The organism is Bradyrhizobium sp. U87765 SZCCT0048, assembly GCF_018131225.1.
Lineage (GTDB): Bacteria > Pseudomonadota > Alphaproteobacteria > Rhizobiales > Xanthobacteraceae > Bradyrhizobium_A.
This window is the reverse complement of the sequence record NZ_JAFCMM010000003.1, coordinates 260,001-372,138: the sequence shown is the minus strand read 5'-3', so window position 1 is coordinate 372,138 and position 112,138 is coordinate 260,001. Positions and strand designations below refer to the sequence as shown.

Genomic DNA, 112,138 nt, shown 5'->3' with positions numbered 1-112,138 from the left:
TGCGGAATATGCCGTGGTCCGTGACAGGATCTTCGAGCGCTATCCCTACTTCCGCTCGACTTTCTTCGAGCGGCGCATGCTGTTCGAACGCAGGCTCGCGCCATCCTCGGATACGATCGTCAGCCTTCCCGAGCAGGCCATGAACGTGGCCTCGATCGTACCCCGCAGCTGAGACCGGCCCGGTCGGCGCTTCTGCAGGGGATGGCATAGGGCTTGCTTCGAGCGGTTCATCCATCGAACCGAAGGGCGCCCATCATGACCGCTGCCGCCGACGTCGTTGCTCCGCCGCTGCCGGCCAAGCCGGTCCCCCTGTACAAGTCGCTGTTCGCCCAGGTGCTGGTCGCGCTCGTCGCGGGCATCGTCATCGGCATGGCATGGCCAGATCTCGCGATCGGGCTGAAAGTGTTCAGCGACGGCTTCCTCAAGCTGATCTCGATGATCGTGGCGCCGATCGTGTTCTGCGTCGTGGTGCACGGCATCGCTGGCGCGGGGGACTTGCGCAAGGTCGGCCGGGTCGGCGTCAAGGCACTGGTCTATTTCGAGGTGATGACGACGCTCGCGCTCGCGCTCGGCATCGTGCTGGCCTATGCGTTCGGGCCCGGCCACGGCATGAATATCGACACCGCCACGCTCGACGCTAGGGCGCTGTCGAGCTATGCCGATAACGCCCACAAGCTGCAGGGCGGCGGGATCGGCGCCTTCATTCTCAATATCATTCCCACCACGTCGTTCGATGCGCTGGCGCGCAACGACGTGCTGCAGGTGCTGTTCTTCGCCGTGCTATTCGGCGTCAGCCTGTCGCTGGTCGGCGACAAGGGCGCGCCGATCAGCAGAGTGATCGAGGCTGCGGCCACGGTGCTGTTCAAGGCGATGAGCCTGATCGTGCGCCTCGCGCCCCTCGGCGTTCTCGGTGCGGTCGCCTACACGGTCGGGCGCTACGGCGTCGGTTCGCTCAAGCAACTGGTATCGCTGGTGGTGCTGTTCTACGCCGCGGTTGCAGTATTCGTGCTCGTCGTGCTGGGCGGCGTGATGCGGCTCGCAGGGCTCAACATCTTCAGGTTCCTGGCCTACTTGCGCGAGGAACTCACCATCGTGCTGGCGACGGCGTCGTCCGACGCAGTGCTGCCCCAGGTGATGCGCAAGCTCGAGCGCATGGGCGTGAAGGATTCGGTGGTCGGCCTCGTGGTGCCGACCGGCTATTCGTTCAACCTCGACGCCTTCTCGATCTATCTGACGCTCGCGGTGGTGTTCATCGCCCAGGCCACCAACACGCCGCTGTCGTTCGGCGATCTGCTGCTGGTGCTGGCGATCTCGCTGGTCACCTCGAAGGGTGCGCATGGCGTGCCGGGATCGGCGATCGTCATCCTCGCGGCGACGCTGAATGCGGTTCCCTCGATACCCGCGATCGGCCTTGTTCTCGTGCTGTCGGTCGACTGGTTCATCGGCATGGCCCGCGCCGTCGGCAACCTCATCGGCAACTGCGTCGCCACCGTGGTGATCGCGGCCTGGGAAAACGATCTCGACCGCGATCGGGCGGTCCAGGTGCTCAGCGGCGGAGTGGCGGCGTCCGAACCTTGACGCCAGCGCGTCGCGTTTCGAATCTCCTGTGAAACAAGTGGTTCCCGCAACCGCTGCGGTCGAGTGCGTCACCAAGGTCACAGTGCCGCACGATATCTCGGTCCGGCACGATGCTTTCACCGTCGCGCCACATTTACGGCCCATTAACCATCGCAATTGCTTTACGCCGATGCGGGGCTTTTGAGCGGGTGTAGCAAGGTCTCATCAAGGTTGACGGAACGTTCGTTTAACCATCGCCCTGTAGACCGGGTCGTGGATCGGACAATCGTGAGCGTGGAGGCTCCGGAATGATGAATCAGAAGCGTTTCCTCCAGGGGCTGAAGCTGGCTGCTGTGCTGGTCGTCGCACTGTCGATGGGCGCCTGCGCCAACAAGAACGGCCTCGACGGCGCCAACGGCGGCCTCGCGAACGCCGCGACCCCGGGAAGCCAGCAGGACTTCGTCGTCAATGTCGGCGACCGTGTGTTCTTCGAGAGCGACCAGACGGATCTGTCGCCGCAGGCGACCGCGACGCTCGACAAGCAGGTGCAGTGGCTGCAGACCTACAACCGCTACACCTTCACCATCGAAGGCCATGCCGACGAGCGTGGCACGCGCGAGTACAACATCGCTCTTGGCGCCCGCCGTGCCCAGTCCGTGCGGTCGTACCTCGCCTCGCGCGGCATCGACCCGAGCCGCATGCGCACGATTTCCTACGGCAAGGAGCGTCCCGTCGCGGTCTGTAACGACATCTCCTGCTGGTCGCAGAACCGCCGCGCCGTCACCGTGCTGAACGCCAGCTCCTGACGGCGTCCGGGACCGGTCGGGCTTTTCGATCGAGACACGTCATCGTGACCGGCGCCGCAGGGCGCCGGTTTTTCTTTGGTTCGTCGCAGGTGCCAATGTGGCTTTTGCAAAGCCACATTTTCGGCATACTGCATGCCTCAATAAGGCGGCGGCGACTGAAACCTCCATTTCATCAGGCATCCATGTCATCCAGATTTCATAAGTCGGCCTGCGCGGCGATTGCCCTCGCAGCGGTCGTTGTGCTGCCCGTGCGCGCGATGGCGCAGATGGACGACGACAACGATCCGCAGCGTGTGGAGCGGCTCGAGAACCAGGTCCGCCAGCTGACCGGTCAGAACGAGGAATTGCAGCACCGCAATCGGTTGCTGGAGGAGCAGCTGCGCCAGCTGCAGGGCGGCCAGGGCGCACCGCAGGCGGGACGGCCGGGCGCCGGCAACCCGTCCTATCCGCCGCAGCAGCAGACATATCAGGACCAGCCGCCGCAGCAAGGCTACCCCCAGCAGGGGTATCCGCAGCAGCAGCCTTACCCGCAGCAGCAACAGCCCTATCCGCAGCAGCAGACCTATCAGCAGTCGGCGCCGATCCAGCAGCCGCCCCAGACCCGGCAGCCCGGCCGGCGCAACGATGCGTTCGACCCCAACCAGAACCCGAGCGCGCCGGGCGCGCCGCGGGCCCTCGGCGGCGGCCAGATGACGATCGATCCCAATGCCCAGGTCGCAGCGCCACCCGTCGGTGCGCCGGGTGGGCGCGGTCCGGGCGAGCCGCTCGATCTCGCCAACACCGGGCCCGGTGGTGCTCAGCCGCCAGCGGCGCCTGGCGGCCTGACCACGCTGCCGCCGGGCGCGACGCCGAAGGACGAGTACGACCTCGGCATCGGCTATATCCAGCGCAAGGACTATGCGCTGGCCGAGGAGACGATGCGCAACTTCGTGCAGAAGTATCCCAATGACCGGCTGGTCGGCGACGCCCAGTACTGGCTCGGCGAAAGCATGTTCCAGCGCCAACGTTATCGTGATGCGGCGGAGACGTTCCTCAACGTCACCTCCAAGTACGATACTTCGGGCAAGGCGCCCGAGGCGCTGCTGCGGCTGGGTCAGTCGCTCGCCGCGCTGAAGGAGAAGGAGGCGGCCTGCGCCGCGCTTGGCGAGGTCGCGCGCAAGTATCCGAAGGCGTCTGCCAGCGTGAAGCAGGGCGTCGAGCGCGAGCAGAAGCGCACCAAGTGCTGACATGCGGATCGGCCCTTCGCCGCGGCGTCGGCGAGGGCCCTGACCGCGATCCTGGAAAGCGAATGCCGGAACAGGGGCACTAGCTGATGGCGACGGCACGGGCACGGCAGAACGGAGCAGGCGCGACGCCGCGCGATCCGGACGCCGCCCCGGTTTCCGCAGCTGAAGCGCGCCTTCTGTTCGCAGGCCTCAAGGACGTGCCGGCGCTGGTGCTGGCGGTATCGGGCGGCCCCGATTCCGTCGCGCTGCTGGTGCTGATGGCGCGCTGGCGCCGGGCGCTGCGCCGCGGGCCGCGGCTTATTGCCGTCACCGTCGACCACGGGTTGCGCCGCGAGGCCGCCGCCGAGGCGCGCGCTGTCAAGGCGCTCGCCGGCTCGCTCGGTATCGAGCATCACACGCTGCGCTGGCATGGGCCCAAGCCGGCGTCCGGTCTGCCGGCGGCGGCGCGCCGGGCACGCTATCGGCTGCTCGCGGATCTCGCGCGGGCCCACGGTTCCGTTCATCTCGTCACCGCGCACACCCGCGACGACCAGGCCGAGACCGTGCTGATGCGGCTGTCGCGTGGCAGCGGCCTTGCCGGCCTCGCGGCCATGGCACCGCAATCCGAGCGCGACGGCTTCGTGCTGTTGCGGCCGCTGCTCGACGTGCCCAAGGCCCGCCTGGTCGCCACTCTCGCAAAGGGCCGTATCCCCTTCGCAACCGATCCGAGCAATCGCGATGTGCGTTTCACCCGGCCGCGGCTGCGGGCGCTGATGCCGGCGCTCGCGCAGGAGGGATGCGATGCACGCAATCTGGCGCGACTGGCGGCGCGGCTCGCCCGGGCCAATGCCGCGATCGAGGCGGTGGCTGATACCGCTGAGCGTGCCCTGATCGCCATCGACAGCGCGACCCGGAGTTCCGTCGTTGATGCCGTTGGCTTTTTCGCGGCTCCGGAGGAGATCCGGCTTCGTCTGCTGGCTCGTGCGGTCGATCGCGCGGGGCACGAGGGGCCGGCGGAACTCGCCAAGACGGAGGCCCTGCTGCAGGCGCTCGAGGGCGCCTGGGGCGGGCGTCGCCGGTTCAAGCAGACGCTCGCCGGGGCTGTGGTCGAGGTTGGCCGGAACCTGACGATCGCTCCCGCGCCGCCACGCCGTGCGCGGACTTCGCGGCTGCCGCCGGACAAACTTTAACCACGGCGGGGGACAGCGCGAAACTTGCCCTGATTTCACCTGGAATAGCGGTAAAATGCGCTAAATAGTCCCAACAGGTTCCCTTGGCAGTAGCCGGGGGCGATCCTAGATTGTATCCCTGAGGCGGGCCCCGAATCCGGGGGACTTCCAAACCATCGCGCGAGGCGGGAAACTGACAAGTCGACGGACGTCCTGGCTTTCAGAGCGTGATCTGAGCCCTGGATCTGAGCCCTGGCCTCCGTGTCGACGCCCCGAGCTTTTTAAAGGACGCACGGCTGCGGTCCGCGCAGTCACGAAGGAATCCGAATGAACGCCAATCTGCGCAACTTCGCCCTCTGGGTCATCATCGTCTTGCTGCTGTTGGCGCTGTTCACGCTGTTCCAGAATCCGGGTCAGCGCGCCTCGTCGCAGGACATCTCGTTCTCGCAGCTGCTCTCCGAGGTCGATCAGAACCACGTCCGTGACGTCGTGATCCAGGGGCAGGAAATTCACGGCACCTTCACCAATGGCGGCAGCTTCCAGACCTACGCGCCCCAGGACCCGAGCCTGGTGAAGCGGCTGTACGACGCCAAGGTCTCGATCACCGCGCGTCCGCCCGGCGACAATGTGCCGTGGTTCGTGTCGCTGCTGGTGTCGTGGCTGCCGTTCATCGCCCTGATCGGCGTGTGGATCTTCCTCAGCCGCCAGATGCAGGGCGGCGCCGGCAAGGCGATGGGCTTCGGGAAGTCGCGCGCCAAGATGCTGACGGAGGCCCATGGCCGCGTCACTTTCGAGGACGTCGCCGGTGTCGACGAGGCCAAGCAGGACCTGCAGGAAATCGTCGAGTTCCTGCGTGATCCCGGCAAGTTCCAGCGCCTCGGCGGCCGCATTCCGCGCGGCCTGCTGCTGGTCGGCCCTCCGGGCACCGGCAAGACGCTGATCGCGCGCGCGGTCGCCGGCGAAGCCAACGTGCCGTTCTTCACCATCTCCGGTTCGGACTTCGTGGAAATGTTCGTCGGCGTCGGCGCCTCGCGCGTCCGCGACATGTTCGAGCAGGCCAAGAAGAACGCGCCGTGCATCATCTTCATCGACGAAATCGACGCGGTTGGCCGTCATCGTGGCGCCGGCCTCGGCGGCGGTAACGACGAGCGCGAGCAGACGCTGAACCAGCTGCTGGTCGAGATGGATGGCTTCGAGGCGAACGAGGGCGTGATCCTCATCGCCGCGACCAACCGTCCCGACGTGCTCGATCCGGCGCTGCTGCGTCCCGGCCGTTTCGACCGCCAGGTCATTGTGCCGAACCCGGACGTCGTCGGCCGCGAGCAGATCCTCAAGGTGCATGTCCGCAAGGTGCCGCTGGCGCCGGATATCAACCTCAAGACCATCGCGCGCGGCACCCCGGGCTTTTCGGGCGCCGACCTGATGAACCTCGTCAACGAGGCGGCGCTGATGGCGGCCCGGCGCAACAAGCGCATGGTCACCCAGAGCGAGTTCGAGGACGCCAAGGACAAGGTGATGATGGGCGCCGAGCGCAAGTCGCTCGTCATGACCGAGGAAGAGAAGATGCTGACCGCCTATCACGAAGGCGGCCATGCCATCGTCGCACTCAACGTCAAGGCGACCGATCCGGTGCACAAGGCGACCATCATTCCGCGCGGCCGTGCGCTCGGCATGGTGATGCAGCTGCCCGAGCGCGACAAGCTGTCGATGTCGCTGGAGCAGATGACCTCGCGTCTCGCCATCATGATGGGTGGCCGCGTCGCCGAAGAGCTGATCTTCGGCAGGGAGAAGGTCACCTCGGGCGCCGCGTCCGACATCGAGCAGGCGACTCGTCTCGCTCGCATGATGGTCACGCGCTGGGGCCTGTCCAACGAACTCGGCACCGTGTCCTATGGTGAGAACCAGGACGAGGTGTTCCTCGGCATGTCGGTGTCGCGCACCCAGAACGTCTCGGAAGCCACCGCCCAGAAGATCGACGTCGAGATCCGCCGTCTGGTCGAGGAAGGCTACAAGGAGGCGACCCACATCCTCACGACCAAGCGTGACGACCTCGAGGCGCTCGCCAAGGGCCTGCTCGAGTTCGAGACGCTGACCGGCGACGAGATTGTCGACCTGCTCGACGGCAAGAAGCCGAACCGCGAATCGGTGCTGGAGCCGACCGGCCCGCGCACCTCCGCCGTGCCGCCCGCCGGCAAGCCGCGGCCGCGTCCGGAGCCGGATATCGGCACCGAGCCGGCGCCGCAGGCCTGATCCGCTCGCCCGCATCCAACAAAAAACGCCGCGGAAACGCGGCGTTTTCTTTTTGCGGCTGGCTCGAGCCTCTCAGAGACTGATCGGAAATGCCGCGTGTTACATCAGGCCATCGTGAACAGAGCGCGCGCTGTCCGTTTTCTCTGTCGTGGCCGGGCAGCGCGATCCATCTTTAACGGATCGCTGGGACTAAGGTCTCCCGGCCACCCCGATCAGGGACGCAGTGCCCTCCTTATCGGGGGCGCCGGGACAAGCCGGCGACGACAAATATGAAGGTCGATGGTTGCTGTTTCAGTCGGACTCTCAGGCGTAGCCGGGAGGCGCGGTAAAGCCGCCGAACGCGGTTTCCGCGAGCTCGGCAAAGTGCAGCGGCGTGCGGTCCTCGAGGTAAGGGCCGACGACCTGCATCCCGACCGGCAGGCCATTCGGGGCAAGGCCCATCGGGATCGCGGTGGCCGGCAGCCCGGTCAGCGTCGCGATGCCTGGCCACACCAGTTGGTCCTGGTAGGGCATGCTCTTGCCGTCGACGTCCAGCAGTCGCGCGCGCTGGTCGGGCGTGTGGTCGTGCGGGAAGGCCGGTGTCGGCGTCACCGGGCACAGCACCACGTCGACGGTCCGGAACAGTTCACTCCAGCGCGCGGCGAGCGAGCTGCGGACCCGGTCCGCCTTGATCCAGTCGCGATGCGACAGGACCAGTCCGCGCCCGCGCATCACGTCGAGCGTGTCGACCGATGGCGGAACATCGGCAAGTGCGGTCCGAGTGGCCTGGTAGACGTCCTCGGGGATGTCCGCGCCGAACACCGATGTCAGCAGCGTCATGTAGGTTTTCGCCATGAGCACGAGATCGGGCAGCGCGTCGCTGCGCCGGACCACCTTGGCGCCTTCCTTTTCCAGTCCCTGCGCGATCCGGTCGAGCCCGGCGCGGACCGCGTCCGAGGTCGGCGCCAGCGGATGGCTGTCGAGCACCAGCACGCGAAAATCCCTGAGCGTCTCGGCGCGTGGCGGCGGCAGCGTAAGCTTGTAGGCGACGGCCTCGGCCTCGTCGGGGCCGGCGAGCAGGGCGGTGGCGAGCGACAGGTCGGCGGCGTTGCGCGTCATCGGGCCGACCACCGCAAGATCGATGAAGGACGACAGCGGCGGCACGCCCGGCGGGGTGTGGCCGCGCCTCGGCAGCAGTGTGGAGCTCGGCTTGTGGGCGAACACGCCGCAGAAATGCGCGGGGATACGCAGTGAGCCGCCGATGTCCGAGCCGAGCGCCAGCGAGACGTAGCCGGCGGCGAGGGCCGCGGACGATCCGCCCGAGGAGCCGCCGGGCGAGCGGCTGGTGTCCCATGGGTTGTTGGTGGTGCCGTAGATGTCGTTGTAGGATTGCCAGTCGGCGAGGCTGATCGGCACGTTGGTCTTGCCGATCACCACGGCGCCTGCGGCCTTCAGCCGCGCCACCAGCACGGCGTCCTCGCTGGCGATCCAGCCCTTGGCCGCGGGGAAGCCCCATGTGGTGGGCAGTCCGGCGACATTGAACGATTCCTTGATCGCCACCGGTACGCCGAGCAGGGCACCGGTCTCGCCGCGCGCCAGCGCCGCATCGGCGTCGCGAGCGGCGATGCGGGCGCGATCGAAATCGCGGACCACCACGGCATTGATCTGACCGTCGAAGCGCTCGATGCGGGCGATGCTCTGATCGAGCAGCTCCGTTGCCGACACCTTCTTGGCGCGCAGCGCTGACACCTGGTCGCGCAGCGTCGCGTATTGCAGTCCGCTCATCGGTTTCCTCGCATATGGGGTGGTTTGTTGGGGCGCCGGAGCTGGCTGTCCCGCGGCTGCTCCAGCTAGTCCTGTGATAGCCGCGCCGGCGGCCGCGATGACATGCCGTCGGTTGGGGGTGATCGGCACACGGTCCTCCCGGGATGTGCCTGCCACACGGGTAGTGGAGGCTGCGGCAGTCACCTTAGCACCGCTTGCCGCACGCAGCTTGACCGTCGTTGCGCTGACCATGCCCTGCGGCACGCGCAACGGTTCGCATCAATGCGAAAATGCAGGGCGGCCGGTCGCGTGGGCCCGGTTGACGGATCGACAGGCGCACTTCATGCACGGCGATAACGGCTTTCTTTGACCATGTCGCATTCGCCCCACCTGCAACCTCATCATGCCGCGCGTGCCTACTGGTCGCGCGAGGCCATCATTCCCGGCATCTACGCCATTGCGCCGATGCTGCCGGGCACGCTTGCCTTCGGCCTCGCGTTCGGTGCGCAATGCGCCCAGAAGAAGTTCTCGCTCGCCGAGGTCGAGGTGATGATGGCCATCGTCTATGGTGGGCTGTCGCAGTTCGTTGCGGTGCAGTCGTGGCCTGACGTCCTGACCGCCTCGACGATCGCGACGCTGGCGCTGGTCACCACCACGGTGAACATCCGCTTCGCGCTGATGAGCGCCAGCCTGCAGCCGTGGTTCGGCACGCTGCCGCCCTGGCAGGCCTATCCGTCGATGCTGCTGGTCACCGACGGCGGCTGGCTCGCCGCGATGCGCTACCGTGAGCATGGCGGCGGCAACGCCTGGTTTTTCGTCGGCGGCGGCATCGTGCTGTATTTCGCCTGGCTGCTGTCGTCGATCCCCGGCTACCTGCTTGCCGAGCAGCTGACAGATCCGAAGAAGTATGGCGTCGACCTGGTCATGCCGGCGTTCTATGCCGCCATGCTGGTGCCGGCCTGGAAAGGCGCCCGCCGCGCCATTCCATGGGCAATTGCGGGCATCGTCGCGCTGATCGTGCACTGGCTCGTGCCGGGCTACTGGTTCATCATTTCCGGTGCCATCGCCGGCAGCGTCAGCGCGGGAGTGATGAGCGATGACTGAGCTGCGCGGCGATGTGATGATCGCGTTCGCGGTGATGATGGTGGTCACCGTGCTGTCGCGTGTCGGCGGCTACTGGCTGATGAGCTACGTCACCATCACGCCGCGGGTTCGCCGCATGCTCGAGGCGCTACCGGGATCGATCATCGTTGCCGCGTCGCTGCCGGTTGCGGTCAATGGCGGCCCGGTGGTGATGTTCGCGATCGTCGCCGCGATGATCGTGACCGTCATCCGCCGCAACGATTTCCTGGCCGTCTTCACCGGCATGGCGGTAGCCGCGCTCGCCCGCGCCATCGGCTTCCACGGCTAGAATGCGCAAGCCGCTTCCGGGGCTGTCGCCAGCCTGAACAGGCAGTCGTCGTCGTCGACCTCCGCCTTCAGCATCGCAGCTTCTCGCAAAGCACTGCGCGCCGTCCGCCGCGCGTCGCAAGCGGATCGGCTGACGAGGCCGGCGAATTCCGGTCGCCATGCATCGCGGATCGCGGTGCAGGCTGCGAGCGATTGTAGGCTCAGCCGACAGGCCTTGTCGTCGATCTGCCGCCGTCGCGATCGATGGCGCAGAACATGTCGCTGCCGTCGCCGCGGCTGGACGAGAACATGTTGGCGTAGACGCTCTTGCGCTCGCGCAGCCGCACATGGCCACGAAGGTGAACGCTTTCATGGCGGACATTTCTGCCTCACGCGTCCGGGCGCGGAGGTGGTCGCCTGCAGCGGCTGTCGGCCGAATCACTCCGGCGGTTCAGATCTCGCACCATGTTGCAGTGCGAACCGACCATCTTGTCACCCGTCCTGAATTGTTGTTCAGTTTTAGAAGGGACAAGACACTCAATGGTTTATCGCCGCACTCATCAGGTCGTGCGCCGCCTCGCGGCGCGTCGGCACGCGATCCTCAACGCCGCTCGCGAGGCGGCCTCCGAGGGCGGCATGGCCGCCGTCCAGATTGCCCCGGTGGCGACTCGCGCCAATGTCGCGGCCGGCACGGTCTATCGCTATTTCCCTTCCAAGGCGGACCTGATCTCCGAGCTGATCGCGGACGTCTCCCATGACGAGCTGACGGCCATCCGCCGCGCGGCCGATGCTGCGCCTGGCCCGTCCTCGGCGCTTGCGGCGGCGGTGACGACCATTGCCGTCCATGTCGTCTCGCATCGCAGGCTTGCCTGGGGCATCCTCGCCGAGCCGGTGGACGTCGACGTCACCGAATCACGTCTCGCCAGCCGTCGCGCCATCGCCGCTGAGATCAGGCTGCGCATCGATGCCGCGGTGCGCGCCGGCCACCTGCCGGCGCAGGACACCGAACTGGCTGCCACGGCGCTGCTCGGTGCGCTGCACGAGGCGCTGATCGGTCCGCTGGCGCCGACCGATCTGGACGACCCCATCCGCCTGCGCGACGTGGTGCAGACCGTGACACTGCTGGCGTTGCGTGCGGTCGGGGTGATGGATGCCCGGGCGCGCGGCCTCGTCGTGCAGGCCGCGCTGCCCGTCCAGACGCCGGCGCCGGCCAAGAGCACGGTGCTCGCCGGCTGAGCCGGCGTCATCGGTCCCGCGGCGGTGCCCCGACAGGGAGGTGTGCCCGTGACCGTTGCGAGCGACGGAGCCGAGCCGACGGCCCCACAGCCTGAACGAGCTGCGCGCAAGCGCAAGAAGCCCGGTGGTGTGCAGCGTGGCCGCGACGTGGAGCTCGTCCATCGGGCGGCGCATTCCGTGGGCGACAAGGGGACCGCCGATGTCCTCGATCCCTCGCTTCTGGACCTGCTGGAATGGATTGCGCGCGAGCCGCGCACCTATGCCGATCTGATGGCGGTGTGGCGGACGGCATGTCCGCGTCTCACGGTGTGGGAGGACGCGATCGATCGCGGCCTCGTCACGCGCCGCCTGACCCGCGGGGAGGGCGCCGGGATCGAGCTGACGCCGCTCGGGCGGGTCGCGCTCGCTCGTTCCGGTCGCTGACCGGGACGTTACGGCCGGGCCGGCCGCGAGGCGGCCCGGGCCGTCGCGGTTACTTCTTCTTGCCGTCCGCGGCGAACTGGGCGAGGTAGGCCCACAGGTCGTTCACTTCCTTCTCGTTCTTGATGCCGGCGAACGCCATTTTCGTGCCGGGGACCTTGGCGCGCGGATCCTTGATGTAGTCCTTGAAGGTCGCTTCGCCCCAGGTGATGCCCGAGTTCTTGTTGGCCTCCGAATACGAATAGCCCTCCGCGGAGCCCGACTTGCGGCCGTCGAGGCCGTTGAGCTCCGGTCCAACCTTATTCTTGGCGCCTTCGCCGACAGAGTGGCAGGGTGAGCACTTGCGGAACGAGGCCTCGCCGGCGGCCACATCCTGGGCCCTCGCGCCTGAGGCGGCCACGACCGCCGCAAGCAGCGACGCCGACAGAACCAGTGCTTTCATCATTGTGTCTCCCGAAAATCCTGACGAGAATCTTTTGAATGGCGCACGAAGTGTGCCATCCCGGTCCCGCCCGGCACAAGCGCGCCGGCGTGGTGGGGCGTTGAACCATCGCAACGTTGCGCCTGCGATGCGGACATGCTTGATTCCGCCGGATTCAGATGGCGACAAGTGGCGCATTTCGAGCGCCCGTGCGGGGAGATGCGATGTCGATCATGATGCCCGAGCCGGATCAGGCGGTGCTGGCGCGGCGGGCGAGCATCGTTGCCGACCTGCGCCGGATCGTGCCCGGAGAAGGCGTCATCGACAGCGCCGCCGAGATGCGGCCCTACGAGTCCGATGGCGTCACCGCCTATCGCCAGCCGCCCATGGTGGTCGTGCTGCCCGACACCACGGAGCAGGTGTCGCAGGTGCTCCGCTATTGTCATGACAACGGCATCAAGGTGGTGCCGCGCGGGTCCGGAACCTCGCTGTCGGGCGGCGCGCTGCCGCTCGCCGATGGCGTGCTGCTTGGTCTTGGCAAGTTCAAGCGTATCCGCGAGATCGATTTCGACAATCGTGCGGTGGTCACCGAGCCGGGCGTCACCAATCTCGCCATTAGCCAGGCGGTCGCGCATGCCGGGTTTTACTATGCGCCCGACCCGTCGTCACAGATCGCCTGCAGCATCGGCGGCAATGTCGCGGAGAATTCCGGCGGCGTGCACTGCCTGAAATATGGGATGACCACAAATAACATCCTCGGCTGCGAGATCGTGCTGATGAACGGCGAGGTCCTGCGCATCGGCGGCAAGGCCGCGGAGACCTCGGGCTACGACCTGATGGGGGTGATCACCGGGTCGGAAGGCCTGCTCGGCGTCATCACCGAGATCACGGTGCGCATCCTGCAGAAGCCGGAGACGGCGCGGGCGCTGATGGTCGGCTTCCACAGCGTTGAGGCGGCGGGCGAATGCGTCGCGCGGATCATCGGGGCGGGCATCATTCCCGGCGGCATGGAGATGATGGACAAGCCCGCGATCCATGCGGCGGAGGCCTTCGTCCATGCCGGCTATCCGCTCGACGTCGAGGCGCTGCTGATCATCGAGCTCGACGGACCGAGCGTCGAGGTCGACGAACTGATCCTGCGGGTCGAGGCGATCGCCAAGGGGTGCGGCCAGGCGACCTGCCAGATCTCCACCTCCGAGCAGGAGCGGCTGCTGTTCTGGGCCGGCCGCAAGGCCGCGTTCCCGGCGGTGGGCCGCATCTCGCCAGACTATCTGTGCATGGACGGCACCATCCCGCGCGGCAAGCTGCCGGAGGTGCTGACGCGCATCCGCCAGCTCTCGGAGAAATACGGTCTCGGCGTCGCCAATGTGTTTCATGCCGGTGATGGCAACCTGCATCCGCTGATCCTGTACGACGCCAACAAGCCCGGCGAGATGGACAAGGCCGAGGCTTTCGGCGCCGATATCCTGCGCTGCTGCGTCGAGCTCGGCGGCGTGCTGACCGGCGAGCATGGCGTCGGTGTCGAGAAGCGCGACCTGATGCCGGACATGTTCAGCGAGGTCGACCTCGCCCAGCAGCAACGGCTGAAGTGCGCATTTGACCCCCAGGGCCTGCTCAACCCTGGCAAGGTGTTTCCGACCCTGCATCGCTGCGCCGAGCTGGGCCGGGTCCATGTGCATGGCGGCAAGCTCGCATTTCCCGACATCCCCCGTTTCTGAGTGCTGACCGTGGATACGTTGAAAGTCCGGGACGCCAACGACGTCCTGCAGGCTGTACAGGCGGCGCTCGCCGCCGAGCAGCCGCTCGAAATCATCGGGCATGGCACCAAGCGGGGCATTGGCCAGCCGATGGCGACCAATGCCGTGCTCGACCTGTCGGCGCTTAGCGCCGTGGTCGACTACGAGCCAAGCGAGCTTATTCTGACCGTCGAGGCCGGGGCGCCGCTCGCCGACGTACAGTCGCTGATCGATGCCAGGGGGCAGGAGTTCGCGTTCGAGCCGATGGACACCGCGGTGCTGCTGGGCACAGCCCCCGGCACCGGGACGGTCGGCGGCATGGTCGGCGCCGGGCTGGCCGGGCCGCGGCGCATCAGGGCCGGCGGCGCGCGCGACCACCTGCTCGGCGCCGCCGCCGTCTCCGGCTTCGGCGAGGCGTTCAAGGCCGGCGGCAAGGTCGTGAAGAACGTGACCGGCTATGACCTCTGCAAGCTGATCGCCGGCTCGTTCGGCACCCTGGCGGTCGTGACCGAACTGACCTTCAAGGTGATGCCCAAGGCCGAGAGCGAGACCACCCTGGTGTTGCGGGGGCTGGACGATACGGCGGCGAACCGCGCCATGACGGCAGCGTTGGGATCGCCGTTCGATGTCTCCGGTGCCGCACATCTGCCATCGGCGGCATTGCAGAGTGCTGGCGCCGTGCTCGGCGGACTCGCGGCCAATGGACAGGGAGTGACGCTGCTGCGCCTGGAGGGCATCGCCGCTTCCGTGGCCCATCGTGTTGGTTCCCTCTCGAAGCTGGTGGCCGCGTTCGGGGCGGTCGAGACCGTGATGGAAGCGGCATCACGGGCACTGTGGGCTGCGGTCCGCGATGTCACGCCGTTCGCGGCGGTGGGGGCGCACGACAGCCGGCCGGTGTGGCGCATCGTGTGCCCGCCGGCGTCCGGTGGCGCGCTCGGCCAGGCACTGGCGGCGCAGACAGGCGGCAAGGCCTTTTATGACTGGGGCGGCGGGCTGATCTGGCTCGCGACACCGCCATCGGCCGACGCCCACGCAGGCGTCGTGCGCGCGCAGACGGAAGCTGCGGGCGGCCACGCCACGCTGCTGCGCGCCGACGAGGCGGTGCGTCGCGCGGTGGCCGTGTTCCACCCGCAGGCCGCCGGAGTTGCAGCGCTCAGCCGCCGTGTCAGGCAAAGCTTCGACCCGAAGCTCATTTTCAATCGCAATCGGATGGCTGAGGACGCCGGCTGATGAGAACTGAATTTTCGCTGGCCCAGCTTGCCGATCCCGATATCGCCGAAGCGGACAAGATCCTGCGGGCCTGTGTGCACTGCGGCTTCTGCACTGCGACCTGCCCGACCTACGTGCTGCTGGGGGATGAACTCGACAGCCCGCGTGGCCGCATCTACCTGATCAAGGAGATGCTCGAACAGGACAAGGCGCCAACGCAGGAGGTCGCCAAGCACATCGACCGCTGCCTGTCGTGCCTTGCCTGCATGACCACCTGTCCGTCCGGCGTCCACTACATGCACCTCGTCGATCAGGCGCGGGTGCGTGTCGAGGAGCAGTATGCGCGGCCGTGGAGCGAGCGGCTGCTGCGCGACGTGCTCGCCTACGTGCTGCCGCGGCCCGCGCTGTTTCGTCTCAGCATGAGGCTGGCACGGCTCGGCCGTCCGTTCGCCGCGCTCCTCGGCACCGCGCAAGCGGATCCGGCGAACCCGACTTTCCTGAGCCGGATCAAGGCGATGCTCTCGCTGGCCCCGGCCGCCCTGCCACCGCGCGGCGCTGCCCCCGGCACCGTGTTTCCGGCGCAGGGGACAAGGCGCGGGCGGGTCGCGCTGCTGCAGGGCTGCGCCCAGCAGGTGCTGTCGCCGGGCATCAATGCGGCGGCAATCCGCATGCTCACACGCCAGGGAATCGAGGTCGTGCTGGTCGCCGACGAGCAATGCTGCGGCTCGCTGACGCATCACATGGGGCGGGATCACGACGCGTTGGCGCGCGCACGGCACAACGTCGATGTGTGGGATGCGGAGCGCGCGCGGTCGGGGCTGGACGCCATTCTTGTTACGACCTCGGGCTGTGGCACGACGATCAAGGACTACGGGTACATGCTGCGGGAGGACAAAACCTACGCCGCCAAGGCTGCGCGTGTCGCCGCGCTCGCTGTGGATGTCACCGAATACATCGCTGGCATCGACGTGGCGTGGCCACGCGAGCGGAGTGATCTTGTCGTCGCCTATCACTCCGCGTGTTCGCTCCAGCACGGACAGAAAATCACGCAGCTTCCAAAAGAATTGCTTTCCAAGAGCGGATTCGTGGTGAAAGATATCGCAGAGAGTCATCTGTGTTGCGGTTCGGCGGGGACGTACAACATCCTTCAACCCGGCATTGCGAACAGACTGCGTGACCGCAAGGTCGCCAACATCGCAGCCGTGAAGCCTGATGTGATCGCCGCCGGCAATATCGGATGCATGGTGCAGATCGCCGGGGGGACATCTGTTCCGGTCGTCCACACCATCGAGTTGCTTGACTGGGCGACGGGTGGTCCCCGTCCCCGGTTGAACTGAGGGACATGAGCCGAGGCTACGCGTAGCGCGGCCTCGGGTGAGCTGGCGAGAGACCTGCAGCGGATGACGGCAGGCAGAGAGCAGATCGGTCGGCTGCAGCCGATGGGAAACCGGCCTCGGGGCGGCCGGCAAGATGCGGCGCCGCAGGGGCGGACCGCGCCGGAGCACGGACCGGCAGATTTCACCACACGCGATCTCCGGCATTTCGGTATCCGGCTTCTCGAATTCAAACGTCCCGAAATCTGACTTCGATCGCGGCAACAGGAGGACCATGATGGCGAAGGCGAAGAAGAAAAAGGCGAAGGCGAAAAAGGCGAAGAAACTCGTGAAGAAGGCTGCCAAGAAGGCAGCGAAGAAGTCCGCCAAGAAGGCGGCGAAGAAGGCCAAGAAGGCCCCGGCAAAAAAGGCCGCCAAGAAGAGCGCCAAGAAAGCTGCCAAGAAGGCCGCGAAGAAAACAGCCAAGACGGCCCCGAAAGCAGCCGCCAAAAAGGCCGCGCCGAAGAAGGCCGCCAGGAAAGCGCCCGCCAGACGCAAGGCCGCTGCTCCTCCCGTCGAAGCCGAGCCGGCTGTCCATGCCGAGCCCGATGCAGCCCTGACGCCGGTTCAGTCCGGTGGCTGGGGAGCTCCGCCGGCCGAGCACTCCGAAGGCGAGCACAACTAGCTTTCCCGCGACATGGCCGCCGGTCCTCGACCGGTGGCGGTTTCGCCGCATCGCATCCATCGATCCCGAAGGCCGTGGCGGTCCCGCCGCGGCCTTCGCCTTTCCAGGCTGAGGGCCGCGGGGTGCGGCGGCAGACAGCAGGCGATTGATTCGGCGGAAGGGCATTCCAGCGCAGCTGCGGTTCATCGCGGGCGAGGACATGGCGCCGGCCCGGACGATGGCACAGCGGAAAGCGGTCCTAAAACCTGTGTTGGAGATGCAACACTCGTCGACAACTCATCGTTGTAAAGCGAAAACGCCCAAAAAGGCGGCAGATGCTTGCCATTTTTGCTTCACGATTTCGCTGGATTTCCGCGATTGTGGCGAACGGAAACAGTTTCCATCAGTCGCCAATGTCCCTTGCCCGTAACGGGCGCTCGGCAATGAGGCTGAAGTATCAACGGTGATGGGGATCGTCATGAAGAAGTGGGGTTGGTCGGTCGCAGCAGCGGTGCTGGCGATGGGCATCGGAGCGGGAGCCGCCTCGGCGGCGGATCTGCCGGCGAAGGTGTACACCAAGGCGCCGCCGGCGCCGGAAGTGTCGCCCTGGGATATCGCGTTCGGCTCGGCCATCATGAGCGACTACGTGTTCCGTGGCGTCACCCAGTCGAACCACAAGCCGTCGGTGGCGGCCTATTTCGAGCCGCGCTACAACATCAACCCCAACCTGCAGCTTTATGTCGGCACCTCGTTCGAGAGCATCTCGTTCGCCAACCGCGCCGCGGCTGAGGTCGACATCTACGGCGGTATCCGCCCGACCTTCGGTGCATTCGCCTTCGACTTCGGCGTGTGGGGCTACCTGTATCCGGGCGGCAGCTGCATCGGTGCCGTGGTCTGCCCGGTCGGCGCCGAGGTGCTGCCCAATGGCAACGTCATGAAGAAGGACGTCAGCTTCTACGAGGGCTACGCCAAGGTCACCTGGACCATCAACGACAACTTCTCGCTCGGCGGCAACGTGTTCTACACCCCGTCGTTCCTGAACTCGGGCGCCGACGGCACCTACGCCTCGATCACGGGCAAGGCGATCGCGCCGACCACCTGGTTCGGCTCCAGCGGCATTGGCGCCTATGTGTCGGGTGAGTTCGGCCGTCAGTGGCTCGGCACCACCGACTCGTTCTATTCGCTGACCCCGCCATTCGGCCCGGGCATCAAGTATGCCGACTACAACACCTGGAACATCGGCATCGGCTTCACCTACAAGGTGTTCACGCTCGACCTTCGCTACTCGGACACCGACCTGAACAAGGGTAACTGCAACGCCTTCACCAGCGCCTTCAACGCCAGCGGCACGACCAACGTCACCGCGATCAACCCGGGTGGCGCAGGCACCAACTGGTGCGGCTCGACCTTCATCGCGAAGCTGTCGGCCGACCTGACGGCGATGACCAATCTGAAGTAATCGTCTTCAGGACAGCCCAAGGACCCGAAGGGGGTGGCAGAGCGATCTGCCGCCCCCTTTTGTTTGCGCCCTCCGCCGGTTCTCGTTATCAACGCGACAGCTCCTGAAAGCCGGCGCCGTTCAGAGATTGGGGCCGGCAGGGGCGCGCCCGGCGGAATCACGGGCCGGCTGCGCCGCCTGCCCGGCCGAGGTCTCGCCAGACGGGCGTTCGGCACAGCCGGGAGCCTGCATCAATCATGAAAGCCAGCCGTTACGCCGCCCATTGGAACGTGCGGTCCAGGATCGCGATGAAGCGCTGGCGCAGGCGCGTGCTATTCCTGCTCGGCGGCATCGCCGTCGGTCTCGCGGCGATCCTGATGGCGACCCTCGCCGACCATGCTCAGCTCGCATTCGGCCGGCTGCTCGCGGTTTCGCCCTATCTCGCCGTCGTGGTGACGCCGCTCGGTTTCGGCCTCGCGCTGCTGCTGGCGATCAAGGTGTTTCCGAACTCCCAGGGCAGCGGCATCCCGCAGGTGATCGCGGCTCTCCATCTCCACGATCAGCAGGCGCGTGCCCCGCTGGTGTCGTTGCGGGTGGCGGTCGGCAAGATCGTGGTGATGACGGTCGGGCTGCTGTGCGGCGCCTCGATCGGGCGCGAGGGGCCGACAGTCCAGGTCGGTGGTGCGATCATGTTCGCGATCGGCCGTTTTGCTCCGTTTCGCCAGCCGGGCTTCCTGCTGGCGGGGGCGGCAGCCGGGGTCGCCGCGGCCTTCAACACGCCGCTCGCCGGCATCGTGTTCGGCATCGAGGAACTCAGCCGCTCGTTCGAGATGCGCACCAGCGGCCTGATCATCGGCGCGGTGATCGCTGCCGGCCTGACTTCGCTCGCCATCGTCGGCGACTACGACTATTTCGGCTCGACGGCGGCGGTGCTGCCGTTCGGGCGTGCCTGGGTCGTGGTGCCGGTGTGTGCGGCGCTATGCGGGCTCGCGGGTGGCCTGTTCAGCCGCATCCTGTTGCTGTTCGCCCGCGGCCTGCCCGGCATGGCGGGGGCGACGATCAAGCGCCATCCGGTCATCTTCGCCATGTTGTGTGGCCTGGGCGTTGCCCTGTGCGGCCTCGTCAGCCACGATCATGTCTACGGCACCGGTTATGAGCAGGCCCGCGCCATCATCCATGGCACGGGCGGCGTCGACTACAGCTTCGGTCCTTGGAAATTCGCCGCCACGCTGCTGTCGTCGATCAGCGGCATTCCCGGCGGCATCTTCGCGCCGTCGCTGGCGATCGGCGCCGGTCTCGCGTCCGATCTCAGTCTGCTGTTCAGGGAAGTGCCGATCGGGGCGCTGGTGCTGATCGGCATGGTCTCCTACCTCACGGGGGTCGTGCAGGCGCCGATCACGTCATTCGTCATCACCTCGGAGATGACCAACGATCATGCCATGGTCATCCCGTTGATGGCCGCCGCGCTGATCGCCAACGCGACCTCCAGGATGGTGGTGCGGGAGGGGCTGTATCACGCGCTGGCCAAGGTCATCATGCGCGCCGGACGGGAGCCGCGTGAGCGGCCCCCGTCGCAAGCGGATGATCCTGCCGTGCCGGCCGGGCGCGAAAGTCCGCCGGCCGGGACGGCAGGCTAGGCGCTTGCCGTCTCTTCTGCGTTGCCCCGCAGCGTGAAATGGCCGTCGGCCTTGCCGAGGCTGACCTTGCGGGTGTGGAATGCCTCGAGGGTGGCGCGGTGGCCGATCGAGATCACGGTCGTCTGCGGCAGCTTCTCCTGCAGCAAACGATAGAGCGCGGCCTCCGAGGGCTCGTCGAGCGAAGCGGTGGCCTCGTCGAGGAACAGGTAGTCTGGCTTCTCCAGCAGGGCTCGCGCGATGCCGAGCCGCTGCTGCTCGCCGAGCGAGAGCATCCGGTTCCAGTGGGCCTCTTCGTCGAGCCGTGCCGTCAGCTCCGGCAGTCCGACATCGATGAGCACCTCCTGCAGCCGGGGTCGCGGGAAGGCGTCCGGTGCGGACGGGTAGGCCAGAGCGGCATGCAGGGAATCGACCGGGAAGTAAGGGCGTTGCGGCAGCGTCATCAGCCTCGCGCCGGCCGGCACCGCGATCGTGCCGCGGCCAAACGGCCAGATGCCGGCGACGGCGCGGAACAGCGTCGACTTGCCCGCGCCTGACGGGCCGCTCACCAGCACGCGCTCGCCCGGACGGATATGGAAGGCTTCAGCGGACAGCAGCGGTCGCGCGTCGGGCAGGCTCACCAGGACATCGTCGAGGCCGACAGAACCGGACTTGCTGGCCGCGACCGAGATGTGGTCGCCGGTGAACGAGGTGCGCCTGGCCGCGTCCACGGCACGGGTGAAGCCCTCGAGACGATTGATGACCGCCTGCCATTCGGCGAGTGAACGATAGGCCGTGACGAAGAACGACAGCGCGCCCTGCACGCTGCCGAAGGCCGAAGCCGCCTGCATCATGCCGCCAAGCTGGGTCTTTCCGGCGAAGTACGCAGGCGCCACCAGGACATAAGGCACGATGACGCTCGCCTGCGAATAGCTCGCGGTGAACGCCGTGATCTTCTTGGTGCGGTTCATGATGCCGAGCCAGTTGTCGACGACGTTGCCGAAGCGGCCCAGCAAGCGTCCGCGCTCGGCCGGCTCGCCCTTGAGCAGTGCGATCTGTTCGGCGTTTTCACGAACCCGCACGAGGTTGAAGCGGAAGTCGGCTTCGTACTGCTGCTGGCGGAAGTCGAGGCCGACCAGCGGCCAGCCGACCACATGGGTCAGCCAGGTGCCGATGATCGAGTAGATCAGCGCAAACCACACGAGATACCCTGGGATCGGCAGCGCGCTGCCGAACAGGTGCAGCGGCGCGGCCTCCGACAGGCCCCACAGGATCACCACGAACGAGACCAGCGTCACCACCGAATTGAGCAGGCCGAGCCCGATCCCCAACGTACGGTCGACGAACAGCTTGACGTCATCGGTGATGCGCTGGTCGGGGTTGTCGGCGGCGTCGCCCTGCAGCTGCATGCGATAGTGCACGGCGTCGTTGAGCCAGTCGGCGAGATAGTGCTCGGTCATCCACTTGCGCCAGCGGATCTGCAGCCACTGGTTGAGGTAGAGCTGGTACACTGCGATCGCGATGAACACGGTCACCACCACGCTGAAGTAGATCAGCTCATAGGTGAAGGTATCCCAGTTGCGCTCCTGCAGCGCGTTATAGAATCGGTTGCGCCACTGGTTGAGCAGCACGTCGATGACCACGGTGCCGAGTTCGATCAGCACCACGGCCAGGAGCAGCCCGCAGCCGGCCCATTTGTCCTCGGAACGGAAGTACGGACTCGAAATGCGCCAGATGGCCGCGAGCGTCGAGCGGAGGCTGTTCACAGACGGGATTCTCCTGGAGGGAGGGCGGTAACGCCCTGATGCAACATTGGAATTACCACAAATGCGACTAAAGTCGCATGTGACGTGGTATACAACAGCTTGTCCAAACCTTCATTCCGACCCTAGCATGCCGGCACGGCTGGGGAGCGAGACATCAAGATCAAAGGGGCTTCGTTGTTGGCAAGAAGAACCTTCTCACGACGGTGAAGGCCTGCCGGCGCCCGACTGCCTGATTCCCGCATCGCCCCAAAGACGTTCGGCCAGCCGAGGCTGGCGAGCGAATCAAAAGACCGTGGGGAGAAAACGTCATGTGGGACCAGATCTATGATCCGCTTCACAGCAAGGTGTTGTCGACCATCGCGGCGGCCATCCCGGTCGTCACGCTTCTGCTCCTGATCGCGACCAACAAGGTCAAGGCTCACTTCGCGGCGATCATCGCCCTCGTCGTCGCCAACCTGGTGGCGATCCTGATCTTCACGATGCCTGCGGGCCTGTCGATCCGCGCCTCGATCCTCGGTGCGGTCAGCGGCTTCTTCCCGATCGGCTGGATCGTGCTGAACGTGATCTTCATGTACCAGCTCACGCTGGCCACCGGCCGCTTCGAGGCGCTCAAGCGCGCCGTCGGCGGCGTCACGCCGGACCGCCGGCTGCAACTGCTGCTGATCGCGTTCTCGTTTGGCGCGTTCTTCGAGGGCGCGTCGGGCTTCGGCACCCCGGTGGCGATCACCGGCGCGATCCTGATCGGCCTCGGCTTCTCGCCGCTCGCGGCCTCAGGCCTGTCGCTGATCGCCAACACCGCGCCGGTCGCCTACGGCGCGCTCGGCACGCCCATCCAGGGCCTCGCCTCGGTCACCGGGCTCGATCCCTACATCCTCGGCGCCATGGTCGGCCGGCAACTGCCGGTGTTCTCGCTGATCGTGCCGTTCTGGGTGGTATGGGCGTTCGCCGGCTGGAAGGGCATGAAGGAGGTGTGGCCGGCGATCCTGGTCACCGGCGTGTCCTTCGCAATCCCGCAGTTCGTGATCTCGAACTACATTAATCCGTGGATCGTCGACATCGGCGCCTCGCTGATCTCGATGGGGTGCCTGATCGGCTTCCTGAAGATCTGGCAACCCCGGCAGCTGTGGCTGTCGCCGGCGCTGCGCGGCCGTGACGACTCCGCCGCCACCGCGCCGCCTGCCAAGACCATCGACACCACGCCGCTGACGCAGAGTGAGCTGTGGGGCGCGCTGCTGCCGTGGATCATCCTGTGCATCATCCTGCTGATCTGGGGCACCGGCTGGTTCAAAAACGCCGTGAACCCGATTTTCACCTGGAACTATCCGGTTCCCGATCTGCACAACCTGATCCGCAAGGTCGCTCCCGTCGCCGCCAAGCCTACGCCGGAAGGGGCCGTGTTCGCGTTTCAGTACCTGTCGTTCACCGGAACGGGCATGCTGATCGCGGCGATCATCTCCGGGCTGATCATGGGGCTGTCGCCGGGCAGGATGGCCGGAATCTACGGCCGCACCATCAAGCTCTGCGCCTATTCGCTGATCACCATCTCGGCGATGCTGGCGATCGGCACGCTGACGCGGCTGTCCGGTCTCGACGCCACGCTCGGCCTTGCGTTTGCCGCCACCGGCGTGCTGTATCCGTTCTTCGGGACGCTGCTCGGCTGGCTCGGCGTCGCGCTGACCGGATCGGACACGTCGTCGAACATCCTGTTCGGCAACCTGCAGAAGATCACCTCCGAGCAGCTCGGTTTGTCGCCGATCCTGATGGGCGCGGCGAACTCCTCGGGCGGCGTAATGGGCAAGATGATCGATGCGCAGTCGATCGTCGTGGCCTCCACGGCGACCAACTGGTTCGGGCATGAAGGCACGATCCTGCGCTTCGTGTTCTGGCACTCGATTGTGCTGGCCTGTCTGGTCGGCCTGTTCGTGATGCTGCAGGCCTATGTGCACCCGTTCAGCGCGATGGTGCTGCACTAGGCCTCGTCGAGACGTTCAGCGATCCCCGCGGCGGTCGCCGCGGGGATTTTCGTTTGCGCCGGCGCGGCGGCTGCGGACCTTCGGATCCGCTGTCATCGAGCGGCGCAGGTTCCCTTTCGCAAGCTCCCGCCTGTGCGGGTCCATCCGTGAGTTGCCGTCAATGATGCCGTCGAATTTCATCCGTCTTCTGCTTGGTCCGGCCGTGCTCGTCTCGGCGTTGTCCGCGGCGCCGGCGCACGCGCAGTCCGAGTTTCCGTTCGGCCTGGAGATGACGCTGGACAGCCGGCCGCTGCCCGGCTCCAAGCGCATCCCGTCGCTCGAGATCGGCGATCGCGGTGAGGTGCGGCTCGAGCTGTGGTGCAAGGGAGGCCGCGGTCAGTTCTCGATCGCGGGCGACAGCCTGATCTTCATGCCGCAGAATATCGAGGACCGCGGTTGTCCGGCCGACAAGGCGCAGCTCGACGATGCGCTGGTCGCCTCCTTGAGCGAGGCGACGAGCTGGAAGCGTCAGGGCGACGTGATTTCTTTCGTCGGTCCGCGGCCGCTGCGCTTCCGCCTCAACACCAACTAATTGGCGGCTACCCTGGCACAGGCCGGGTCTCGCGAAGGATCGCATCGGCGCAGGCCGATGCGTTGGCGAAGACGTCGGTATAGCCGCCGAAGCCGGCATAGGCCGATGACAGATAGAGGCCGGGAAGCGGCGTGTGCGGCGAGCGCGGCGCTGCCTGTGTTGTCGGGGCGAAGCCGTAGACCGCACCGTCCGGTGCGCCGAGATACTGCCGCACTGACAGGGCGGTGTTGAACGAGCTGGCCACGACGGCGCCGGCGAGGCCGGGATAGATGCCGTCGAGATACCGCACGATCGCGTCCTGCCAGCGCGCCCGCCGTGCGCGGTAGGCGTCGATGTCGTCCGCCGGCCAGTTCGACAGCCGGTCTGGCCCGATCAGCGACAGCACATAGGGCGGTGCGGGTACACCGGAGGGGATCGCGGCGTAGTCGGCGATCGCCAGTGGCGGCATCCGCTCACCCGGCTCGCCAGCCAACAGTACCGCGGCCTCGCGGTAGTCGACAAGTCGCCGCATCCAGCGTGGCCACAGCTGGGTGGAATAGGCGGTCATGCCGATCTCGCGTGGCGGCAGCGACAGCCCGAGCGTCAGCGCAAACAGTGAGATCGACGGCGACTGTCCGGCATGATGTGCCGTCAACACGTCGGCCTGTGCCGGCGGCAGCAGCGCCGCCGTCGCGTTCGGTGCGGCGTTGCTGACGATGCATGCGGTCGCGACGCCTTGCGGCGCGCTGCCATCCTTGGCGGTGTGTGTGACGACGTATCCGCTGTTGTCCGGGGCGACCGTGGTCACGGTTCGGCGCAGCAGCACCTCGCCCCCGGCGGCGCGAATGGCGCGTGCCAGCGCGCTCGACAGCCGCTGCGAGCCGCCTTGCACGAATGCCGCGCCGCTCGCGAGCAGGCGGCCCTGCGCGCGCGCGAAGAACGGCCACGACAGCGTGGCAGGATCATCGTGGAAATAGGCGAGATTGGCGGCGAGGGCGATCTTCACGGCCTCGTCGTCGCCGAATGCGGCGTCGAACCGTTGCTGCAGCGTCCGCGTGTCGTCTGTCGCCAGTGTCGTCGTGGCCGCGGCGGCAGCCATGTCGTCGAGGACCGACGCGATGCCATTGCGGGCGTGTGGAAAACGCCGGATCAACGCGGTGCGGGCGCCATCGAACGTATCCGGCAGGGTCAGCGGCGTATCGAGCAGGCCGCCGCGCGCTTCATAGAGCAGGCCGGCAGGCACGAAAGTCACCGCATCGCGCACGCCAGCGCGGGTGAGAATTTCGTGCTTGGGGTCACGGGCGTCGGCAGGATTGCCGGTCTCGTGCAGCGAGCCTTCGACGAAGAGATCGCCGACCTTGTAGCTCGATGCGGCACCGCCGACCGAATTGCCGCGCTCGATCACCAGCACCTTGCGGCCTGCGCGGGCGAGCAGCGCCGCGGCGGTCAGGCCGCCGAGGCCGGCACCGATCACCACCACGTCATGGCGTGGCATCAGCGGTCCCCGGGCGCGGCGCGGTCGTCACTTCCAGGCGCTGTTTTCCGAGTCCCAGCGCTGGGCCTTCAGTTCGCGGGCCACCGCGCTGAGGGTGTCGCCCTCGTCGACAGGCATCGATTCCTCGCCGCCGGAATCCGCGGCGTCGGCGAGCTTCAGCTTCTGGCCGGCGCTCTCGTCGGTGGTGGCGATGGTGGGATAGCCGACCCACAGCAGCAGCTTGTCGCTGCCACCTGGCTTGTCGGCAGCGACCATCGTGCTGAAGGTGATGGTCTGCACCAGACCAAGGCCGGGGAGGGCCGCATTGGGACGCTTGAAGGCCAGCTTCAGCTCACCATTGCTGTCGTTCCACACCGGCGGCAGCGCGGTCGCGGACAGCGCCTTGGCTATCGCCGCGGACAGCGTCTGTGCCAGCCGTTCGCGGCTGAGGCGGCCGCCGTCGCGCCAGTCCGTGGCGGCGAAACGGACGGTGCGTTCCATGTCGAGCTTGCCCGAGGTCCAGCCGGCGGTGATCACGCTCGGGTTCGTCTTCATGCCGGCGACGAACTCGGCCGCGCGCTCCGGATCGATATTGAAATGCAGCACCTGCTCGCCCTTGCGCAACTCGGTGCACGACGGCAGCAGGCTGCTCAGCGACACTTCGAGATTCTGGCCGCGCAGGGTGTTGACGAAGTCGGCGACGCCTTCGGGCTTGATGCGCACCGCGACGGCTTCGGGCGAAGCTGTGGTGTAGTCGGACGGCGCCGCAATGATCTGGTCATCGGCGTCCTGGCCTTCCTTGAATTCCTTTTCACTGATGTCGGAGTTGTCGGCCGACGAGATGTTCGAGGTGGTGTTGCCGATGGTGACCTTGCCGTCGAACGAGACGCCTCCCGACGACGCCTTGCGCGTCAGGTTGATCATGACCGGCTGTTTGCCTTCGTTCGTCTGGGTGGTGCCCGTCAGCTTGGCACCATCGACGGTCAACGTGGCGATGAAACGGTCCTTGCGGTCGGCGTTGCCGATCGCCGGAAAGCAGACGTCCAGCACTGCGCCCGTGACTTTGCCACCGCTGCGGGTTTCCTTGAGGATGGTATCGGCCTGATCGTCCATGATGCCGCCGACCGAAGTGAAATAGCGCACTTCGTTGCCGGCCGCCGGGGGCGCCTTTGCATCCTTTTTCGCCTGGGCGAGAACAGGTGTCGCGCCGACAGTGGTGGCGAGAAGAAGGAGCAGGGGGAAACCGGTCGCGCGCATGTCGGGCCTCGAAGCAGATTCGACGGAACGTGGTGCCGGACCTTCTCAAAACCGCAGGCAATAGGCGAGAAATTTCTTTCGCCGCGAAAGGCGGACGCTGCCATGATCGTGCAAAAAACAAGGCCGCCCGAAGGCGGCCTTGCAATCGTTCGGAAAGAGCGAAAACGGCAGGGCTCAGAAGCCCATGCCACCCATGCCGCCCATGCCGCCGCCGGCGGGCATCGCCGGTGCCGCATCCTTCGGCAACTCGGCGACCATCGCCTCGGTGGTCACCAGCAGACCGGCGACCGAAGCGGCGTCCTGCAGCGCGGTGCGCACGACCTTGGCCGGGTCGATGATGCCCTTGGCGACGAGATCGACGTACTCCTCGTTCTGGGCGTCGAACCCGAAGGTCTCGGTCTTGTTCTCGAGGATCTTGCCGACCACGATCGAGCCTTCGACACCGGCGTTCTCGGCGATCTGGCGGATCGGAGCCTCCAGCGCCTTCAGCACGATGTTGATGCCGGCCTGGACGTCGGAGTTGTCGTTGGAGATACGACCGACGGCCTTCTTGGCCCGCAGCAGCGCGGTGCCGCCGCCCGGAACGATGCCTTCCTGCACGGCCGCGCGGGTCGCGTTGAGAGCGTCCTCGACGCGGTCCTTCTTCTCCTTGACCTCGATTTCGGTCGCGCCGCCGACGCGGATCACCGCGACGCCGCCCGCGAGCTTGGCGAGACGCTCCTGCAGCTTCTCACGGTCGTAGTCCGAGGTGGTTTCCTCGATCTGGACCTTGATCTGGTTGACGCGCGCCTCGATCGCCGGCTTCTTGCCGGCGCCGTTGACGATGGTGGTGTTCTCCTTGTCGATCACCACCTTCTTGGCACGGCCCAGCATCTGCAGGGTGACGCTCTCCAGCTTCATGCCGAGATCGTCGGAGATCAGCTGGCCGCCGGTCAGCACGGCGATGTCTTCCAGCATGGCCTTGCGGCGATCACCGAAGCCCGGCGCCTTGACGGCGGCAACCTTGAGGCCGCCGCGCAGGCGGTTGACGACCAGCGTCGCCAGAGCCTCACCCTCGACGTCCTCGGCGATGATCAGCAGCGGACGGCCCGACTGCACCACGGCCTCGAGCACCGGCAGCATGGCCTGCAGGCCCGACAGCTTCTTCTCGTGCAGCAGGACGTAGGCGTCCTCGAGCTCGGCGGTCATCTTCTCCGGGTTGGTCACGAAGTACGGCGAGAGATAGCCGCGGTCGAACTTCATGCCCTCGACGATGTCGACCTCGGTATCCAGGGACTTCGCTTCCTCGACGGTGATGACACCCTCGTTGCCGACCTTCTGCATCGCCTGGGCGATCATCTTGCCGATGGTGGCGTCGCCGTTGGCCGAGATGGTGCCGACCTGGGCAACCTCGGACGAGGCGGCAACCGGCTTGGCGCGCTTCTCGATGTCCTTGACGACGGCGGCGACGGCGATGTCGATGCCGCGCTTCAGGTCCATCGGGTTCATGCCGGCGGCGACGGCCTTGGCGCCTTCGCGGACGATGGCCTGGGCCAGTACGGTGGCGGTGGTGGTGCCGTCACCCGCGGTGTCGTTGGTCTTCGAGGCGACTTCGCGCACCATCTGTGCGCCCATGTTCTCGAACTTGTCCTCGAGCTCGATCTCCTTGGCGACGGTGACGCCGTCCTTGGTGATGCGCGGCGCGCCGAAGCTCTTGTCGATGACGACGTTGCGGCCCTTCGGGCCGAGGGTCACCTTGACCGCGTTGGCGAGGGTGTCGACGCCGCGCAGCATCCGCTCGCGCGCATCGCCGGAGAATTTGACGTCCTTGGCTGCCATGTAGCTTTACTCCTGGGTAGGGTTCCCGATCCTGCGCCGGACCTTGCAGGTCCGCGGCGCGCCGGACGGGCCGACGAATGATTGATGGAAGACGATCCCGCGCCCGTCGCGGCGGCCTCGGGCCGCGTGCGCCGGGCGAGGGGAAGGGTTCAGCTGAGCACGCCCATGATGTCGGACTCCTTCATGATCAGGAGGTCCTCGCCATCGATCTTCACCTCGGTGCCCGACCACTTGCCGAACAGCACCTTGTCGCCGGCCTTGAGATCGATCGGGATCAGCTTGCCGTTCTCGTCGCGGCCGCCCGGGCCCACGGCGACGATTTCGCCCTGCGAGGGCTTTTCCTTGGCGGAGTCGGGGATGATGATGCCGCCCTTGGTCTTTTCGTCGGCGTCGATGCGCTTGACGACCACACGGTCATGCAGCGGGCGGAATTTCGTTTTGGCCATGGGGAGTTCCTCTGGTCTGCGAGATGAACGAGGTGAGCGCCGGGGATGGGTAGGTTAGGGCAGGCCCGCCAGATTTCGGGGTGCGGGAGCGCCCCCACACATCCTTTAGCAATCAGCCATCGAGAGTGCTAAAGTGCGCCCGGGAAATATGGCTTGGCGCCGATCCTGTCAAGCAAAGGGCCTTTTATGCGGGCCGATTCGGCTCGCCGCACCGCAAAAACCGGCGTGAAAAGGATTTAAGGCCTTGGTGATGTCATTATAAGATGATCTGGACACCATGTCGCGGCGGCGGTGGCGGAACGTCTGCCGGATCCGATGGCTAGACGTCGTTTGCCGTCGGAGCAGGCGCAACTTGGGTTTTCTCGTTCAGGGGACAAGATGAACATCTCACGTGTTGCGCGCCGCACCGCGCATCTGGCGGCCATGTCGCTTCTGCTGGCGCTTGGCGCCTGTAACAGTTTCCAGGGCTTCAGCGGGTTCGGTGGCCCGCAACAGCCGCCGCCGCCTGACGTACCCATGGTCGAACCCGAGATTCCCGGCAGCATCCGCCCGGACGAGCTTGTCGGCCGCTGGGGATTTGGCGCCTACCACAAGCCCGATGATCGGCTGCGGACCGAGGCGAACGCGCGCGGCCAGTGCAAGCAGCCCTACGTCATCAATCCTGGCACCTCCGGTGGCATCATCATGCACCTCGCCGACGAGGCGACCCCGCAGGAGTTGCGCATCAAGGGCAGCCGCAGCGGCAAGAACTATATCGGCCCGCCCGGCCCCCCCGCAGGCGAGAAGGACCGCGAGATCGTCTCCTTCGACGGCCGCGTGCTGATCACCCGCTTCATCGACAAGGATGCCGACGGCCGTTACGGCACCATGATCTACGTTCGCTGCGCGCCACGCGCGTAAGGCTGCGACGGCCGGCCTGCTATCTCGCCCCCGGGGATCGCTCCCCGGGGGCGTTTTCGTTTGTCCGGAGGCCGGGCGATGCGGGCGTCCGGAAAGAAGAAGGGCGGCCTCGCGGCCGCCCCGGGGGCACTCGTATGGGCGATCCGGCGCGGCCGGATCAGCCGAACATGGCGTCGATGTCGTCCTGGGAGGCGTGGCCGTCGTCGTCCAGCCCCTTGGGGCCGTTGAGCAGGCGGGCGTCGCCGACGCGATCGTCGATCACCGCCGGCGCGTGGGCCTTGATGGCGTCGACCCCGCCCCAGATCTCCATCATCACGTTGATGTGGTGTTCGATGAACCGCATGGTGTTCATCACCTTGCTGATACGCTGGCCGGTGAGGTCCTGGAAGTTGCAGGCCTCGAAGATGGCGACGACGCGGTCCTGGATTTCCTCGCTGAGCTGGGCCTGCTGGTCCGGCGAAGTGATCTTGGACATCGCGCTCGCGGCCTGGTCGATCGCTTCGGCCGCCTCGAGAATCTGCTGGGTGGCTTCCTCGGTGCCGCCGACGACGGCGCCGAGCTCGCCGGTCACCTTCGACATTTCGTCGCCGTTGAAGCTTTTGCCGTGCAGCACCGCGATTTCCTGCTTGGTGCGGTTGATCGCCTCGTGAATGAGGTCGAGCTCGATCTTGAGCTTTTCGCACTGCTCGATCTGCGCGCGATAGGTCTGCAGCAAAGCCTGCGCCTCGCCGATGTCGGCTGCGGTATCGTCCGGCACGCCGCTGGCCGGCGCAGCCATCTGGGCGCGGATCGCGCGCAGCTCGGTCATGATTTCAGTGTGCATCGGGCCGACGTCGCCGGCAGGTACAGCCTCAGTTTCCGGCATGCTGCCGTACTGGATTTCCTCGATGCGAAAGCGCTTGCGAACAGGCATGACAACTCCCCAGCCCCCTTTCAAACAGTGCTGTTGTAGATCACGGTGTTTTAACGTCGGGTTCACAGCGGAGGCCGCCGGAACCGTTGTTTGCGGCGGGCGCAAACCGTCGGTTAACCATGCATGCGCGGCGTTCATCGAAAATAAACGCTGTCGGCAGATGCGGGAGCGATTGCGCGACGTGGTGAATCCCGAAGCGGCCTGCGTTTACCAAACCGATGCGATTTGCGCCTCTAATCGGTCGCGTGGCGGGTCGGCGTGTTCGTGCCGACGCCGTGCGCGCTGTCCCGACGAAACGTGCAGAGTACGTCGATGTTCAAAACCGTGTCCGTCCTGTTCGCCGGCGCCTGTGCGCTCGGCTTCGCCGCTCCTGCCTGCGCCCAGAGCGCGGCGGAGCCGTATGTCGTCTACAACCGTTCGGCGCCGCCAGTGCGCGTCGCCTCCAGTGATCGCTCCGATATGGGCGGCGGTTTCATCCAGTTCCTGTTCGGGAATGGCAGCGCCGGCCCGGCACCGGGCTACCCGCCTGGCTACGAGCGGGCGCAGCGCTACGAACTGACGCCGCGCGGCCGGCGCGTGATGCCGATGTCGGACGAAGAGATGGAGCAGCAGAGCTATCTGCCGTCCCAGCAGGCCGTGGTGCCGGCCCAGCAGGGCTTCGATCCGAAGTACGAAAAGCAGATGGTGTCCTACGACGGTCGCGAAAAAGCCGGAACGATCGTGATCGATACGCCGAACAAGTTTCTCTATCTCGTGCAGGGCGAGGGTCGCGCGCTGCGCTATGGCATCGGCGTCGGTAAGCCCGGCTTCACCTGGTCCGGCACCAAGACCATTTCGGCAAAGCGCGAGTGGCCGGACTGGACCCCACCGGCGGAGATGCTCAGGCGCCGGCCTGACCTGCCGCGCCACATGGTCGGCGGGCCGGAAAATCCGCTCGGCGCCCGCGCGATGTATCTGGGCTCCTCGCTCTATCGCATTCATGGCTCGAACGAGCCGTGGACGATCGGCACGAACGTCTCGTCGGGTTGTATCCGCATGCGCAACGAGGACGTCATCGATCTCTACAATCGTGTCAATGTCGGCGCCCGCGTCATCGTGATCTGACGGCGGAAAACGCCTCCAAAAACCGACAACGGCCGCTCGTGAGAGCGGCCGTTGCCGTTTTGCAGGGCGAATGAACCGCGCGGACTGCGGTCAGGCGTAATCGCTGCCGCCGCCGTCGTCGGAATCGAAACCGTCGTCGTCGCCCGCGTCGTCGTAGCTGTTCGACGCATATTCGTTGTTGCTGTCGGAGTTGCGGTCGTCGTTCGGGTTCTGGTCGAACAGGCCCTGGCGCTGGTCGTTGCCGCTGCGGCCGATGTCGCCGAGCCCCGCGTCACGCGCAAGGCTACCGTTCGACTGGTCGTTGTTGCCGCCCCACGGATTGGCGTTCGAACCGCCGCCGAGTGCGCCGGCGTCGGAGAACGACTGATGATTGCCGCCTCCCATGGCGCCGCGGATGCTGTTCATCAGCAGCGAGCCGCCGATCATGCCGGCCGCCGCGGCCGCTGCCGTGCCAAGGAACGAACTGCCACCACCGCCGGCGGCCGGTGCCGCACCGTAGCCGGGCGCTGGACCATAGCCCGGGGGCTGGGCGTAGCCGCCGGGCTGGGCATAGCCGCTTGCGGCCCGCGGGTCGCTGTAGCCGCCCTGGGCGTTGTTGAGCACCTGGCCGCTGTTCCAGACCGGACGTGACGGCGCATCGGACGGGCGCACGTTGGGAACCGATCCGCGCGCATTCTGGCCGAAGACCGCATCGCGCATCGAATCGAGAAAACCGCCGGATGGCGCGGCTGCCTGTGCGACGCGGCTCTCCAGGTCTTCGATGTGCGCGTTGGCGCGCTTGAGCGCCTCGTCCTGCACCAGCACGGTCTGGACCAGCGCATAGGCGGCGTTGGGCGCGCGACGCAGGCCCTCGATGATGGCTTTCTCCGCCTCAGGATCGCGCGGGGCGTTCTCCAGGCCGGCGAGCCGGTTGAACAGGTCGTCGATCAGCTGGCGTTCTTGCGGGGTCATAGTGTCCTCCTCCGGCGTCAATGCGTCGGCATCCGGAATCTAGGCGTCGTTTGTGACGCAAAAAGAGTTCCGCAGATTAATTTTTGGTATGCGACAACGTGGCGTGCGCGCGTCTACGCGCGGGTTGCGCCGTGGAGCGTTATAACATTCGCCTGCAGCAGTTGCGGAAAGGCGTCGCCTGCGAGGAACGCGTATTCGCGCTCGCGCTGTTCGGTCAGCGGATCGAGCGCGATCAACACCTCGTCGACATGGCCGGGGTGGCACATCACGAGGCCGCCGTCAGGCAGGCCGTCGAGGAACGCGGGCATCACCGTGCCGAAGTCGACGGGGCGCGAGAAGTCGTAGGCGCCGGAAAAGCCAGGGTTGAACGCCAGTCCGGCGCGTGCGCAGGCGCGGCGGAACCGTGCGCTCAGGGTGTCGAGCAGCAGCGCCTTCGGATTGGCGATGCGTTGCGACAGCGGCAGCGCGCGACCACACTGCCTCACCCACGCGCGCGGCGCGGCGGCCTGCACCGCGGCAATAAAGGCGTCGCGCACCGTTGGAAAGATCTGCACATGCTGGTGGCCATCGACATAGTCCGGCGGCCGGCCGAACAGTTCGGCGAAGGCGGCAAGCTGTGCGGCGATCTCGCCGCGCACGATGTCGGCGTCGAGCCGGCGCAAAAGACTGGTGCGCAGCATTGCGCCAAGCGGCAGGAACTCGCCGCCTTGTTGCGGGCGAAAATGTATCGTCAGCGGCGCGAAAGGCGCGGTCAGGGTGGTGTGCAGGCCGATCGCACAATTTCCCTCGGCGACAGCCTGCTTCAGGGCGTCGACCTCGTCACGCCCGATCGCAGGGCCCACCACCATCACCGACGTGGCGTTGAGACGGCGCTGCACGACGAGCTCGCGGATGGCACGGTTGACGCCGGGACTGAGGCCGTAGTCGTCGGCGCACAGCCAGATGCGGCGCTCCGCCGGGGCGCTCATTCGGCGGCGCTTCCGACCGAGGTGTCAGTGGCTGCGGCCTTGTCCGGCTCAGCGGCCTTCACGGTGTGCTCGGCGATGAAGTAGACGGGCCGCGCCTTGAGCTCGGACAGGATCTTGCCGATGTATTCGCCCATGACGCCGATCATCAGCAGTTGGACGCCCCCGATGGTCATCAGGCCGACCACCAGCGACGGATAGCCGGGCACCGACTTGCCGCTGACGACGGTCTCCCACAGGATCGACAGGCCGAACAGGAATGCGGCGGACGCCAGCAAAAGGCCGAGCAGGCTCGCCACCCGCAGCGGCGCCACTGAGAACGAGGTCAAGCCCTCGATCGACAGGCCGATCAGCCGCGCGGCATTAAACGAGGTGCGGCCATGGGCGCGCGCCTCGGGCTCGTAGTCGACGCGGATCTGGCGGAAGCCGATCCAGCTCGCGAGGCCCTTGAAGAAGCGGTTGCGCTCGGGCAACTGGCGCAAAGCCTGCGTCGCCCGCGGCGACAGCAGGCGGAAGTCGCCGGCATCTTCCGGGATCTTCTGCCGGGCGCCCCAGTTGATCAGCAGATAGAAGCCCTGCACGGACAGGCGGCGCAGGAAGGATTCGTTGTCGCGATGAGCCTTCGCCGTGTAGACGACGTCGTAGCCGTCGTCGATCCAGTGCGTGACGAGCTTGTGCACGAGATCGGGCGAGTGCTGGCCATCGCCGTCCATGAACAGCGTCGCGCCGCGCCGCGCGGCGTCGAGGCCGGCCATCAGCGCCGCTTCCTTGCCGAAGTTGCGCGACAGCGACACCACCTGGATGTCGAGGGCGGTGGCCGGCAGGGTGCGGGCGATCTTCAGCGTGTCGTCGGCGCTGCCGTCGTCGACATAGACCACTTCGGTGGCGAGGCCGTGGCGCTGCCTGAGCGTGCGCGCGAGCTCGATCAGCCGGTCGTGCAGCCGCGCGAGGCCGGCAGCCTCGTTGTAGACGGGCACCACGATCGACAGTCCCTGGGCCGCCGCCGTGCGGGCGTCGCCGGTCAGGTTTGAAACGTCAGCGCCGAGCATCATCGATCATTTTCCGGGACGCCGCGGAGATACGGGCGTCGCTCGCCTTGATGGTAGTTGCTGCCGGCTGGTCCGCAAGGGCCACCATGTCGCGACACCGCGATCATGTCGCAAGGAACGCGTCCAGCCGGGTGTAGAGCGGATTGTCGCGGTCCAGCACGTATTCGAGCGAGGCCACCGACACGGTATCGGCGCCGTGCACGCGCAGGAAGGTGGCAAGGCCGTAGATCTGCGCCGGTGGGCAGTGCAGCGTCAGCATGCCCGACGACGTCGGGCCGCCGAACGGCGTGACCACGCCGAACTTCGTCCGCGCTTCATCGAGCAGCGCCGCGTTGCAGCCCTGAAAGCGCGTGCGCACTTCCTTGAAGGCGTTGGCGCGGGCGCGCGAGGCGATGTGGTCGAGGATGATGCGGGCGGTCTCGCGCGCCTGCGGCGACCAGTCGGCCTCGCGCGAGGCAACGAGGTTGGCCTGGCTGCGCAGCATCACGCCGTCGTCCAGCACCTTGAGTCCATTGGCGGCGAGCGTCGCCCCGGTGGTGGTGATGTCGACGATCAGCTCCGCGGTGCCGACCGCGGGCGCGCCCTCGGTCGCGCCGGCGCTCTCGACGATGCGGTAGTCGACGACGCCATGGCCGGCGAAGAAGTTGCGCGTCAGGTTGATGTACTTGGTCGCCACCCGCATGCGGCGATTGTGGCGGGCGCGAAATGCCGTGCTGACGTCGTCGAGGTCGGCCATGGTGCGCACGTCGATCCAGGCCTGCGGCACCGCGACCACGACATTGGCGTAGCCGAAGCCGAGCGGCTCGATCAGCGCGACGCGGCGATCGGCGTCGGTGATGTTCTCGCGGATCAGGTCTTCGCCGGTGATGCCGAGATGCACGGCGCCGCGTGCGAGGTTGGCGGCGATCTCGCTCGCCGACAGATAGGCGATCTCGACATTGTCGAGGCCGTTGATGGTGCCGCGATAGTCGCGTGCGCCGCCGGACTTGGCGAGCGTCAGGCCGGCGCGGGCGAAGAACGCGTCGGCGTTTTCCTGCAGCCGGCCCTTGGAGGGGACGGCGAGAACGAAGGGCTCGGTCATCGCGTGCTCCCTGCGGGGGCGGCGGACCGGGTCAACGCCTCCATCCAGATCGAGAAGCCGACTGCCGGGATCGGCGCGGCGGCGCCGAGGCGCGTCATGAGGTTGTCGTAGCGGCCGCCGGCGACCAGCGGCTCGACGCCGTTGCCGCGGCGATGGAGCTCGAACTCGAAGCCGGTGTAATAGTCGACGCCGCGGCCGAACGACGTGGCAAAGCGCGTGCTGGCGAGGTCGATGCCGCGCGCCGCCATGAAACCGATGCGGCTCTCGAACTGATCGATCGCGGCGTTCATGTTCAGTTTGGCATCGGAGGCGAGCGTGCGCAGCTCGGCCAGCGCTTCGTCAGGCTCGCCTGTGATGGTCAGGAAGCGCTCGATCAGCAGGCGGATGTCCCTGGGCAGCGTGCCGGAGGTCAGCGTCGACTGCTCGAGGAAGCGGTCGGCGATTTCGGCGACCGAGCGGCCGCCGACTTGCGTGGCGCCGGCGATCGACATCAGGTCGGTGACCAGGGCATGGGCCGCCTTGCGGTCGGAGCCGGCGAGTGCGGCGAGCACGCCTTCGTAGTCCTTGCGCGCGGTGTCGGTCGACAGCGTCAGGCGTTCGAGGTCCTGCGCCAGCGACGACTTGCGGTTGAAGTCCTTCACCAGGCGGCGCTTCCACGACGGCGCCAGCGCCAGTGCGTCGATCAGCGCGGCGAACAGCGCGACGTCGCCGGTGCGCACGTCGATGTCGGTGACGTTGAACGCCGCCAGCGCCTCGAGGCCGAGCGCCAGCATCTCGGCGTCGGCCGCGGCGCGGTCGGTGCGGCCGAATGATTCGACGCCGGCCTGCAGGAATTCATTGGGACGCTGGCCGCGGTAGCGGAACACCGGTCCGAGGTAGCAGAAGCCGGCCGGCTGGCCGGCGAACGGGGAGGCCAGATAGTCACGGGCCACCGGGATGGTCAGGTCGGGGCGCAGGCACAGCTCCTCGCCGCCGGGATCGGTGGTGAGGTAGAGGCTCTTGCGGATGTCCTCGCCGGACAGGTCGAGGAACGGCTCGGCGGGCTGCAGGATGGCCGGTTCCGCCTTGGCGTAGCCGGCCTCCGCGAACGACGCCAGCAGCGTCTCCGCCGGGACGGCGGGGCCGGTCGCGCGTGGGGCGGTCTGGCTCATGCGGTCGTGTCTCCGTCGGACCCACGGTCCGAACTCGTCTGGGGGCGGTCGGCGATCGGCCGTTCCGCAAGAAATCGGTTATGCGGCCGCCCTTTAACACGCTCGCGGCGCGGTTTCGACCTCGATTCGGCAAGTCGCTTAACGGCCGATGTTCATGCAACTATAGCGGGTGTTTCCCGGATGTATCGCCGAGTACGGCCTGCACCAGCGCCAGGGCGGCGACGGCGGCGGTGTCGGCGCGCAGGATGCGGGGCCCGAGCGACAGCACCACGACATGGGGCTGCCGGTGCAGCAGGGTGCGTTCCTCCTCGGCGAAGCCGCCTTCCGGGCCGATCAGGATATCGATGCCGCCGGCTGCCGGCCGGTGGGCGGCCAGAGCCGCCAGCGGATCGGCGATATCGGTGTCCTCGTCGCAGAACACCAGCAGGCGGCTGCCATTGCGGCCGTCGAGGTAGCGCGCCAGCGGAAGCGGCTCGTCGACACCGGCGAGGCTGAGAATGCCGCATTGCTCGGCAGCCTCCACCACGTTGGCGCGCAGCCGATCGGTGTTCAGGCGGCTGGTCTGGGTGAAACGGGTGAGGACCGGGGTCAGGCGCGCGGCGCCCATTTCCACGGCCTTCTGGGCCATGTAGTCGAGGCGGGCATGCTTGAGCGGTGCGAACACGTAGTGGACGTCCGGGAGGCGGTCCTGCGGACGCGTCTGGGCGTCGATCGCGAGGTGTTCGGGGCGCTTGCGGCCGCCGATCGCGGCGCGCCACTCGCCGTCGCGGCCATTGAACACCAGCACGGTATCGTTCGTGGCAAGGCGCAGCACGTTGCCGAGATAGTTGCTCTGGTCCTTGTCGAGCGGAACCATGGCGCCGGGCGCCAGCGGGAAGTCCGCGAACAGGCGCGGGCTGCGAAAATCGGTCTTGGGCATGCGAAAAATCCGTTGAATTCGGTGTTCTAGCCGAAGATTGGCGCCTTGCCAGCCGGCCCGATGGACAATGCGCCGCGCTGTCGCCCCATTCGACGGGTTGTTAAGGGGCCTGGGGAATCGTAGAAGGCCAGCAATCACCCGGCCGGCCCGGCCTGTTCCACGCGCGGCCGTCACGGGAATGCGACGCGCCGGTTCGCCGGACGCACGCGGGCAGACGGGCGAAGGCCCGAAGATGCGCCGTGTCGGGACTGACCGAGAGATTTTGCCGGAGGGGTATCCGTGACCGTCCAAATTCCGTTTATGCCGCGCGCCCTGTCGTCGCGCCTCATCGTGCCGATGGCGCTGGCGGGCCTTGTGATGTCGGCTGCCGAAGTGTGTGCCCAGGGCGCCTTCCCGGCGCCGCTGCCGGGCCAGGCCGCCCAGTCCTCGCCATTTCCGCCGGTCAACGGCGCGCCGCAGCGCTCGCAGCCGTCGCCGTTCCCGCCGGTGGGCGGGGCGGATCCCGCGTTTCCGACGCCGGGGGCCGCGCCGATGATGGGCATGCCGCAGCAGGCGGCCGCGCCGCCTCCGGGGGGCGAGGAATGCATGAAGCAGTTCCTGCCGCTGCGCCAGGACGCCGAGAAGAAGGCCGGCCTGATCAAGGCCGCCGGCGCGCGCAAGGCGCCGCCGGCCGAGGCCTGTGCGCTGATCAGGAATTTCTCCGGCGCCGAGGTCAAGATGATCAAGTTCATCGAGACCAACGCCAGGCGTTGCGGCATTCCGCCTGAAATCGGCAAGCAGATGCAGGATGGTCACGCCAACACCGAGAAGATGAAGACCGCGGTGTGCAACGTCGCAGCCCAGCAGTCCGCCGGCCCGGCAGGCCCAAGCCTTGCCGACGTGCTCGGCACCAGCTCCGCCATTCCCGAGGCCCGCGAGGCCAAGCGCGGCGGCGCCACCTTCGAGACGCTGACCGGCAACGCCCTGACGCGCTAACCGCGGCATCGCGGACACTGCATCGCTGGTCCCCGGGGGCCGGCGTGTGTCGGCGCGATCCCATTTCAGGGACTTCAGATCGCCTGGCGGCACTGATATTCATTGGCCTGTGCCCCCATGCGTCCCGAAGTTCGTGAAAGAGGTTGCCGCGATGTACAACGAACTTCGAACCGCCGATGCCAGCGCCCGCGTCGCCGACTCGACCCATAACTGGGTCGATACCCACGCGCCGCTGTGGACACGCCCCTATCTGCGGCTATCGCGCTTCGACCGGCCGATCGGCTCGTGGCTGCTGCTGATGCCATGCTGGTGGTCGGCGGCGCTGGCGTCCGGCGTCGCCGGCGATCTGCGCCTGCTGCCGTTCACCGTGGTGCTGTTCTTCATCGGCGCCTTCGTGATGCGCGGCGCCGGCTGCACCTGGAACGACATCACCGACCGCAACCTCGACGGCAAGGTCGAGCGCACGCGCTCCCGGCCGATCCCGTCGGGGCAGGTCACGATCGGGCAGGCCGCGGCGTTCATGGTTCTGCAGGCCCTGATCGGGCTCGCGGTACTCCTGCAGTTCAACCGCTTCGCCATCGCCACGGGCATCGCCTCGCTGCTGGTGGTGGCGATCTATCCGTTCATGAAGCGCATTACCTACTGGCCGCAGGTCGTGCTCGGCCTCGCGTTTTCATGGGGGGCGCTGATGGGCTTTGCCGTGATCCTCGCGCGGCTCGACGTCGCTGCCTTCGCGCTCTATGCCGGCTCGATCTCCTGGGTGATCGGCTACGACACCATCTACGCCCATCAGGATCGCGAGGACGACGCGCTGATCGGCATCAAATCGACGGCGCGGCTGTTCGCCGAGCGCACAAAGCCCGCACTGGTGTTTTTCTACAGCCTTGCGGTGGTGCTGATCGGCGTCGCGTTCCATCTCGCGGGCGCGGGCGTGCTCGCCTTCGTCGCCCTTGCGGTGTTCGCCGCGCACCTCGCCTGGCAGGTCCGCCGCCTCGACATCGGCGATCCGGCGCTGTGTCTCAAGCTGTTCAAGTCGAACCGCGACGCCGGACTGCTGCTGTTCGCGGGCCTTGTCGCCGACGCGGTAATGCGTGCGGCCTGAGACGACGCTCTTTCAGGAGCCTTCGCCGGTTTCTCCGATCAGTGATCCGTCACCCTGAAGTGGTCCCGCGGAGCGGGCCTCTCGAAGGGCGACGGTCCCGTCGCGGCCGTTCATCCTTCGAGGCTTGCTGGCGCTCCCACATCAGGATGACGGCACAAGCTGTCGACAAGGGGGGCGTGACGCTGCCTCAGGCGACGCCGGCCCGCAGCACGTCGTGGACGTGGACGATGCCGACCGGCTTCTTGCCTTCGGCGACGATCAGCACGGTGACGGCGGGCTTCGAGGAGTTCAGCATCTCCAGCATTTCGCTGGCGAGCGTGTCCGGGGTGATCGTCCGCGGGCGCCGGGTCATCACCTCGTCGACGGTCGCCGTCATCAGGTCGGCGCGCATGTGGCGGCGCAGGTCGCCGTCGGTGATGATCCCTGCGAGATCGCCATTGCCGTCGACGATGCCGACACAGCCGAAGCCCTTCGAGGTCATCTCGACCAGCGCGTCCGACATTCTGGTGCCGAGCGGCTTCAGCGGGATGGCGTCGCCGGTGTGCATGAGGTCGCGCACGAATTTCAGCATCGCGCCGAGCTTGCCGCCGGGATGCAGCACGCCGAAGTCGACCGCGGTGAAGTCGCGGCTTTCCAGCAGCGCCACCGCCAGCGCGTCGCCGAGGGCGAGCTGCATCAGCGATGACGTGGTCGGCGCGAGGTTGTGCGGGCAGGCTTCGCGCGCCTTCGGCAGGGTCAGGCAGATGTCGGCTTCCTTGCCCAGCGTCGATTCGGACTCGGCGGTCAGCGCGATCAGGCCGATGCGGAAGCGCCGCGAATAGTTGATCAGGTTCTTGAGTTCGGCGGTCTCGCCCGACCACGACAGCGCGATGATGACGTCATCGGTGGTGATCATGCCGAGGTCGCCGTGGCTCGCCTCGGCGGCATGGACGAAGAACGCCGGGGTGCCGGTGGAGGCGAAGGTCGCGGCGATCTTACGGCCGATGTGGCCGGACTTGCCGAGGCCGGAGACGATGACCCGGCCACGGGCGTTGCGAATCAGTTCGACGGCGGCGGCGAACGGCGCGCCAAGGCCGTTCTGCAGCGCGGCGACCAGCGCGGTGACGCCGCTGGCCTCGGCGTCCAGCGTGCGCAGCGCGGAGGCGATGACGGGGGAATGCGCGGTCACAAGCTCGGCGGCTCGCGGTTTCGGCTGGGTCATGAAAAGTCCAGACACCCTCGAGGGGAATTGTGTCGGCGGCAGGTCGGCCGCCGCTTCGGTTGGCGGTGTCTAGCACGCCTCGCGCCGCAAGGCGACGCGGGGAGGGTCGGGTCTCAACTCCCCATTAACCATCTTTGTTTTAACTCCATTAACGACGTTCCAGCCGGCATTCGATGTCCGGCCTTTAGTTAAGTCGATGATTTATAGAGGTTTCTTGTGGTTGGAGGCTGGCGGCTGAAAGCCCCGCAGACGGGCCGCCCCTTGGGCGCGCACGCTTGGTGCGCCTTGCCGCTATGCCTTGCCGCCACTCTGGTCGCGTCTGCCTCGCCCGCTGCGGCCCAGGCGCTCACCGGTGACCTCTTCAATCCCCAGCAGGGCGGCTTCGCGCCGCAAAGTACGTCGAACCTGCGCAAGCTGACCCAGGCGGCGCCTGGCGATCCCAATGCCCCGGCGAACGCTGCGGCCGGGCCTGCGCCGTCGCGCCTCGGCGCCATTCCGACCTATGGCATCTCGGCTGCATCGGGAGCCGCCGACACCGGCTACGATTCGCTGGGGCGCAAGAAGAAGCCCAAGGTCGATCCCAAGGGCAAACCGATAGCCAAGCCGATGGCGCGGCCGCTGCCCGGCGGGCCGGTGCGCGCGCCGCTCACCAACAACGCCAATCTGCCGCCGGTGCCGACCGGACCGGTCGCCGGTGGCCCCCCCAAGCTCGCGCCGCCGCCCTCGGCGTCGGCCGCGGGCTTGCCGGTGCCGCCCTCGGCGGCGGGCACCATCTCCGGCCAGCCGCCACGACGGCGGCTGCCGATCGACAACGATCCGTTCGGCGCCACCGGCATCTACTACGGCTCGTTCCTGTCGAAGGCGGCGGTCGAACTGTCCGGTGGCTACGACACCAACCCGGGCCGGCTGTCGCCGGCGCGGGGCTCGACGTTCTGGATGATCGCGCCGGAACTGGTGATCAACTCCAATTGGGAGCGCCACGCGCTCAGCGCCGACCTGCGCGGGTCGTTCACGGGCTATGGCACCACGCTGCCGCTCAGCGTGGCCGCCAACAACGGCGCGCCGATGAATCTTGACCGGCCCGACTTCACCGGCCGGATTGACGGCCGCGTCGACGTCACCCGCGACACGCGTATCAACAGCGAGTTGCGACTGCGCGTCGCGACCGACAATCCGGGCAGCCCGAGCATCCAGACCGGCCTTGCAAAATATCCGGTGTTCGCCACCACCGGCGGCACGCTCGGCGTCGATCATGACTTCAACCGCCTCAACGTGTCGGTCAGCGGCACCATCGACCACACATCCTATCAGTGGTCGAAGCTCACCGACGGCACGACCAACTCGAATAACGACCGCGATTTCACCCAGTATGGCGGCATCGCGCGCGTCAGCTACGATCTGCGGCCGGGGGTGAAGCCGTTCGTCGAGGTCGAGGGCGACACCCGCATCCACGACCAGACGATCGACCGCTATGGCTACGTGCGCGATTCCGACGGTGGCTACATCAAGGGCGGTTCGAGCTTCGAGCTGACGCGCCTGATCACTGGCGAGGCCGCGGTCGGCTGGCTGATGCGCAACTACCGCGATCCGCGCCTCAGCCAAAGCAGCGGTCTTTTGACCAGCGCCTCGCTGGTGTGGACGGTGACGCCGCTGACCACGGCGAAGTTCATCGCGACGTCGTCGATTGACGAGAGCCCGCTGCCCGGTGTGTCCGGCGTCGTGACGCGCGACTATACCTGGCAGGTCGAGCACGCCTTCCGCCGCTGGCTGGTGGCGACCGCGCGGTTCGGCTACGGCACGTCGGACTATCGCGGCCTCGGCCGTTTCGACAACCGCTACACCGCGTCCGCCGATCTCGTCTACAAGATCAACCGCACCTTCGCGATCAAGGGGCAGTTGCGGCACGACTGGCTCGACAGCAACCTTCCCGGCTACAACTCCAACGCCACCGTGATCACGCTCGGCGTGCGCGCGCAGCAGTAGGCTTCGCGCTGTCTCGAGCCGAGGTCTTAGTCGCGCGCTCCGCCGCGTCGCAGCACCGCGTGCGGTGACACACCGAACGCCGCCTTGAAGGCGCGACTGAAGTGCGAGAGGTCGCTGAAGCCGGCATCGAGCGCCGCATCCGTCACCTGGATCACACGTCCTTCGCTGAGCGCGGCGAAGCTCTTCGCCAGCCGCTGGTGCCACAGCCAGCGCATCGGCGTGGTGCCGTCGGCGGCGAACAGGCGATAGAGCGTGCGCGGCGCCATGTTCTGGGCACGGGCGATGGCCTCGAGATCGAGTGCCGGATCGTGCAGACGGGCTCGCATGAAGGCCTGTGCCTGGGCGAGCCGGCGCTCGTGCGCCGCTGGGCGCCGTCCCATGAGCTCCGCGTCCAGCGTGGTCGCGAAGATCTCGAGCGCGGAGGTGCCGAGCCGCGCGACGACGTCGTCGGGGGTGGTGTCGTCGAGCTCGGCCATTCGCTGCACCACCGAGGTCGCGAGTGCGCCGAGCTTCGAACCGCGGGCGATGAGCCGTGCGGTCAGGCGCGGAGCGGCGGTGAGCCGTGTCGTCAGCAGTGATCGCGGGATCGATATCATGATGGCCCGGGCACGGGCGCCGAACGCGAGCGCGAATGGTTGCGCCTGGTCGTGAAGCACGATGTCGCCTGCATGCATGCAGGCCTCGCGGCCGTCCTGCGCAAAGACCGCGTCGCCTGCGAGCGGCAGCCACAGCATGAAATAGTCGCGCGGATCGCGGCGAATGTCCGCCGCGGTGCGGGTGACTTGAATCGGCGTTTCCGGCGCAGTCGTCGACCAGATGTCGTTGATGGTCAGCGGGCCGAACGGCCGGATGGCGACGCGGGCGCGAAAGCCGCGATCGGGAACGCGGCGGCACTCGGTGGTCGAGAAGTCGCGGCAGGTGACCTGGTGCCAGTGCGCGAAGCCGTCGTCCGGCCTGACGGCGATCGCGCGGGTCGATGCAGCCATCGGAACGGCCTCCGCATGCGGGCGTCATGAATATTGATCCCCGTCATTAGGCCCCGTCGATGCGGCGTTGACAAGGTCGCTGGCAGCCTGAGGCCAATCCTCGGCAGCGCCAGCCAAGCCCGCCGGCGTGAAGGGGGCTACGCTTGCGTCAACCACAACACCGGAGGATACCCATGCCTTATCAGTGCGACGTCATCGACCCCGCCAGGACCGTGATGATCGTGGTCGACATGCAGAACGACTTCGTGGCCGAGGGCGCGAAGCTGCGGTCCGCGCAGGCGGCCGCCATGGTTCCGCAACTCGCCGAAACCCTCGACATCTGTCGCGCCAAGGGCATTCGCATCATCTATACGGCCCACGTGCATCGGCCCGACGGCAGCGACATGGGGCTGTACGACGATCTGTATGGACCGATCGCCGAGCGTGCGTCGCTGGTCGATGGCTCGCCCGGCGTCGAGATCTTCGATCCGCTGGCGCCGCGGCCGGGCGAGCATGTCATCAAGAAGCACCGCTACAGCGCGTTCTTCGCCACGGATCTCGATCTGATCCTGCGCGAGTGGGGCATCACCACGGTGGTGGTCTCCGGCACCACGACGGAGAATTGCTGCCACGCCACCGCGCGCGACGCCATGTTCCACAACTACAAGGTCGTGTTCCTGTCGGACCTGACCGGCACCTTCGATTATCCGGACGTCGGCCAGGGCGCGATGGCGGCGGCCGAGGTGCATCGCGCCACGCTGACGGTGCTGGCGTTTTCCACCGCCCATGTCATGACAGGCGCGGAGTTTGTCGGCCGCATAGCGGGCGGCCCGGTGGCGAAGGCGGTGGCCTGATGCTGCGGCCCTGACGCGCTTGTTCTGACGGGCCGTGTGCTCCGTCAGTCCATCTGTCCGGGGAGCGCGGCCGCAAGGGCATCGATGGCGATGCGGATCTTGCGCGGCAGATGCGGGGTCTGCAGCCACAGGGCATGGCAGTCGTAGGGAAACTCCGGCGTGTCCGGCAGCAGCCGCACCAGCGCGCCGCTCTGCAGGCGCTCGCGCACCAGCCAGCTCGGCAGCCAAGCGAGACCGAACCCGGCCGTCGCCGCGTCGGCGATGGCCTCGAGATCGTCGAGCCGCAGGCGGCTCGGCGGCGTGATCTCCAATGGCGGCGCGCCGTCCTGGGGAAACCGCCACGGCGCGGCGCGGCCCGCGCGTCCGTAGAGAATCGCGGTGTGCTGCGCCAGCTCAACGAGCTGCTGCGGCGTGCCATGGCCGGCGAGATAGGACGGCGCGGCGCAGACGATCATGTGCTGGCGCGCGAGACGGCGCGTGACCACGCCGGCCATGTCCTGGAGCGCGCCGGTGCGGATCGCAAGATCACAACCGCTCTCGGCAAGATCCAGGAGGGGATCGCTGAACGCCAGCTCCAGCTCGAGGGCCGGATGCTGTCGCGCCAGCGCCAGCAGCACGGGCGCGACGCAGCGTCGCCCGAACAGCACCGGCAGGGCGACACGCAGCCTGCCGCGCGGCTCGGCGAACTGGTCGGCGGCAAGGGCGTCCGCCGCCTCGGCCTCGGCCAGCACGACCCGGCACCGCTCGTAATAGGCGCGGCCGAACTCGGTCAGGCTCTGGCGCCGTGTCGTGCGGTTGAGCAGCCGCACGCCGAGGCGCTCCTCCAGGAAGCGGACATGCTTGCCGACCATCGGTCCGGACAGGTCGAGCGCCACGGCTGCCGCGGCGAACGAGCCGAGATCCACCGCCTTGACGAACACGGCCATGCTGGCAAGGCGGTCCATAATTCAAAACCAATGATTTCGACTGATCTTCCGGATCGACGATTTATCGCAAATCTCGATGCCCGTACAGGTCATTGCATTGAAATCATTTGGAGTGTCAGGGCAATGGCGCGGGTTGTTCGTTTTCATGAGCATGGCGGGCCGGAGGTGCTGCGCATCGAGACGGTCGCGCCGGCGGCGCCAGGTCCGGGTGAGGTTGCCATCGGCGTCAAGGCGCTGGGCTTGAACCGGGCCGAGGCATTGCTGCGGATGGGCACGTATATCGAGACGCCGGCGCTGCCGTCGGGTTTGGGCCTCGAGGCGGCCGGCATTGTGGAGCAGGTCGGCGCCAATGTGACTGGCCTTGCGCCGGGAGACGCCGTCAGCATCATCCCGCCGATCTCGATGGTGCGCTGGCCGGCCTATGGCGACCGGATCACGTTCCCGGCCGAATTGGTGGTGCGCCATCCGCCGTCGCTCGGTTGGGAGGAGGCCGCGGCGGTGTGGATGGCCTATCTCACCGCCTATGGCGCCCTGATCGATATTGCAGGGCTTCGCCGCGACGACGTCGTGGTCATCACCGCAGCTTCCAGCAGCGTCGGTCTTGCCGCGATCCAGATCGTCAACAGCGTCGGCGCCGTTGCCGTGGCGGTCACACGAACAGGGCGCAAGGCACAGGCGCTGCGCGATGCCGGCGCCGCCCATGTCGTTGCCACGGCCGAAGAGGATCTCGAAGCGCGTCTGGTGGAGATCGCGGGCCCCGCCGGTGTCCGTGTCGTTCTCGATGCGATCGGCGGATCTATTTTCACCCCGCTCACGGCGGCGATGGCGCGCGGCGGCATCCTCATCGAATATGGTGGGCTCAGTCCCGAACCAACGCCGTTCCCGCTGTTCGCGGTGCTCGGCAAGACACTGACGCTGCGTGGCTACCTGGTGCACGAGATCATTGGTGATCCGACACGGCTGGCTGCGGCCAAGGCTTTCATTCTCGACGGGCTGGCGTCAGGGGCTCTCAAGCCGGTGATCGCCCGGACCTTCGCGTTCGACGACATCGTCGCCGCGCACCGCTACCTCGAATCGAACGAGCAGTTCGGCAAGATCGTGGTCAGGGTTTGAGCTGACGTCGGAGGGGCAGGATTCAGGGCCTGTCCCGGACGGTCACTTGAAACGGCGGCGCAGTCCGGCGCGGCGGAAACGCACGCCGGAGCCGTCGCTGAGGCGGGTGGCGTTGAAGCCGCCGTCGATACAGGCAACGCGTTGCGGCGCCCCGACCTGAGGGCTGCGTTCCGTCTCCCACCACGAAGCACGATGCGACGCGCGCGACAGCGCGAAGCCGAGGATCTCCTCGATCTCGTCATTGGTCAGCACGAATTCGTCGCGGGTCTGCGCCTTCAGATAGTCGCGCAGCGGATCATAGGAGCTCACGGCAGGTCCTCGATATCGGGCCTCTATTGAAGAGGCGAAGCGCCCCCGTCAAGAGGGCGGTCCTTCCGCTCGCCGTGGTGCGCCGCCCATCGTTTCCATGGGCGTGGCGGCGCCTCCGTCGTCGCGGGCGCCCCGATCGGGGCGTCGCGCCGACCCGTCGTCGACAGCGTCAGGTGAACGGCTGTCGGAGCGGGTTCACCGACCGCGCCTCGGCCGGGTGCCCTGCCCGATGGCGGCCCTGCAGCTTCACGCCCGGGCCCGCTCCCGCCGGCATCAGGCCAGCGCCTGATCATGAAATGACGGAACTGTCCGACATCCGCCAGGAGCGGCGATTGCCGCAACATCCTGTTAACCGCGGCAGTTGCGGTGGGCGGAATCTAAAGGTTGCAGCAATCTATTGGGCGCATCAGTGCGCAGCCTGACAATGGTATCGTGATGCAGCGCAACGACACAGAGTCCCGAACGGACATCAAGCCCCGGCGAATTTCGCCGCGGGCGCTGGTCGCGTTCTGTGTCCTGACGCTGCTGGCGTTTTCCGGCGTTTGCGCCAGCGTATTGCTCGACATGCGCCGCGGCGAGGAAGAACTCGCGCGCCGCACCATGGAAAACCTGGTGTCGACGATCGACGCTGATATCAGCCGCAATATCGAGTTGTACGACCTCTCGCTGCGCAACGTCGCAACCAATTTCGTCGAGCCCGAGGTGAAGAGTGTCAGCAAGCCGTTGCTGAGCCTGATCCTGTTCGACCATGCCGCGACCGCGCGGCATTTCGGCGCCATTCAGGTGTTCGATGCGGGTGGTAATCTCGTGCTGGATTCGTCGACGCTGACGCCGAAGCCGGAGAACCATGCCGGCGAGGACTATTTCGAGGTGCACCGCAATGACCCCGACCGCGGCCTGTTCATCAGCCGGCCCGGTCTCCATCTCGGCAACTATTCGCTGGTGCTCAGTCGCCGCATCAGCGGCAAGGACGGATCGTTCGTCGGCGTTGTCGTGGGATCGCTGCGCTTCAGCTACTTCCATGACCTGTTCGGGCGCCTGCAACTGCAGCCGGACGACACCATCACCGTCTTCCGCCGCGATGGCGTCGTGATCATGCGCACGCCGTTCGATCTCGATATCGTCGGCAAGAGCATGGGCGAAGCGCCGGGTATGCGGCGGACGCTCGACGAGCCGAGTGGGGCGGCATCACGGGCGAGCGCGGTCGACGGCATCGTGCGCCTGTTCGTCTGGCACCGCACGGATCACGGCCTGGTAGTAGTGGCCGGCAAGTCATGGGACACGATTCTCAACCTGTGGCGCCGCGAGGCGCTGCGCATTGGCGCCACCATGTTGGGCCTGATCGTGCTGGTGGTCGGCGCAACGCTGTTCCTGGCCCGCGAGATCAATCGTCGTGCGCTGGCCGAGGACCGGCTCGAGCAGCTCGCGACCACCGATGCGCTGACCCAGCTTCGCAACCGGCGCAAGTTCGACACCGTGATGTCCCAGGAGTGGCACCGCGCCATGCGCCAGAGCGATCCGCTGGCACTGCTGATGATCGACGCCGACCATTTCAAGGCATTCAACGACATGTTCGGCCATCAGGCCGGCGACCAGGTGCTGGTGCGGATCGCGGCCACCATCCGCGGCAGCGTGCGCCGTTCCGCCGATTGCGCCGCGCGCTACGGCGGCGAGGAGTTCGCCGTGCTGCTGCCCGGCCTGTCGGTCGAGACGGCGTCGCTGGTTGCCGAAAAGATCAGGTCCGACGTCGAGGAACTATCCGCTGAAAAATGGGCGACCACCGTCAGCATCGGCATTGCCGCGGTGGTACCGAGCACGGCGATGTCGCCCGCTCATCTGATCGAGGCCGCCGACAAGGCGCTCTATGAGGCCAAGTCGCGGGGGCGCAATCAGTCCTTTGTCGCCGGCGTCGGGCACCTGTCGCTGGTGGCGTAGGCGCCGCGCCGGCCGGTATTTCAGAATTCAGAAGTACTTCTTCATTTCCTCGCGCAGCCCCTCGCGCAGGTCGTCGCGGTCCATCGCATAGGCGATGTTGGCGGCGAGGAAGCCGGACTTCGAGCCGCAGTCGTAGCTCTTGCCCTTGAACTTGAAGCCGTAGAACGGCTGGCTCCTGGCGAGGCCGAGCATGGCGTCGGTGAGCTGGATCTCACCGCCAGCACCGCGCTCCTGCGTTTCCAGGATCTTGAAGATTTCCGGCTGCAGGATGTAGCGCCCGGTGATCGACAGGTTGGAGGGCGCGTGCTCGCGCTTGGGCTTTTCCACCATGCCGGCAAGTTCGAACAGGTCGCCACGCTGCTGGCCGACCCCGACCACGCCGTACATGTGCACGCTTTCCATCGGCACTTCCTCGACGGCGACAATGTTGGCTTTCTCGGCGCCGACGGCGTTGGCCGCGTCGATCATCTGCTTCAGCCCGCTCGGTTTGTGCTTTACCAGCACGTCCGGCAGCAGCACGGCGAACGGCTCGTTGCCGACGATCTCGCGGGCGCACCACACCGCGTGGCCGAGGCCGAGCGGCTGCTGCTGGCGCGTGAACGAGGTCGAGCCGGCTTCCGGCTGGTCACGCTCGAGCAACTCCATTTCCTTGGTCTTGGCGCGCTCCTTCAGCGTGTCCTCGAGCTCGTAAGGCCGGTCGAAATGGTCCTCGATGACGCCTTTGTTGCGACCGGTGACGAACACCAGATGCTCGATGCCCGCCTCCAGCGCTTCATCCACCACGTGCTGGATCAGCGGGCGGTCGACCACCGTGAGCATTTCCTTGGGCATCGCCTTGGTGGCGGGCAGGAAACGGGTGCCGAGACCGGCGACGGGAAACACGGCTTTGCGAATTTTCATGTTGTCTCTGATCGAAGGTGGACAGGGCTCAGATGATGGACCGCGGACGCCGGCCCGTCACGATCATTTCCTAGCTGATTCCGGAACTTTTGCGGCGTCCCGGCGGCGGCTTTCGAGCGAACCCAGGTCGAACCGGCGTCGGCCGTCATGGCGCGGCCTTGAACCGATGCGACATAACCGCCCAGATGTGCCGGGCCCCAGGGGCGCCAAAAAGTCGCCGTCCCGTTAAGCTGATGGAAACCCTGCCGGCGCCTTTTAGGTCCCCGGGTGCGGGCTTTTGATGGATCAGGACGAATACAGATGACGGCAAGTGCGCTGAAGCGGATCGGTGTGACGGCTCTGGCCTTCGCGGTCCTTGCCGGACCGGCGCGGGCGCAGGCGTCCGGTGGCGGCGGGCCGGTGATGCTCGATACCACGGGCTCGGTGGCCCAGCCGGTCCGTCCGGCGCGGCCGGCGGGGAACGTCCAGCGCACCACCGCCCAGGCCACTTTTCCGTTCTCGCTGCCGTCGATTTTTTCGCCGCAGACCCAGCCGGCGCCGGGCGGCGGCGGCGGAAGCGGCGCCAAGGAGTGGAGCGGCGAGGACGGCGCGTCCGGCCACCCGCAGATGACCGCCCAGGCGATCCGAGAGGCCGCTGCGAACTTCGACAACTGCATCGCGGGCCTGTGGCCGGAGGCCGCGCGGCGCGGCGTGTCGCAGGAGAATTACCGACGCTTCACCGAGGGCCTGACGCCGGACCTGCGGATCATGGACCTGATGGATTCCCAGCCCGAGTTCACCAAGGCGCTGTGGGACTATCTCGACGTCCTCGTCAGCGACGCGCGCATGCAGCGCGGCCGCGAGGTGCTGGCGCAGTACAAGCCGATCTTCGACGCGGTCGAGAAGGCCTATGGCGTCGACCGCTATGTCATCGCCTCGATCTGGGGCGTCGAATCCAACTACTCGACCCAGGGCGGCGACCGCAGCGTGCTGCGCTCCACCGCGACGCTGTCGTGCATCGGCCGTCGCCAGGCCTACTTCCGCAACGAATTCCTGTCGGCGCTGGAGATCCTGCACCACGGCGACCTGCGCCCCGAGCAGATGAAGGGCTCCTGGGCGGGCGCGTTCGGTCCGACCCAGTTCATGCCGACGGCGTTCAAGCGTTTCGCGGTCGATTTCGACGGCGACGGTCGCAAGGACGTCGTCGACAATGTCGCCGACCTCATTGCCTCCACCGCCAACAACCTCAAGAAGGACGGCTGGCAGACCGGCCAGTCCTGGGGCTACGAGGTCGAGGTGCCGCGCGGCTTCAACTACATGCTCGCCGACCGCGCCAAGCAGATGACGGTGGCGCAATGGGAGCAGCTCGGCATTCGCCGCGCCGGCGGCAAGCCGTTCCCGCGCGCCACCGACAAGGCGTTTCTGCTGGCGCCGGCCGGCAGCGAGGGGCCGGGTTTCCTGATGCTGCAGAACTTCCGCAGCATCCTGCGCTACAATCCCGCGGAAGCGTATGCGCTGGCTATCGGCCACTTCGCCGACCGCCTGCGCGGCGGCGGCCCCTTCGTGCAGGCCTGGCCGAGGCAGGAGCGGGTGCTGAGCCGCGCCGAACGGCTCGAACTGCAGCAACTGCTGGTGCAGCGCGGTTTCTACCGTGGCGAGCCGGACGGCCAGCTCGGCGGCGAGACCCGCAAGGCGTTGCGGGAATTCCAGGCCTCGATCGGTGCTTCCGCCGACGGCTTCGCGACGTCCGAGATGCTCGACCGCCTGCGCGGCCGCTGAGCACGGAGCGGGCCCGCTTTTGATGGCAACACCGGCGCGCTCCCGCTTCGATGTCGGCGAGTTGCGCCGGCGGCTGCCGTCATCCGTGAGCAAGCGTAAACGGCGCAAGCCCGCGAGACTTCGCCGCGCGTAACGTTCCGGCAACTTGGATTCGGTGTGCGTCGGACAGTTCGCAGTCCGGACGTGGTGCGATGCTGCGTTGCAAAAAACCTTGATTGACCGCCAACCAACCAGACGGTATCTTTTTGCGAGATGGAATTTGGTGTTCCTGCCCCTCGGGCAGCGGCAAGAGTGGTGACTTCAAGTGTCTCATCAATCGACGTTTTTTATTCGCGCCGCAGGGCTGGCAGCGCTCGCCGCGATGCTCGCCGGGTGTGGAGAGGGCAAGAAGGCGGCGGATCAGTCGCCGCCTCCTGTCGCCGTCAGCGTCGTGACGGTGACGCCGCAAACCCTTCAGCTCGTCAATGACCTGCCGGGGCGCATCGCGCCGACGCGCATCGCGGAAGTGCGGCCGCGCGTCGCCGGCATCCTGGTCGAACGCGTATTCAAGCAGGGCACCATGGTGCGCGAGGGCGACGTGCTCTATCGCCTCGACCCCGCGCCGTTCCGCGTGAAGGTCGATAGCGCCAAGGCGGCCCTGCGGCGCGCGGAGGCGACGCGCATCCTCGCCAAACAGCAGGCCGACCGGCAGACGCAGCTCAGGGAGCGCGATGTCACCACGGGCCAGCTCTATGAGAAGGCGATTGCCGAGCTCGCCCAGGCCGAGGCCGACGAGGCTTCCGCCCGTGCGGGTCTCCAGGCCGCCATGCTCGATCTGGAATACACCGAGGTCCGCGCGCCGATCACCGGCCGCATCGGCCGTGCGCTGGTGACCGAAGGTGCGCTGGTCAGCGCCGGCGACAGCCAGACGCTGGCGACGATCCAGCAGCTCGATCCGGTCTATGCCGACTTCACCCAGTCGGCGAACGAACTGCTGGCGCTGAAGCGCGCTGCCAAGACCGGCCATGGCGCGGTGAACGGCGATGTCGCGGAGGTGTGCCTGCGTTTCGACGACGGCTCGGAATACGGCCATCGCGGCCGGCTGCTGCTGTCGGAGGCCGCTGTGGACGCCACCACGGGCCAGGTCACGCTGCGCGGCGAGTTTCCGAATCCGGACAACGACCTGCTGCCCGGCATGTATGTGCGGGTGCAGATCGTCCAGGGCGAACAGCACAACGCCCTGGCGGTGCCGGAGCGCGCGCTGCAGCGCGATCCCGGCGGACAGGCGCAGGTCTATGTCGTCATTGCCGAGCGCCGTGCCGAGTTGCGCAAGGTGACGCCATCGCGTCTCGTGAATGGGCGCTGGATCATCCAGAACGGCCTCAACGCCGGGGACAAGGTGGTGGTCGAGGGCTTCCAGGCCCTGTCCGCCGGCGCGATGGTCGACGCCAAACCCTGGCGCATGCAGACGGCCGACGAGGCCGGCGCATCTCCCAATCAGGCGATCAAGTAAGAGCCGACGTCCATGTCCGAATTCTTCATTGCGCGGCCCGTGTTCGCATGGGTCGTCGCCATTTTCATCATGATCGGCGGCGCGCTGGCGATTCCGTATCTGCCGGTGTCGCAGTATCCCAACATCGCGCCGCCGCGCATCTCTGTCAGCACCAGCTATCCCGGAGCGTCCTCGGAAGAAATCTACCAGGGTGTCACGCGGCTGATCGAGGATCAGCTCAACGGCATTCCCAACCTGATGTACTTCGAGTCGACCGCGGACGCGACGGGCTCGGTGCAGATCGACGTCACCTTCAAGCCGGGCACCTCGGTGGCGCAGGCGACCGTCGACGTGCAGAACCGCATTCGCCGCGTCGAATCGCGGCTGCCGCGCGCCGTCATGCAACAGGGCATCACCGTCGAAGAGGGCTCGGTGTCGTTCCTGATGTTCATCTCGGTGCAGTCGAGCGACCCGTCGTTCGGCGACGTCGCGCTTGGCGACTACATCACGCGCAACGTCCTCAGCGAGATCCGCCGCATCGACGGCGTCGGCAAGGCACAGCTGTTCGGCACCCAGCGCGCCATGCGCGTCTGGATCAACCCCGACAAGATGCTGGGCCTCGGCCTGACGCCGGCCGATATCATGGCGGCGATCACCGCCCAGAACGCGCAGGTCGCCGCCGGGCGGATCGGCGCCCAGCCCAATCCGATCTCCCAGGACGTTTCCGCGCCGGTTGTGGTCAAGGGCCAACTCGGCACGCCCGACGAGTTCAGCTCGATCGTGCTGCGCGCCAACCGCGACGGCTCGTCGGTCCGCCTGCGCGACGTCGCCCGCGTAGAGGTCGGCGGTGAGGACTACAATTTCTCGTCGCGCCTCAACGGCAAGCCGGCGGCGGCGATCGGCGTGCAGCTATCGGCGACCGCCAACGCGCTGTCGGTGTCCAGGCTCGTCAACGCCAAGATGAAGGAGCTGTCGCGCTACTTCCCGAAAGGCGTCACCTACGAGATCGCCTACGACACCACGCCGTTCGTCAAGGCCTCGATCGAAAAGGTGCTCCACACCCTGGGCGAGGCGCTCATCCTGGTGTTCATCGTAATGTTCCTGTTCCTGCAGAACATCCGTTACACGCTGATTCCCACCATCGTGGTGCCGATCGCACTGCTCGGCACCTGTGCGGTGATGTACGCGACCGGGTTTTCGATCAACGTCCTGACCATGTTCGCCATGGTGCTGGCGATCGGTATTCTTGTCGACGACGCCATCGTGGTGGTCGAGAACGTCGAACGTCTGATGGCGCAGGAAGGGCTGTCGCCGCGGGCGGCGACGCGCAAGGCGATGACCCAGATCGGCGGTGCGATCGTCGGCATTACGCTGGTGCTGACGGCGACCTTCGTGCCGATGGCGTTCTTTCCGGGGGCGGTCGGCATCATCTACCGCCAGTTCAGCCTCACGATGGTCGTCTCGATCCTGTTCTCGGGCTTCCTCGCGCTCACCCTGACGCCTGCCTTGTGCGCGACCTTCCTCAAGCCGATCCCCGCCGGCCATCATGAGAAGGGCGGTTTCTTCGGCTGGTTCAACCGGACCTTCGACAGGCTTGCCGGGCGCTATCGCCAGTCCGTCGGCTGGATCACGGGGCGCGCCGGGCGCATGATGGTGATCTATGTGGCGCTGCTGGTCGGCGTCGGCTGGGCGTTCGTCAGGCTGCCGTCGGGATTCCTGCCGGTGGAAGACCAGGGCTACGTGATCGCCGATATCCAGGCGCCGCCGGAGGCGAGCCAGACGCGCACTTTGAAATCGCTCGAGCAGGTCGAGCAGATCTTCGCGAAGGAGCCAGGCGTCTCCGGCGTCTTCTCGGTGACCGGCTATAGCTTCTCCGGCAACGGCCTGAGCTCGGCGATCGCCTGGATCACGCTCAAGGACTGGGACGAACGCGGGGACAAGGATGCAGCCGGCGCGATCGTCGGACGTGCGAACGGCGAACTCGGCAAGGTCGGCGACGCCACGGCCTTCGCTCTGTCGCCGCCGCCGATCGACGGCCTCAGCAATTCCACCGGCTTCACATTCCGCCTGCAGGACCGCGGCAACCGCGGCACGGAGGCGCTGGCACAGGCGGCGAGCCAGTTGCTGGCAGCCGGCGCGAAGAGCCCGGTGCTGACCGGCCTGCGCATCGAGGGCCTTGCCAATTCGACACAGCTCAATCTCGTCATCGACCGCGAGAAAGCCAACACGTTCGGCGTGTCCTTCGCCGATATCAACACCACGATCTCGGCGAGCCTCGGCTCGTCGTATGTCAACGACTTCCCGAACGCCGGCCGCATGCAGCGCGTCACCGTGCAGGCGGAGGAGGATAGCCGCATGCATGCGGACGACCTGCTCAAGCTCAACGTGCGCAACGCCAATGGCGGCATGGTGCCGTTGTCGGCGTTTGCCCGCGCCGAGTGGGCCAAGGGCACGATGCAGGTGGTCGGATTCAACGGCTATCCGTCGATCCGCATCTCCGGCGAGGCCGCGGCCGGCCGCTCGTCGGGCGACGCCCTCAAGGAGATGGAGCGGCTGGCGGGGCAGTTGCCCGACGGTTTCGGCTTTCAGTGGGCGGGCCAGTCGCAGGAGGAGATCGAGTCGGGGACCCAGGCGCCGTTCCTGCTCGGCCTCAGCGTCCTGTTCGTGTTCCTGCTGCTCGCCGCGCTCTACGAGAGCTGGTCGATCCCGCTGTCGGTGATGCTGGTGGTACCGCTCGGCATCATCGGATCGCTGCTCGCCGTGATGCTGCGCGACATGCCGAACGACATCTACTTCAAGGTCGGCCTGATCGCGATCATCGGCCTGTCGGCGAAGAACGCCATCCTGATCGTGGAATTCGCCAAGGACCTGCATGCTCAGGGCAAATCGTTGCGACAGGCGGCGATCGAGGCGGCGTTCATTCGCTTCCGGCCCATCCTGATGACGTCGCTGGCCTTCATCCTCGGCGTGACGCCGCTGGCGATCGCGACCGGTGCCAGCGCCGGCAGCCAGAACGCCATCGGCACCGGCGTGCTCGGCGGCATGATCTCGGCGACGGTGCTCGCGGTGCTGTTCGTTCCGGCGTTCTATGTGTTCGTTCTCAAGCGCATGGGTGCGCGCACGGGGCGTCACGATGCCGAAGAAGTGCAGGACGCGCCATCGCCCGCTGCCTCAGCACACCAGCAGCAAGCCTGAGAGCCTTCGTCGCCCCGCGGGGCGACGAGCGCTCGGGTGTAATCGAGCACCGCGCTTGCATCGGGCGAAAGCCCGTGATCCAACAAAGCTGTTTGATCTGCACCATTGGTCCGCGTCGTAAGGCCTGGCCGCGACGGTGTTTTTTTGAGGAGTTCATACGATGAAGAAATTGCTCTTCGCATTCTGGCGTGCAGCGGCGTCGACATCATCCGCCTTCGCCGCCGGCATCACGCCGGAGGCTGCCGTGACCGAGCTCTACGCCGCCTATGGCCAGGGCTGCAATCACAGCGAACAGAGCGGGCTCAATGATGCGCTGGCAGGGCGCTTGTTCGATGCCGATCTGGCGCGCACCTATCGCCGGGCCAAGTCGATCGACGCCGATTTCTTCGTCGCCGGACAGGACTGGTGCATCGTCGAGCCCGTGGCCGTCACGACAGCATCCCAGACGCCGTCAAAGGCGCAGGTTCTCGCGGTGGTGAAGCTCGACGACGATTTCGGCCAGGGCAAGCCGCGCATTCGGACGCTCAAGATCACCTTCGCGCTGTCCCGCTCCGCCGACGGCTGGCGGATCTCCGACGCGTCCGATGGCAAGGCCTCGGCCAAGAAGGATTGGCGGAACAGCCGTTAGCCGCAGGTGGATCGCACCGCGGAGCTGGCGTCTAGGCGCTGGCTGCGTCGAGGCGTTCGATCTGGCTCCTTGTCAGTTCGAGCCTGGTCGCTGCGGCCAGCGTCTCGACATGGGCGGGCTTGGTCGCGCTGGCGATCGGCGCGGTGACCGCAGGCTTCGCCATCAGCCACGCCAGCGCGACCGCCGCCGGCTCGGCGCCGGTTTCGCCGGCGATCTCGTCGAGCCCGGCGAGAATGCGCATGCCGCGTGGATTGAGGTATTTGGGAATGCTGCGCGCGCCGCGCGGGCTCTTGCCGTAATCCGCCTCGGAGCGATACTTGCCGGTCAGGAAGCCTGCGGCGAGGGAGAAGAACGTGATCACGCCGATGTCGTTGTCCTCGCAGACACGCTGCAGCGGCCCTTCGAAGCTCGCTCGCTCCGCGAGGCTATACTCGGGCTGCAGGCACTCATAGCGTGGAAGTCCGCTCGTCCGGGATATGTCGAGGGCCTCCTGCAGCCGCTGGGCGGAGAAGTTCGAGGCGCCGATCGCCCGGATCTTGCCGGCCTTGATCAGCTTGTCGTAAGCGGCGAGGGTCTCCTCCTGCGGCGTCGCCTCGTCGTCCTTGTGGGACTGATAGAGATCGATGGTGTCCGTCTGCAGCCGCCGCAGGGAATCCTCGACGGCGCGGGCGATGTAGTCGGGCTTGAGCCCGACCTTGCCCTTGCCCATGTCCATGCCGACCTTGGTCGCGAGGATGATGCGCCCGCGGTTGCCGCGTGCCTTCATCCATTTGCCGATGATCGTCTCGGACTCGCCGCCGCTATGGCCCGGCACCCAGCGCGAGTAGACGTCGGCGGTGTCCAGGAAGCTCAACCCATGGTCGAGCACGGTGTCGAGCAGCCGGAACGATGCGCTCTCGTCGACCGTCCAGCCGAACACATTGCACCCGAAGCACAGCGGAGGAACGGTGAGGCCGGAGCGGCCGAGCGGACGCAGCTTCATGAGCATTTTTCCATGGTTCCCAAAGGGCTGGGTGGAAAAAGGATGAGACAGATCGCCCGGCTTTGCAAGCGCACACCCGCGTGCCGTGCCGGGGCCAAGCGACAGCGATGGAGACGTGGTAGGATAGCCGCACGAGTTGCATGTGCTTGGGCGATTGATGCAGGTCGGTCGTCGCGAGGGGCAGTTCACCTGTCGTTTACTCGAAGCTTCGGAGGCGTGCGATGGTTGTCCGGTTGCACACTGGCTCGTTCTCTCATGTCCTCGAACGGATCGGGCTCGCCACCGCGGGCGCATCGTGCGGGCTGTTCGTTGCCGCCTACCTGGCGAAGACCGGAACCCCGTTGTTCGAATCGATCGGCTTCTTCGTGCTGGCGATGCTCTGCGGTGCGATCGGCTTCTACATCGGCATTGATATGCCACGTCGAGACCTCCACAATGTGGAGCCGAAAATCGGCGGGGTCATCCTGGAAGCGGACTTGGTCGAAACGCTCAGTGCGATCGGGACCTTTGCCGCTCCAGTGGCTGCTCTGGTCGCAGTGTCGCACATCGTGCTCGACATCAATTCGGAAGGCTTCTGGGTGCCGGCCATTGGCGGCGTGTGGCTGGCCGGCGTCATCTTGCAGATCGCCGCGGGCGTTTTTGCGCGGCTGGGACGCTGAACCGCCGAATGCACGACGGACCCGCCCTTGTGCGGATCTTGTCGCGCGCGGCGCGGACGTGCCGTCGGCGTCCACGCGAAGGCGTCTGCGCCGGTGAATGGGGGAGCGTGAGTTGAGATTGTCCTTTCACGGCGCCGATCGCAGCGTCACGGGATCCTGTCATCTGATCGAGTCGCCGGCAAGCGGATCCTGATCGATTGCGGCCTGCATCAGGGCAGCCGGGAGCTCGATGAAGAGAATGCCGAGCCGTTCGACTTCGATGCGGCAGGCATCGATTATGTCCTGCTGACGCACGCCCATCTCGATCATTGCGGCCGCCTGCCGCTGTTGGCGAAGCGTGGTTTTCGCGGCGAGATCATCACCACCGCGGCCTCTCGTGAGCTCGTCCGGCTGGTGCTGCTGGATGCGGCCCATCTCCTGGAGGAGGAGGCGCGGCGACGCGAGCGCCGCAGCAGGCCAGGGGCGACCTCGCGCGATCAGGCCCGTCCGCTCTATTCGACGCTGGATGCGCTGAACTGCCTCGATCGTTTTGGCCGCACGGCCGTTTATGGCGAACCGCTGCAGGTTGCGCCGGGCGTGCAGGCGACCTTCATCGATGCCGGCCACATTCTCGGGTCGGCCAGCATCGTCATCAAGCTCGACGAGGGCGGTCGCTCGACCAGCGTGCTGTTCTCGGGCGATCTCGGCAATGCGGGACGTCCGCTGAGACGCGCCACCGCAGGTCGATGTCGTGGTGATGGAGACGACCTACGGCGACCGTCTGCACAAGCCGCTTGGACCGTCGATCGACGAACTCATCGGCGCCATTGCCGAGACCTTCAGGCGCGGCGGCAACGTCGTCATCCCGACCTTTGCGCTCGAGCGCGCGCAGGAACTGCTGTTCGTCCTGAGCGAGGCGGTGAAGGATGGACGGCTTGCGCCTTCGCTGCAGATCTTCCTGGACTCCCCGATGGCCATTTCCGCCACCGAGATTTTCGGACGGCATCCGGAATGTCTCAACGCGGCGGCCGCCGAGCTCTTCCGCAGAGGGCGCGATCCGTTCGATCTGCATGGCCTGCACTTCACGCGCGAGACCGCAGAATCGATCGCCATCAACACCATTCGCGGCGGCGCCATCATCATGGCGGGCGCGGGCATGTGCACCGGCGGGAGGGTTCGTCATCACCTCCAGCGCAATCTCGGCCGTGAGCAGTCGAGCGTCGTCTTCGTCGGCTATGCCGCCGCAGGAACGCTCGCACGGCGCATCATCGACGGGGCAAGGGAGGTGGTCGTCCTCGGCGAGGAGATTCCGGTCAGGGCCCGGATCTACACCATCAACGGCTTCTCGGCACATGCCGACCAGGCGGAGCTTCTGGCCTGGCAACGGCAGACCCGCGCCCGGCGCACGTTTCTCGTTCACGGCGAGGAAGGGGCGATGACGCGGTTCGCGGCGCGGCTCGCCGCGACCGAGGTGGTGATGCCCGAGAGCGGCCAGAGCTTCGACTTGTAGAGCACGCCCTGCGCCTGATGGCGCTGGGCGGACGCAGGAGAGCCGCGCCTGCGGTCCGGCGGATCCAAGCGACCGCCGCGGTGAACAGCTCGGCTTGTGCTGTATCGGACACCGGTTTGGGACATAAAAGAGTGTAACGGAATCGACTGGCGCCCATTCAAAGTTGCATTGTGATTGTCGAAAGGCGGTCGTGCACGCAGAAATCCAGGGATTCTCGCCCGCGCGTCGGCGCCACTGCTAGATGCCGGTCCAGCCAACCGGGTGCCGAAAATTCCCCGAGCTTGCCATGGTGTCCCCGCCCTCCGGCGCGAGGGGCTGGGTCGCGCCCGTTGCGATAAGCGCTATGGCGGTTTGGGGCGACCCCTGCGGGCTGCGCTTCGAACGCCGTCGAGCACCGAGCGTCTTCCTGCTTGGCAAGTTTTCTCTTTCGCCGAGGGCAGAAACCGTCTGATATAGAATGAGGTAGATGCAACCGAAGGCCACCTGCTACAGCGGGGACGCAAGAAGGCACTCGGAAAGATTGGTTTGGCCGCAGAATGGGCAATCACTCTTTTTCATTCGGGCCATTCCGCCTGAGCCCTGAACGCAGGGCTCTATATCGGGACGGCAAACCGGTCCGTCTCGGCAGCCGGGCATTGGATCTTCTTATCGCGCTCGTCGAGAACGGCGAAAACCTCACCAGCAAAGAAGCCCTGATAAGGCGCGTTTGGCCCGACACTTTCATCGAAGAAGCCAATCTCAGGGTCCACGTTGCCGCGCTGCGGAAGTCGCTTGGCGACCAGAGCGGAGGTTTGCAGTACATAAGCACAGTTTCCGGCCGGGGTTATTGCTTCGTTGCTCCGGTCGTTCGGGTCGAGGACATGCCGGCCGATCTCGTCCTGGAGGCCGAAGCGATCCCGTGCACGGGGTCTGACCTACCGCGCTTGCTGAGCCGTATCATCGGCCGCGAACAATGCGTCGAAAATCTCTCCGATCAGCTATTGCGTCATCGGTTCGTTACGATCGTCGGACCGGGCGGCGTGGGAAAGACCACGGTCGCTATCGAAGTCGCGGCCAGACTGGTTGACGACAGACGGTGTCAGCTGTGCTTCGTGGAACTCGCCCACCTTACGGATGGCCGCCTGATATCCGGCACGATGGCTTCCGTTCTTGGATTGCCGCCGCTTGGCGATCAGCCGCTGGCGTCGTTGACGGGCCAGATCCGAAAGGAGTCGATGCTGATCGTGCTCGACAATTGCGAGCACCTGCTTGATTCGGTTGCTCCGCTGGCGGAGGCGCTTCTGAAAGCGGCGCCCGGCGTTCGTTTGTTGACGACAAGTCGTCAGCCACTCGGAGCGGAAGGCGAGTTTCTCGTCCATCTGTCCGGTCTCGATTTTCCGTCGACCGAAGACATTACGACGCTCTCGGAGGCCCTCGCGTTCCCGGCCATCGAATTATTCGCCGAACGGGCCGCCGCCTCGTCCGACAACTTTCGCCTCGACGAAAGCAATTTCTCGGCGGTCGGCCAGATTTGTCGTCGACTCGACGGGATTCCGCTGGCCATCGAACTGGCTGCCGCGCGCGTGAACCTCGTCGGGGTCGATGGGCTGGCTGCCCAGTTGCACGACAGCTTTGCCTTGCTCACCAGAGGGCGCCGGACTGCGTTGCCGCGTCATCAGACTTTGCGAGCGACCCTGGACTGGAGCTTCAATCTGATTCCGGCGGAGGAAAAGCTCGCTCTCGCTCGCCTGGCAGTGCTGATGGGTCCGTTCACCATGGAAACGGCCATCGCCTTGAGCGCGGGAGATGGAGAGCTCGCGAAAAACGGCGCAGAACGAGTGCTCGGCTTGATAGAAAAGTCCCTTATCACGACGGATCTCACCGGCAAGATCGCCCGGTACCGGCTGCTAAGTACGACGCGCGAGTACGCCCTGGAAAAGCTCCGGCAAAGCGGCGAACAAGACTTGCTCCACCTGAAACACGCGTTGCATTTTGCGCGCCTCGCGCGGAAGGCGAGATCCGACTGGGAAACCGTGCCTGCCGCCGAGTGGATCCACTACTACGGCCACACCATCGACGATATGCGGGCGGCAATCGACTGGGCCCTCTCGTCGTCCGGGCAGCAAAGCGTCGCCTTCGATATCACGATAGACAGCGCACCGCTTTGGTTTCGGTTGTCGTTGATGGATGAATACCGCGAACGGCTTCAAAGAGCCCTGGCTTGTCCCGATATCGACCTTGCCAGGAAGTCCCGTCTGCGGATAGCGCTCGGGCACGCCCTTTGGTACGCGCAAAACGACGTGGCCCTGATGGAGGAGAACTTCACCAAAGCGCTCGAAATAGCCGAGCATATCGACGACCGATCCGCTCAGCTTCAGTCGCTTTGGGGAGTCTGGGCCGTGCATCGGAGCCGTGGTGAATATCGAAAGGCGCTGGCTCTCGCGAAACGATACGAAGCGGTCGCCAATGCGTTCGGGGATCCGAAGTCGAAGTCCCTCGCAAATCGCATACTGAGCGTCAATCAGCACTATCTCGGAGATCAAGAGGAGGCTCGGCGTCTCGTCAAGATGGTGCAGGCCCAACTGACGCCTTCGGTGCGATCCGTCAACAACGATTTTCAACTAGACGCACATGTCGCAATGACCGCGTTGCTGTCGCGTATCGATTGGTTGCAAGGCTTCCCCGATCAGGCCAAAGCGAGAGCTCGCCAATCCGTCGAGGCCGCCCTGAAAACGAGTCACGTTCTTTCTCTCGGCTACGCGATCTGCATGGCCGGCTGCCCGGTTGCGCTCTGGACCGGCGACATTGCGGAAGCCGAACGTAACCTTCGCCTATTGAACAAGTACGTGGCGAGCAACCGCCTTTACAGCACCTGGGGCCGCGTCTTCGAAATCGCCATGCGTCTTCGCGTCCGCACGGATACGGACTCCCTGATCGCGCAATATATCGAGGCGAGGTTGGATGTATGCTCACTATCCGTTCTTGCGGACCTCGACATCGACGACCTGAACCCCACCGAACTTCCCGAGCCGATCGCGGAGGAACTATGGAACTACCCTGAGCTGCTGCGGATCAAGGCGGAGTTCGTATTGTGCAAGGGATCATCAATGGCTGCCCAAAAAGAAGCGGAAGAATTGCTGCTGAAGTCCCTGGATCGTTCCAAGTCGCAGCGCCTGCCGTCGTTTGAACTGCGGACTGCCGTTTCGCTGGCGCGGTTATGGGGGCGCACGGCGCGTGTCGCCGAAGCACGATCGATGCTTGAAGCGAGCTATGGCAAATTCACCGAAGGCTTCGCCACGACCGACCTCATCAATGCCGATCGCCTGATCGCCGAGCTCGGTTAGCGAAACCTGGAACGGTTCTGCTGGCCTAAGGTTGAGCCGCCACGTAGCGAAACGAGTCGACACCTGCTCGCTCGGCATAGCCTATGCCGGGATAGGTCCAATGGTAGCCGAGCAGTTTTATGCGATCGCGGGCGGCGCGCTCGATCAGCCGCGCCCGGTTCTTGATGGCAAGGTCGGGCAGGGTGTCGTACCCGAATCTCGCTTTCGGATGCTGAAAAGAAGCGATTTCGTTAGTGGCAGCGTCCGCGCTGACGATCAGGCCATCGCCACCGGCTATCTCGAACGATAGATGGCCCGGCGTATGACCGGCGGTATCGAGCGCCCGCAATCCCGCGACGATATCGTCGCCGGGCATCAACATGACCACGCGATCCTTGACCGCTCCCAGGTCGCGCCGCGCGCCTGCGGCGAATTCATGAAGCTCGGCCGGCATATTCGTCAGATAATCCGGATCCATCCAGAAATCCCATTCGGCCGCCCCGACGTAATAGCTGGCATTCGGAAACCTGAGAGAACCTGTCTCGGTCAGAGTACCCCAGATGTGGTCGGGGTGAGCGTGGCTGAAGACGACTTTGGTGACTTCGGTCGGATCGATTCCGCAGAGATGCAGGTTCGCTGAAAGCGTGCCGTCGGTGGATTGATACTTTTTTCCCGCGCCGACGTCGATGATGATCAAGTCGTCGCGCGATCGAATGACCGGAATGTTCGTTTTTGAGATCACGACCCCGGATTTTGGGTCGCCCGTGACGGAGAGAATATTCGCGCGTTCGTCCGGCGGACGGTCGGGTGCAACGATATCGATCGGTACGGTTATGAAGCCGTCGCTCGCAACGGTTATTTCGAAGCTGCCTTGAGAAAATTGATAGCCGCCCGTGATCGCACCTGATGTTCTCGAGGACGGCCGTCGTCCTGTCGGATCGCTCATGGGTCGATTCCTTTCCTGGCTTGTGTTTCGCGAATGGTCCCGATCAGCGCTCGCGCGATCTCTACCGGGGCCTGAACGCTGTTGCCGATGACGATGAGCCTTTCCGAGATACCCTTCGGATGGGGGTCGGCTCGGCTTGGCGTCACGGCGACGGGCTTACCGGCCGCCAGGAGCTCGGCGACGATCGATCCCGCCGAACTTGCTGCTCCGGACTGCCAAGCGAGTTCTGGCCGACCGACGCAAAAAGCAGCGTCGAAATCCTCCATGTAGGCCTGGTCGAGGCGGAGCGTATCGGCGAACGCGTCGAGAGCGGAGCGATCCTGCTTCAGACGTGCGATATCCGCCGCGGAAGCATCGTTTCCGCTTTCGACCATCCGCATAGGTCCGCCTTCCAGCGATGCGAGCACGACTTCGATGCCCGCATCCAGGAATGTGTAATACGGCGGCGCGGCCCATTCGAGCGTAATGGCCGGATCCGCATCTTCCGCTGCGGCAACCTCGGGGGACAGAATCATCAGAATTCGCATGGTTCCATGTCTGCAAATGCGAGCACCTGCGCCCGTGAGGAGGTCGGCCGAGAGGACGCTAGACCGAGGACGGCAGGGCAAACAGCGGAGGCCGGAAGTTGCGGAACGCCAGATAGCCGGCCAACGTGAACAGCCCAAGCACCGATACCTGTGCGATCAGGAAGGGAGGCTCGGTGCCTGTCGGCGCGAGCGCGTGCAGCGGACCGATCTTTTGGAACGACTGCGCGACCGCGACGAACACGTTCAGATAGAGCGCCATCACCGCGCAGACGACATAGACGCCGCGTGCCGCATGGACATGCGGGAGGAAGTACAGCGCGGCGACCGCGCCCGCCAGCACGCAGAGTAGAATGATCCCGACGATGCGAGGCGGGTCCAAACCGAACGGCGCGAGCGGGAAGCCGGTGACGCCGGTCAGGATGGTGGTGATGAGAAACGAAGCCGTCCACGAGGGATGGTGACGGCCGTTCACCATCCCGATCACGCATATTATTCCGGCGGCGATGCCGACCAGGCTCAGGCCCACATGCAGGTCAAGGAAGAGAGGCGTCGGAATTCCCCAGGTCATGGCGTTCTCCCGTCGGTTAGCCCTTGATGAAGGCGAGCAGATCGCGATTGATCGTCTCGGCCTCCGTGGTTGGCATCCCGTGCGGGAACCCCTTGTAGGTCATCAATGTACCCTTCTTGAGGAGCTTGGCCGACAACGGGCCGGCGTCGGCGTAGGGAACGATCTGATCGTCGTCGCCATGCATGACCAGCACGGGCACGTTGATCTTCTTGAGGTCTTCGGTGAAGTCCGTTTGCGAAAAGGCGACGATACCGTCGTAATGCGCCTTGGCCCCTCCCATCATGCCTTGCCGCCACCAATTCTGGATTACGGCTTCCGAGGGTTTGGCGCCCGGCCGGTTGTAACCGTAGAACGGGCCCGCAGCGACGTCGCGATAGAACTGGGAGCGATTTGCGGCCACTTGTGCCTGGAAGTCGTCGAACACTTTCTTCGGCAAACCACCGGGATTCGCAGCGGTCTGGACCATCAGCGGCGGTACGGCCGCGATGAGGGCTGCCTTCGCTACACGGCTGTCGCCGTGACGTGCGATATAGTGCACCACCTCGCCGCCGCCGGTGGAGTGGCCGACGTGAATCGCATTCTTCAGATCGAGATGTTCGGTCACGGCGGCGAGGTCGTCGGCGTAGTGATCCATGTCGTGCCCTTCGGCGCCCTGGCTCGAACGGCCATGGCCGCGCCGGTCATGCGCGATCACGCGGTAGCCTTGATTGAGAAAAAACATCATCTGGGCATCCCAGTCGTCGGCCGACAACGGCCAACCATGGCTGAAGACGATCGGCTGTCCTTTGCCCCAATCCTTGTAGAAGATTTCCGTGCCGTCCTTCGTCTTGATCGTTCCCATGAGCGTGTTTCCGTTGCTGGATGATTGAATGGCCGAGGCCGACGGTCGATCGCTTGCTCCTGCGGATGTCGGAGTCCTGCATAGAATCGATGCAGCAGCCATGATGGAGCCTTGCAGCATCAGGTTGCGCCTCGACGTTCTCCAAACGGCACCGATCATCCCGTCCTCCTTCGCCCTTGCCATGTCCGGAGCATCGACCTGTCGGCGGCGCAACGCCAATTAAGGTTTGAAAATTTTCGAAAAGAATAGGTCCGACATCGCGCTGGACGCCCTCCTCAGCGTCGGGCTCCGGCTTGAGTCGCCTCGAACAGGAAACATGCGCGACGCTCGGCTTCGTCGATCCAGTTATTGAGCAGGCTGGCAGTCGCAACGTCTTGATTTTGATCGCGCAATTCGCGGGTCTCGCGCATATTGGCCGTGAGGCGGATGTTATCGTCGCGCAATTCCGCGAGCATTTCCTGCGATCCGACGAAGTCGGCATCGTTGTCGATCATACGTTGCGTACGCTTCGAGTGACCGAGGGACCGCCGCGTCGTTCCTCCAATCTTGCGAACGCGCCAACTGCGAAAGACATGGTTCGTGCACAACGGCCCGAATGTCCGACAATCCTGCGATGGAGGTTGTGCGGACGATGAGAACTGGCTCTGGCGAAATGCCGCCCCCGCTGCTCGGCATGGCAAACAGGGACACGACGGTGCGCTCGAACCGCTCGGCCTCAAGGGCCGGTACCACCACGGGCGGGCAGCGATTGATCGGGTTGACGACCGTGATCGATTTCAGATGGCTGTGCTTGATGAGAGTGGCTGCGATGCGGTCGGCGATCGCGGCATGGGTCAGCCCGCCATGGTCGGGCCACTGACCAGCGCCCGGACCTCATCGAGAGCCGGCGCGCCGCCTTTTGAGTCCCAGCACACCTGGGCCGCAGCGCCGTCTACGGATCGAGCTCGGTGTCCCAGTAGAGATAGTCGAGCCAGCTGTCGTGCAGGTAGTTCGGCGGAAACAGCCGGCCGTTGCGGTGGAGCTGATGCACCGTCGGCGCGAACGGCGCCTGGCGGGGGAACATCTGCGCCTGCTGGATAGTCAGGTTGCCCTTGCGCAGGTTGCATGGCGAGCATGCCGCGACGACGTTCTCCCAAGTGGTCTGGCCGCCCTTGGAGCGCGGGACGATGTGGTCGAAGGTCAGGTCGTCCGTCGAGGCGCAGTACTGGCAGGAAAATTTGTCGCGCAGGAAGACGTTGAATCGCGTGAAGGCCGGGTGTGTGGTTGGCTTGACGAAGGACTTGAGCGAAACAACGCTCGGCAGCTTCATCTCGAAGGACGGGCTGTGAACCGCGTGGTCGTAGTTGGCGACGATGTTGACGCGATCGAGAAACACCGCCTTGATCGCGTCCTGCCACGACCAGAGCGAGAGCGGGTAGTAGCTGAGCGGCCGGAAGTCCGCATTCAACACCAGGGCCGGCCACCCGCCTTGTGGAACATGTGCGTTCAAGTAACGCTCCCAAGGTCCCGATACCGCGGCGCCCCGTTGGAGACGTTAGGTATCGACGTGTCCGACTTCGCAGACGGGAGCGAGCGTGCTCTCAACGGCTGCGAAGCAGCATCGATTCCAGATACTACATGCAGCGTGACGGCATTGTGAAGACCGTTTGCGCAAAGCGGCTTTGCGTGCAGCGGCGGCGGAAAACAGGCGAAAATCGCCTGCGCGCGCGAGGGCTCCCCCGCGTCACGGCACGTCGCGATGCTCGGAAAGCCCGCGCCATCGTGGCGTCATTGTGTCCGAGCGCCTGTGGGGTCGATTCGCGCGTCAGCGGGACAGCTTGGCTGACGCTCCTGCGGATCGCCGTACGCCGCTGCGGGCCGGGCGTGGCACGAGCGGGGTGGCCGCGGGCCGGGGCGGATCCGGCGGCAGCACCGCCTCGAAGCCCGGCGCCTTGGCGACGCGGTAATAGGCCCAGAACAGGTGGGCAGCGGCGCCGCGCCACGGCCGCCAGATCTCGCCGATCGCGGCCATCTGCCTGGCTGTCGGCCGCTGCGGCAGCCCGAAGGCGATCTTGATTGCCTCCTTGATCGCGAGGTCTCCCGCGGGCCAGGCGTCACCATGGCCGAGGCAGAACAGCAGGTAGATGTCGGCGGTCCAGGGACCGATGCCATGCAGCGCGGTCAGCGCTGCATGGGCGTCGTCGACCGGCGTGTCGGTGAGGGCGTCGAGATCGAGGCGCCCCTTGGCGATCTCCGCGGCGATCAGCTTCAACGTCTTGATCTTGGCGGCAGAGAGGCCGAGGCGGCCGAGTCGGTCGGCGCGAGCGCGGCGGATCGCGTCGGGATGCATTGGATCGAACGCGTCGCTGACGCGCGTCCAGATCGCCGCGGCCGCCTTGGTGGACAGCTGCTGGCCGCAGATCGCGGCGGCTAGACCCGGGAAGCCCGGCGCCCGCTGTCGCAGCGCGGGCATGCCGGTCAGCGCCAGCAGCGGCTTCAGCCGTGCGTCGCGTTCGGCGAGCGTGGCGAGGGCCTGTTCGAGATCGTCCTGGGAGCGCAGATGGGAGGTCATGAGGCGTGCAGCATGCTGGGATTCCCGGGCGCGCGCAAATGGCGGTGCGGGGGAATTGAGGTTGTCGAGCCACGTCGCTCCGATCATAGTCGCGGCCATGTCGCCACCCGTTTTCCGTTTCGCGCCGAGCCCGAACGGCTACCTGCATCTCGGTCATGCCTATTCCGCGCTGCTGAACTTCGATCTCGCGCGTCGCAGCGGCGGCACGTTCCTGCTGCGGATCGAGGATATCGACGGCGCCCGCTGCCGGCCCGCATTCGAAGCGGCGATCCATGAGGACCTCGCCTGGCTCGGCATCGCATGGGCCTCGCCCGTGCGGCGGCAGTCCGAACACATGGATGTCTATCGCGCGGCCATCGAGCGGCTTGCGCGCGACGGGCTTGTCTATCCGGCGTTCGAGAGCCGGGCCGAGATCGCACAGCTCGTCGCCGCGCGCGAGGCCGATGGCGTCTGGCCGCGCGATCCCGATGGTGCGCCGCTCTATCCCGGCGCTGGACGGCAGGAGACGCCGGATGCCTGCGCGGCGAAGATAGCGGCCGGCGTTCCGTTCGCGCTGCGGCTCGACATGGCCGCCGCGCTCGGCCGGGTCGGGGCACTGAGCTGGCAGGACAGCGGACAAGGGCCGGATGGCGAGAGCGGCACCGTGCCGGCGCGGCCCGCCGCCTGGGGAGATGTCATCGTCGCCCGCAAGGAGACCCCCACCAGCTATCACATCGCCGTCGTGGTCGACGACGCCCTGCAGGGGGTGACCGATGTGGTGCGCGGCCAGGACCTGTTCTGGGCGACCAGCGTCCACCGGCTGCTGCAGGAGTTGCTGGGTCTGCCAGCACCGCGCTACCGGCATCATGGTCTCGTGCGCGATGGCGCCGGCGGCAAACTGGCGAAGTCTGCGCGGGCGCCGGCGCTGCGGGAGTTGCGGGCTGCCGGCGTCACACCTGCCGAGATCCGCCGCCGGGTCGGGCTGTCCCCCGCCTGAGCGGTGTGGCGGCGTGACTCTGCCTCCCGGCCCGTGCCAAAATGTGAGTCGGGACAGGGGATTAGACGGATGGCAGCCAGGTCGCGCTCATCGCGCCCGCCGGCGCGCAAGGCGCGTCCGACGAAGCCGCGCCGTGCCACGTCTGCCACGCAGGCGCTGCCGTCGGCCAAGCCCCGTTCTGTGGCACGGGGGCTTTCCAAATCCGGTCCCTCCAAATCCGGCTCGCCCAAATCTGCGGCGTCTCGTCCCCGATCATCGAAGCCGGGCGCTCCTCCATCGTCCACACGCAAGGCCGCAGCGCCGAAGGCGCGCGCGGCGGGACGGATGAAGGCGGTCGGGCGGCGGCAGGCGGCGGGTTCGGCGTCGCTGGTGGAGGTTGCGCTCGCGGCCTTCGCCCATGAGGTCCGCACGCCGCTGACCGGCATTCTCGCGGTCAGCGACCTGCTGGCCACGTCGGATCTCGATGTGCGGGAGCGGCGCTGGGCCGAAACCATCAAGGCGAGCGCCGACCACCTGTCCGCACTGGCGACGCTGTTCGTGGATGCGGCCCGCAGCGGCCAGGCCAGCCTGGCGCTGCGCCGCGATTTCTTCGATCTCGGGGCGCTGGTGCGCACGGCGGCGGATTCTCTCGCCGGTCGCGCTGCGGCGCGGGGGCTGCGTGTGGTGACCCATCTGCCCGACAGGTTGCCGGGGTTCGTGATCGGCGATCCTGTGCGGCTGCGCGCGGCGCTGGAGAATCTGATCGACAATGCGGTGAAGTTCACTGACGAGGGCACGGTCGGCCTCAGGCTGACCGTGACGCGCCAGCGGCGCGACAGCATCTCGGTGGCGATCGCGGTGTCCGACAGCGGCATCGGTCTGTCGCTCGCCGAGATCAGGCGGCTGTTCCGCCCGTTCTCCCAGGCGAATGTCGGCATCGCGGCGCGGTTCGGCGGCGCGGGTCTCGGGCTGTCGTCGGCGCGCCAGATTGCCCGCGCTATGGGCGGCGACATCACGGTGGAGCCGCGCCGCGGTGGCGGCGCCACCTTCACGCTGACCGCGACGCTGGCGCGCGACAGCGCGGCGGATGGGACGGAAGCCGCCGCGGAGGCGGCTGCGGCGCGTCCGGGGCTGCGTATCCTCAGCGTCGAGGACAATCCGTTCGGCCGCGTCGTGCTCAACACCATTCTCACCGAACTCGGCCATCACACCGAGTTCGCCGGCGATGGCGAGGCCGCGCTCGCCCGCATTTCCGACGGGCGCTTCGATGCGGTGCTGATGGACATGGTGCTGCCGGGGATCGGCGGCGTCGAGACCATCCGCCGTATCCGCGCGACGCAGACGGCGGACGATCGGCTGGCGATCATCGGGGTCTCCGGGCGTGGCGACGACGAGGGCGCGGCGCGGCGCGCCGGCGCAGATGGCTTCCTGCTGAAGCCGGTCAGTCCACGTGCGCTGGCAACCGCACTGGGCGAGGCGGTGCGGCGTCCGGCTGCCGCGACTTGATGATCGCGGCGTTGAGTTCGCCGCCGTAGACGAAGATCGCGGCGATGAAATACAGGAACACCAGCGCGATCACCACGGAGGCGAGGCCGGCATAGGTCGTGACATAGTTGTTGGCGAACCGCGCCAGATACTGTCCGAACACGATGCCCGAAATCAGCGATGCGGTAATGGTGAAGGCGATGCCCGGCAGGATCTGCGCCAGCGTTCGCCGTCCCGCCGGCAGCCAGACATGCAGGATGAACAGCGCGACGATCAGCGCCAGAACCGCAATGCCGTAGCGCGCAACGTTCAGCATGTGCGCGTTGGTGTCGATCATGATCGGGAAGTAGCGCCGGGTGGCCGCGATGATCAGCGGCCCGAGCACGATCAGGAACGATAGTGCCAGGGACACCACCGCGGCGATCAGCGTGTAGCCGATCGATTCCAGCCGCAGCCAGTACCAGCGCCGCGATTCGACGACGCCGTAGGCACGGTTGAGGCCGACGCGCAGGCTTTCGACGCCGTTGGACGCGAAGTAGATCGCGAGCACGAGGCCGATGGTCAGTGCGTCGCCCCGGGTCGTCGTCAGCACGTCATGAATTTCACCGGACAGGGCGTCGGCGACCTGGGTCGGCCAGGTCTGCAGCAGCAGCACTGCGGCCTGGTCGGCGAGTTCCTTGGAGCCGAGGAAGCCGGCCAGCGAGGTGATGACGATGAGAAAAGGAAACAGCGCCATCAGCGCCGACAGCGCGATATGGCTGGCGATGGCCCAGCCGTCGTCGGCGAGGAACGTGTAGAACGCGTCAAGCCCGACGTGCACAACGTACCGAAGCTGCTTCACCGTACACCCTGCAGCGGGAGTTCGAACCGCCGTCTGACTGATGAGTGATTGTGGCGGCGAACGCAAGGGCCATCACGCCGATGGCGCGGCGTCGTCGGGAGTGATATGAACCGCCGATGACTACGTTTCTTGCCAATATCCTGCTTCCGGTCGCCGTTGCCGCTGTTGCCGTCGTGCTGCTGCTCGGCCTTGTCAACATGATGCGCGGCGGCTCGCCGAACACCTCGCAGCGCCTGATGCGGCTGCGGGTCCTGTTGCAGTTCGTTGCCATTGTCATCGCCATGCTGGCGGTGTGGACGATGAGGGGCTGACGCCGTCACTGCACGCCGATCGGCCGGATGGTTGGCGGGTGCGCACGGGGCGAAGACTGAACGAGGGTCTGCATGGTTGTCCTGAACCGGATCTATACTCGCACGGGTGACGACGGCACCACGGCGCTCGGTTCCGGCGAGCGCCGCCCGAAATACGATCTGCGCGTCGATGCCTACGGTACTGTCGATGAGACCAACGCCGCGCTCGGCGTCGTGCGGCTGCATCTCGCCGAGTTGCCCGAACTCGATGCGATGTTGGGCCGCATCCAGAACGACCTGTTCGATCTCGGCGCGGATCTCGCGGTGCCGGAGCGGGACGGCAAGGTGGAGCGGCTGCGGGTGCTGGCGAGCCAGGTCGACAGGCTGGAAGCGGATATCGATCGGCTCAACGCTGACCTCGCGCCGCTGACGTCGTTCGTGCTCCCGGGCGGCTCCGCGCCGGCCGCATACCTCCATGTGGCGCGCACCATATGCCGCAGAGCGGAACGGACAGTGGTGGAGCTCGCGTCCAAGCCGGATGAGCGGGTCGGCGAGCCGTTGATCAAGTATTTGAATAGGCTTTCAGACTTTCTGTTCGTCGCCAGCCGTTTCGCCAACGGCGGAGGCGACCGGGATGTGCTTTGGGTCCCCGGGCAGAACCGCTAAAATCGCGCCGGGTTCCAGCGTTCGCGCGTTGACCGGGGTGGATGGGACCATTAGGTTCCGCCGCCAACAGCTCAAGAGAAAGGGGACCGATGAAGGTTTTGGTGCCGGTAAAGCGGGTCGTTGATTACAACGTCAAGATCCGCGTCAAGAGCGACGGGTCGGGCGTCGAGCTCGCGAACGTCAAGATGTCCATGAACCCGTTCGACGAGATCGCCGTCGAGGAAGCCTTGCGGCTGAAGGAAGCCGGCAAGGCGACCGAGGTGGTCGTGGTGTCGATCGGTCCGGCGCAGGCATCGGAAACCATTCGCACCGGTCTCGCGATGGGCGCCGACCGTGGCATCCTGGTCAAGGCCGACGGTCCTGTTGAGCCGCTCGCGGTGGCCAAGCTGCTCAAGGCGGTCGCCGACGAAGAGAAGCCCGGCCTCATCATCCTCGGCAAGCAGGCGATCGACGACGATTCCAACCAGACCGGCCAGATGCTGGCGGCGCTGCTGAACTGGTCGCAGGCGACCTTCGCCTCGAAGCTCGAGGTTGACGGCAGCGACTTCAAGGTTACGCGCGAGGTCGACGGCGGCCTGCAGACCGTCAAGGTCAAGGGTCCGGCGATCGTCACCACGGACCTGCGTCTCAACGAGCCGCGCTACGCCAGCCTGCCCAACATCATGAAGGCGAAGAAGAAGCCGATCGCCGAGAAGGCCGCTGCCGACTACGGCGTCGACCTCACGCCGCGCCTCGAGATTGTGAAGACATCCGAACCCGCGGGCCGCAAGGCCGGCGTCAAGGTCGCCTCGGTGGCCGAACTGGTGTCGAAGCTGAAGAACGAAGCCGGGGTTCTGTGATGACAACGCTGCTGATTGCCGAACACGACAACGCGTCGATCAAGGACGCGACCTCCAAGGCGCTCACGGCGGCCGCGGCGCTCGGCGCCGAGGTGCATGTGCTGGTGGCCGGCGAGAACGCCAAGGGCGCTGCCGATGCCGCGGCCAAGCTCGCGGGCGTGACCAAGGTTCTGCTCGCCGACAACGCCGCCTACGCCCACGATCTCGCCGAGCCGCTGGCCGCGCTCGTCGTCTCGCTCGGCGGGTCCTATGACGCGATCGTCGCTCCGGCGACCTCGCGCTACAAGAATGTGATGCCGCGCGTCGCAGCCTTGCTCGACGTCATGCAGGTGTCGGAGATCACCAAGGTGGTCGCCCCCGACACGTTCGAGCGGCCGATCTACGCCGGCAACGCCATCCAGACCGTCAAGAGCAAGGACGCCAAGAAGGTCATCACCGTGCGGACCTCGACCTTCGCTGCAGCCGGCGACGGCGGCAGTGCGGCGGTCGAAGCCGTCAACGCGGCGGCGGACCCGGGCCTGTCCACCTTCGTCGGCGAGGAGGTCGCCAAGAGCGACCGTCCGGAGCTGACCTCGGCCAAGATCATCGTCTCGGGCGGTCGTGCGATGCAGAGCCGCGAAAACTTCACCAAGTACATCGAGCCGCTCGCCGACAAGCTCGGCGCCGGCGTCGGCGCCTCGCGCGCCGCGGTGGACGCCGGCTACGCCCCGAACGACTGGCAGGTCGGCCAGACCGGCAAGGTGGTGGCCCCGGAGCTGTACATCGCCATCGGCATTTCCGGTGCGATTCAGCACCTCGCCGGCATGAAGGACTCCAAGGTCATCGTCGCCATCAACAAGGACGAGGAGGCGCCGATCTTCCAGGTCGCCGACTACGGCCTCGTGGCCGACCTCTACCAGGCGGTGCCGGAACTGACCGACGAACTGGCCAAGCTCGGCCGCTGACATCGCCTCGCGCGTACCGACCCGCCCGCGCCCCCGGCACGGGCGGGTCGCCGCGTTTTTGGGCCCCCTGGCGGCCATAGCGTGGCGTTTCGGCCGGCCTCTCCCTCGGGGTGGGGCGTGGCGGGCGCCGGGCCACGGGCGGGGGTGTTCTCTGCAAACGTTCCATGTAAGATGGCGTGTGCGCCGCGATTTGCGCGGCGGGATGCCGATGAGAAGGCGAAATGGCGGTGACTATCAAGAAGATCGGTGTGATCGGCTCGGGCCAGATGGGCAACGGGATCGCACATGTGTCGGCGCTGGCCGGGTTTGACGTGATCCTCAACGATGTCTCCGGCGATCGCGTCAAGTCGGCGCTGGCCACCATCAATGGCAACCTGTCGCGGCAGGTGTCGCGCAATCTGATCGCGGACGATGCCCGCAAGCAGGCGCTGGAGCGGATCCAGGCGTCGGAGAGTTATGAGGATCTCGGCGATTGCGATCTCGTGATCGAGACCGCGGTCGAGAAGGAAGACGTCAAGCGCAAGATCTTCCACGATCTCTGCGCGTCGCTGAAGCCGGAGGCGATCGTCGCGTCCAACACGTCGTCGATCTCGATCACGCGCCTCGCCGCGTCGACCGATCGGCCCGAGAAATTCATCGGCATTCACTTCATGAACCCGGTTCCGGTGATGGAACTGGTCGAGCTCATCCGTGGCATCGCCACCGACGATACCACCTTCGATACCGCGAAGGAGTATGTCAGCAAGCTCGGCAAGCAAGTGGCGGTGTCCGAGGATTTCCCGGCCTTCATCGTCAACCGCATCCTGCTGCCGATGATCAACGAGGCGATCTATACGCTCTACGAGGGCGTCGGGAACGTCGAGGCGATCGATGCGGCGATGAAGCTCGGCGCCCATCATCCGATGGGGCCGCTCGAACTCGCCGACTTCATCGGTCTGGATACGTGCCTGTCGATCATGCAGGTGCTGCACGAGGGCCTTGCCGATTCCAAGTACCGGCCGTGCCCGTTGCTGGTGAAGTATGTCGAGGCCGGCTGGCTGGGCCGCAAGACGCAGCGCGGCTTCTACGACTATCGCGGCGACAAGCCGGTGCCGACGCGCTGAGCGCGGCACCGCCCGCGGACGCCTTTCACCTGTTTCGCCCGACAAGCCGCCGATGCCCCACGCATCGCCGGTTTTGCACGCCCACCGGCGTGGCGTTCGGACGCAGGCCCTTCCGCTTCGCGACCAACGTTTCTTAACCAATGGTGCCTACGGTGCCCGGCGGAAGTGATGGAGTCGCGTATGGATATGGGTCTGGTGATGGCGGCGATGACCGCGCAAACTGCGAATCTGCAGAGCAATGTCGCCATGCGCATGATCAAGATGAACAACGACTCCCAGGCCGAGGCGGCGCAGGTGCTGCTCGGCGCTGCCACCAACGGGATGTCGCAGGCCAATCTGGCCGCTGGCGTCGGTGGCAGGCTCGACGTCTCCGCCTGAAGGTTTCCGGGGGCGACGCACGGGTGCTGGCTGTGCCGGTGCCGTCATGATCGTGACCGGACCGGCAGCCACAATTCCATGCCGCCCATTCCGGTTGCCGGATCGAATGCGTCGCTGTAGCGCTCCACGAGATCGGGCGCGCCGTTGCCGATAGCGATGTCGTAGCCCGAGCCGGGCAGCCAGCCGTTCAGGATCGCGGTCATCGTTTCGTTGAACTGCGTCGCGTGCATGCGGTGGGCGAACACCGCCCACCTGCAGGGCGGGATGGTCACGGCGCTGAATCCCGCTGGGAGCACGTCCGCTGCGGCGACCTCGACGCCGGCGATATAGTTGAACCGTATCGCAGCCCCGAACATGTCGAAGCAGACGCCAAAGGCAACCGCGCCGACCTGGTGTGGAATGCGGCCGATCATCGGGCCAAGGCGCTGCCACTGCGCGCCGATGCCCTGCTTGAAGCGATCGTCGGTGAACGCGTAGCTGTTGCGAAAGCCGGCGATGATGTGGCGCGGGCGCGCCTCGAAACGCGGCGCATCGAGAGATGTCGGGGGCGTCATGGCTCGGCTCCGCTATGCGTCCAGCGTCGCCATCTGGTCGATGACCGACAGGATGTTGCCCGCCGGATCCTTGAACCAGGCGATGGTCGGCCCATTGCCGCGCATGATGCCTTTGGCGTCGGTCTTGAGGCCAGGCATGTCGTAGATCTCGAAGCGCACACCGCGTCCGGTCAGGCCATCGACGGCCGCATCGACATCGGGTACCGGGAAGTTCAGCACGGTGAAGCTGGCCGGGGCATGATTGGGCTTAGGATAGATCACCACGGTGGTGCCGCCGCCGAGATGCAGCTTCAGCAATCCATCGCGTTTGGAGACGTTCAGTCCGAGAACCTCGCCGTAGAATGCGCGACTCCGTGCCACGTCATCGGTGGAGAAGCCGCTGATAGCCTTGCTCGTCGCCAACATGGTGGTGCTCCCTGCGTCTGCTGTTGCGCCCCCGTGAAGTTCGGTCCGGACGGCGAAGCGGCCGCATGCCGCGCGTCACATCTCGATCAGCGTCTTGAAGCCGCCGTAGAACATGCGCTTGCCGTCGAACGGCATGGATTTCGGATCCATCATCTTCGCAAGGCGCGGGTCGTTCATCACCTTGGCGTTGACGCGGTCGCGATCCCGGCGTGACTTGTAGACGATCCAGGAGAACACCACGGTCTCGCCGGGCTTGAGTTTGACGCTCTGCGGGAACGAGGTGAGCTTGCCCTTCTTGACGTCGTCGGCGATGCACTCGTGATAGCTGATTGCGCCGTGTTCCCGCCAAACCTTGCCTGCCTTGCGGGACATGTTGCGATAGGCGGCGAGATTTTTCTTCGGCAGCGGCAGAACGAATCCGTCGACATACATGGTGTGCTCCCTGGGATACGTTGAGTGAGCGGGTCTAGGCGGCCGCCCGCAGGATCTCGGCGATGTCGAGCTTCACCATCTTCATCACGGCAGCCATGGCGCGGTTGCCCTTCTCCGGGTCCTTCATCACCTCGCCAATGATGGTCGGCACCACCTGCCAGGACAGCCCGAACTTGTCGGTCAGCCAGCCGCACTGCTGCGGCGCGCCACCTTCGAGCAGGCGGTCCCAGTAGTGGTCGATCTCGTCCTGGGTCTCGCAGTTCACCACCAGCGAAATCGCCGGGCTGAACTTGAACTGCGGGCCGCCGTTGATGCCGATAAAGGACTGGCCGTTCAGCTCGAACGCTACCACCATGACCGAGCCCTTGGGGCCGGGGCCGGCGTCGCCATAGCGTGACACCGAGGTGATCTTCGCGTCCTTGAAAACCGAGGTGTAGAAGGTTGCGGCCTCTTCAGCATTGCCGTCGAACCAGAGTGAGGTCGTGAGCTTGGACATGGAAGTCTCCTGCGGTGAAGGGCGGATTTTGGGAGGACGTGATCAGGCGGCGGTCCGGGCGGGATAGGGATCGCGCCAGGCGGGAAGTGCGTCGAGCTGGGTGTACCAGCGCACGATGTGGGGAAAATCAGCGAATGGAACGTGGGTGTCGTCGGCGTAGGGCAATCCGCTCGCGAGGGCGAAGTCGGCGATGGTGATGTCGTCGCCGGCGGCATAGCGGTGTGTGCGCAGATGGCCGTTGAGCACCGCGGCGCTGTCGCGGAAGGCGCCGATCATCCGCTCCACGGCCGCAGGCTCCGGTTCGCCGAGGCCCAGCACCGGCTTGATCAGGTGCTCGAAATACAGATTGCCGGTGTGAGATGAGAAATGCTGGCTGTTCCAACTCAGCCAGCGCATCACCTCGACCTGCTGCGCGCCGTCGCTTGGCCACAGCTCCGAACCCGCCTTGCGGGCGAGGTGGCACATGATGGCGTCAGCCTCCCACAGCATGGTGTCGCCATCGATCAAGGCCGGCACGCGCCCGTTGGGATTGACGGCAAGGTAGTCGGGGCTGCGATGCTCGCCCTTGAGAAGATCGACGTGGACAAAGGTGACCGGTGCGTCGAGGTGGCGCGCGACTGCACAGGCTTTCCGCGGGTTGAAGGTCGTCGCGTAGAACAGCTTCATGACGAGATCCTTTCGCAGCGTCAGGCGAACATCTTCTCGAGCCTGTCGAGAGTTCCGGTCCAGCCGCGCCGGTGGCCGTCGCGGGCCGGCTCGTCGAAGAACTGGCCGTGATTGAGGGTCAGCAGCGAGCCGGCGCCGTCGGGCTTGATGGTGACGGTGACGACCGAGACGCGCTCCGGTGTCGAATGCCAGGCCCAGCTGAACACCAGGCGCTGATCCGGCACGACCTCGCGGTATTCGCCGCCGACCTCGTGATGCTCGCCGTCCGCGGTGCTGAAGCTGATGCGGAAGCCGCCGCCGACGCGCACGTCCATGGCCGCCTTCACCGAACCCGGGATGGTCTCCGACGGGCCGAACCAGTGAATTATTTTTTCCGGGTCGGTCCAGGCGGCGAAGACTTTGGCTGGGGCCGCGTTGAGACGTCGGGCGAGGGTGAGGCTGGGTTGGGTGAGCATGTGTCTTCCTCGATAAAGGCGGAGAGACGATCGAGCGCGGCGGTCCAGAAGCGCTGGTAGCGTGTGAGCCATTCCATCGCTTCCTCCATGGGCGCGGCGTTCAGCCGGCACATCACGGTGCGGCCGGTCTTGGTACGGGTCACGAGGCCCGCGTCGGTGAGTACGTCGAGATGCTTCATCACCGCGGGCAGGGACATCGGCAGCGGCCTGGCGAGGTCGCTGACCGACATGCCGTCCTGTTCCCCCAGCCGCGCCAGCAAGGCGCGTCGGGTCGGATCCGACAGGGCGGCAAAGGTGCGATCGAGTGGAGCAGCTTGATAGTAAACCATATGGTTAAGTATAGGCGCGCGGGATAACACGTCAAGGGGGAGCCTCGACGTGGCTGGGAGGTGGTTGGGGTGGGAGCTGCTGAAGAGGCTAGGGCTTAAGCGCAGCCTGGATCAGCTTGATCGCGTCGCCGCTCGCCCACTCGGCGGGGCCGGCGATGGTGGCGATTTCGCAGCCATTGCCGTCGACCAGCACCGATGTCGGCATGCCGAGCGCTCGGCCGACTGCTTTAAGCTCCTGAAAAACCTTGGCTTTATTGTCGAAAAAATAGCCGAGCTGCGACAGCCCGCCGTCCTTGAGAAATGCCTTGGGCTTCTCAGGGTCGCGGGTGTCGATGTTGATCGCCACCACCTCGAAATTGGCCCCGCCGAGCTTGCCCTGGAGCTCGTCCAGCGCCGGCATTTCCTTGCGGCAGGGCACGCACCAGGTCGCCCACAGGTTGACCAGCACGGTCTTCCCGCGCCAGTCGGACAGCTTTTTCGGCTCGCCGGAGCCGGTCTCGAAGGCGAGATCCGGGATTTTCAGCGGTGCGGAGGCCATGGTCAGGGCCGCGACCTCGCCATGGGCCAGGGGTGCGATCTTGCGCGACAGCGCCACCGCAGGTTTGCAGGCCGGATCGCCCGATCCATTGCGCATCAGGCCGCCGATCCCGTATATCCCGGCCACCCCGATCACGGCGCCGACGGCGATCGCGCCGAGCACGATCGGGATGCGCCGGGTGGTTTTCCGAGACGGCTGTTCGGTGGCGGGGGTTTTGTCGTCAGTCATGGTCTCTCTTCGCGCCGGCGGGCCTTTGAGTGTTCGTCCGGCGAATACAACGAGTGGTTTGCGATGAGCAATAAGATGTGGGGCGGTCGTTTCGGCGAAAGTCCCGACGCGATCATGGAGGAAATCAACGTCTCCATCGACGTCGACCGGAACCTCTATGCGCAGGACATCACTGCGTCAAAGGCGCACGCTGCCATGCTCGCCGCTCAGGGCATTATTTCGGCGAACGATGCAAAAAACATTGCCAAGGGTCTAGACACGATTTTGTCAGAGATCGCCAAGGGCTCCTTCACCTTCAAGCGTGCGCTCGAGGACATTCACATGAATGTCGAGAGCCGTCTCAGCGAGTTGATCGGCCCCGCCGCCGGCCGCCTGCATACGGCCCGCTCGCGCAACGACCAGGTCGCCACCGATTTCCGCCTCTACGTGCGCGATGTGATCGACGAAACCGATGCGGCGCTCGGCGCGTTCCAGCACGCGCTGGTCGAACGCGCGATCGAGCACGCAGGCACGGTGATGCCGGGCTTCACCCATCTGCAGACCGCGCAGCCTGTGACATTCGGTCACCACCTGATGGCCTATGTGGAGATGGCTGCACGCGACCGCGGCCGCTTCCGCGACGCGCGCAAGCGGCTGAACGAAAGCCCGCTCGGTGCCGCGGCGCTGGCAGGTACCTCGTTCCCGATCGACCGCGCGGCGACCGCCAAGGCGCTCGGTTTCGACCGGCCGATGGCCAATTCGCTCGATGCGGTGTCCGACCGCGACTTCGTGCTCGAGGTGCTGTCGGCGGCGTCGATCGCGGCGATGCACCTGTCGCGCTTCGCCGAGGAAATCGTGATCTGGACGTCGCCACTGGTCGGGCTGGTGCGGCTGTCGGACAAGTTCACCACCGGCTCGTCGATCATGCCGCAAAAGCGCAACCCGGATGCCGCCGAGCTGGTGCGCGCCAAGACCGGGCGCGTCATCGGTGCGCTCAACGGTCTGCTGATCGTGATGAAGGGCCTGCCGCTCGCCTACCAGAAGGACATGCAGGAGGACAAGCAGGGCGCCATGGAGGCGTTCGCAGCGCTGTCGCTTGCGGTCCGGGCGATGACCGGTATGGTGCGCGATCTCGAGCCCGATGCCGCACGCATGCGTGCGGCGGCCGGCGATGGCTACGCCACCGCGACCGATCTCGCCGACTGGCTGGTCCGGACGCTGAAGATGCCGTTCCGCGACGCCCACCATGTCACGGGCCGGATCGTGGCGCGCGCGGCGGAGGACGGCCTGCCGCTGCACGAGGTTCCGCTCAAGGCGATGCAGGAGATCGAGCCCAGGATCACCCGCGAGGTGCTCGGGGTGCTGTCGGTCGATAGTTCGGTGAAGAGCCGCACGAGCTTCGGCGGCACGGCGCCGAAGAACGTTCTGGCGCAGGCCAAAAGCTGGCTCAAACGGCTGGAAAAAGAGCAAAATTCGGGCTGAGCGGGAAAAAAAATCCGCAACCGGCAGGGCTCGCCAAAACCTGGCGATCTCTGTAAGGTCCGGCGGCCTTCCGGGCGTGGCGCGGGGCCGGAATCGGCGCCGCTGCAGCAGCAGCGGGCGCCGGGATCCTCACGGGCTCCGGGCCGGGATACCAGGGAATTCGACTGTGAATCGTACGTCTCACTTCAGCTCCTCGAAAGTCGCGCTGGTGCTGCTCGCGGTTGCGGCGCTGACGCTCGGCGCCTGCGGGCGCAAGAGCGGCCTCGATCTGCCGCCGAGCGCCGCGGCGTCGCCTACGGCGCAAGCCGCTCCGGAGACGCCGGGCGCGGCCGGAGACGCGCTGTTCGGCTCACCGGCGGCGTCGGAGCGAGTCGGCAACGTGCCCAAGGGCCAGAAGAAACCCTTCATCCTCGATCCGATCCTGGACTAGTGTCCCGGTCCTGACATTCGCCTTACTTCGCGGCGGGCCGCAGCGGTCCCGCCGGACCACCTCACCCCGGCCGTGTCACGTTGATGGCCGCCGGCGCGTTTTCATTGCGGGACCCGAGCGGCACCATGCATCACTTCGATTATCGCAACGGCGTGCTTCATGCTGAAGGCGTCGATCTCGCGGCGCTGGCGGCGAGCGTCGGAACGCCGTTCTATTGCTACTCCACCGCGACGCTGGAGCGTCACTACCGCGTCTTCGCCGAGGCCTTCGCCGACGTGAAGGCGACGGTGTGCTACGCCATGAAGGCCAATTCCAACCAGTCGGTGCTGCGCACGCTGTCGCGGCTCGGCGCCGGCGCCGACGTGGTGTCCGGCGGCGAGCTGCGCCGCGCGCTTGCCGCGGGGATTCCGGCCGGCAAGATCGTGTTCTCCGGCGTCGGCAAGACCGCAGCGGAGCTGCGCGCCGCGCTCGACCACGGCATCTTCTGCATCAATGTCGAATCCGAGCCCGAGCTCGAGCTGCTGTCGCAGATCGCGACCTCGCTGGGCCGCGAGACGCGGATCTCGGTGCGCGTCAATCCGGACGTCGACGCCAGGACCCACGCCAAGATCTCGACCGGCAAGTCCGAGAACAAGTTCGGCATTCCAATCAGCCGCGCGCGCGAGGTCTATGCCCGTGCCGCCAGGCTGCCGGGCATCCGCGTCGCCGGCGTCGACATGCACATCGGCAGCCAGATCACCGACCTGCAGCCGCTCGCCGATGCGTTCGCGCTGCTGGCGGATTTCGTGCGCACGCTGCGGGCTGACGGCCATGTCATCTCGCACGTCGACTTCGGCGGAGGCCTGGGCATTCCCTACCATGCCGACCGTCCCGCGCCGCCGCTGCCTGCCGCCTATGCCGATATCGTCAAGCGCGCTGTGCGCGATCTCGATGTCGAGCTGCTGTTCGAGCCCGGCCGCCTGATCGTCGGCAACGCCGGCATCCTGGTGACGCAGGTGCTCTACGTGAAGCATGGCGATGCCAAGAACTTCGTCGTCATCGATGCCGCGATGAACGACCTCATCCGCCCGACGCTGTATGAGGCGCATCACGACATTCTGCCGGTGCGGCAGCCGGCCGCCGACGCGCCGACCATGGTTGCCGATGTCGTCGGTCCGGTGTGCGAGACCGGCGACTATCTCGCGCTCGATCGCAAGCTGGCCGAGCCGAAGGCAGGCGATCTCCTTTCGATCATGACCGCCGGCGCCTACGGCGCCGTGCAGGCCTGCACCTACAACACCCGCGCGCTGGTGCCGGAAGTTCTGGTGAAGGGCGAGCAGTACGCCGTGGTGCGCCCGCGCATCGAGGTCGATGCGCTGATCGCGCTCGACCGCCCGGCGCCCTGGCTGGACTGATTTTTCGGTTTCAGTCCTTGGGCGCGACGTCGAGCCGCGCCACCCAGCCTTCGAGCTCCGGCCGCGCGGCCGGATAGCGCTTGAGAACGTCGGGATCGTGGCCCGGAACGATGTGCCGGGCGGACGCGGCCAGTGCCTTCAGCTTGTCATAGCCGGCCACCACGGCCTCTGCGTCATAGGCGATGGGAAAGACCTTCCGCTGGTCGAGGTGGCTGTAGAGATGGCTGGCGTCGGACGCAAGGACCACCGGGCCGCGATCGGTGACGACGCGCACGCTCTGCAGACCCTTCGAGTGGCCACCGATATGATGCAAGGTGATGCCCGGCGCGATCGTGCCGTCGCCGTCATGGAATGTGACGCGATCACGGAACACCTTGTGCACCATGGCGGCGACGTCGTCGGCCTCGAAAGCAACGCGCATGCCGGCGTCGCACATGCAGCGCCCGGTGGCGAAATGCATTTCGCATTCCTGCAGATGATACCGTGCCCGCGGAAACAGGTCGTAGTTGCCGGCATGGTCGTAGTGGAGGTGGCTGATAACGACGTCGGTGACGTCGTCGGGCCGGATGCCGGCGGCCTCGAGCCCCTCGGCCACGGGCTTGAGCAGCGCCCGTCCGCGCTTTTGAGCCATGGTCGCGTCGAAGCCGGTGTCGACGACGATGGTGCCGTGCGCGCCCTTGATCGCCCAGACGTAGAAATCGAGTGCCTGCGATGCTTCGTGCGCATCGCCGCCGATGTAGTTCTGCGCCGCCGAGCGGCCGTCGTGGCGGGCGTAGCGGATGGCGTAGATTTCGTGCGTCGATCCGGTCATGGAGCGTCCCTCATTTGCAATTGCCCCAGCTTTAGCGCGGCGGAAAACGCTTCGTCACGCTCTTGTGAGCGTGCAGGGGCCGTTCCTGGCCCCCGTTTGCGGATGGCTGCCTTTCTCGGTGAAGCGCCACGTTCTGGCACGGAACTGGCATCGCGCTCACGCGCGGTTTGATGTGGGCAGCCGCGCGGAGGTGGCGATCCGCCGTGCCTCATTGCCGCCGCCGTGCTAGGCTGACCTGTCGCTGTTCAGGAGACCGGTTTGACGCCATCGCCCCCAGATGCCCCGGATACGGCGCGGCTCCGCCTGGCGCAGGCTCTCCAGCGGGCGCGGTGGGCGATTGCATGGGAGCGGTTGTGGCCCCATCTGGCGCGCGTCCTGACAGTCGTCGGTCTGTTTCTCGCCGCGTCCTGGGCCGGGCTCTGGCTGGCGCTGCCGTTTGTCGGGCGTATGACCGGGGTCGGCGTGTTTGCGCTCATCCTGCTCGCCTCGCTCGTCCCAATGGTGCGGTTTCGCTGGCCGACCCGCGAGGACGCGTTGCGCCGGCTGGATCGCGGCGCCGGCATTCCCCATCGTCCGGCCACAGCGCTGACCGATACCCTGCAGTCGGCCGATCCGGTGGCGATGGCCCTTTGGCAGGCCCAGCGCGAACGCACGCTCGCGGCCCTCAAGCGCATTCGTGCCGGCCTGCCGTCGCCGCGGCTGCCGCTGCACGATCCCTGGGCGTTACGCGGCCTTGTGGTCGTGCTGATGGCGGCGACCTTTGTCGCGGCCGGGGGCGAACGTGTCGCGCGCATTGCTTCCGCGTTCGACTGGAATGGCCTGTTGGCGTCGCCGGAAATCCGGGTCGATGCCTGGATCACGCCGCCGGCCTACACCGGCCGGCCGCCGGTGATTCTGTCGGTGACGGCGGGCCGCGAGACGCCACCGGCGGCCGATGGCGCCGGACTGTCGGTTCCCGCGGGCAGCACCCTGATCGTGCGGACCAGCGCCAGCAAGCTCGAAGTCGCGATCAGCGGCGGCGTCACCGAGGTGGCGCCCGCCGAGGACGCCCCGAAAGGATCGACCGAGCGCCGCTTCACCATCGCCGCCGACGGCAGTGCCCATGTCCGCAGTCCGTCGGGGCAGCCGACCTGGACCTTCAGGACCCAGCCCGACCGTGCGCCGAGCATTGCGCTCGCCAAGGACCCCGAGCGCCAGGCGCGAGGTGCGCTGCTGCTCGCCTACAAGATCGAGGACGATTACGGCGTCACCGAAGCCCATGCCCAGTTCGCCGCGCAGCCGGACGCGCCGGCGCCGGCCGGCGAGACCGCAGCTGCGCCGCGGCCGCTGTTCGATCCGCCGCAATTCCCGCTGGTGCTGCCGAATGCCCGCACCCGCAACGGCGTCGGCCAGACGGTCAAGGATCTCAGCGAGCATCCCTTCGCCGGCGCCGAGGTGACGCTGACGCTTACCGCGCGCGACGAGGCAGGTAACGAGGGCCGCAGCGAGCCGTTTACCGTGCGTCTGCCGGAGCGGGTCTTTGCCAAGCCGTTGCCGCGGGCGCTCATCGAGCTACGTCGCATGCTGGCGCTCGATGCCAACCGGAACACGCAGGTGTATTCGGCGCTCGATGCGCTGCTGATCGCGCCGGAGCTGTTCACGCCGGAGCTCGGCCAGTATCTCGGCCTGCGCGACGTCACGGCCCAGCTCGACCGCGCCCGCACCGACAACGATCTGCGCGAGGTGGTTGCGAGCCTGTGGGCGCTGGCGGTGACGATCGAGGACGGCAACATCTCCGATGTCGAGAAGGCGCTGCGTGCGGCGCAGGATGCGCTGAAGCAGGCGCTGGACCGCGGCGCCACCGACGAGGAGATCAAGAAGCTCACCGAGCAGCTGCGCGCGGCCCTCGACAACTACCTGCGCCAGCTTGCCGAGCAGCTCAAGAACAACCCGCAGCAGCTCGCCCGCCCGCTCGATCCCAATACCAAGATGCTGCGCCAGCAGGATCTCAACGCGATGATCGAGCGCATGGAGCGGCTGTCGCGCTCCGGCGACAAGGATGCCGCGCGGCAGCTCCTCGACCAGTTGCAGCAGATGCTGGAAAATCTGCAGATGGCGCAGCCCGGTCAGGGCGGCGAGAGCGACATGGAGCAATCCATGAATGAACTCGGCGACGTCATTCGCAAGCAGCAGCAGTTGCGCGACCGCACGTTCAAGCAGGGGCAGGACTCGCGGCGCGACCGCATGCGCGGCCAGCAGGGCGATCAGAACGCGATGAACGATCTGCGCCAGGACCAGCAGGCGCTGCGCGACCGCCTGAAGAAGCTGCTCGACAATCTCAACAAGCAGGGCATGGGCCCGCAGCAGCGCGGCCAGCGCAATCCGGGTGGCGAACAGGGCCAGGAAGGCCAGGCGGGCCAGGGCGACGACGCCAATGGGCTCGACGACGCCGATACGGCGATGGGAGATGCGGACGGCCGGCTCGGCGACAGCAACGCCGATGGCGCCGTCGACGCGCAGGGCCGGGCCCTCGATGCGCTGCGCCGCGGCGCCGAACAGCTGGCCCAGGACATGCAGCAGATGGGGGATGGCCAGCAGGGCGAGGGGCAGGGTGATCGTCCCGGCCGCCAGCAAGGCAGCGCGCGCGACAGCGATCCGCTGGGACGGCCGCTGCGCGGAGCCAAGCAGGCCGACGACTATTCGGTGAAGATTCCTGGCGAGATCGACGTGCAGCGGGCGCGGCGCATCCTGGAGGAATTGCGGCGGCGTCTTGCCGAGCCGCAGCGGCCGCAGGTCGAACTCGACTACATCGAGCGGCTTCTGAAGGATTACTAGCCCCGCCGGTCTGACGCTCCCTGCCATTCGCCGCGAGCGAGGCAGGCGCCGGTTCGGGCGCAGAAGAAGCGTCAGGACGCCAGGCAGGATGCGTTCGCGATGCCGAGCGCTCGTGGTTGTCAGGTCGGCTGGTCGCTGCGTGACGCCAGCGCCCTTGCGACGGCCGCTCGGATATCCGTCACCGAGAACGGTTTCGTCACCACGTCGTGGACGATTGCCTCGAGGCCCGAAGCCCGCTCACGCTGGTCGGCGAAGCCGGTCATCAGCAGGATGGTGAGGTCGGGAAAGTCGCGGGCGACCGTGAGGGCGAGCGCGATGCCGTCCATGATCGGCATCTTGATATCTGACAGCAGCAGGTCGAACGCGCCGTTCTCCCGGCTGAGAATCTCCAGCGCCTCGGCGCCGTCCTCAGCGGTCACCGTGTCGTGTCCGTCCATCGCGACCGCCCGGGCCACGAGGGTTCGCATCGAATCTTCGTCGTCAGCGATCAGGACACGGGGCATCGTCACGTCATCCCAGGCACGTCGCTACGCAGGCGCGCAGCGTATCTGTCAGACCTGCTGGAGGACGCTCATCTTGTCAAGGTTTTGAGGTGGTTACCTGGCCGTGACCAGAGGGCGCGCCGCGGGCGATGGCGCGCCCGCGGTTGCGGTTTTGTCCGGTTGCCGACGCTGGCGTCACATCGCCAGAAAGCCGCCGTCGACCGGAATCATCGTCCCGGTCACATAGCTGCCGAGCAGGTCGGCCGCGAGGAACACGGCGGCACCGACGAGTTCCTCCGGCTCGCCCACACGCCCGAGCGGCACGCGCTTGAGCAGCAGGTCGCGCTTCTGCGGATCGTTCTCGATCCAGGGGTTGATCGGAGTGCGGATGATGCCGGGCGCGATACCGTTGACGCGGACGCCGAACGGGGCGAGCTCGACGGCGAGTTCCTTGGTCAGCAGCAGGACCGCGCCCTTGCTCGACGCGTAGGCGGCGCCCTTGGTGGCGAGCCCGAGGAAGGACTGCACCGAGCCGATATTGATTACCGAGCCGCGGGTCCGTTTGAGCTGCGACAGGAAGCTCATGGTGGCGTAGTAGGTACCGTCGAGGTTGACGCCGAGCACGCGCTTCCACGCGGTGAGGGCTTCCTCGCTGTCGCTGTCGCCGCGGAAGATGATCCCGGCGTTGTTGATCAGGATGGAGACGTCGCCGGCGTCGGCCTCCACCTGCCTGGCAAGCGCGGCGCCGGCGGCGCGGTCGGAGACGTCCCACAGATAGGACCACGCCTTGCGGCCGATCTCACGCACCTGACGCGCGGTTTCCGCCGCCGCGTCGGCGTTGACGTCGGTGATCACGACGTCGGCGCCCCAGCGGGCCAGCCCGACGGCGAGGCCGCGGCCGTTGCCCTGGCCGGCGCCGGTGACGAGGGCGATGCGTCCTTTCAGCAGATCATGCATGGCGAGATCCTCCTCAATGCCGGGTTTGTGCGGGGGCGACGACGGTGTGTTCCTCGACCGCCAGCGAGGTCACACCGGCAACGAATTCGCGGGCGTCGGCGACGACCGCCTGCCAGTCGGACGAGGCCAGCACGCGGTCCATGGTCGCGGCGTCCGCGAACCACAGTTCGGCGATGCCGTCGATCGTGCCGCCGGCGGGGCCTGAAGCGACGCGGTTCTGCACGTAGCCGGCGACGCCCGGCACGCGCCGTACGATGGCGGCGTGCTCGACCAGCCAGCGGCGGTCGAATGTCGCGTCGTCGATGCCGTCCTTGCGGGAGAGAATGGAAATGCGCTTGATCATGAGATGTCCCCTCGCAAAGTTACTGCTTGAAGTCGGACGGCTTGAGCGCGGCCGTCACGGCGTCACTGTAGGTCGCGAGCTTGCCGTCCTGCCAGTGCGCCCATTTGTAGTCCGGTCCGGCGAGTGCCTCGTGCTGCGTCCGCGAGAACGGATGATCGTAGATCTTGATATAACCATCGTGCCGGCTGTTGAGATCCTCGAGCGCGGTCCGCAGCGCCGCGCCGTCGGTGCTGCCGGCCTGGCGGATCGCGAGGGCGAGCAGCATCATCGCGTCATAGCTGTGCGCCGCGAGGTGGAACGCACCGGGATTGAGCTTGGGGCCAAGGCGCTCGAACAGCTGCTGCTGGCGCGGCGTGCGCGCGGGATCGACGGTGCGCAGGAAGATCGGCCGATCGGCGAGCCTGGGACCTGCCGTGTCGATGAAGCTCGGATTGTCGGCGGCCCACGAGCTCAGGACCTTCGGGAAATAGCCGATCTTGTCCATGCTGCGCAGCAGGTGGCCGAGCGGCGCGCCCTGTGCCCACACCACCAGCGTGTCGACGCCGGCGGCTTTCAGCTTGGTGAGCTGCGAGGTCATGTCGGTGTCGGCGACGCCGAACTTTTCGGTCATCACCGGCTTGAGGCCGAGCAGGGCGCCGACCTCGGTCATGTCCTTGAGGCCGCCCTGGCCGTAGCCCGTCGTTTCGACCGCATAGGCGATGCCTTTCGCGGCGGGATCCGCCTTGGCATAGGCGAGCAGGCCGCCAACCTGGGCGCGGTCGCTCATCGACACGCGGAACATGTAGTTGTCGCCGCCTTCGCTCAGCGGCCTGGTAATGTCGCTGCCCGAGGCCAGCGGCACAATCACCGGAATGCGCTTCTGATTCGGGATCTGCTTCCAGGCCATGGCATTGCCGGAATTGGTCGGCCCGAGGATCGCGACGACTTTCTCACTGTCGATCAGGTCGCTCATGTTCTGGATCGACTTCGGCGGCAGCGCCAGATCGTCACGCGCGACGATCACGAGCTTGCGGCCGAGCAGCCCGCCGCCGGCGTTGATGTCATCAGCGGCCAGCTGCATGGCGAGGACGGCCGCTTGTCCGCTCGAGGCGGACGGCGATGCGGAGAGATCGCCGTTGAAGCCGATCTTGATGTCCGCGGTCTGTGCCGCGGCCGCGCCGGCGAACAGCGTGGCGGCGAAGGCGAGAAGGGGAAGGCGTGCTGAAGGCATCGTGCACCTGGATCGCTTGGCAGGATGGCGGGCGCGCTCCGACGGCGCGCGCCGCCTCGTTCCCGGAGCGGACGGTATCCGCATCCGGGCTGGCTGGTGGCGGGGTATGCGAGGCGGTTAGCCGGCGGCGGGCGCGTAGCGATCGATGCCGGTCTGGATCCACTTCGTGTACATCGACAGCAGCTCGGGCGACGCCGGATCGAGCTTCATGATGCCGCCGATCATTTCGCTGGCGAACATGAAGGCGACCCATGCGGTGAGCTCGACGATTTCCTCGTCGTTGAAGTGGCGGCGCAGTTCGTCCCAGATGGCGTCGTCGACACCGGTCGGACGCTCGGCGACGGCGCGGCCATAGGCGACGGCCGCAGCGAGGCGCGGATCATCATAGGTGCCGACCGGCTTGCCCAGTGAGGCGCAGAACGCGCAGCCGCTGTGCTGCGCCACCATGCGCCGCACCTCTTCCTTCAATGCCGGATGCAGAACGCCGGAGAAGCGCATGGCTTCGTCCATCGCCATCCAGCTCTTCGAGATGTCCGGACGCAGGCTCATGATCTTGCGGAAATGGCTGCCGGGAACGGTGGTCTTGCCTTCGAGGCGCGGCATCGTGCTGTCTCTCCCTGTATGCGGTGTCGCGGCTTGGGCCGGCTGTTGCTTCCGAGCGGTGGTCCGCCCCGACATCCTGACGAATGGTCCGTTCGCCGCGACGAGGGCCGTTGGCCGGCATCCGCGCGAGCAGGCATCATGATAAGCATATGGCGAACAAATTTGTAAATGACAAATAATCCCACGATATGGGAATGACGAACAAATTCGCAGTATACGAATGAATTTGCCCATGCGGTTGGCGCCGCGGCGAAGATCGCGCGGGCGCGCGGCGTCACGTTAGATATCGCTGGAAGCGTGCCGGGGAAGGAGAGCTAGGCGCCGCCGGCAGCGATGTCGCGGCGGTTGAAGAAACGCACCACGATCTCGCGGCCGTCCTGCGGCGGCGAGGCGAGGCGCGATTTGAACCAGGCCTTCTCGCCCGGCTTCAGCGCGGGCTGATCGAGCACCGCGTTCCACGCATAAATTTCCGTACCGTTGGCATCGCGTACCAGGAAGCGCAGGCGCGGAATTTCGATCGGCTTCTTTGCAACATCGACGATGTTGCCCTCGATGATCAGGACTGGCTTGTTCTCGACAAGCTCGGTGGAAATGCGGACGTCCTCGAAGGCGAGGCCGCGCAGGTTGACCGACAGCCCGACCATTCGGAAGAAGGCGGCGGTTTGCGGCATCACCCTGACCACGTCGGCTCGCCACACGATCAGGCCGAGCACCAGCATGCCCATCACGCCGCATGCGATCGGCAGGCCGAACGGGATCGCTCCAGGGCGGGCGAGCGGTCCCAGCGACAGCGCCGGGAGGCGCAGGCGGGCGAGCCACGAGCGGCGGGTGTCCTCCATCGTCTCGTCGTCCTCACGCGCCAGCGCGGTCCACTCGGCGTCGTGCGCGGCGGGGCCGGCATCGTGCGGCAAATCGTCGGGCAGGTCGCTGGTGATCGACGGACTTTCGACTTCCGGAATGGAATCATGCGCCGGGTCGTCGCCGAGGTCGTCATCGGCCGGGATGCCCCAGCCCGGATCGTTTTCGTCGACTATCGAGGAATAGGCGGGCGTCTGCTCGGGATAGGCGAGCCAGGTTTCACGGCAGCGAGCGCAGCGGACGGTGCGCCCGGTGGTGCCGAACGAGGTCGGGTCGACCGCATAGGACGTTGCACAATGGGGGCAAACGATCTGCATGGAACCTGTCGCCATAACGAGAGCGTTGAAGTGTTAGCATCCGTCCGTTAACGAACCGGAAACCATAACGGACGCACAACCGCTTTCGGGAACGGACCGCACGGCGCGGATCCCGGAAGGTCTGTGGCATGCCGTGCGGTTTGTATGTAATTCGTTGAAGTACAAGGGCTTTTGACGGTGCGGCAGGATGCCCGGCGCCGCCGGGCTGTTGGCGAACGGAGCTGATCTTGGTCCGGTTCGAAAACGTCGGTCTGCGCTACGGGCTCGGCCCCGAGGTCCTGCGCGATCTCTCGTTCCAGATTCCTGCCCACTCGTTCCAGTTCCTGACCGGGCCCTCGGGTGCGGGCAAGACCTCGCTGCTGCGCCTGCTGTTCCTGTCGCTGCGGCCGACCCGTGGTCTGGTCAACCTGTTCGGCCAGGATGTGTCGCTGCTCGGCAAGGACGCGATCGCCGATCTGCGCAAGCGTATCGGCATCGTGCTGCAGGACTTCCGTCTGCTCGATCACATGACCACTTATGAGAATGTGGCGCTGCCGTTTCGTGTAATGGGGCGCTCGGAGTCGAGCTATCGCAAGGAGGTCATCGACCTGCTGCGCTGGGTCGGTCTCGGCGAGCGCATGGATGCGCTGCCGCCGATCCTGTCGGGCGGTGAGAAGCAGCGCGCCGCGATCGCGCGCGCGGTGATCGCACGGCCGCTGCTGCTGCTCGCCGACGAGCCGACCGGCAACGTCGATCCGACGCTGGCGCGGCGGCTGCTGCGGCTGTTTATCGAGCTGAACCGTTCGGGCACCGCAGTGGTGATCGCGACCCACGACATCGGGCTGATGGACCAGATCGACGCGCGGCGCATGGTGCTGCACGAAGGACGGCTGCACATCTATGAGTAGGACCGGCGACCATCGTCGCGGCATGATGGATCTTGGCGGAAGCGAACGTCCGCAATTGCCCGCGAAGGCGCGCAACGCTTCGCCGATCGTGCCGCGCGCATCGATCTCGGGCAGCGCCCTGGTCGCGGTGGTCGCGATCATGACCTTTCTGGCATCGCTGACCACCGGCGCAGTGCTGCTGGTGCGGGCGTCCGCGGCGGAGTGGCAGTCGGATGTCGCCAGCGAGATCACCTTGCAGGTGCGGCCGGCGCCGGGGCGCGATATCGAAAAGGACGTTCGCGCGGTCGCCGATGCCGTGCGCGCGCAGCCCGGCGTCGTCGACGTGCGTCCGTTCACCAGCGAGGAATCGGCCAAGCTGCTGGAGCCGTGGCTGGGCACCGGCCTGTCGCTCGACGATCTGCCGGTCCCCCGGGTGATCGTTGCGCGCGTCGCCTCCGATGGCTCGCTCGATCTCGCCCGCTTGCGGGGCCGCGTCGCGCAGGTCGCGCCGTCGGCCAGCGTCGACGATCATCGCGCCTGGATCGAGCGGATGCGCTCGACCACCGGGGCGACGGTGTTCGCTGGCATCGGCATCCTGGCTCTGGTCATCGCCGCCACCATCATCTCGGTGTCGTTCGCTACCCGTGGCGCCATGGCCGCCAACCGTCCGATCGTCGAGGTGCTCCACTTCGTCGGCGCCGGTGACCGCTACATCGCCAACCGTTTCCTGCGCCACTTCCTGCTGCTCGGCTGCGAAGGCGGGGTCATTGGCGTCGTCGGGGCGATGCTGCTGTTCGGCTTCTCGGAATCGATCGGCCGCTGGTTTTCCGGCACGCCGGTCGGCGACCAGTTTGCGGCGCTGCTCGGCACCTTTTCGCTGCGGCCGTCCGGCTATCTGATTCTGCTGGCGCAGGCGGCGCTGATTGCCGCGATCACCGGCTGGGCCTCCCGCCGGACGTTGTTTGCGACGCTGGAAGACATCGATTGACGCCCGCCTGTCGGGCGGTCCGTTTTGGGGTCGCAGCAAAGCCGGAATTTGCGCTAGAATCCGCGTCCGGGTCCAAGACCGGCCTGATCCGCGGCCGGCGCGGGCCGGACGGACGATTTCGGGTGAAAAGAGGGGAGTTGACCGACGCCGGGCCGCAGCGGGCCGCCGTCGGAGCAGAACGATGGCGCACGAGCCGAACGACCTTGTCATGACGACGACTGCCGGACAATCGTTGCCGGCCGCCGCGCCGCGTCGGCGGCGGCCGCTGCTGGTCGCGTTGCTGGCGGTCCTGCTGGCGGCCGCGGGCGTCGGCATCGTCGGCGTCGCCGGTTTCCTGGTCTTCCTGGCGCGCCTGCCGGTCAACGAGGTCAAACCACCGCACGATGCCGACGGCATCGTGGTGCTGACGGGCGGATCGTCGCGCATTTCGGACGCCATGGAGCTGCTCGCGGTCGGCTACGGCAAGCGGCTGCTCATCTCGGGCGTGCACCCGACCAACGGCGTCTCCGACATCCAGCGCTCGCTGCCCGACAGCCAGCCGCTGCTCGCCTGCTGCGTCGATCTCGACCGCTCGGCGGTCAATACCCGCAGCAATGCCGTGGAGACGCGGCGCTGGGTGCGCGAGCGCGGTTTCCGCTCGCTGATCGTGGTGACCTCGAACTACCATATGCCGCGTGCCATCGTGGAGCTGTCGCACGCGATGCCCGACGTCGCGCTGATTCCGTTTCCGGTGGTCGGCGACAAGTGGAACGACGAGCCGTGGTGGACGAGTGGCGCGGCGATGCGGCTGCTGATGCTGGAATATGCCAAATATGTCTTCGCCGAAGTCCGTGTGCGGCTCGACCGCTGGGGCCTGAGCACGATGATCGCATCCGGCGGCACCGGATCCGGCAATCAGATGCGCAGCGATCCGGGGCAGCCCGGCGTGCCGAGCGTCGTCGCCCGCAGGTCCAGCCTGTCGATCAACTGGGAATGACCATGGTCTCGATTTTTCTGCGTTCGCTGATCTTCAACGTCCTGTTCTATATCGTTCTGGTCGGGCTGATCATTGCGGGCATTCCGACCTTCGTGATGCCGCGCTGGGGCATTCTCGGCATCGCGCGCACCTGGGCGCGCTGCAGCATCTGGCTGATGCGGGTGATCTGCAATACCAAGGTGGAATATCGCGGCATCGACAAGATTCCGAAGGGACCGCTGATCGTCGCCGCCAAGCATCAGTCGATCTGGGAGACCTTCGCGCTGCTGCAATTCTTCGAGGAGCCGCTCTACATCCTCAAGCGCGAGCTGAAGTGGATCCCGGTGTTCGGCTGGTATCTGGCGAAGGCCGACATGATCGGCGTCAATCGCGGCGCCGGCGGCCGTACCCTTCTCGAGATGGCGCGCGCCGCCCACGACGAGGTGCAGCGCGGGCGCCAGCTCATCATTTTTCCTGAGGGCACGCGCCGGCCGGTCGGCGCCGAACCGCGCTACAAGTACGGCGTCGGCCAGATCTATGTCGACTGCGAGGCGAGTTGCTTGCCGGTCGCGCTCAACTCGGGCCTGTTCTGGCCGCGCCGGACCTTCATGCGCTACCCCGGCACGATCGTCGTCGAATTCCTCGACGTGCTGCCGCCGGGACTGACACGCGATGAATTCCTGGCGCAGGTCTCGAGCGCCATCGAGACTGCGACCAATCGGATCGTGCAGGACGGGCGAGAGGAGCAGGCGCGCCTGTTCGGCCGCCCGTTGCCGGCTGCCGATCAACCGTCGTCGGTCTAGGCTGGCGCTTGCGGCATCGTCAGCGATGCAGGGCGGCCTCGCCGCGCAGCCGCGCCGCCAGCTGGTGCAGGGGCGCGTCATGAATGCCGCGGGCCTCGAGGGCTTTCACCGTGGCGAGCACGTACTCGACGTTGGGGCCGGCATGGCCGTGGCCCTGGCGTACGAAATGCAACTGCTGATCGAGGCTGAGACGGCCGGCGTACTGGTCGTGGCCACGGTCGGACACGTAGACCACGGCGCTGACCCGCTCTTGCGGGTGGTTGCGCAGCCAGACCGAACGTTTGACCTCACGGTAGACGCTGGTTACCTGTTCGCGCGCGCGCAGGTAGGCGATGGTCGCATCGCGCTGCTCGTGCGCGACGCGAAACGCGATCCCCTGGCAGGCGCCGCCGCGGTCGAGGCCGAGCACGAGCCCGGGGGTCTCCGGCGTGCCGCGATGCACGAAGGAGTAGATGCAGAGCGCACGATGTTCCCCGATCAGCCGCGCCGGCACCTGCTCGACGAAAGCAAAGCCTGGATTCCAGATCAGCGAACCGTAGCCGAACACCCACAGGTCGCCGTCGGGAAAATCGGCCGGGGAGAGGGTTTTTGCCGTCATTGCGTCCACTTGATTGCGCCTGTGTCTGTCTCACGGGGCGCGGACGAGTTCAATGCCTTTAGTTGCCCGCAGATTCTGGATATGTATCCGCCAAACCCGGGCGCGGCAGCCGCGCCCCTGACGTGATCGAGGATGCTTGATGCCAGTCACCATTGACCCGCCGCGCCGCCGCTCCCGCTGGACGCTCTACGCGGTTCCGATCGTGGTGCTGATCCTGGCAGCGGCGTGGAGCGCGTTCTGGTTCTACGCGTCGTCGCGGATCGAGAGCGAACTCGACGGCTGGCGGGCCCGCGAGGCCAAGTCCGGGCGGATCTACGACTGTACCAATCGCTCGGTGGCCGGCTTCCCGTTCCGCCTCGAGCTGCATTGCAACGGCGCCAGCGTGGCGCTGGTGTCGCAGACCGCCGAGCAGGCGGCGAGCGGCACGCCGATGACGGTGCGCCTCGCTGACATCTTCGTGATCGCTCAGGTCTACGACCCGCAGCACATCATTGCCGAATTCACCGGCCCGGTGAGCTTCACCGATATCGGCCAGCAGCCATCCTTCGTCGGCAACTGGAGCAAGGGGCGGGCGAGCGTGATCGGGCTGCCGTTCTCGCCGCAACGTACCTCGTTCGAGTTCGATGCGCCGGCGCTCGATCGTATGGTCGACGACCGCCCGGTGCCGCTGCTGCGAGCCAATCACGCCGAATTCCATGCGCGTCTCGCGGATGGCTCGGTGGCCGACAATCCGGTCATCGAGACGGTGTTGCAGGTACAGGGCGCAAGTCTGCAAGGCGTTCACGCTGTACTGCAGGTGCCTTTCAACGCCGATATCCGCGCCACGTTGCGCGGCCTCAAGGACCTGTCCCCGAAGCCATGGCCGGTGCGCTTCCGCGAGATCCAGGCGGCGGGCGGCCGCATCGACATTACCCAATCGCGCGTCGAGCAGGGCGAGGTGCTGTCGCTCGCTGCCGGCTCGCTCGGCATCAATGCCAACGGCAAGCTCGACGGCCAGCTCGAGATGACGATCGCGGGCCTCGACAAGATCATTCCGGCTCTCGGGCTCGATCGCCTCATCGACCAGGGTGTGTCGCAATCGGCGATCGACAAGATGGCGCCGGGCGTCAGTGCGCGCGACGTCAACAATGTGATCGGCGCGCTCGACAGGATGATTCCGGGCCTCGGCAATCTCGCGCGCAAGAACGCCAACGCGGGACTTGCTGCCGGCATCAACATGCTGGGACAGCCGACGACTCTCGAGGGGCGCAAGGCGATCGCGCTGCCGCTCAAGTTCGTCGATGGCGCGATCTTTCTCGGTCCGCTTCAGGTCGCCCAGACGCCGCCGCTGTTCTGAGGCCGTGCCCGTGGCCCGGCGCGAAGGTGCAATGAGGATCGATAAACACGGGCATCCGCGGCGGCTTGCATCATCGTTGCGCGAAGAAGCGCGTGTCGTATTTCACCGGGCCTTTGAAGTCGCTGGGCGCGGTATCCCGGATCAGGATGAACAGCGTATCCCAGATGTCTTGAGGGCGGGCCCGGCCGGACGCTCGGGCGAGCTTGCCGTAAGTCCAGATGCTGCAATGGCGTGCATAGCTGCCGAGAGTAGCAAAATGGTGTGGGAGCTGCCGTGGCATCACAAGCGCCAGGGCAGCCGGCAGTGCGAGGCCGGGCAGAAGTGGTTGCCACGACCACAGCCAGATCGCGGCGGCCGCGCCGGGCGCCAGCACGATGATCAAGACGGCCATGCTCGCCGGGCGCAATTCCAGGCCGGGCAGGCTCAGATCCAGCTCTCTCGATAGATCCCGCTGGAGGCGTTCGCTGCCGTAGGCATTGAAGACCTTACGCATGTCGGTCTGCGGTGTCAGGCGTTGCGTGTGGCCAAGGTGCCGCAGCGTCGCGCGGACGCGAAAGAATGCAAGAGCAGTCGGGCAGCCGCGCGTCGGCGCGCCTGTCGTGTTCAGTTTCGACGATACTACCTCGAAAAATTGTCCGAACGTCTCGCAGCGGGAAGCCTCGGCACTGGAGATTCCGATGCCAAAAACCTTCTCGGTCGTCCGAATGACATCGACGTCGTCGCCATCACCAACCAGATTGAAGCAGTTCTCGGCCTTGGCCATGCACGCACTCCAGCATCGTCGAGGCAATGGGGTGCGGCGGATGCTACTTGTCCGCCTCGTCGCCGCCCTTGGGCAGCGGCGGATGTGGCCGGCCGAAGTCGGGGCTTGCGGTCTCCTGGCCGAGATTGACGATGCCGCGGCGGATCGCACGGGTGCGGGTGAAATGGTCGAACAGCACCTCGCCATCGCCGCGGCGGATCGCACGCGTCAGCTTCGACAGGTCTTCCTGGAAGGCGCCAAGCATTTCCAGCACGGCGTCCTTGTTGCTGAGGAACACGTCGCGCCACATCGTCGGGTCGGAAGCAGCGATGCGGGTGAAGTCGCGGAAGCCGCCGGCAGAGAACTTCAGCACCTCCGAGCGCGTCACGTCCTCGAGTTCGTCGGCGGTGCCGACGATGGTGTAGGCGATTAGGTGTGGCAGGTGGCTGGTGACCGCGAGCACGAGATCGTGGTGGTCAGCGGTCATCACTTCGACATTGGCACCAAGCGCCCGCCAGAACGCCGCCAGCCGTTCGACCGCGGCGGTGTCGGCGCCTTCGGGCGGCGTCAGGATGCACCAGCGATTGATGAACAATTCGGCGAAGCCGGCATCGGGACCCGAGTTCTCGGTGCCGGCGACCGGATGTGCCGGGATGAAGTGGACGGTGTCCGGCAGGTGGGGCGCCATCGCCCGCAGCACCGATCCCTTGACCGAGCCGACGTCGGAGACGATCGCTCCCGCCTGGAGATGGCCGCCGATATCCGCCGCGACGTCGGCGCAGATGCCAACCGGCACGCAGACGATGACGAGATCGGCGCCGGTGACGGCTTCGGCATTCGAGGCCGCCACCCGGTGGCCGAGCCCGATCTCGGCGGCGCGGGCTCTCACCTCGGCGGAGGCATCGGTCACCACCAGTTCGCCGGCGAGGCCGAGCTGGCGGACGGCGCGCGCGATCGACGAGCCGATCAGGCCGAGGCCGATCAGGGCGATGCGCTGGAATTTCGGAGGCACGGTCATCTCAGCGTCCCATGAAATCGGTGAGCGCCTCGATCACCAGGCGGTTGGCTTCCTCGGTGCCGATGGTCAGCCGCAGTGCATGGGGCAGCTTGTAGTTCTTCAGCGCGCGCAGGATCAGGCCGCGCTGGGTCAGGAACGCATCGGCTTCATCGGCGGTCCTGCCCTTGTCCACCGGGAAGTGGATCAGGACGAAGTTCGCGACGCTCGGTGTCACCTTGAGGCCGAGCTTGCCGATCGCATCGGTGAGCTTGTCGCGCCAGAGCTCGGTATGGCTGCGGGCTTTCTCGAAATGCCCGGCGTCTTCCAGCGCGGCGACGGCAGCGAGCATCGCGGGGGTCGATACGTTGAACGGCCCGCGGATGCGGTTGACCGCATCGACGATGTGCTCCGGGCCGTACATCCAGCCGATGCGCAGCGCCGCGAGGCCGTAGATCTTGGAGAACGTCCGCGTCATTACCGTATTGTCGGTGGTGGCGACGAGCTCGATGCCGGACTCGTAGTCGTTGCGCGCAACATAGTCGCAGTAAGCGGCGTCCAGTACCAGCAGCACGTTCGAGGGCAGGCTGCGGCGCAGCCGCTTGACCTCGTCGAACGGCAGATAGGTGCCGGTCGGGTTGTTGGGATTGGCGAGCCACACCAGCTTGGTGCGCGGCGTCACGGCGCGCAGGATGGCGTCGACATTGGCTGTGAAGTCGGTCTCCGGCACGATGATATTGGTCGCGCCGTTGCTCAGCGTCGCGATCGGGTAGACCAGGAAGCCGTGGGTGGTATGGATCGCCTCGTCGCCGGGGCCGAGATAGGCATGGGCGAGAAAGTTCAGGATTTCGTCGGATCCGGCGCCGCAAATGATGCGGCTGGCATCGAGGCCGAACTTGCGTCCGATCGCCTCGCGCAGCACCTGGGACGATCCTTCCGGATAGTCCTCGAGGTTCGCGGCTGCCGCGCGGTAGACCTCGATCGCCTTCGGTGACGGGCCGAACGGCGTCTCGTTGGCCGAGAGCTTGAATACCCTGCCGGCATGCCCGTCCCCGCTCTTGCCGGGCGTATAGGGGGCAATTTCGAGAATGCCGGGCTTCGGCACTGGGCGGGACATCTGATCGAACTCCGAAAAACGCAGAAGGTGCGGCGCGGCGGGGATCAGGTCCCGGCTGCGGCGCCGTTCGCTGGCACTGTATAGCGCGTCGCGTGGCTGCCGACGAGGGCGACCGAGCGGATCGAGGTGCCGGCGGCCACCAGGGTCGAGGTGATGCGGGACAGCGGATGCTCCCGCGACACCGACACCAGCAGCGCAGCGCCGTCGAACGCGCCATCGGGGACCGCGACGATCTCGGCGAACGGCGACAGCGCCCGTGCGACGTCGGCATTCCAGCCGGAGACGCGGATGCTCCACATCTCGACGTCGGTGACCATGGCGTCGTCGGCGACCCGCGAGATCACGAACACTGGCAGCGCGGCCGGATGGTCGGCGCGCTCGATGAAGGGCAGGCGGGCGATGATTTTCGGCGCGCCCGGCGCCTCGAGCGGAATCCACCACGGCGAGATGCTGGCGACGGCCGGCACCAGCGCAAGGTCGCCCTTCGACCTGGCCGCGGCTTCTACCGCGGCAGGGGCGCTGAAATGCGCCGTGAACGGCACGGTGAAGCCGAAATGGAAGCGCGCGGAATCGCGCATCGACGATTCCCCGGGCGACAGGTCGGCATGCACCGCGAACGGCGCTTGAACGTAGGTGAAGGTCGAGATGATGACCCGCCAGATGCTCTCCACCGTATCGAGCGGCAAGATGCCGTGATGGCGTTGCACCAGGCGCCGCATCATGTCGGCCTCGCGCGCCGGCCGGAACGCCGAGCCGACCTCCTGGGTCTGCTTCACCGCGATCAGACGGTCGATGATGTCGGCGCGCTGCATCAACAGTTCGTGCACCTGCTCGTCGATGCGGTCGATCTCGCGACGCAGTTCCTGCAGCATCGGCGGCGCGGGGGGAGACTGGGACATTATCTTCAAAAACCTTGCGATGGCGTGCGCGCTGCCCTGCGAGGGCTGGGCCGGTACGGATTGCAGGGCGCGTGCCCCGCATTCGAAGTTCGTGAGAGATCCCGGCGCGCTCCTGCACGAACTTCGGATGCAGGAGGGCGCGGCGCAGGAACGCCGGATCGGCGGCGCTGGCAAGGCATTGATAGGTAAGACGGAGGGCGAAATCAAAGAAAACATGGTCGTTGCCGGCCGTCCGCAACGCCGCGGCGGCACGAGGCCGCCGCAGTGCCCGATCTTGACGGGACGCGACCACGGGACTAAGACCATGCCTGTTCCGTGGTCATTTGAGCCGGCCGGCTTGCAGCCACGTTAAAAAACTCGCTAAACAGGCCGGGGACAGATCAAATCCCGGCCGAACCGTGGTTCGTGCCGGTTTTTTTGTGCCCGGACCCCGGTCAACTCGGTAGGTCTGGAGACGCCATGTTCGCGCATGCCACGGCAGCCATATCCGACCCGCGACGACCGCGGCGCCGGCGGGGCGTTGGCGCCATCGCATGCCTGTCCCGACATGGTCTGACTGGACATGACCTGACTGGACATGGCGGGTGTTTCGGAGAGGTCCGATGGATACGTTGAATCTGCAATCAGCCCAGCTGCAGGCGCATGTGCGCGAGGCGGACCAGCCCACCTCGCAGGTTGCGCAGTTCAACAGTGACACGCCGCTGCATCTCGATTGCGGCGTCGACCTGGCGCCGTTCCAGATCGCCTACCAGACCTACGGCGCGCTCAATGCGGCGCGCAGCAACGCCATCCTGATCTGTCATGCGCTGACCGGCGATCAGCACGCGGCCAATATTCATCCGGTCACTGGCAAGCCGGGCTGGTGGGACATCATGATCGGTCCGGGCCGGCCGATCGATACCGACCGCTACTTCGTGATTTCCTCGAACGTCGTCGGCGGCTGCCTCGGCAGCACCGGACCGGCGTCGATCAATCCGGCCACCGGTAAGCCCTGGGGCCTCGATTTCCCGCTCATCACCATTCCCGACATGGTGCGCGCGCAGGCGATGCTGATCGACCGGCTCGGCATCGACACGCTGTTCGCCGTCGTCGGCGGTTCGATGGGCGGCATGCAGGTGCTGCAATGGGCGGCGGCCTATCCGCAGCGCGTATTCGCGGCGTTGCCGATCGCTTGCGCGACGCGCCACTCAGCTCAGAACATCGCCTTCCACGAGGTCGGTCGGCAGGCGGTGATGGCCGATCCGGATTGGCGGCAAGGGCGCTATTTCGAGCACGGCGTACGCCCGCAGCGCGGTCTCGGCGTCGCGCGCATGGCCGCGCACATCACCTATCTGTCGGACGCGGCGTTGCATCGCAAGTTCGGGCGGCGGTTGCAGGACCGCGCCATGCCGACCTTCTCCTTCGATGCCGATTTCGAGGTCGAGAGCTATCTGCGCTATCAAGGCTCCTCGTTCGTCGAACGCTTCGACGCCAACAGCTATCTCTATCTGACGCGGGCGATGGACTATCTCGATATCGCGGCGGATCACGACGGCGTGCTGGCGCGCGCGTTCCGCGGCACGCGTACGCGTTTCTGCCTGGTGTCGTTCACCAGCGACTGGCTGTTCCCGACAGCCGAGTCGCGCAACGTGGTGCATGCGTTGAACGCCGGCGGCGCACGGGTCTCGTTCGCCGAGATCGAGACCGACAAGGGGCACGACGCATTTCTGCTCGACGTGCCTGAATTCCACGATATCGCGCGCGCCTTCCTCAACTCGGCCGCCGTGGCGCGCGGCCTCGGCAACACGGATGCAACGACATGACGGCACAGAGCGAAGCTCTCCAGGCGACGGGCGGTCTCGCGCGTCCCGCCGATGCCTATCGCGGCGACCATCTGCTGGTCGCGGCAATGGTTGAGCCGGGATCGCGGGTCCTCGATGTCGGTTGCGGCGAGGGAGACCTGTTGCGGTTGCTGGAAAGCCGCGGCGTCGATGGCCGTGGCATCGAGCTGTCGCGCGAGGGCGTCAATCACTGTGTCGCCAAGGGCCTTGCGGTGATTCAGGGCGATGCCGACACTGATCTCGTCAACTATCCTGACGACTCCTTCGATTACGTGATCCTGTCGCAGACGCTTCAGGCGACGCGCCAGCCCAAGGTTGTGCTCGAGCACCTTTTGCGCATCGGGCGACGCGCCATCGTCTCGTTCCCTAATTTCGGGCACTGGCGGATGCGGCTTCAGCTTCTCGTCAAGGGCCAGATGCCGCGCACCGAGCACCTGCCGGCGACATGGTACGACACCGCCAACATCCACTTCTGCACCATCAAGGATTTTGTGCAGCTGTGCGACGAGATCAACGTCAAGATGGAGCGCGCGGTGGCGCTCAATCTCAATGGGCTGCCGCTGAGGCTCAACGCGCCGTGGTGGTTCTGGAACATGTTCGGCGAGCAGGGCGTCTTCCTTCTCAGCCGTGGCGGTCGTTGAGCGATTAACTTTCGTTTCAGCAATCGGGCGCCATCGCGGCGTGGAACCCCACTGAATCGTCACATTGTCATCGCGACATGACCACGAAATGGTTGCGTCGCGACCATATTGCGCCTTGCTCTCGTCACATCAGATTCGTTTTTCGCACGCGGATGACGGGCCCCTTGCGGGGCCCGTTGGATTTGGGGGTGTCACTAGGGATACATGATGATCGAATCGACTACGTTTCGCCTGCCACTGCGGCATGTCGCGCTCGCGCTGTGTTCGGTGGCAATCGTCGCGCTCGCGACACCGGCCTCGGCGAGGCCTTCTCACGGCGCCAGCCGTCACGTTCATTCCCATTCTCATGGCCAGCACGTTCGCCATCATGGTGTGCGGCACCATGGCCGGCACTATCGGCATGCGCGTCGCGTGGCCGTGCCGCAGGACGAAGCCGCGATGTCGCCGTGGGAGAACCCGGCATTCGCTGGCCCGGCACCAGCCTTTGGTGGCTCTGACGTCGTCGCCGAGGCGCGCCGCTACATCGGCAGCGGCAATCCGACGGACCGTCGCAGCCTGTGGTGCGCGCGTTTCATGAACATGGTCCTGCAGCGTTCAGGCCACAAGGGCACTGGCTCGGACATGGCGCGCTCGTTCGCGAGCTACGGCCACCGGGTGTCCGGACCGCAAGTGGGCGCCATCGCGGTGATGAGCCGCCGTGGCGGCGGACATGTCGGAGTGGTCAGCGGCATCGATGCCAAGGGCAATCCGATTGTCGTGTCCGGCAATCACGGACGTCGCGTCGCCGAAGCGGTCTATCCGCGTGCGCGCGTGTATGCCTACGTCATGCCGTCGAGCTGAGCTGCTCGCTCGCAACGATCGGATCGCCGGCGGTCACGGTGCCGCCGGCGACCACCTCGGCATAGACGCCGCAGTCGTCGTGCCCATAGCGCCGCATCATGTCATGCGGCAGCGTCAGGTCCCGCAGCCCCGTCAGCGGATCGACGTTGACGGCGGCACAGCGCACGATCCGCTTGGTGATCGTCAGCCGCACATTCCCCACCGCGAGCGTTCGGCCGATCAGGTCGAACTCGTGCCACGCGGGCCACCCCGCGATATACACATTGGCGCGAAAGCGCAGAGGGTGCACCGGCTGGCCCGTGAGCGCCGCGAGTTCGGCGACGCTGGCGAGGTTGATCAGCGACACCACCTTCTTTGGCGTGTCGGAGAAGCTGTGTCCCGGCGCCTCCAGCACCCTGGGTGGCCCCCGCAACTCCCGGGCGAACGTCCTGGCGAAAAAGCGCTCGATAGCGGTGCGCCCTTCGTCGGTCTGCAGGTTCCCGCGGGCAACCTCCTCGCCGTGATGATGGATCGCCAGCTCATGGCTGGCCGGATCGTAACGGCTCTCGAGCGCGGCCAGGCGCTCGTTGCGCATCAGCATCAGGAAGTGGATCTTGGGCAGGTGGCGCGGCGCGGCCAGGTCGAGGCCGCTCGGACCGTTCTCGATGGCATAGCGGCGGTCGAGAGGCAGGGGTTCGCCGGCCTGAAGGTCGACGCTGGCCATCGGCTCGGGTGACAGCCCCTTGACCGGATAGCGGTAAATGCTGGCGACGGTGCCGCTTGCGCTCATGGCTTCGATTGGTAGGAAATCCTTGGCCGAGTCGCCAGATCCAAAGCCGGCCCGGCGGGTGGGTTCCGTCAGGAAAATCCTCATTTTCCGAAGGTTTACCCCCTTCCGTTGCGCCGCGACCGCTCCCACATGAGGATCGGGTCGGGGCAATCAACCGAGCCTAAAAGACAGACGACCACGGGTGTGTTGACCAACATCAACGACGCACGGGGAACCCCCAATGACGATGTCGGGGAATGTGCCTTCGGGGCATTCGCGGCAGGCCGAGGGAAAGGACGACCATGAATATCGAGAAGTATACGGAACGCGCGCGGGGATTTATCCAGTCTGCGCAATCGCTGGCGTTGCGCGAGGGGCACCAGCAGTTCACCCCGCTGCACATCCTGAAAGTGCTGCTGGACGACAGCGAGGGCCTCGCTGGCGGCCTGATCGACCGCTCGGGCGGTAACTCGCGCGCGGTGCTGCAGGCGACCGAGGCGGCGCTTGCCAGGATGCCGAAGGTGTCTGGCAGCGGTGCCGGACAGGTTTATCTCGCGCCCGCCACGGCGCGGTTATTCGAGGCAGCGGAACAGGCGGCCGAGAAGGCGGGGGACAGCTTCGTCACCGTCGAGCGGCTGTTGCTGGCGCTGACGCTGGACAAGGACAGCGACGCCGGCGCGCTGCTTAAGCAGGGCGGCGTCACCCCACAGAACCTCAATGCTGCCATCAACGCGCTGCGCAAGGGACGCACCGCGGACAGCGCCGCGGCGGAGAACGCCTATGACGCGCTGAAGAAATATGCCCGCGACCTCACCCAGGCAGCACGCGACGGCAAGCTCGACCCGGTCATCGGCCGCGACGAGGAGATCCGACGCACCATCCAGGTGCTGTCGCGCCGGACCAAGAACAATCCGGTGCTGATCGGCGAGCCCGGCGTCGGCAAGACGGCGATCGTCGAAGGCCTGGCGCTGCGTATTCTCAATGGCGACGTCCCGGAGAGCCTTAAGGACAAGAAGCTGCTGTCGCTCGATCTCGGTGCCCTCATTGCGGGTGCGAAGTATCGCGGCGAGTTCGAGGAGCGGCTGAAGGCCGTTCTGCAGGAGGTCACGTCGGCCGAGGGCGGCATCATCCTGTTCATCGACGAGATGCACACCCTGATCGGCGCGGGCAAGGCGGACGGCGCGATGGATGCGTCGAACCTGCTGAAGCCGGCGCTGGCGCGCGGCGAGCTGCACTGCATCGGCGCGACCACCCTCGATGAGTACCGCAAGCATGTCGAGAAGGACGCGGCGCTGGCACGGCGCTTCCAGCCGGTGTTCGTCAGTGAGCCGTCGGTCGAGGACACCATCTCGATTCTGCGCGGCCTCAAGGACAAGTACGAGCAGCACCATGGCGTGCGCATCACCGACGGCGCCATCGTCGCGGCGGCGACGCTGTCGAACCGCTACATCACCGACCGCTTCCTGCCAGACAAGGCCATCGACCTCGTCGACGAGGCCTCGGCGCGGCTGAAGATGCAGGTCGATTCCAAGCCCGAAGAGCTGGATTCGATCGACCGCGAGATCATTCGCCTGAAGATCGAGCAGGAGGCGCTGAAGAAGGAGACCGACGCAGGCTCCCGGAGTCGGCTGCAGACGCTCGAGACCGAGCTTGTGGATCTCGAGAAGCGCTCGGCCGATCTGACATCGCGCTGGAGCGCGGAGAAGGGCAAGCTGTCGGACGCCCAGAAGCTAAAGGCCGAGCTCGACCAGTACCGCGTGGAACTTGCCAACGCCCAGCGCCGCGGCGAATTCCAGCGCGCCGGCGAGCTCGCCTATGGCAAGATTCCGGACCTTGAGAAGCGGCTCGCCGCGATCGAGGCCAGCGAGGCCAATGGCGCCATGGTGGAGGAGGCGGTGACCGCCGACCACGTCGCGCAGGTGGTGTCGCGCTGGACCGGCGTGCCCGTCGACAAGATGCTGGAAGGCGAGAAGGAAAAGCTCCTCAAGATGGAGGACAGTCTTGCCAGGCGCGTGATCGGACAGAGCGAGGCGGTGCGTGCGGTGTCGACCGCGGTGCGCCGTGCCCGCGCCGGCCTGCAGGATCCGCACCGGCCGATCGGCTCGTTCATGTTCCTGGGGCCGACAGGCGTCGGCAAGACCGAGCTGACCAAGGCGCTCGCCGAGTACTTGTTCGACGACGAGACCGCGCTCGTGCGCATGGACATGTCGGAGTACATGGAGAAGCACTCGGTTGCCCGCCTGATCGGCGCGCCTCCCGGCTATGTCGGCTATGACGAGGGCGGCGCGCTCACCGAAGCGGTGCGCCGGCGGCCGTACCAGGTCGTGCTGTTCGACGAGATCGAGAAGGCACACCCGGACGTGTTCAACGTGCTGCTGCAAGTGCTCGATGACGGCCGCCTGACCGATGGTCAGGGCCGCACCGTGGACTTCCGCAACACGCTGATCATCATGACCTCGAATCTCGGTGCCGAGTTCTTGGTGAACCAGCCCGAAGGGCAGGACACCAGCGCGGTGCGCGATCTCGTGATGACGGCGGTGCGGGCCAACTTCCGGCCCGAGTTCCTGAACCGGATCGACGAGATCATCCTGTTCCACCGCCTGCAGCGGAGCGAGATGGGCCGGATCGTCGAGATCCAGTTCGGCCGGCTGCAGAAGCTGCTGGAGGATCGCAAGATCACGCTCAAGCTCGAGGTGTCGGCGCGCGACTGGCTCGCCGACAAGGGGTGGGACCCTGCCTATGGCGCCCGCCCGCTGAAGCGGGTGATTCAGCGCAGTGTGCAGGACCCGCTGGCCGAGATGATTCTCAGTGGTGACGTCCGCGACGGCGACACCGTGAAGATCGCGGCCGACAAGCAGGGCCTGACCTTCAACGGCAAAGCCGTCGAAGGCTTCGATGACGAGGTCTTCGCCGCCCGCAGCTCGTCCCGCGCGGCGCGCGGCAACGACGGGCCGCATACGACGCACTGAGCGACGGCAGCAAGTTCACTGCAAGGGCCGGGGATTCCCCGGCCCTTGGCGATTCTGTCTCCGGATATGGCTAACGTTTCATGACCGCTCGCATCCGGAACCCGCGATATTCGGGGTGAAATTCTTGTTTCCTTCGACCTAAAGTTGACGAAGTCGAGGGGAAGCGCCATGCGAACGATCTTCAAGACGGTGAAGCTTGCAGGACGCGCGGCGGTCTGGCGACCGACGCGCGATATTCCGGATGTTGGCGCGCGGGCGCTCCTTGGGTGGTGCTTTCTCTACCTCACGATCGACATTGCGACGCAATACGCGCGCAGCTACTCGCTCCTGACGTTTGATCCATATGGTCTGAACGGCTCGGTTGCTTTCCTCGCGGGCTATCTCGCCATCGTCGCGCTGTTCATGCCCTCGTCGCGGAGAATGGCATCGCTCGTAGCGCTGGTGGTCCAGGGCATCATGGTTGCGCTGGCCGTCGAGCTTGCGATCAAGTTTGTGCCCGGCCTGCGGTCCTGGTGGCGTGACAGTGCGCCGTCGTGGGGCTGGTTTCTGGCCATATTCATCTGGATCGTCGGCATCTATGTCGCGCTGCTGAGAAGCGGGCATCAGCGATCGGGCTGGTTGCGGGCGCTGACGCTGTCGTTCGGCCTTGCCCTCGCGGTCACGGTCTTCGGCAACGCCTTTCCCTATGCCCCGACGTTCATCGGAAAAGACTACAAGCAGTCACAGTCGAATTTGTGGGAGGCGTTTCGTGAAGCGCAGCGGCGCGCGGGCGAGGGTGAAAAACCACGTAGCGTGGACCGCGGAGCGGTCGAGCTTGCTCAAGGGCGTTTGATGGATGCGGCGATCAGCGGACTCAAGCCGCAGCGCCCGGGACATGTCGATGTCTACACGATCGGCGCTGCCGGATGGTCGCCACAGGATGTGTTCGTGAAGGAGCTCGATGGCGCCATGGGCGCGTTAGCGCACACGATGGACATCGAGGGGCGAACGCTACGTCTCGTCAATCATCCGGATACGGTGACGAACATGCCGGTCGCATCGCGTCAGAATTTCGCGGCCGCCGTTCATGCGGTCGCGAAGACAATGGACCCGGCTGAAGACGTCCTCGCCATTTTTCTGACGTCACATGGCTCGCCTGACGGGGTGGCACTCCAGCTCTATGGGGCGTTCTATCGCGATTTGTCGCCAGACGATGTTGCCGAGACCCTAAAGGCGGAGGGAATCCGGAACCGCATCATCATCGTTTCCGCCTGCTACGCCGGCGTTTTCCTGAAACCTCTGTCCGACGAGCATTCGATCGTCATCACCGCATCGGATGACAAAAGTTCGTCGTTCGGATGTTCGAACGAACGCGAGTGGACCTATTTCGGTGACGCCTTCTTCAACCAGAGCATTCGGCCGGGCGTCGATTTGCCGACGGCATTCGCGAAGGCCACGAGCCTGATTGCGGAGTGGGAAGCGCGGGACAAGTTGCCTGCTTCCCATCCACAGGCTCATTTTGGCGCGGCGTTGCTGCAGAAGCTTGCCGTTGCCGGGGCGCCCGGGCTGGAAGCTGCCGCGGACCGATAATCCCGATTCCCCGGGGCGGGGGTGTCATACGTCAGTTGTCGATGGAAAGCGCAGCGGCTTAGCGGCTCGTGGTCGTTCCGACAGATTCGAGCGCGTCCTGGTTGGAGAAGCTGAAGCCCTGACCCTTGCCGGCCCGGGCAGCAGACGCCGGCGCCGGTTGGTTCTGCGCGACGCGGGCGGGGCCGCCGCCGCGGCTGCTCATCATGGTGTCGAGGCGGTCGCGCTCCTGCTCGAAGCCTGCGAGCAGCGTTCCGTCGAGCGAACGGCCGCGCGGCAGCTTGACGCGCATCGGATCGACGAAGCGTCCGTTGACCAGGATTTCGTAGTGGACGTGAGCGCCGGTGGAGAGCCCGGTCGAGCCGACGAAGCCGATGACCTGACCCTGACGCACGCGCTTGCCGGGCTCCATGCCCTTGGCATAGGCGCTCATGTGGCCGTAGGCTGTCTCATAGCCGTTGGGATGCTTGATGCGGATGTACTTGCCGTACCCGCCCGACCATTCGGCCTTCTCGATCACACCATTGCCCGAGGCGAAGATCGGCGTGCCGTAGGCGGTCGCCCAGTCCACGCCGGTATGCATCTTGGTGTAGCCGAGGATCGGATGGCGACGGCCGCCGAACGGCGACCGCATGATCGCGTTGTTGACCGGCTTGCGCACCAGGAACTTCTTCGCGCTCTTGCCGGTCTCGTCGTAGAAGTCGACCACGCCGTCGTCGGGGGTCTGGAAGCGGTAGTATTTTTTGGTTTCGCCGCCGATGGTGAGCGAGGCGTACAGCACCTCGTTCTTGTCGGTGTTGCTCGGCGTCTCGTCCTCGCCGGCGTAGAACACCTCGAACGAGTCGCCGGCCTGAACGCGGCGCTGGAAGTCCACATCGTAGGAGTAGATGCGGATCATGTCCTCGATGACCGGGGCGGGGACCTTGTTGCGCAGCGCGGTCTCGTAGATGCTCTGGTAGAGCCGCACGCCGGTGCCGTCATCATCGTCGTCGCTGTCGTCGGTGTTGTCGGCGGTCTCGGCGGTGCTGTTGAGGCTCTGCACGTCGACGGCGACATACTTGCCCATGTCGGACAGCGCGGCGACGGCTTCGACCGTATTGTCGTTGGCGACGATCACCCGGTAGGGCTGCAGCCGCTGGCCGGGCGCTGCGGCGACCATCAGGATCCGTAGCTTCTGGCCTTCCTTCAGGCCGCCGTCACGACCGCGCGGGCCGAGAGTGGCGGCGATCGATTTGGCTTCCTCGGGCGTAGCGCCCTGGTCGCGCAGGATCGAGATGACGGTATCTCCCTTCTTGACGATGTGAAT

General features: G+C 66.3%; 105 protein-coding genes, 1 pseudogene and 1 riboswitch (2 of these 107 only partly in view). Of the genes and pseudogenes, 56 read left to right on the top strand and 50 right to left on the bottom strand.

The window, feature by feature from the left end; all coding sequences use genetic code 11:
* From JQ639_RS20305 to ftsH, 6 genes are all read left to right on the top strand, one after another.
* On the top strand, positions 1-172 hold the 3' portion of the coding sequence (locus tag JQ639_RS20305; protein ID WP_211968076.1) for an N-acyl amino acid synthase FeeM domain-containing protein. 575 nt of this gene lie to the left of the window's left edge; the window shows 172 of its 747 coding nt (coding positions 576-747); its start codon lies off the left edge, out of view; the stop codon is at positions 170-172.
* 83 nt (positions 173-255) lie between these two features.
* Entirely contained in the window at positions 256-1,578 is a 1,323-nt protein-coding gene (locus JQ639_RS20300) for a dicarboxylate/amino acid:cation symporter (RefSeq protein ID WP_211968075.1), read from the top strand.
* 287 nt (positions 1,579-1,865) lie between these two features.
* Positions 1,866-2,363, top strand: coding sequence for a peptidoglycan-associated lipoprotein Pal (pal, locus tag JQ639_RS20295; protein ID WP_211968074.1), 498 nt, complete (start codon positions 1,866-1,868; stop codon positions 2,361-2,363).
* A gap of 182 nt (positions 2,364-2,545) precedes the next feature.
* On the top strand, positions 2,546-3,589 hold the full coding sequence (gene ybgF, locus JQ639_RS20290) for a tol-pal system protein YbgF (protein WP_211968073.1): 1,044 nt from the start codon (positions 2,546-2,548) through the stop codon (positions 3,587-3,589).
* An 86-nt stretch (positions 3,590-3,675) separates the two neighbouring features.
* Positions 3,676-4,758, top strand: a complete 1,083-nt coding sequence (gene tilS, locus JQ639_RS20285) for a tRNA lysidine(34) synthetase TilS (protein WP_211968072.1) — start codon at positions 3,676-3,678, stop codon at positions 4,756-4,758.
* Between the two features lie 306 nt (positions 4,759-5,064).
* Entirely contained in the window at positions 5,065-6,987 is a 1,923-nt protein-coding gene (ftsH, locus tag JQ639_RS20280) for an ATP-dependent zinc metalloprotease FtsH (protein WP_211968071.1), read from the top strand.
* A 303-nt stretch (positions 6,988-7,290) separates the two neighbouring features.
* On the opposite strand, the gene JQ639_RS20275 is transcribed toward ftsH, so the two are convergent.
* On the bottom strand, positions 7,291-8,751 hold the full coding sequence (locus tag JQ639_RS20275) for an amidase (protein ID WP_211968070.1): 1,461 nt from the start codon (positions 8,749-8,751) through the stop codon (positions 7,291-7,293).
* 351 nt (positions 8,752-9,102) lie between these two features.
* Between JQ639_RS20275 and JQ639_RS20270 the strand changes: the two genes are divergently transcribed.
* The 4 genes from JQ639_RS20270 (at position 9,103) to JQ639_RS20255 (ending at position 11,778) form a co-directional block, all read left to right on the top strand.
* Positions 9,103-9,834, top strand: coding sequence for an AzlC family ABC transporter permease (locus JQ639_RS20270; RefSeq protein WP_211968069.1), 732 nt, complete (start codon positions 9,103-9,105; stop codon positions 9,832-9,834).
* Positions 9,827-10,141 carry an AzlD family protein gene (locus JQ639_RS20265; protein WP_211968068.1) on the top strand — a complete coding sequence of 105 codons (315 nt, stop codon included), beginning with the start codon at positions 9,827-9,829 and terminating at the stop codon, positions 10,139-10,141. Before JQ639_RS20270 ends, JQ639_RS20265 begins: the two co-directional genes overlap by 8 nt.
* Positions 10,142-10,659: 518 nt before the next feature.
* Entirely contained in the window at positions 10,660-11,355 is a 696-nt protein-coding gene (locus tag JQ639_RS20260) for a TetR/AcrR family transcriptional regulator (protein ID WP_211968067.1), read from the top strand.
* Between the two features lie 48 nt (positions 11,356-11,403).
* Positions 11,404-11,778, top strand: a complete 375-nt coding sequence (locus JQ639_RS20255; protein WP_249123361.1) for a hypothetical protein — start codon at positions 11,404-11,406, stop codon at positions 11,776-11,778.
* Positions 11,779-11,827: 49 nt separating this feature from the next.
* Here JQ639_RS20255 and JQ639_RS20250 read toward each other — a convergent pair whose 3' ends face one another.
* Positions 11,828-12,217: a c-type cytochrome gene (locus tag JQ639_RS20250; RefSeq protein WP_211968066.1), complete on the bottom strand. Its 390-nt coding sequence runs from the start codon at positions 12,215-12,217 to the stop codon at positions 11,828-11,830.
* Between the two features lie 203 nt (positions 12,218-12,420).
* Between JQ639_RS20250 and JQ639_RS20245 the strand changes: the two genes are divergently transcribed.
* From JQ639_RS20245 to JQ639_RS20220, 6 genes are all read left to right on the top strand, one after another.
* Positions 12,421-13,914 carry an FAD-linked oxidase C-terminal domain-containing protein gene (locus JQ639_RS20245; RefSeq protein ID WP_211968065.1) on the top strand — a complete coding sequence of 498 codons (1,494 nt, stop codon included), beginning with the start codon at positions 12,421-12,423 and terminating at the stop codon, positions 13,912-13,914.
* Positions 13,915-13,923: 9 nt separating this feature from the next.
* The gene (locus tag JQ639_RS20240) at positions 13,924-15,162 is read left to right on the top strand and encodes an FAD-binding protein (RefSeq protein ID WP_211968064.1); all 1,239 of its coding nucleotides are present in this window, start codon (positions 13,924-13,926) and stop codon (positions 15,160-15,162) included.
* A complete protein-coding gene (gene glcF, locus JQ639_RS20235; RefSeq protein ID WP_211968063.1) occupies positions 15,162-16,478 on the top strand; it encodes a glycolate oxidase subunit GlcF in 1,317 nt (438 codons plus the stop codon). The genes JQ639_RS20240 and glcF overlap by 1 nt, the downstream gene beginning before the upstream one ends.
* Before the next feature lie 274 nt (positions 16,479-16,752).
* A complete protein-coding gene (locus JQ639_RS20230; protein WP_211968062.1) occupies positions 16,753-17,139 on the top strand; it encodes a hypothetical protein in 387 nt (128 codons plus the stop codon).
* Between the two features lie 457 nt (positions 17,140-17,596).
* Complete coding sequence (locus tag JQ639_RS20225) at positions 17,597-18,577, top strand: TorF family putative porin (RefSeq protein ID WP_211968061.1); 981 nt, start codon at positions 17,597-17,599, stop codon at positions 18,575-18,577.
* 236 nt (positions 18,578-18,813) lie between these two features.
* Entirely contained in the window at positions 18,814-20,193 is a 1,380-nt protein-coding gene (locus JQ639_RS20220; RefSeq protein ID WP_211968060.1) for a chloride channel protein, read from the top strand.
* On the opposite strand, the gene JQ639_RS20215 is transcribed toward JQ639_RS20220, so the two are convergent.
* On the bottom strand, positions 20,190-21,935 hold the full coding sequence (locus tag JQ639_RS20215) for an ABC transporter ATP-binding protein/permease (protein WP_211968059.1): 1,746 nt from the start codon (positions 21,933-21,935) through the stop codon (positions 20,190-20,192). The genes JQ639_RS20220 and JQ639_RS20215 overlap by 4 nt on opposite strands.
* Before the next feature lie 308 nt (positions 21,936-22,243).
* Here JQ639_RS20215 and JQ639_RS20210 point away from each other — a divergent pair, with 308 nt between their 5' ends.
* Entirely contained in the window at positions 22,244-23,908 is a 1,665-nt protein-coding gene (locus tag JQ639_RS20210) for an L-lactate permease (RefSeq protein ID WP_211968058.1), read from the top strand.
* Positions 23,909-24,071: 163 nt separating this feature from the next.
* Positions 24,072-24,479 (top strand): META domain-containing protein, encoded by a 408-nt coding sequence (locus JQ639_RS20205; RefSeq protein ID WP_211968518.1) that lies wholly within the window; start codon positions 24,072-24,074, stop codon positions 24,477-24,479.
* 7 nt (positions 24,480-24,486) lie between these two features.
* Here the strand turns inward: JQ639_RS20205 and JQ639_RS20200 are convergent, their stop codons facing one another.
* The 4 genes from JQ639_RS20200 to groES all read right to left on the bottom strand — a co-directional run bounded on the left by JQ639_RS20200 (position 24,487) and on the right by groES (position 29,453).
* A complete protein-coding gene (locus JQ639_RS20200) occupies positions 24,487-25,953 on the bottom strand; it encodes a phytoene desaturase family protein (RefSeq protein ID WP_211968057.1) in 1,467 nt (488 codons plus the stop codon).
* A gap of 27 nt (positions 25,954-25,980) precedes the next feature.
* Positions 25,981-27,189, bottom strand: a complete 1,209-nt coding sequence (locus JQ639_RS20195; protein WP_211968056.1) for a hypothetical protein — start codon at positions 27,187-27,189, stop codon at positions 25,981-25,983.
* A 174-nt stretch (positions 27,190-27,363) separates the two neighbouring features.
* Positions 27,364-29,007, bottom strand: a complete 1,644-nt coding sequence (groL, locus tag JQ639_RS20190) for a chaperonin GroEL (RefSeq protein ID WP_211968055.1) — start codon at positions 29,005-29,007, stop codon at positions 27,364-27,366.
* Positions 29,008-29,156: 149 nt separating this feature from the next.
* Positions 29,157-29,453, bottom strand: coding sequence for a co-chaperone GroES (groES, locus tag JQ639_RS20185; RefSeq protein ID WP_211968054.1), 297 nt, complete (start codon positions 29,451-29,453; stop codon positions 29,157-29,159).
* A 378-nt stretch (positions 29,454-29,831) separates the two neighbouring features.
* Here groES and JQ639_RS20180 point away from each other — a divergent pair, with 378 nt between their 5' ends.
* Positions 29,832-30,353, top strand: coding sequence for a hypothetical protein (locus tag JQ639_RS20180; RefSeq protein WP_211968053.1), 522 nt, complete (start codon positions 29,832-29,834; stop codon positions 30,351-30,353).
* Positions 30,354-30,510: 157 nt separating this feature from the next.
* Here the strand turns inward: JQ639_RS20180 and JQ639_RS20175 are convergent, their stop codons facing one another.
* The gene (locus tag JQ639_RS20175) at positions 30,511-31,266 is read right to left on the bottom strand and encodes a protein phosphatase CheZ (protein ID WP_211968517.1); all 756 of its coding nucleotides are present in this window, start codon (positions 31,264-31,266) and stop codon (positions 30,511-30,513) included.
* Positions 31,267-31,578: 312 nt separating this feature from the next.
* Here JQ639_RS20175 and JQ639_RS20170 point away from each other — a divergent pair, with 312 nt between their 5' ends.
* A complete protein-coding gene (locus JQ639_RS20170) occupies positions 31,579-32,370 on the top strand; it encodes a L,D-transpeptidase (protein ID WP_211968052.1) in 792 nt (263 codons plus the stop codon).
* Between the two features lie 90 nt (positions 32,371-32,460).
* Here the strand turns inward: JQ639_RS20170 and JQ639_RS20165 are convergent, their stop codons facing one another.
* The 6 genes from JQ639_RS20165 to JQ639_RS20140 form a co-directional block, all read right to left on the bottom strand.
* Positions 32,461-33,321, bottom strand: a complete 861-nt coding sequence (locus tag JQ639_RS20165) for a DUF2076 domain-containing protein (protein ID WP_211968051.1) — start codon at positions 33,319-33,321, stop codon at positions 32,461-32,463.
* Between the two features lie 113 nt (positions 33,322-33,434).
* The gene (locus JQ639_RS20160) at positions 33,435-34,289 is read right to left on the bottom strand and encodes a ChbG/HpnK family deacetylase (protein ID WP_211968050.1); all 855 of its coding nucleotides are present in this window, start codon (positions 34,287-34,289) and stop codon (positions 33,435-33,437) included.
* Positions 34,286-35,338, bottom strand: coding sequence for a glycosyltransferase family 2 protein (locus JQ639_RS20155; RefSeq protein ID WP_211968049.1), 1,053 nt, complete (start codon positions 35,336-35,338; stop codon positions 34,286-34,288). The genes JQ639_RS20160 and JQ639_RS20155 overlap by 4 nt, the downstream gene beginning before the upstream one ends.
* Positions 35,339-35,438: 100 nt before the next feature.
* Positions 35,439-36,416 carry an ATP phosphoribosyltransferase gene (gene hisG, locus JQ639_RS20150; protein ID WP_211968048.1) on the bottom strand — a complete coding sequence of 326 codons (978 nt, stop codon included), beginning with the start codon at positions 36,414-36,416 and terminating at the stop codon, positions 35,439-35,441.
* Entirely contained in the window at positions 36,413-37,567 is a 1,155-nt protein-coding gene (locus tag JQ639_RS20145; RefSeq protein ID WP_211968047.1) for an ATP phosphoribosyltransferase regulatory subunit, read from the bottom strand. The genes hisG and JQ639_RS20145 overlap by 4 nt, the downstream gene beginning before the upstream one ends.
* A 160-nt stretch (positions 37,568-37,727) precedes the next feature.
* Positions 37,728-38,486: a 16S rRNA (uracil(1498)-N(3))-methyltransferase gene (locus JQ639_RS20140; protein ID WP_211968046.1), complete on the bottom strand. Its 759-nt coding sequence runs from the start codon at positions 38,484-38,486 to the stop codon at positions 37,728-37,730.
* A 300-nt stretch (positions 38,487-38,786) separates the two neighbouring features.
* On the opposite strand from JQ639_RS20140, the gene JQ639_RS20135 reads away from it, so the two are divergent.
* Both JQ639_RS20135 and ubiA read left to right on the top strand, forming a co-directional pair.
* Complete coding sequence (locus tag JQ639_RS20135) at positions 38,787-39,461, top strand: hypothetical protein (protein WP_371745162.1); 675 nt, start codon at positions 38,787-38,789, stop codon at positions 39,459-39,461.
* A 151-nt stretch (positions 39,462-39,612) separates the two neighbouring features.
* Positions 39,613-40,563 carry a 4-hydroxybenzoate octaprenyltransferase gene (gene ubiA, locus JQ639_RS20130; protein ID WP_211968045.1) on the top strand — a complete coding sequence of 317 codons (951 nt, stop codon included), beginning with the start codon at positions 39,613-39,615 and terminating at the stop codon, positions 40,561-40,563.
* Between the two features lie 187 nt (positions 40,564-40,750).
* Here the strand turns inward: ubiA and JQ639_RS20125 are convergent, their stop codons facing one another.
* The gene (locus JQ639_RS20125; protein ID WP_211968044.1) at positions 40,751-41,764 is read right to left on the bottom strand and encodes a KpsF/GutQ family sugar-phosphate isomerase; all 1,014 of its coding nucleotides are present in this window, start codon (positions 41,762-41,764) and stop codon (positions 40,751-40,753) included.
* Between the two features lie 261 nt (positions 41,765-42,025).
* On the opposite strand from JQ639_RS20125, the gene JQ639_RS20120 reads away from it, so the two are divergent.
* On the top strand, positions 42,026-43,747 hold the full coding sequence (locus JQ639_RS20120) for an outer membrane beta-barrel protein (protein ID WP_211968043.1): 1,722 nt from the start codon (positions 42,026-42,028) through the stop codon (positions 43,745-43,747).
* 26 nt (positions 43,748-43,773) lie between these two features.
* Here JQ639_RS20120 and JQ639_RS20115 read toward each other — a convergent pair whose 3' ends face one another.
* Entirely contained in the window at positions 43,774-44,733 is a 960-nt protein-coding gene (locus JQ639_RS20115; RefSeq protein ID WP_211968042.1) for an AraC-like ligand-binding domain-containing protein, read from the bottom strand.
* Positions 44,734-44,906: 173 nt separating this feature from the next.
* Here JQ639_RS20115 and JQ639_RS20110 point away from each other — a divergent pair, with 173 nt between their 5' ends.
* Entirely contained in the window at positions 44,907-45,566 is a 660-nt protein-coding gene (locus JQ639_RS20110) for a cysteine hydrolase family protein (RefSeq protein ID WP_211968041.1), read from the top strand.
* 44 nt (positions 45,567-45,610) lie between these two features.
* Here JQ639_RS20110 and JQ639_RS20105 read toward each other — a convergent pair whose 3' ends face one another.
* Positions 45,611-46,510 (bottom strand): LysR family transcriptional regulator, encoded by a 900-nt coding sequence (locus JQ639_RS20105; protein WP_211968040.1) that lies wholly within the window; start codon positions 46,508-46,510, stop codon positions 45,611-45,613.
* A 105-nt stretch (positions 46,511-46,615) separates the two neighbouring features.
* On the opposite strand from JQ639_RS20105, the gene JQ639_RS20100 reads away from it, so the two are divergent.
* The gene (locus JQ639_RS20100) at positions 46,616-47,605 is read left to right on the top strand and encodes a zinc-dependent alcohol dehydrogenase family protein (RefSeq protein ID WP_211968039.1); all 990 of its coding nucleotides are present in this window, start codon (positions 46,616-46,618) and stop codon (positions 47,603-47,605) included.
* A gap of 42 nt (positions 47,606-47,647) precedes the next feature.
* On the opposite strand, the gene JQ639_RS20095 is transcribed toward JQ639_RS20100, so the two are convergent.
* Entirely contained in the window at positions 47,648-47,914 is a 267-nt protein-coding gene (locus tag JQ639_RS20095) for a hypothetical protein (protein WP_211968038.1), read from the bottom strand.
* A gap of 435 nt (positions 47,915-48,349) precedes the next feature.
* Here JQ639_RS20095 and JQ639_RS20090 point away from each other — a divergent pair, with 435 nt between their 5' ends.
* A complete protein-coding gene (locus JQ639_RS20090) occupies positions 48,350-49,849 on the top strand; it encodes a sensor domain-containing diguanylate cyclase (protein ID WP_211968037.1) in 1,500 nt (499 codons plus the stop codon).
* Positions 49,850-49,876: 27 nt separating this feature from the next.
* Here JQ639_RS20090 and galU read toward each other — a convergent pair whose 3' ends face one another.
* Positions 49,877-50,749 carry a UTP--glucose-1-phosphate uridylyltransferase GalU gene (gene galU, locus JQ639_RS20085; protein ID WP_211968036.1) on the bottom strand — a complete coding sequence of 291 codons (873 nt, stop codon included), beginning with the start codon at positions 50,747-50,749 and terminating at the stop codon, positions 49,877-49,879.
* Between the two features lie 300 nt (positions 50,750-51,049).
* On the opposite strand from galU, the gene JQ639_RS20080 reads away from it, so the two are divergent.
* The 4 genes from JQ639_RS20080 (at position 51,050) to JQ639_RS20065 (ending at position 57,801) form a co-directional block, all read left to right on the top strand.
* Complete coding sequence (locus JQ639_RS20080) at positions 51,050-52,507, top strand: lytic murein transglycosylase (protein ID WP_211968035.1); 1,458 nt, start codon at positions 51,050-51,052, stop codon at positions 52,505-52,507.
* Between the two features lie 361 nt (positions 52,508-52,868).
* Positions 52,869-53,999: an efflux RND transporter periplasmic adaptor subunit gene (locus tag JQ639_RS20075; RefSeq protein ID WP_211968515.1), complete on the top strand. Its 1,131-nt coding sequence runs from the start codon at positions 52,869-52,871 to the stop codon at positions 53,997-53,999.
* Positions 54,000-54,011: 12 nt separating this feature from the next.
* Positions 54,012-57,173 (top strand): multidrug efflux RND transporter permease subunit, encoded by a 3,162-nt coding sequence (locus JQ639_RS20070; RefSeq protein ID WP_211968034.1) that lies wholly within the window; start codon positions 54,012-54,014, stop codon positions 57,171-57,173.
* Between the two features lie 160 nt (positions 57,174-57,333).
* Positions 57,334-57,801 carry a hypothetical protein gene (locus JQ639_RS20065; RefSeq protein ID WP_211968033.1) on the top strand — a complete coding sequence of 156 codons (468 nt, stop codon included), beginning with the start codon at positions 57,334-57,336 and terminating at the stop codon, positions 57,799-57,801.
* A gap of 31 nt (positions 57,802-57,832) precedes the next feature.
* Here JQ639_RS20065 and JQ639_RS20060 read toward each other — a convergent pair whose 3' ends face one another.
* A complete protein-coding gene (locus JQ639_RS20060) occupies positions 57,833-58,783 on the bottom strand; it encodes an aldo/keto reductase (RefSeq protein WP_211968032.1) in 951 nt (316 codons plus the stop codon).
* Positions 58,784-59,004: 221 nt separating this feature from the next.
* Between JQ639_RS20060 and JQ639_RS20055 the strand changes: the two genes are divergently transcribed.
* From JQ639_RS20055 to JQ639_RS20045, 4 genes and pseudogenes are all read left to right on the top strand, one after another.
* The gene (locus tag JQ639_RS20055; protein ID WP_211968031.1) at positions 59,005-59,442 is read left to right on the top strand and encodes a hypothetical protein; all 438 of its coding nucleotides are present in this window, start codon (positions 59,005-59,007) and stop codon (positions 59,440-59,442) included.
* 117 nt (positions 59,443-59,559) lie between these two features.
* Positions 59,560-59,907, top strand: a pseudogene (locus JQ639_RS35355) (MBL fold metallo-hydrolase); the annotation flags it as partial.
* 271 nt (positions 59,908-60,178) lie between these two features.
* Positions 60,179-60,931, top strand: coding sequence for an MBL fold metallo-hydrolase (locus JQ639_RS35350; RefSeq protein WP_249123360.1), 753 nt, complete (start codon positions 60,179-60,181; stop codon positions 60,929-60,931).
* Positions 60,932-61,467: 536 nt separating this feature from the next.
* Positions 61,468-64,254, top strand: coding sequence for an ATP-binding protein (locus JQ639_RS20045; protein WP_256443060.1), 2,787 nt, complete (start codon positions 61,468-61,470; stop codon positions 64,252-64,254).
* Positions 64,255-64,279: 25 nt separating this feature from the next.
* Here the strand turns inward: JQ639_RS20045 and JQ639_RS20040 are convergent, their stop codons facing one another.
* The 7 genes from JQ639_RS20040 to JQ639_RS20010 all read right to left on the bottom strand — a co-directional run bounded on the left by JQ639_RS20040 (position 64,280) and on the right by JQ639_RS20010 (position 69,666).
* Positions 64,280-65,179: an MBL fold metallo-hydrolase gene (locus tag JQ639_RS20040; RefSeq protein ID WP_211968029.1), complete on the bottom strand. Its 900-nt coding sequence runs from the start codon at positions 65,177-65,179 to the stop codon at positions 64,280-64,282.
* Positions 65,176-65,706: a type 1 glutamine amidotransferase family protein gene (locus JQ639_RS20035; RefSeq protein ID WP_211968028.1), complete on the bottom strand. Its 531-nt coding sequence runs from the start codon at positions 65,704-65,706 to the stop codon at positions 65,176-65,178. The genes JQ639_RS20040 and JQ639_RS20035 overlap by 4 nt, the downstream gene beginning before the upstream one ends.
* A 58-nt stretch (positions 65,707-65,764) precedes the next feature.
* A complete protein-coding gene (locus tag JQ639_RS20030) occupies positions 65,765-66,274 on the bottom strand; it encodes a hypothetical protein (RefSeq protein WP_211968027.1) in 510 nt (169 codons plus the stop codon).
* Positions 66,275-66,290: 16 nt separating this feature from the next.
* Positions 66,291-67,115 (bottom strand): alpha/beta fold hydrolase, encoded by an 825-nt coding sequence (locus tag JQ639_RS20025; RefSeq protein ID WP_211968514.1) that lies wholly within the window; start codon positions 67,113-67,115, stop codon positions 66,291-66,293.
* A gap of 275 nt (positions 67,116-67,390) precedes the next feature.
* Entirely contained in the window at positions 67,391-67,702 is a 312-nt protein-coding gene (locus tag JQ639_RS20020) for a ferritin-like domain-containing protein (protein WP_249123359.1), read from the bottom strand.
* Between the two features lie 344 nt (positions 67,703-68,046).
* Positions 68,047-68,604 (bottom strand): HNH endonuclease, encoded by a 558-nt coding sequence (locus tag JQ639_RS20015; RefSeq protein ID WP_211968026.1) that lies wholly within the window; start codon positions 68,602-68,604, stop codon positions 68,047-68,049.
* 315 nt (positions 68,605-68,919) lie between these two features.
* Positions 68,920-69,666: a DNA-3-methyladenine glycosylase family protein gene (locus JQ639_RS20010; protein ID WP_211968512.1), complete on the bottom strand. Its 747-nt coding sequence runs from the start codon at positions 69,664-69,666 to the stop codon at positions 68,920-68,922.
* A gap of 97 nt (positions 69,667-69,763) precedes the next feature.
* Here JQ639_RS20010 and gluQRS point away from each other — a divergent pair, with 97 nt between their 5' ends.
* Both gluQRS and JQ639_RS20000 read left to right on the top strand, forming a co-directional pair.
* Positions 69,764-70,642, top strand: coding sequence for a tRNA glutamyl-Q(34) synthetase GluQRS (gene gluQRS / locus JQ639_RS20005; protein WP_211968025.1), 879 nt, complete (start codon positions 69,764-69,766; stop codon positions 70,640-70,642).
* A 324-nt stretch (positions 70,643-70,966) separates the two neighbouring features.
* Positions 70,967-72,127, top strand: coding sequence for an ATP-binding protein (locus tag JQ639_RS20000; protein ID WP_249123358.1), 1,161 nt, complete (start codon positions 70,967-70,969; stop codon positions 72,125-72,127).
* Here the strand turns inward: JQ639_RS20000 and JQ639_RS19995 are convergent.
* The gene (locus tag JQ639_RS19995) at positions 72,063-72,947 is read right to left on the bottom strand and encodes a YihY/virulence factor BrkB family protein (protein ID WP_211968023.1); all 885 of its coding nucleotides are present in this window, start codon (positions 72,945-72,947) and stop codon (positions 72,063-72,065) included. The two genes, JQ639_RS20000 and JQ639_RS19995, sit on opposite strands and share 65 nt — an antisense overlap.
* 116 nt (positions 72,948-73,063) lie before the next feature.
* Here JQ639_RS19995 and JQ639_RS19990 point away from each other — a divergent pair, with 116 nt between their 5' ends.
* From JQ639_RS19990 to JQ639_RS19965, 6 genes are all read left to right on the top strand, one after another.
* On the top strand, positions 73,064-73,258 hold the full coding sequence (locus tag JQ639_RS19990) for a twin transmembrane helix small protein (RefSeq protein ID WP_211968022.1): 195 nt from the start codon (positions 73,064-73,066) through the stop codon (positions 73,256-73,258).
* Between the two features lie 72 nt (positions 73,259-73,330).
* On the top strand, positions 73,331-73,903 hold the full coding sequence (locus JQ639_RS19985; RefSeq protein WP_211968021.1) for a cob(I)yrinic acid a,c-diamide adenosyltransferase: 573 nt from the start codon (positions 73,331-73,333) through the stop codon (positions 73,901-73,903).
* An 89-nt stretch (positions 73,904-73,992) separates the two neighbouring features.
* Positions 73,993-74,742, top strand: coding sequence for an electron transfer flavoprotein subunit beta/FixA family protein (locus tag JQ639_RS19980; RefSeq protein WP_211968020.1), 750 nt, complete (start codon positions 73,993-73,995; stop codon positions 74,740-74,742).
* A complete protein-coding gene (locus JQ639_RS19975; RefSeq protein WP_211968019.1) occupies positions 74,742-75,686 on the top strand; it encodes an electron transfer flavoprotein subunit alpha/FixB family protein in 945 nt (314 codons plus the stop codon). Before JQ639_RS19980 ends, JQ639_RS19975 begins: the two co-directional genes overlap by 1 nt.
* Before the next feature lie 221 nt (positions 75,687-75,907).
* On the top strand, positions 75,908-76,789 hold the full coding sequence (locus tag JQ639_RS19970) for a 3-hydroxybutyryl-CoA dehydrogenase (RefSeq protein WP_211968018.1): 882 nt from the start codon (positions 75,908-75,910) through the stop codon (positions 76,787-76,789).
* Between the two features lie 180 nt (positions 76,790-76,969).
* Positions 76,970-77,167 (top strand): hypothetical protein, encoded by a 198-nt coding sequence (locus tag JQ639_RS19965; RefSeq protein WP_211968017.1) that lies wholly within the window; start codon positions 76,970-76,972, stop codon positions 77,165-77,167.
* Positions 77,168-77,211: 44 nt separating this feature from the next.
* Here JQ639_RS19965 and JQ639_RS19960 read toward each other — a convergent pair whose 3' ends face one another.
* From JQ639_RS19960 to tlpA, 8 genes are all read right to left on the bottom strand, one after another.
* A complete protein-coding gene (locus JQ639_RS19960; RefSeq protein ID WP_211968016.1) occupies positions 77,212-77,721 on the bottom strand; it encodes a GyrI-like domain-containing protein in 510 nt (169 codons plus the stop codon).
* Between the two features lie 12 nt (positions 77,722-77,733).
* Positions 77,734-78,126, bottom strand: coding sequence for a VOC family protein (locus JQ639_RS19955; protein WP_211968015.1), 393 nt, complete (start codon positions 78,124-78,126; stop codon positions 77,734-77,736).
* A gap of 75 nt (positions 78,127-78,201) precedes the next feature.
* On the bottom strand, positions 78,202-78,558 hold the full coding sequence (locus JQ639_RS19950) for a DUF1428 domain-containing protein (RefSeq protein ID WP_211968014.1): 357 nt from the start codon (positions 78,556-78,558) through the stop codon (positions 78,202-78,204).
* Positions 78,559-78,592: 34 nt separating this feature from the next.
* Positions 78,593-79,054, bottom strand: a complete 462-nt coding sequence (locus tag JQ639_RS19945) for a VOC family protein (RefSeq protein ID WP_211968013.1) — start codon at positions 79,052-79,054, stop codon at positions 78,593-78,595.
* Positions 79,055-79,096: 42 nt separating this feature from the next.
* Complete coding sequence (locus JQ639_RS19940) at positions 79,097-79,720, bottom strand: glutathione S-transferase family protein (protein ID WP_211968012.1); 624 nt, start codon at positions 79,718-79,720, stop codon at positions 79,097-79,099.
* Between the two features lie 20 nt (positions 79,721-79,740).
* The gene (locus JQ639_RS19935; RefSeq protein ID WP_349644797.1) at positions 79,741-80,085 is read right to left on the bottom strand and encodes an SRPBCC family protein; all 345 of its coding nucleotides are present in this window, start codon (positions 80,083-80,085) and stop codon (positions 79,741-79,743) included.
* On the bottom strand, positions 80,085-80,504 hold the full coding sequence (locus tag JQ639_RS19930) for an ArsR/SmtB family transcription factor (RefSeq protein WP_211968010.1): 420 nt from the start codon (positions 80,502-80,504) through the stop codon (positions 80,085-80,087). The genes JQ639_RS19935 and JQ639_RS19930 overlap by 1 nt, the downstream gene beginning before the upstream one ends.
* Positions 80,505-80,592: 88 nt before the next feature.
* The gene (tlpA, locus tag JQ639_RS19925; RefSeq protein ID WP_211968009.1) at positions 80,593-81,270 is read right to left on the bottom strand and encodes a thiol:disulfide interchange protein TlpA; all 678 of its coding nucleotides are present in this window, start codon (positions 81,268-81,270) and stop codon (positions 80,593-80,595) included.
* Between the two features lie 63 nt (positions 81,271-81,333).
* Between tlpA and argH the strand changes: the two genes are divergently transcribed.
* The 3 genes from argH (at position 81,334) to lysA (ending at position 84,555) form a co-directional block, all read left to right on the top strand.
* Entirely contained in the window at positions 81,334-82,731 is a 1,398-nt protein-coding gene (gene argH / locus JQ639_RS19920; RefSeq protein ID WP_211968008.1) for an argininosuccinate lyase, read from the top strand.
* A 166-nt stretch (positions 82,732-82,897) separates the two neighbouring features.
* A complete protein-coding gene (lptM, locus tag JQ639_RS19915; protein WP_211968007.1) occupies positions 82,898-83,161 on the top strand; it encodes an LPS translocon maturation chaperone LptM in 264 nt (87 codons plus the stop codon).
* 125 nt (positions 83,162-83,286) lie between these two features.
* The gene (gene lysA, locus JQ639_RS19910) at positions 83,287-84,555 is read left to right on the top strand and encodes a diaminopimelate decarboxylase (RefSeq protein ID WP_211968006.1); all 1,269 of its coding nucleotides are present in this window, start codon (positions 83,287-83,289) and stop codon (positions 84,553-84,555) included.
* A 10-nt stretch (positions 84,556-84,565) separates the two neighbouring features.
* Here lysA and JQ639_RS19905 read toward each other — a convergent pair whose 3' ends face one another.
* Positions 84,566-85,366, bottom strand: a complete 801-nt coding sequence (locus JQ639_RS19905) for an N-acyl homoserine lactonase family protein (RefSeq protein ID WP_211968005.1) — start codon at positions 85,364-85,366, stop codon at positions 84,566-84,568.
* A gap of 258 nt (positions 85,367-85,624) precedes the next feature.
* Between JQ639_RS19905 and JQ639_RS19900 the strand changes: the two genes are divergently transcribed.
* Positions 85,625-88,180 (top strand): TIGR02302 family protein, encoded by a 2,556-nt coding sequence (locus JQ639_RS19900; protein ID WP_211968004.1) that lies wholly within the window; start codon positions 85,625-85,627, stop codon positions 88,178-88,180.
* Between the two features lie 119 nt (positions 88,181-88,299).
* On the opposite strand, the gene JQ639_RS19895 is transcribed toward JQ639_RS19900, so the two are convergent.
* The 6 genes from JQ639_RS19895 to JQ639_RS19870 form a co-directional block, all read right to left on the bottom strand.
* Complete coding sequence (locus JQ639_RS19895; RefSeq protein WP_211968003.1) at positions 88,300-88,683, bottom strand: response regulator; 384 nt, start codon at positions 88,681-88,683, stop codon at positions 88,300-88,302.
* A 174-nt stretch (positions 88,684-88,857) separates the two neighbouring features.
* A complete protein-coding gene (locus JQ639_RS19890) occupies positions 88,858-89,619 on the bottom strand; it encodes an SDR family NAD(P)-dependent oxidoreductase (RefSeq protein WP_211968002.1) in 762 nt (253 codons plus the stop codon).
* 13 nt (positions 89,620-89,632) lie between these two features.
* Positions 89,633-89,962 carry an EthD family reductase gene (locus tag JQ639_RS19885; protein ID WP_211968001.1) on the bottom strand — a complete coding sequence of 110 codons (330 nt, stop codon included), beginning with the start codon at positions 89,960-89,962 and terminating at the stop codon, positions 89,633-89,635.
* Positions 89,963-89,981: 19 nt separating this feature from the next.
* Complete coding sequence (locus tag JQ639_RS19880; protein WP_211968000.1) at positions 89,982-91,172, bottom strand: ABC transporter substrate-binding protein; 1,191 nt, start codon at positions 91,170-91,172, stop codon at positions 89,982-89,984.
* A 117-nt stretch (positions 91,173-91,289) separates the two neighbouring features.
* Positions 91,290-91,775, bottom strand: coding sequence for a carboxymuconolactone decarboxylase family protein (locus JQ639_RS19875; RefSeq protein WP_211967999.1), 486 nt, complete (start codon positions 91,773-91,775; stop codon positions 91,290-91,292).
* A gap of 314 nt (positions 91,776-92,089) precedes the next feature.
* Positions 92,090-92,950 carry an MJ0042-type zinc finger domain-containing protein gene (locus JQ639_RS19870; RefSeq protein WP_211967998.1) on the bottom strand — a complete coding sequence of 287 codons (861 nt, stop codon included), beginning with the start codon at positions 92,948-92,950 and terminating at the stop codon, positions 92,090-92,092.
* Between the two features lie 227 nt (positions 92,951-93,177).
* Between JQ639_RS19870 and ftsE the strand changes: the two genes are divergently transcribed.
* The 4 genes from ftsE to JQ639_RS19850 all read left to right on the top strand — a co-directional run bounded on the left by ftsE (position 93,178) and on the right by JQ639_RS19850 (position 96,562).
* Positions 93,178-93,837, top strand: a complete 660-nt coding sequence (gene ftsE / locus JQ639_RS19865) for a cell division ATP-binding protein FtsE (RefSeq protein WP_211967997.1) — start codon at positions 93,178-93,180, stop codon at positions 93,835-93,837.
* The gene (locus JQ639_RS19860; RefSeq protein WP_211967996.1) at positions 93,830-94,804 is read left to right on the top strand and encodes a cell division protein FtsX; all 975 of its coding nucleotides are present in this window, start codon (positions 93,830-93,832) and stop codon (positions 94,802-94,804) included. The genes ftsE and JQ639_RS19860 overlap by 8 nt, the downstream gene beginning before the upstream one ends.
* Before the next feature lie 208 nt (positions 94,805-95,012).
* Complete coding sequence (locus JQ639_RS19855) at positions 95,013-95,780, top strand: YdcF family protein (protein ID WP_211967995.1); 768 nt, start codon at positions 95,013-95,015, stop codon at positions 95,778-95,780.
* A gap of 2 nt (positions 95,781-95,782) precedes the next feature.
* Complete coding sequence (locus JQ639_RS19850) at positions 95,783-96,562, top strand: lysophospholipid acyltransferase family protein (RefSeq protein ID WP_211967994.1); 780 nt, start codon at positions 95,783-95,785, stop codon at positions 96,560-96,562.
* Positions 96,563-96,581: 19 nt separating this feature from the next.
* Here the strand turns inward: JQ639_RS19850 and JQ639_RS19845 are convergent, their stop codons facing one another.
* Entirely contained in the window at positions 96,582-97,160 is a 579-nt protein-coding gene (locus tag JQ639_RS19845; protein WP_211967993.1) for a gamma-glutamylcyclotransferase, read from the bottom strand.
* Between the two features lie 139 nt (positions 97,161-97,299).
* On the opposite strand from JQ639_RS19845, the gene JQ639_RS19840 reads away from it, so the two are divergent.
* The gene (locus JQ639_RS19840) at positions 97,300-98,496 is read left to right on the top strand and encodes a DUF2125 domain-containing protein (RefSeq protein ID WP_211967992.1); all 1,197 of its coding nucleotides are present in this window, start codon (positions 97,300-97,302) and stop codon (positions 98,494-98,496) included.
* A gap of 70 nt (positions 98,497-98,566) precedes the next feature.
* Here the strand turns inward: JQ639_RS19840 and JQ639_RS19835 are convergent, their stop codons facing one another.
* Genes JQ639_RS19835 through JQ639_RS19820 form a run of 4 tightly spaced genes read right to left on the bottom strand, consistent with a single transcriptional unit; the run spans position 98,567 to position 102,248 of the window.
* Positions 98,567-99,259, bottom strand: a complete 693-nt coding sequence (locus JQ639_RS19835; protein WP_211967991.1) for a hypothetical protein — start codon at positions 99,257-99,259, stop codon at positions 98,567-98,569.
* Positions 99,260-99,302: 43 nt separating this feature from the next.
* Complete coding sequence (locus tag JQ639_RS19830; RefSeq protein ID WP_211967990.1) at positions 99,303-100,256, bottom strand: prephenate/arogenate dehydrogenase family protein; 954 nt, start codon at positions 100,254-100,256, stop codon at positions 99,303-99,305.
* A gap of 1 nt (position 100,257) precedes the next feature.
* Positions 100,258-101,349, bottom strand: coding sequence for a histidinol-phosphate transaminase (hisC, locus tag JQ639_RS19825; RefSeq protein WP_211967989.1), 1,092 nt, complete (start codon positions 101,347-101,349; stop codon positions 100,258-100,260).
* Between the two features lie 44 nt (positions 101,350-101,393).
* Positions 101,394-102,248 carry a chorismate mutase gene (locus JQ639_RS19820; RefSeq protein WP_211967988.1) on the bottom strand — a complete coding sequence of 285 codons (855 nt, stop codon included), beginning with the start codon at positions 102,246-102,248 and terminating at the stop codon, positions 101,394-101,396.
* A gap of 305 nt (positions 102,249-102,553) precedes the next feature.
* Positions 102,554-102,633: riboswitch (SAM riboswitch) on the top strand.
* A gap of 217 nt (positions 102,634-102,850) precedes the next feature.
* On the opposite strand from JQ639_RS19820, the gene metX reads away from it, so the two are divergent.
* The 3 genes from metX (at position 102,851) to JQ639_RS19805 (ending at position 105,549) form a co-directional block, all read left to right on the top strand.
* Entirely contained in the window at positions 102,851-104,050 is a 1,200-nt protein-coding gene (gene metX, locus JQ639_RS19815; protein ID WP_211967987.1) for a homoserine O-acetyltransferase MetX, read from the top strand.
* Positions 104,047-104,709 (top strand): methionine biosynthesis protein MetW, encoded by a 663-nt coding sequence (metW, locus tag JQ639_RS19810; protein ID WP_211967986.1) that lies wholly within the window; start codon positions 104,047-104,049, stop codon positions 104,707-104,709. Before metX ends, metW begins: the two co-directional genes overlap by 4 nt.
* Positions 104,710-104,916: 207 nt before the next feature.
* On the top strand, positions 104,917-105,549 hold the full coding sequence (locus JQ639_RS19805) for a TIGR02594 family protein (RefSeq protein WP_211967985.1): 633 nt from the start codon (positions 104,917-104,919) through the stop codon (positions 105,547-105,549).
* On the opposite strand, the gene JQ639_RS19800 is transcribed toward JQ639_RS19805, so the two are convergent.
* Entirely contained in the window at positions 105,533-106,318 is a 786-nt protein-coding gene (locus JQ639_RS19800; RefSeq protein WP_211968511.1) for an MOSC domain-containing protein, read from the bottom strand. The two genes, JQ639_RS19805 and JQ639_RS19800, sit on opposite strands and share 17 nt — an antisense overlap.
* Before the next feature lie 281 nt (positions 106,319-106,599).
* Between JQ639_RS19800 and clpB the strand changes: the two genes are divergently transcribed.
* Together clpB and JQ639_RS19790 are read left to right on the top strand one after the other, a co-directional pair.
* Positions 106,600-109,266, top strand: coding sequence for an ATP-dependent chaperone ClpB (clpB, locus tag JQ639_RS19795; protein WP_211967984.1), 2,667 nt, complete (start codon positions 106,600-106,602; stop codon positions 109,264-109,266).
* Positions 109,267-109,434: 168 nt separating this feature from the next.
* Complete coding sequence (locus JQ639_RS19790; RefSeq protein WP_211967983.1) at positions 109,435-110,835, top strand: C13 family peptidase; 1,401 nt, start codon at positions 109,435-109,437, stop codon at positions 110,833-110,835.
* A 58-nt stretch (positions 110,836-110,893) separates the two neighbouring features.
* On the opposite strand, the gene JQ639_RS19785 is transcribed toward JQ639_RS19790, so the two are convergent.
* Positions 110,894-112,138, bottom strand: partial view of a M23 family metallopeptidase gene (locus tag JQ639_RS19785; protein WP_211967982.1) — the 3' portion only. The gene runs 870 nt beyond the window's last position; only the last 1,245 of its 2,115 coding nucleotides appear in the window; its start codon lies off the right edge, out of view; it ends in the stop codon at positions 110,894-110,896.

What these genes read in the sequence shown, in the direction of transcription:
- JQ639_RS20300 (WP_211968075.1), top strand. Translation starts at nt 256, where the DNA reads ATGACCGCTGCCGCCGACGTCGTTGCTCCGCCGCTGCCGGCCAAGCCG.
- pal (WP_211968074.1), top strand. Translation starts at nt 1,866, where the DNA reads ATGATGAATCAGAAGCGTTTCCTCCAGGGGCTGAAGCTGGCTGCTGTG.
- ybgF (WP_211968073.1), top strand. Translation starts at nt 2,546, where the DNA reads ATGTCATCCAGATTTCATAAGTCGGCCTGCGCGGCGATTGCCCTCGCA.
- tilS (WP_211968072.1), top strand. Translation starts at nt 3,676, where the DNA reads ATGGCGACGGCACGGGCACGGCAGAACGGAGCAGGCGCGACGCCGCGC.
- ftsH (WP_211968071.1), top strand. Translation starts at nt 5,065, where the DNA reads ATGAACGCCAATCTGCGCAACTTCGCCCTCTGGGTCATCATCGTCTTG.
- JQ639_RS20275 (WP_211968070.1), bottom strand. Translation starts at nt 8,751, where the DNA reads ATGAGCGGACTGCAATACGCGACGCTGCGCGACCAGGTGTCAGCGCTG.
- JQ639_RS20270 (WP_211968069.1), top strand. Translation starts at nt 9,103, where the DNA reads ATGTCGCATTCGCCCCACCTGCAACCTCATCATGCCGCGCGTGCCTAC.
- JQ639_RS20265 (WP_211968068.1), top strand. Translation starts at nt 9,827, where the DNA reads ATGACTGAGCTGCGCGGCGATGTGATGATCGCGTTCGCGGTGATGATG.
- JQ639_RS20260 (WP_211968067.1), top strand. Translation starts at nt 10,660, where the DNA reads ATGGTTTATCGCCGCACTCATCAGGTCGTGCGCCGCCTCGCGGCGCGT.
- JQ639_RS20250 (WP_211968066.1), bottom strand. Translation starts at nt 12,217, where the DNA reads ATGAAAGCACTGGTTCTGTCGGCGTCGCTGCTTGCGGCGGTCGTGGCC.
- JQ639_RS20245 (WP_211968065.1), top strand. Translation starts at nt 12,421, where the DNA reads ATGTCGATCATGATGCCCGAGCCGGATCAGGCGGTGCTGGCGCGGCGG.
- glcF (WP_211968063.1), top strand. Translation starts at nt 15,162, where the DNA reads ATGAGAACTGAATTTTCGCTGGCCCAGCTTGCCGATCCCGATATCGCC.
- JQ639_RS20230 (WP_211968062.1), top strand. Translation starts at nt 16,753, where the DNA reads ATGGCGAAGGCGAAGAAGAAAAAGGCGAAGGCGAAAAAGGCGAAGAAA.
- JQ639_RS20225 (WP_211968061.1), top strand. Translation starts at nt 17,597, where the DNA reads ATGAAGAAGTGGGGTTGGTCGGTCGCAGCAGCGGTGCTGGCGATGGGC.
- JQ639_RS20220 (WP_211968060.1), top strand. Translation starts at nt 18,814, where the DNA reads ATGAAAGCCAGCCGTTACGCCGCCCATTGGAACGTGCGGTCCAGGATC.
- JQ639_RS20210 (WP_211968058.1), top strand. Translation starts at nt 22,244, where the DNA reads ATGTGGGACCAGATCTATGATCCGCTTCACAGCAAGGTGTTGTCGACC.
- JQ639_RS20205 (WP_211968518.1), top strand. Translation starts at nt 24,072, where the DNA reads ATGCCGTCGAATTTCATCCGTCTTCTGCTTGGTCCGGCCGTGCTCGTC.
- JQ639_RS20200 (WP_211968057.1), bottom strand. Translation starts at nt 25,953, where the DNA reads ATGCCACGCCATGACGTGGTGGTGATCGGTGCCGGCCTCGGCGGCCTG.
- JQ639_RS20195 (WP_211968056.1), bottom strand. Translation starts at nt 27,189, where the DNA reads ATGCGCGCGACCGGTTTCCCCCTGCTCCTTCTTCTCGCCACCACTGTC.
- groL (WP_211968055.1), bottom strand. Translation starts at nt 29,007, where the DNA reads ATGGCAGCCAAGGACGTCAAATTCTCCGGCGATGCGCGCGAGCGGATG.
- groES (WP_211968054.1), bottom strand. Translation starts at nt 29,453, where the DNA reads ATGGCCAAAACGAAATTCCGCCCGCTGCATGACCGTGTGGTCGTCAAG.
- JQ639_RS20180 (WP_211968053.1), top strand. Translation starts at nt 29,832, where the DNA reads ATGAACATCTCACGTGTTGCGCGCCGCACCGCGCATCTGGCGGCCATG.
- JQ639_RS20175 (WP_211968517.1), bottom strand. Translation starts at nt 31,266, where the DNA reads ATGCCTGTTCGCAAGCGCTTTCGCATCGAGGAAATCCAGTACGGCAGC.
- JQ639_RS20170 (WP_211968052.1), top strand. Translation starts at nt 31,579, where the DNA reads ATGTTCAAAACCGTGTCCGTCCTGTTCGCCGGCGCCTGTGCGCTCGGC.
- JQ639_RS20165 (WP_211968051.1), bottom strand. Translation starts at nt 33,321, where the DNA reads ATGACCCCGCAAGAACGCCAGCTGATCGACGACCTGTTCAACCGGCTC.
- JQ639_RS20160 (WP_211968050.1), bottom strand. Translation starts at nt 34,289, where the DNA reads ATGAGCGCCCCGGCGGAGCGCCGCATCTGGCTGTGCGCCGACGACTAC.
- JQ639_RS20155 (WP_211968049.1), bottom strand. Translation starts at nt 35,338, where the DNA reads ATGATGCTCGGCGCTGACGTTTCAAACCTGACCGGCGACGCCCGCACG.
- hisG (WP_211968048.1), bottom strand. Translation starts at nt 36,416, where the DNA reads ATGACCGAGCCCTTCGTTCTCGCCGTCCCCTCCAAGGGCCGGCTGCAG.
- JQ639_RS20145 (WP_211968047.1), bottom strand. Translation starts at nt 37,567, where the DNA reads ATGAGCCAGACCGCCCCACGCGCGACCGGCCCCGCCGTCCCGGCGGAG.
- JQ639_RS20140 (WP_211968046.1), bottom strand. Translation starts at nt 38,486, where the DNA reads ATGCCCAAGACCGATTTTCGCAGCCCGCGCCTGTTCGCGGACTTCCCG.
- JQ639_RS20135 (WP_371745162.1), top strand. Translation starts at nt 38,787, where the DNA reads ATGCCGCGCGCCCTGTCGTCGCGCCTCATCGTGCCGATGGCGCTGGCG.
- ubiA (WP_211968045.1), top strand. Translation starts at nt 39,613, where the DNA reads ATGTACAACGAACTTCGAACCGCCGATGCCAGCGCCCGCGTCGCCGAC.
- JQ639_RS20125 (WP_211968044.1), bottom strand. Translation starts at nt 41,764, where the DNA reads ATGACCCAGCCGAAACCGCGAGCCGCCGAGCTTGTGACCGCGCATTCC.
- JQ639_RS20115 (WP_211968042.1), bottom strand. Translation starts at nt 44,733, where the DNA reads ATGGCTGCATCGACCCGCGCGATCGCCGTCAGGCCGGACGACGGCTTC.
- JQ639_RS20110 (WP_211968041.1), top strand. Translation starts at nt 44,907, where the DNA reads ATGCCTTATCAGTGCGACGTCATCGACCCCGCCAGGACCGTGATGATC.
- JQ639_RS20105 (WP_211968040.1), bottom strand. Translation starts at nt 46,510, where the DNA reads ATGGACCGCCTTGCCAGCATGGCCGTGTTCGTCAAGGCGGTGGATCTC.
- JQ639_RS20100 (WP_211968039.1), top strand. Translation starts at nt 46,616, where the DNA reads ATGGCGCGGGTTGTTCGTTTTCATGAGCATGGCGGGCCGGAGGTGCTG.
- JQ639_RS20090 (WP_211968037.1), top strand. Translation starts at nt 48,350, where the DNA reads ATGCAGCGCAACGACACAGAGTCCCGAACGGACATCAAGCCCCGGCGA.
- galU (WP_211968036.1), bottom strand. Translation starts at nt 50,749, where the DNA reads ATGAAAATTCGCAAAGCCGTGTTTCCCGTCGCCGGTCTCGGCACCCGT.
- JQ639_RS20080 (WP_211968035.1), top strand. Translation starts at nt 51,050, where the DNA reads ATGACGGCAAGTGCGCTGAAGCGGATCGGTGTGACGGCTCTGGCCTTC.
- JQ639_RS20075 (WP_211968515.1), top strand. Translation starts at nt 52,869, where the DNA reads ATGCTCGCCGGGTGTGGAGAGGGCAAGAAGGCGGCGGATCAGTCGCCG.
- JQ639_RS20070 (WP_211968034.1), top strand. Translation starts at nt 54,012, where the DNA reads ATGTCCGAATTCTTCATTGCGCGGCCCGTGTTCGCATGGGTCGTCGCC.
- JQ639_RS20065 (WP_211968033.1), top strand. Translation starts at nt 57,334, where the DNA reads ATGAAGAAATTGCTCTTCGCATTCTGGCGTGCAGCGGCGTCGACATCA.
- JQ639_RS20060 (WP_211968032.1), bottom strand. Translation starts at nt 58,783, where the DNA reads ATGAAGCTGCGTCCGCTCGGCCGCTCCGGCCTCACCGTTCCTCCGCTG.
- JQ639_RS20055 (WP_211968031.1), top strand. Translation starts at nt 59,005, where the DNA reads ATGGTTGTCCGGTTGCACACTGGCTCGTTCTCTCATGTCCTCGAACGG.
- JQ639_RS35350 (WP_249123360.1), top strand. Translation starts at nt 60,179, where the DNA reads ATGGAGACGACCTACGGCGACCGTCTGCACAAGCCGCTTGGACCGTCG.
- JQ639_RS20045 (WP_256443060.1), top strand. Translation starts at nt 61,468, where the DNA reads ATGGGCAATCACTCTTTTTCATTCGGGCCATTCCGCCTGAGCCCTGAA.
- JQ639_RS20040 (WP_211968029.1), bottom strand. Translation starts at nt 65,179, where the DNA reads ATGAGCGATCCGACAGGACGACGGCCGTCCTCGAGAACATCAGGTGCG.
- JQ639_RS20035 (WP_211968028.1), bottom strand. Translation starts at nt 65,706, where the DNA reads ATGCGAATTCTGATGATTCTGTCCCCCGAGGTTGCCGCAGCGGAAGAT.
- JQ639_RS20030 (WP_211968027.1), bottom strand. Translation starts at nt 66,274, where the DNA reads ATGACCTGGGGAATTCCGACGCCTCTCTTCCTTGACCTGCATGTGGGC.
- JQ639_RS20025 (WP_211968514.1), bottom strand. Translation starts at nt 67,115, where the DNA reads ATGGGAACGATCAAGACGAAGGACGGCACGGAAATCTTCTACAAGGAT.
- JQ639_RS20010 (WP_211968512.1), bottom strand. Translation starts at nt 69,666, where the DNA reads ATGACCTCCCATCTGCGCTCCCAGGACGATCTCGAACAGGCCCTCGCC.
- gluQRS (WP_211968025.1), top strand. Translation starts at nt 69,764, where the DNA reads ATGTCGCCACCCGTTTTCCGTTTCGCGCCGAGCCCGAACGGCTACCTG.
- JQ639_RS20000 (WP_249123358.1), top strand. Translation starts at nt 70,967, where the DNA reads ATGAAGGCGGTCGGGCGGCGGCAGGCGGCGGGTTCGGCGTCGCTGGTG.
- JQ639_RS19990 (WP_211968022.1), top strand. Translation starts at nt 73,064, where the DNA reads ATGACTACGTTTCTTGCCAATATCCTGCTTCCGGTCGCCGTTGCCGCT.
- JQ639_RS19985 (WP_211968021.1), top strand. Translation starts at nt 73,331, where the DNA reads ATGGTTGTCCTGAACCGGATCTATACTCGCACGGGTGACGACGGCACC.
- JQ639_RS19980 (WP_211968020.1), top strand. Translation starts at nt 73,993, where the DNA reads ATGAAGGTTTTGGTGCCGGTAAAGCGGGTCGTTGATTACAACGTCAAG.
- JQ639_RS19975 (WP_211968019.1), top strand. Translation starts at nt 74,742, where the DNA reads ATGACAACGCTGCTGATTGCCGAACACGACAACGCGTCGATCAAGGAC.
- JQ639_RS19970 (WP_211968018.1), top strand. Translation starts at nt 75,908, where the DNA reads ATGGCGGTGACTATCAAGAAGATCGGTGTGATCGGCTCGGGCCAGATG.
- JQ639_RS19965 (WP_211968017.1), top strand. Translation starts at nt 76,970, where the DNA reads ATGGATATGGGTCTGGTGATGGCGGCGATGACCGCGCAAACTGCGAAT.
- JQ639_RS19960 (WP_211968016.1), bottom strand. Translation starts at nt 77,721, where the DNA reads ATGACGCCCCCGACATCTCTCGATGCGCCGCGTTTCGAGGCGCGCCCG.
- JQ639_RS19955 (WP_211968015.1), bottom strand. Translation starts at nt 78,126, where the DNA reads ATGTTGGCGACGAGCAAGGCTATCAGCGGCTTCTCCACCGATGACGTG.
- JQ639_RS19950 (WP_211968014.1), bottom strand. Translation starts at nt 78,558, where the DNA reads ATGTATGTCGACGGATTCGTTCTGCCGCTGCCGAAGAAAAATCTCGCC.
- JQ639_RS19945 (WP_211968013.1), bottom strand. Translation starts at nt 79,054, where the DNA reads ATGTCCAAGCTCACGACCTCACTCTGGTTCGACGGCAATGCTGAAGAG.
- JQ639_RS19940 (WP_211968012.1), bottom strand. Translation starts at nt 79,720, where the DNA reads ATGAAGCTGTTCTACGCGACGACCTTCAACCCGCGGAAAGCCTGTGCA.
- JQ639_RS19930 (WP_211968010.1), bottom strand. Translation starts at nt 80,504, where the DNA reads ATGGTTTACTATCAAGCTGCTCCACTCGATCGCACCTTTGCCGCCCTG.
- tlpA (WP_211968009.1), bottom strand. Translation starts at nt 81,270, where the DNA reads ATGACTGACGACAAAACCCCCGCCACCGAACAGCCGTCTCGGAAAACC.
- argH (WP_211968008.1), top strand. Translation starts at nt 81,334, where the DNA reads ATGAGCAATAAGATGTGGGGCGGTCGTTTCGGCGAAAGTCCCGACGCG.
- lysA (WP_211968006.1), top strand. Translation starts at nt 83,287, where the DNA reads ATGCATCACTTCGATTATCGCAACGGCGTGCTTCATGCTGAAGGCGTC.
- JQ639_RS19905 (WP_211968005.1), bottom strand. Translation starts at nt 85,366, where the DNA reads ATGACCGGATCGACGCACGAAATCTACGCCATCCGCTACGCCCGCCAC.
- JQ639_RS19895 (WP_211968003.1), bottom strand. Translation starts at nt 88,683, where the DNA reads ATGCCCCGTGTCCTGATCGCTGACGACGAAGATTCGATGCGAACCCTC.
- JQ639_RS19890 (WP_211968002.1), bottom strand. Translation starts at nt 89,619, where the DNA reads ATGCATGATCTGCTGAAAGGACGCATCGCCCTCGTCACCGGCGCCGGC.
- JQ639_RS19885 (WP_211968001.1), bottom strand. Translation starts at nt 89,962, where the DNA reads ATGATCAAGCGCATTTCCATTCTCTCCCGCAAGGACGGCATCGACGAC.
- JQ639_RS19880 (WP_211968000.1), bottom strand. Translation starts at nt 91,172, where the DNA reads ATGCCTTCAGCACGCCTTCCCCTTCTCGCCTTCGCCGCCACGCTGTTC.
- JQ639_RS19875 (WP_211967999.1), bottom strand. Translation starts at nt 91,775, where the DNA reads ATGCCGCGCCTCGAAGGCAAGACCACCGTTCCCGGCAGCCATTTCCGC.
- JQ639_RS19870 (WP_211967998.1), bottom strand. Translation starts at nt 92,950, where the DNA reads ATGCAGATCGTTTGCCCCCATTGTGCAACGTCCTATGCGGTCGACCCG.
- JQ639_RS19860 (WP_211967996.1), top strand. Translation starts at nt 93,830, where the DNA reads ATGAGTAGGACCGGCGACCATCGTCGCGGCATGATGGATCTTGGCGGA.
- JQ639_RS19855 (WP_211967995.1), top strand. Translation starts at nt 95,013, where the DNA reads ATGACGACGACTGCCGGACAATCGTTGCCGGCCGCCGCGCCGCGTCGG.
- JQ639_RS19850 (WP_211967994.1), top strand. Translation starts at nt 95,783, where the DNA reads ATGGTCTCGATTTTTCTGCGTTCGCTGATCTTCAACGTCCTGTTCTAT.
- JQ639_RS19845 (WP_211967993.1), bottom strand. Translation starts at nt 97,160, where the DNA reads ATGACGGCAAAAACCCTCTCCCCGGCCGATTTTCCCGACGGCGACCTG.
- JQ639_RS19840 (WP_211967992.1), top strand. Translation starts at nt 97,300, where the DNA reads ATGCCAGTCACCATTGACCCGCCGCGCCGCCGCTCCCGCTGGACGCTC.
- JQ639_RS19835 (WP_211967991.1), bottom strand. Translation starts at nt 99,259, where the DNA reads ATGGCCAAGGCCGAGAACTGCTTCAATCTGGTTGGTGATGGCGACGAC.
- JQ639_RS19830 (WP_211967990.1), bottom strand. Translation starts at nt 100,256, where the DNA reads ATGACCGTGCCTCCGAAATTCCAGCGCATCGCCCTGATCGGCCTCGGC.
- hisC (WP_211967989.1), bottom strand. Translation starts at nt 101,349, where the DNA reads ATGTCCCGCCCAGTGCCGAAGCCCGGCATTCTCGAAATTGCCCCCTAT.
- JQ639_RS19820 (WP_211967988.1), bottom strand. Translation starts at nt 102,248, where the DNA reads ATGTCCCAGTCTCCCCCCGCGCCGCCGATGCTGCAGGAACTGCGTCGC.
- metX (WP_211967987.1), top strand. Translation starts at nt 102,851, where the DNA reads ATGGATACGTTGAATCTGCAATCAGCCCAGCTGCAGGCGCATGTGCGC.
- metW (WP_211967986.1), top strand. Translation starts at nt 104,047, where the DNA reads ATGACGGCACAGAGCGAAGCTCTCCAGGCGACGGGCGGTCTCGCGCGT.
- JQ639_RS19805 (WP_211967985.1), top strand. Translation starts at nt 104,917, where the DNA reads ATGATCGAATCGACTACGTTTCGCCTGCCACTGCGGCATGTCGCGCTC.
- JQ639_RS19800 (WP_211968511.1), bottom strand. Translation starts at nt 106,318, where the DNA reads ATGAGCGCAAGCGGCACCGTCGCCAGCATTTACCGCTATCCGGTCAAG.
- clpB (WP_211967984.1), top strand. Translation starts at nt 106,600, where the DNA reads ATGAATATCGAGAAGTATACGGAACGCGCGCGGGGATTTATCCAGTCT.
- JQ639_RS19790 (WP_211967983.1), top strand. Translation starts at nt 109,435, where the DNA reads ATGCGAACGATCTTCAAGACGGTGAAGCTTGCAGGACGCGCGGCGGTC.